The sequence below is a fragment of the Cupriavidus sp. SS-3 genome, assembly GCF_035818815.1.
GTDB classification, from domain to species: domain Bacteria; phylum Pseudomonadota; class Gammaproteobacteria; order Burkholderiales; family Burkholderiaceae; genus Cupriavidus; species Cupriavidus taiwanensis_C.
Genome location: NZ_JAYLVT010000008.1, coordinates 170,819 through 279,749 on the forward strand (window position 1 = coordinate 170,819; position 108,931 = coordinate 279,749).

The window sequence follows — 108,931 nt, forward strand, 5'->3', positions numbered from 1 at the left end:
CGCGGCGCGGCGGCCGCTGAGGCGGTCGTCGGCGCGGGCGCGCGCCTCCATCCGGTCGATCTGCGCCTGCACGTGTTCACGGCTTTCGGCGCGCACGCTGGCCATCTGCCAGCCATCGCCGGACTGGATCCGGGCGGGCCGGCCATCGGAACGGACTTGTTGCCAGAACGCGACCTGGGCATGGCTGGCGCCTACCGCGCCGACCAGGCCCGAGGCCACCAGGATGCCAGCCACCAGGTCGCGCAGGAGAGAGCGGGTGAGCATGCGGATTCCCAGGGTCCTGTCGCGCTGTGTTGCTGTTGGAAGATGGGTTCATGGTACGCATGGGGCATCGGGGCGCCTATGCCAATCCCGTTACCGGTGTAACGGATTGTTTCGCCCGTACAAAGCCGCGCCGGGCGGGGCTTTCAGCCGGATTCAGGGCTGGTAGCGGATGCGGTAAATCGCCCCTGCATGATCGTCGCTGACCAGCAGCGAACCGTCCGGCGCGACCAGGACATCGGCGGGCCGGCCCCAGGCCCTGCCGCCGCGCAGCCAGCCCTGCGCGAACACCTCCTGGCGCACGGCCTTGCCGGCGCCGTCCAGCACCACGCGGACCACGCGGTAGCCGGAGGGCTCGCTGCGGTCCCAACTGCCGTGTTCGGCAATCAGGACGTTGTTGCGGTAGTCCGGCGGGAACTGCGTGCCGGTGTAGAAGCGCATGCCCAGCGCGGCGACGTGCGCGCCCAGGCGCGCCACCGGCGGCACGAATTCGGAGCACGGGCGCTTGCCGCCGAATTCCGGGTCGGCGACGTTGCCGGCATGGCAGTAGGGGTAGCCGAAATGCTGGCCGGGCGCGGTGACGCGGTTCAGTTCGTCGTCGGGCACGTCGTCGCCCATGCGGTCGCGGCCGTTGTCGGTGAACCACAGTTCGCGCGTGGCGGGGTGCCAGTCGAAGCCGACGGTGTTGCGCACGCCGCGCGCGACCACCTGCAGGCCGCTGCCGTCGGGCTTCATCCTGACGATGTTGGCATAGCGGGTTTCGTCGGGCTCGCACACGTTGCAGGGGGCGCCGGTGGCGACGTACAGGTAGCCGTCCGGGCCGAAGCCGATGAATTTGCCGCCGTGGTGCCCGTCCGACGGAAAGCGGTCGCTCACCACCCGGGGCGCGGGCGGCTGGTCCAGGCGGGACTCGATCTGGTCGAGCCGCACGATCCTGGAGACCGAGGACGCGTACAGGCTGCCGTCATGGAAGGCCACGCCGAGCGGATTGCGCAAGCCGGTGGCGACAGTGCGTACCCGCGGGCGCGTGCCGAGCGCATCGCTGACCGCATAGAGCTTGCCTTCGCTGCGCGATCCCACGAACAGCGTGCCGGACGGCGAGATCGCCATGGCGCGCGCGCCCGGCACGTCGTCGGTCAGCACCTCGATGCGGAAGCCGGGCGGCAGGCGCAGCTGGTCCAGCGGCAGCGCGGCCAGCGCGGACTGGCTCGTTGCCAGTACCATCAGCGCCAGCAGCGTACGCGATACCATGCCGAACATGAAGTGCAGAGCGGGGCGCATGTAGGGCCTCCTGTCGCGGTTTTTGCCACGATGCCTGCGCCGCGTTCACGCGTCAACCACCTAAGTGTTTGTTTGGCCTCGGGAATTGGGCTATACTCTTGCGTTTCGTGTTCGAACGCCCTTGAACACCCCGTTTTCTGAGGAATCATTCCATGGTCGTTATCCGTCTGGCTCGCGGCGGCAGCAAGAAGCGCCCGTTCTTCAACATCGTCGCCACCGACTCGCGCAACCGTCGCGATGGTCGTTTCATTGAGCGCGTTGGTTTCTACAACCCGCTGGCAGCCGAAGGTGAAGAAGGCCTGCGCCTGTCGCAAGACCGCCTGGCCTACTGGCAAGGCGTCGGCGCCCAGCTGTCGCCGACCGTTGCCCGCCTGGTCAAGCAAGGCACCAAGGCTGCTGCCTGATTGCCGTCTGCAACGCGCCCTGCCGTAACCGGCGGGGCGCGTTTGCATTAAGACCACGCGCACCCGTGACTGAGCCAAAGCAGGACGCCGGGCGGCCGACGCGGCCGCCGCTGAACCGGTCCATGAACCGGCCGCAGGGCGAGCCCGCCAAGGCACTCAGGTTGCCCGCGGCGTTGCTGTATGCCGATCCGCTGCCCGAAGACCTGGTGGAAGTCGGCTATGTCAGCGCTGCCTATGGCATCCGCGGCTGGATCAAGGTCCAGCCGCATGCCGACGACGCGTCGGCATTGTTGCATGCGCGCCGCTGGTGGCTGCTGAGCCCGCCTCAGGCGGGGCTGGTGGCCGCCGACGCGGCGCGGGCCGAGCCCGTCTGCGTGAAGATCGCGCAGTCGCGCGAGCACAGCGGCACGGTGGTGGCGCAGGCTGCCAGCGTAGCCGACCGCAATCTTGCGGAAGCGCTGCGTGGCCGTCGCGTGTGGATCCGGCGCGCGGATTTTCCGGTGCCGGAAGAAGATGAGTTCTACTGGGTCGACCTGATCGGCTGCAGCGTCAGCAACGAGCAAGGCGAGTTGCTGGGCGAGGTGTCCGGGCTGATCGACAACGGTGCCCACCAGATCCTGCAGGTTGCCTTCGTGCAGCCCGACGGCAAGGCCGGCGAACGGCTGATTCCATTTGTCGACGCGTTCCTGCGCACGGTGGATACCGCGGGCAAGCGCATCGTGGTGGACTGGGGGCTCGATTACTGAGCAGTGCCTGCGTGGATGCGGGATAAGGAAGGGAGAGAGCGGATGCAGTTCGACGTGATCACGCTGTTTCCCGAAATGTTTCGCGCGCTGACCGACTGGGGCATTACCAGCCGGGCAGCCAAGCAGCAGCGGTATGCGTTGCGCAGCTGGAATCCGCGTGATTTCACCGTCGACAACTACCGCACCATCGACGACCGGCCCTATGGCGGCGGTCCCGGCATGGTGATGCTGGCCAAGCCGCTGGACGATGCCATCGATGCCGCGGTGGCGGCGCAGGCGCAAGCCGGCGTGGCGAAACCGCATGTGGTGCTGATGTCGCCGCAGGGCAAGACGCTGACGCATGCCAAGGTCATGGAACTGGCCCAGCGGCCGGGCCTGGTGTTGCTGTGCGGCAGGTATGAGGCGATCGACCAGCGGCTGATCGATCGCCGCGTGGACGAGGAAATCAGCCTCGGCGATTTCGTGCTGTCGGGCGGCGAACTGCCGGCGATGGCGCTGATCGATGCGGTGGTGCGCCACCTGCCCGGGGTGCTGGGCGACGCGCAATCGGCGGTGCAGGACAGCTTTGTCAACGGCCTGCTGGATTGCCCGCACTACACCCGGCCGGAAGAATATGAAGGCGTGCGGGTCCCCGACATCCTGCTCGGTGGCCATCATGCCGAGATTGAAAAATGGCGGCGCCAGCAGGCGCTGGCCAATACCGCGCGCAAGCGTCCCGACCTGATCGAGGCGGCCCGCGAACAAGGTTTGCTGACCCGTGCCGACGAGAAATTCCTGTCGGAGTGGGCGGTGAAAGAAGGGCGGGGGGAAACTCCCGCCAGGTAAAACCCCATCCTCTGCCGGGGCCCGGGAAGTCCTGGGGCATACAACGCCGGCACGATGGTTACGGAGAAAAAACGATGAACCTCATCGAACAGATCGAGAAGGAAGAGATCGCGCGCCTGACCGCGAACAAGACCATCCCCGCATTCGCGCCCGGCGACACCGTCGTCGTCAGCGTCAATGTGGTCGAAGGTAACCGCAAGCGCGTGCAGGCCTACGAAGGCGTCGTGATTGCCAAGCGCAACCGCGGCCTGAACTCGTCCTTCATCGTGCGCAAGATCTCGTCGGGTGAAGGCGTGGAGCGTACGTTCCAGCTGTACTCGCCGCTGATCGCCGGCATCGAAGTGAAGCGCCGCGGCGACGTGCGTCGCGCCAAGCTGTACTATCTGCGCCAGCGTTCGGGCAAGTCCGCACGTATCAAGGAAAAGCTGGTGTCGAAGGCTGCCGCCGCTGCCAAGGCCGCGGAGTAAGCCGGACGTGCCGGCCGGGGCGACCCGGCCAGCGTTTCCTCAGGAAGGGCACCCCAGGGTGCCCTTTTTGCATGGTGGCGCGGGGCGACTGCCGCGCTTTGCTGCGGCGCCAGATGGCGCGCTTCTGTCATACTTGCGATGTTATGCGTCCCGCCTTCGATCCCGAATCCCTTCCCGTCATCGATACCGACCTGCGCAACGGCGCGCTGAGCGCGCCGCGCCTGCAGGTCGACTTTATCCGGCACCGCTTCCGGGCGCCGCCGGCGTGGGCGCCCGAGCTGACCGACGAGTCGCGGGTCTACGATCGCAGCCGCGGGCTGCGCGATGCCGCGGTGCTGGTGCCGCTGGTCGAGCGCAGCGATGGCCTGACGGTGCTGCTGACGCAGCGCAATGCCAATCTCAGTGCGCATGCCGGTCAGATCAGCTTTCCCGGCGGGCGGCAGGAGTCGTGGGACGTCAACCGCATCGACACCGCGCTGCGCGAGACGGAAGAAGAAGTCGGGCTGGAGCGCGACTATGTCGAGGTGCTGGGCGCGCTGCCGGATTACATCACCGGCACCGGCTTCCATGTGAGCCCGGTGGTGGGCCTGGTGCGCGATGGCTTCACGCTGCGGCCGGACGCCTCGGAAGTGGCCGATGTCTTCGAAGTGCCGCTGGCCTTCCTGATGGATCCGTCCCACCATGAGCGGCGCCTGTTCCGCTGGGTCGACGGCGAACGCATGTTCTACGCCATGCCCTATCCGCGCGAGAACGGCGGCCAGCGCTTTATCTGGGGCGCCACCGCCGGCATGCTGCGCAACCTCTACCACCTGCTCGCGGCCTGAGCCGCGTACGCGGGCAGCCCTCAGGCGGCGGCCCGGTCCTTGCCGCCGATGCAGTGGGGCAGCTCTTGCCGACCACATAGTGCGGGCTTTGCTGCTGTTCGGGCGTGACCACGGCGCGGCAGGCAAAGCACTGCTTCGGCCCGGCCGGTTCCAGGCTGGGGTTCAGCGCGGTGCGGTAGTCGAAGACGAAGCAATCGCCGCGATAGTGGCTGCCGCCGACTTCCTCGAAGTACTTCAGGATGCCGCCTTCGAGCTGGTAGACGCGCTCGATGCCGACTTCCTGCATATGGATCGCGGCCTTCTCGCAGCGGATGCCGCCGGTGCAGAACGAGACCACGGTCTTGCCCGCCAGGTCTGCCTTGTGCGCGGCGACGGCGTCGGGAAATTCGCTGAACTTGGCGATGTCGTACTCGACCGCGTCCTCGAAGGTGCCGACCGCCACCTCGAAATCATTGCGGGTATCGAGCATCACCACCGGACGGCCTTCATCGTCGTGCCCCTGGTCCAGCCAGCGCTTCAGGTCCACCGGCCGCACCGACGGCGCGCGGCCCGCCTCGGGGCGGATCAGCGGCATCTTCATGGTGATGATTTCCTTCTTGGCGCGCACCAGCATGCGCTTGAAGGGCTGATGGTCCGACAGGCTTTCCTTGGGGGCGATATCGGCAAAGCGCGCGTCCGCGTGCAGCCACGCCATGAAGCTGTCGATGGCTTCGCGCGGACCGGCCAGGAACAGGTTGATGCCTTCCGGCGCGAGCAGGATCGTGCCCTTCAGGCCCGCCGCCTCGCAGCGCTCGCGCATGGCCGGGCGCAGGGTCTCGATGTCGTCCAGCGAGACAAACTTGTAAGCGGAAATATTGACGATCTGCATGGGACACTGCGCCGCCGCGGCGGCGTCCCGAAGGGCGCCGACAGCTTGCGATAACTGCCTGATTGGAAAGGCGAAATTATAGCGTGCCCGGCCCCTGCGTGTGGCGCATTCCCAAGCACGCCACGCCGCTATGCGCGCGCGCTGCGCGCTCCGGTGGCGCGCAACATTGGCGGCATGCGGGCGGGCCGAGCCGGTACAATGTCGCCCATGTCCGCACCCCGCTTCGTCCACCTCCGCCTGCATTCCGAATACTCCGTCGTGGACGGCATTGTCCGCCTCGATGATGCCGTCAAGGCCGCCGCCGCCGATGGCATGGGCGCGCTCGCCCTGACCGACCTTGCCAACGCCTTCGGGCTGATCCGCTACTACAAGGAAGCGCGCGGCAAGGGCGTGAAGCCGGTGGTGGGCGCCGATGTGTGGCTGACCAACGCCGAGGACCGCGACAAGCCCGCGCGCCTGCTGTTGCTGGTGCAGGACCGGCGCGGCTACCTGAACCTGTGCATGCTGCTGTCGCGCGCGTGGCTGGGCAACCAGCATCGCGGCCGCGCCGAGATCGATCCGTCGTGGTTCCTGGAACCGGGCGAAGACGACCTGCCGCTGGCCACCGGCCTGATTGCGCTGTCGGGCGCGATGGGCGGCGATATCGGCATGGCGCTGGCCAACGGCAATGCCGACGGCGCGCGCCGTGCCGCGCAGCACTGGGCCTCGGTGTTCCCGCAGCGCTTCTATATCGAACTGCAGCGCGCCGGCCACGCCGGCACCGATGCCTATGTGCAGCAGGCCGTGCAGCTGGCGGCCGAGCTGCAATTGCCGGTGGTTGCCACACATCCGGTGCAGTTCATGACGCCGGACGACTACACCGCGCATGAAGCGCGCGTCTGCATCGCCGAGGGCGAACTGCTCGCCAACCCGCGCCGCACGCGGCGCTTCACCACCGACCAGTACTTCAAGACCCAGGACGAGATGTGCGCGCTGTTCGCGGACATTCCGTCGGCGCTGGAGAACGCGGTCGAGATCGCGCGCCGCTGCAACCTGACGCTGGAGCTGGGCAAGCCGCGCCTGCCGCTGTTCCCGACGCCGGACGGCATGTCGCTCGACGACTACCTCGTGTTCATGGCCAAGGACGGCCTCGAGAAGCGCCTCGCGGTGCTGTTCCCGGACGAGGCGGTGCGCGAGGCGAAGCGCCCGGAATACTACGCGCGGCTGGAGTTCGAGACCGGCACCATCATCAAGATGGGCTTCCCCGGCTACTTCCTGATCGTCGCGGACTTTATCAACTGGGCCAAGAACAACGGCGTGCCGGTGGGCCCGGGCCGCGGCTCGGGTGCGGGCTCGCTGGTTGCCTATGCGCTGGGCATTACCGACCTTGACCCGCTCAAGTACGCGCTGCTGTTCGAGCGTTTCCTGAACCCGGAACGGGTCTCGATGCCCGACTTCGACATCGACTTCTGCCAGCACGGTCGCGATCGCGTGATCACGTACGTGAAGGAAAAGTACGGCAAGGACGCGGTGTCGCAGATCGCCACGTTCGGCACCATGGCAGCCAAGGCTGCGGTGCGCGACGTGGGCCGCGTGCTCGACCTCGGCTACGGCTTCGTCGACGGCATCGCCAAGCTGATCCCGTTCAAGCCGGGCAAGCTGGTCACCATCGAAGAAGCCAAGAAGGAAGAGCCGCTGCTGACCGAGCGCGAGCGCAACGAGGAAGAAGTGCGCCAGTTGCTGGAGCTGGCGCAGCGCGTCGAGGGCATGACGCGCAACGTCGGCATGCACGCCGGCGGCGTGCTGATCGCGCCGGGCAGGCTGACCGACTTCTGTCCGCTGTACACGCAGGGCGGGCAGAACGACGGCATGAGCGGCGTGGTCAGCCAGTACGACAAGGACGACGTCGAGGCCGCCGGGCTGGTCAAGTTCGACTTTCTGGGCCTGACCACGCTGACCATCCTGGACTGGGCCGAGCGCTATATCCGCCGCCTGGACCCGAGCAAGGCCGACTGGAACTGCAGCCATATCCCGCTCGACGACGGCCCCGCCTTCGACATCCTCAAGACCGCCAACACGGTCGCCGTGTTCCAGCTGGAAAGCCGCGGCATGCAGGGCATGCTGAAGGATGCCAAGCCTGACCGCTTCGAGGACATCATCGCGCTGGTGGCGCTGTACCGCCCGGGCCCGATGGACCTGATCCCCAGCTTCTGCGCGCGCAAGCACGGCCGCGAGAAGGTGGAGTATCCCGATCCGCGCGTCGAACCCGTCCTGAAAGAGACCTACGGCATCATGGTCTACCAGGAGCAGGTGATGCAGATGGCGCAGATCATCGGCGGTTACTCGCTGGGCGGCGCCGACCTGCTGCGCCGCGCCATGGGCAAGAAGAAGCCCGAGGAAATGGCGCAGCACCGCGTCATGTTCCGCGAGGGCGCCGACAAGAACGGGCTGTCCGCGCAGCAGGCCGACGATATCTTCGACCTGATGGAGAAGTTCGCGGGCTACGGCTTCAACAAGTCGCACGCGGCCGCCTATGCGCTGCTGGCGTACTACACCGCGTGGCTCAAGGCCCACCATCCGGCCGAATTCATGGCAGCCAACATGTCGCTGGCCATGGACGACACCGACAAGGTCAAGATCCTCTACGAGGACTGCAAGCTCAACAAGATCGCGGTGCTGCCGCCCGATGTCAACGCCAGCGAGTACCGCTTCGCGCCGACCGATCCGAAGACCATCCGCTACGGCCTCGGCGGCATCAAGGGCAGCGGGCAGGGCGCGATCGAGGACATCCTGCGCGCGCGCGAGGAGCGGCCCTTCACCGACCTGTTCGATTTCTGCGAGCGGGTCGACCGCCGCCAGGTCAACCGACGCACCATCGAGGCGCTGATCCGCGCCGGCGCCTTCGACAGCCTCAACGACAACCGCGCGCAGCTGCTCGCGTCGGTGCCGATCGCGATGGAAGCCGCCGAGCAGAAGGCAGAATCGGCCAACCAGGTGTCGCTGTTCGACCTGATGGGCGACGCCGGCGACGCGCACCGCCCGGAGCTGCTCGACGAGCCGCGCTGGAGCCCCAAGCGCACGCTGCAGGAAGAGAAGCAGGCGCTCGGTTACTACTTCTCGGGCCACCTGTTCGACGCCTACCGCGACGAGGTACGCCGCTTCAACAAGGGCACGCTGGCCGGGCTGGAAAAGGAAGTGCAGGGCAACGGCGGCGGCTTCGGCCGCGACGTGCGCGGCAAGACCATCGCCGGCGTGATCAGCGGCATGCGCACACAGATGACCCAGCGCGGCAAGATGCTGATCGTCACGCTCGACGACGGCACCGGCCTGGTCGAGATGACCGTGTTCAACGAAGTCTTCGACGCCAACCGGCAGATGTTCCGCGAGGACGAACTGCTGATCGCCACCGGCAATGCGCGCCACGATACCTTCACCGGCGGCGTGCGCTTCACCGCCGAATCGGTGATGGACCTGGTCGCCGCGCGGGTGCGCTTTGCCAGCGCGGTGCGGCTGTCGATGAACGGCAATTCCTCAACCGGCATGCTGCGCGAGCTGCTGATGCCCCACCTGGCCCGTGCCAGCGGCGTGCAGGGCCTGCCGGTGCGAATCCGCTACGAGGCGAAGTCCGCCAGCTGCGAGGCCATGCTCGGCCCCGACTGGCAGGTAGTGCCGTCGGACGAGGCGCTGACCGCGCTGCGCCAGGTGCTGTCGGCGGATGCCGTCAGCACGGTCTACGAATAAGCGCGGCCTGAATTCGTTGCCGACGCCGCTTCAGGCGGCGTGCCGGGCGGCGCGCGCGTCGGCGGCGAGCCGCAGCAGGGTGTCGACATGGACCTCGATATCCGGATCGTAGTCGAGCAGCGCGAGCGGGTTCGCCAGCCGCGCCTGGCCGCTGCGCACCGACGCCACCGCGGCGCGGATGGCATGGTCCAGGGCCTCGCCGCGCGCGCGCGAAAACGCATGCACCGCCTGCGGCCGGATCACTTCCAGGCAGGCGATATTGTCGGCAAATACCAGCGGCGTGCCGCACAGCACCGATTCCACCCCCACCAGCCCGAACGGCTCATAGCCCGAGGCCAGGATGGTGAAGTCGGCGGCTCGGTAGAGTGCGTCGATGCGGCTGCTGTAGCCCAGCTCGCGCACGCGCGGGATGGTGCGCCCGACCGGGCGGCCGGCCACGGCCAGCGTGATCGGCAGGTCCGAGCGGGAGAAATAATCGGCGAGCAGGTCGAAGCCCTTGCGCGCATGGCCCGACGACGGAAACAGGAACACGATCTCGTCGTCGCCGAAGCCGAATTCGCGCCGCAGCTCGGCGCGCGCACCGTCATCGACCGGCGTGAAGCGCTGCGTGTCGACCGGCGGGTAGACCAGCTCGACGCGCTCGGGCGCGATGCCGTACAGCTCGATCACTTCGCGCCGCATCAGCGCGGAATGCGCCACCACGCGGTGCGCGCCGGCATATTGCGCGCTTTCGAGGTCGATCTGCCACTGGTCCGAGGGACGCGCCGGCGTGCCGCGCGCGGCGAGGTAGCCGCGATGCGTGCCGCCGCAGATGGCGATATCGGAACCGCGCACGCGGTTGCAGCCGATCAGCGCTTCGCCGGCATCGCGCAGCCCCTGCAGCCGCCACGAGAAATAGCGGTCGCGCAGCTTGCCGGGCAGCCACGACACCACGATCCGATGCGCGGCAACGCCCGCGGACGCCGCCACGCCGGCGTCGAAGCGGCGCGCGTAGACCGAGACTTCGGTATCGGCGCGCTTCGCCATGGCCCGGCTGATGTCGAGCGCGTAGCGCTCCAGGCCGCCGCCGGCGCCGAAGCGATTGCAGGAGATGCCAACTTTCATCGATCGAGAAGGTAAGGGTGGGGCGCCGCGCGGCCGCGTCGGGCGCTTCAGCCGGCAGCCTTGTTTTCGGCCGCGGCGTGCAGTTGCGCCAGCTTGGCGTACTTGTAGTAGCTGGCCTGCGCATTCATCAGCGCGACGCCGAAGCCGGCGCCGCCGTCGAGGAAGCCGCGCTTGAGCAGGTAGGTGCGCACGAACGCCCACAGGCCGTGGCCCGCCGCCGATGCAACCGAGCTGCGCTTGCCGCGCGCGTAGGCCTGCTGCGCGCCGGCGCTGGAATAGCTGTCGATCTTGCGCAGCACGTCTGACAGCGAGCGGTAGCTGTAGTGCACCAGCGGCTCGCGCAGCCGCGTGACCGGGTCGTCCACCTTGAGGTGCTCGTGCACCAGATCGTCGGTGAAGCGGCCGCGGCCCTTGCGGAAGACGCGGGTGACGTAGTCCGGATACCAGCCGGCGTGGCGCACGAAGGTGCCGCAGAAAGCGGACAGGCGCGGCAGCGCCAGCGCCTGGGCGTCTGTCTGCTGCAAGTGCTTCAGGATTTCATCGCGCAGCGCCGGAGGGACGCGTTCATCGGCGTCCAGGCTGAGGATCCAGTCGCCGCTGGCGGCCTGGACCGCGCGGTTTTTCTGCGGGCCGAAACCTGGCCAGTCGTCGGTATGGATCACGGTGGCGCCGGCGGCACGCGCGATCGCCACCGTATCGTCCGTGCTGGCCCAATCCACTATAATCGCCTCTTCGCACCAGGACACGCTTTCAAGGCATGGCCCGATATTGTGAGCTTCATTCCTGGTAATGATGACGGCGGAGACTTTCATGGAACGTAGGGGCGCGCCCCGTCCGGGCCAGGCCGGCCAGCCGCCGGCGTCGCCGCCAGCCGGGCGCTGATGGAAGAGCGCGTATTCTACCGCACCGACGCAGTGGCCCCGCAGCCGCCTGCCCGCGATTGCCGGTGCGCACCGGCGCGCGCCGAAGCCCAGATCTCAGTTGCCAAATTGATGACACGAGCACATTGGTCCCGATTCGCAGGGATGGAAACGGTTTTATCCCTGGTGGCATGTGCCGCATCGATCGCCGCCGCATCGATCTCCCTTTCACGCCGGACCGGCCAGCACGCACGGGCGGTGGCGGCATGATCGGCGCCTATGTGATCAACCTCAAAACCGCGCAGGCGCGCCGCGAGCGCATTGCCGGCCAGCTGACGCGCCTGGGCGTGCCGTTCCAGGTGTTTGCCGCCGTGAATGGACGCGCGCTGGCCGAGGACGAGGTCGCGCGCCGCTATGATGCGCAGGCCGCCAGCACCAGCTACCGCCCGATGAGCCGCGGAGAGATCGGCTGCGCGCTGAGCCATCTCGGGGTCTACCGCAAGATGCTAGAGGACGGCGCCAGCCTGGCGCTGGTGCTGGAAGACGATGCACTGCTGGGCGATGACGTGCCGGCGGTGCTCGAGGCGCTGGCGTCGCAGCTGGACCCTGCCCGACCGGAGGTCGTGCTGCTGTCGCATGTCGACAAATTCACCCGCTGGGGCACCAGGCCGCTCGGCCAACGACGCAAGCTGGTGCGCCGCTATGGCGAATGGTGGCGCGCGCATGGCTACGTCGTCACCCGCGCGGCCGCAGAGCGGCTGCTTGCCGGGCTGCAGCCGACCTGGTGCGCGGCCGACTACTGGTCCGCGTTCGAGCGGCGCGGGCTGGTCTCGGTGCGCGCCGTGGTCCCGTATTGCATCGGCCTGACCGAACTGGCCGAGGCCTCGTCGCTGGAAACGCATCGCGCCGACCTCGACGCCACCGACAAGGCGCGCCGCAGTGTCGGCTATTATCTGCGCCGCTATGTCTACCAGCGCTTCCTGTTCCAGGTCTTCGTCAGGCCCTTCCTGCGCGTCGCGCGCCAGAAGCGGCCGGGCTAGCGCCGGGCCCTGGTGCCGCAACGCCGCCTTCACCCAGAAGAAAACTCAGTGACCACATCCAAACCGCCCATTTCGCCAGGTGCCGCCGTGCCGTCCAGCATGGCCAGCCGGCTCTGGTCTTACCTGCGCCCCGAGCTGCGCATCTTCATCGGCGCCATCCTCGCGATGGCGGTGGTGGCCGCCAGCGAAGGGGTGATCCCCAAGGTCGTCAACGACCTGCTCGACAAGGGCTTCGGCGGCGACTATGCCGGCACGCTGTGGCATGTGCCGGCGATCCTGACCGGCGTGGCGCTGATCCGCGGCGTGGCGCAGTTTGCCTCGGGCTACCTGCTCAACCTGATCTCGAACCGCGTGCTGCTGAAGATGCGGCTGCAGATGTTCGAGCGCCTGCTGCAGGCGCCGGCGTCGTTCTACCACCGCAATACCGCGGCGTCGCTGATCAACGCGGTGATCTTCGAGGTCAACCAGGTGCTGCAGATCCTGACCAGCGTGTTCATCACGCTGGTGCGCGATTCGCTGACCGTGGTCGCGCTGCTGATCTACCTGTTCTATACCAACTGGCGCCTGACGCTGATCGTCGCGGTGATCCTGCCGGTGATCGGCTACCTGATGTCGAAGATCAACCGCCGGCTGCGCAAGCTCAACCGCGATCACCAGACCTATACCAACAACGCCGCCTACGTGGTCGAAGAGGCCGTGGGCGGCTACAAGGTGGTCAAGCTGCATGGCGGCGAGGCCTATGAACTGCGGCGCTTCCGCACCGTGGCCGAGCGGCTCAAGAACTACTCGATGCGGATGGCGGTGGCGGGCGGGCTGAACCAGCCGGTCACGGCCTTCCTGGCCGCGCTGGCGCTGTCGGTGATCATCACCATCGCCATGGTCCAGGCGCAGGCCAACCAGACCACGGTGGGCGGCTTTACCGGCTTTGTGATGGCGATGCTGCTGCTGATCTCGCCGCTCAAGCACCTGACCGACATCAACCAGCCGCTGACGCGCGGCATCACCGCCGCCGAGATGATCTTCCGGCTGATCGACGAACCGGTCGAGCCGCAGGACGGCGGCAAGCCGCTTGCCCGCGCCCGCGGCGAACTGGCCTTCGAGCAGGTCGGCTTCCGCTATGGCGAGGCGCCGCGCGCCGCGCTGGAAGGCATCGACCTGCGCGTCAGCCCGGGCGAGGTGGTGGCGCTGGTGGGCCCGTCGGGCAGCGGCAAGACCACGCTGGTCAACCTGGTGCCGCGCTTCTTCGATCCCACCTCGGGGCGCATCCTGCTCGACGGCGTGCCGCTGACCGAGCTGGCGCTCAAGGACCTGCGCAACCAGATCGCCTTTGTCAGCCAGGACGTGGTGCTGTTCAACGACACGGTCGCGGCCAATGTGGCCTATGGCGCGCAGCCCGGCAGCGAGATCGACATGGCCCGTGTCGAGCGCGCGCTGGCGGCAGCCTACCTGACCGAAACCGTCAAGGGCCTGCCCGAGGGCGTGCAGACCAATATCGGCGACAACGGCATGAAGCTGTCCGGCGGCCAGCGCCAGCGCCTGGCGATCGCGCGCGCGCTGTACAAGGATGCGCCGATCCTGATCCTGGACGAGGCCACCTCGGCGCTGGACTCGGAATCCGAGCGGCAGGTGCAGGCGGCACTGGAGGAGCTGATGAAGGGCCGCACCACGCTGGTGATCGCGCACCGGCTGTCGACCATCGAGAATGCCGATCGCATCGCCGTGCTCGACCATGGCCGCGTCGCCGAGACCGGCACCCACGCGCAGCTGCTGGCGGCCAATGGCCTGTACGCCGGGCTGCACCGGATCCAGTTCGCCAGCCAGTAGGCGGCGGGGAACCATCAAGAAAAAGGGCCGGCGCATTTGCGCCGGCCCTTTTTTATTCCCGTGCCTCGGGCATCAGTGGGTCGAAGTGACCCGGGGCATCACCTCGTCGATGGCCGCCAGCACTTCGGCCCGTTGCGGCACCACGCCGCCGCCGCCCAGCGACACCGCGCGGCCGGGCGCATCGACGCCGTACAGGTGGCGCGAGGTCGTGGTGAACAGGATCACCGTGGGCCGGCGCAGCGCGTCGGCAATATGCACGAAGCCGGTGTCCATGCCGACCACCAGCGACGCCTTGCCCACCATCTGCGCCACGCCGGTGATGCTCAGGCGCGGCATCACCTCGGCGCCGGGCACGCTGGCGGCGATGGTCTCGGCTTCCAGGCGCTCGGCGTCATTGCCCCAGGGCACCAGCACGCGCAGGCCGCGCGCCGAGATGGCGCTGCCGACGCTGATCCAGTCGGCCACCGGCCACTTCTTTTCCTCGCTGGAAGTGGCGTGGAACAGCATCGCATAGGGACCCTTGCCGGCGGCAGCGGGCGTGTCGGCCGGCATTTTCAGGCCGTAGTCCATCTCGCGGGTCATTTCGTAGCCGAGCGCGCGGCTGACGGCGCGGCGCATGCGGTTGCGCGCGCAGTCCTCTTCCACGAACGGCTGGAACACGTGGTTGTAGGCGAAGCGTGCGCCACTCTCGCCCAGTTCCTGGACCGGCAGGCCGTAACGACGGCGGGTGCGGGCGAGGAAGGTGACGATGGCGCTCTTGTAGACGCCGTGGACATCCAGCACCGCATCGTACTTCTCGCGGCGCAAGGCGCGCAGGGCAGTGAAGATCTCGCGCAGGCCGGCCCAGCTGCGCGCCTTCTTGAAGCCGCGCAGCGGTGCGGCGATCACACGGTCGATGTTGGGGTTCCAGCGCGGCACGTCGGCGCAGTAGGAGTCGGCGATCCAGTCGATCTTGACGCCGGGAAAGGCGCGCTGCAGGTCAGCCACCAGCGGTTGGGTGAACACCATGTCGCCGAGCGAGGTCAGCTTGACGATGAGAATGCGTTTCATCGGGAACAGTCGTGCGGTCAGGGGCCCGCCTGGTTCGGAAGGTGCGTAGTATGCCTGATCCGGCCGGCATCTGTCCGTGCGATGGATGGTCGACATGCGGCCCGCCGGCTTGCGCGCGATCCGTTAGTATTGGTGCAGAAGCCTCACGACGATGACGCCAATCCCAACCGGAGACCACCATGTCTGACACGGCATTCCCGATCAGCCGCTACGCCATCCCGGCGCTGGCCGACCTCCCCGACGATATTCGCGCGCGCATCCTGGAAGTCCAGGAAACAGCCGGCTTCGTTCCCAATGTGTTTTTGGCGCTGGCGCACCGTGCCGACGAGTTCCGCGCCTTCTTTGCCTATCACGATGCGCTGATGCTCAAGGACGGCGGCCTGACCAAGGGCGAGCGCGAAATGATCGTGGTGGCCACCTCCGGGGTTAACCAATGCCTGTACTGCGTGGTGGCGCATGGCGCGATCCTGCGCATCTACGAGAAGAAGCCGCTGGTCGCGGACCAGGTCGCGGTGAATTACCTGAAGGCCGACATCCCGCCGCGCCAGCGCGCCATGCTCGACTTTGCCATGAAGGTCTGCACGGCCTCGCACGAAATCGAGGAGGCCGATTTCGACGCGCTGCGCGCACATGGCTTTTCCGACGAGGACGCCTGGGATATCGCCGCGATCACCGCGTTCTTCGGCCTGTCCAACCGCATGGCCAATACCATCGGCATGCGCCCGAACGACGAGTTCTACCTGATGGGCCGGGTGCCGAAGGCGAAGTAGCGGCGCCGCAGTGCCGCGTGGCTCAGGGTCCCTTGCTCAGCGCACTTCGGCGCAGGCACCGCTCTTGGGATCGAACAGCACCGGCCACGCCTGCTCGTAGATGCCGGGCGTGCAGTACTTCTCGCAGCGGTTATGCGCCAGCGTGACGCGGCGCGGATCCTGCCAGACCAGCAGCTTGCACTGGCTGCCGTCGATCGCCTGCAGCTCGATGTGCGGCGTCGCGCGGACCTGGCGGAACTGCACCAGGTTGAATTCGCAACTGCCGCGCCGCGATACCCACAGCTTCCATTTCAGCGCGCGCACCTCGTTGGCCTGGACGTCCATCAGTGCGTCTTCGCGGAAGCCGTCGTCCTCGGTGCGCTTGCATGCCGCGGCAATGTTGATGACCTTGGGCGCGATCGGCGTGGCGCGCTCCTTGGGCGCCTGGGGGACTTCGACCCTGGCCTGGGGCGGCGGCGCCGGCGCGCGCCTGGCGATCGGCAATGGCGCGCACGCGACCGATAACAGGAGGGCCAGCACACAGGCCCCATGGTTCGTGGCGTTCATGCCGGACTCCTCGCTTGCCGACCGGCGGTGCCGCGGCAGAACAACTCGCGCGGACAGCCGGGCGCGGCCTCCGTGCGAAGGCCGCTGACTACCTTCGTTTAGTTATAGCGGATGGCAAACGGAAATGGGCTAGGGCCATTACCGAGTCCGAAATCCCGCGTGCGCCAGCCAGCGGACAAGCGCCGTCGATGTGTCGCGCTTAAGTTCGCGGTTACGTTCGCGGTTACGTAATTAAACAGCTTGAAACACTGCGGTGCGCGCGCGCGTGCTAGCCTCGCCCCAACCTGTTCTTGCCCGTTCCGACATGAAGCCCCGTCTCCTGTTATCCCTCGTGGTCCTGCCCGTGTTCCTCGGCGCCTTCGGTGCCACCGCCCATGCCGATGACGACTGGGACGACGATGACCGTTACTACGGGCGACACCATCGCCGCTATCACAAAGGCGACGACTACAAGGAAGAATTCTGGGTCGGCAACTGCAAGATCAAGCGCAAGTGGAAGGACAACGGCGAGTACAAGGAAGAACGCAAGTGCAAGGACCGCCCGGTGGTGTACCAGCCGCCGCCACCGCCGCCGGTGTATTACCAGCCCGAACCGGCGCTGGTGATCAGTCCGCACGTGGTGATCCGGCCGTAAAGCAGGACAGCCCGCCAGTTGGCGGGCTGTCTTGCTATGGTGGCGGAAAACGCGGCGAAAAAATGCGCGCCGGCCGCTTCACATCAGGATGATGTCGTACTGCTCCTGGTGGAAGGTCGATTCCACCTGCAGCGAAATCGGCTTGCCGATGAAATCGCCCAGCATCGCCAGGTGCTGGCTTTCTTCTTCCAGGAACAGGTCGATCACTTCCTGCGAGGCCAGGATGCGGAACTCGCGCGGGTTGAACTGGCGCGATTCGCGCATGATCTCGCGCAGGATGTCGTAGCAGACCGTGCGCGGGGTCTTGACCTGGCCCTTGCCCTGGCACACCGGGCATTGTTCGCACAGCACATGCGCCAGCGACTCGCGCGTGCGCTTGCGCGTCATCTCCACCAGGCCCAGCTGCGAGAAGCTGTTGACGGTGATGCGGGTGCGGTCGCGCGACAGCGCGCGCTTGAGTTCGGACAGCACCGCGTCGCGGTGCTCGGCGTTCTCCATGTCGATGAAATCGATGATGATGATGCCGCCGAGGTTGCGCAGCCGCAGCTGGCGCGCGATGGTGTGGGCCGCCTCCAGGTTGGTCTTGAAGATGGTGTCGTCGAAATTGCGCGCGCCCACGTAGCCGCCGGTGTTGACGTCGATGGTGGTCATCGCCTCGGTCTGGTCGATCATCAGGTAGCCACCCGACTTCAGGTCGACCCGGCGCGACAGCGCCTTCTCGATCTCGGCGTCGATATTGAACAGGTCGAAGATCGGCCGCTCGCCGGTGTAGTGCGACAGCCGCGGCAGCACCGCCGGCGTGTATTCCTTGGCGAACTCCAGCAGCATCTGGTAGTTCTCGCGCGAGTCGATCTGGATCACGCCGGTGGCGTCGTTGATGAAGTCGCGCAGCACGCGCTGGGCCAGGTTCAGGTCCTGGTAGAGCAGGCTGGGCGCGGGCAGGGTGGTGGCGTTCTGGCGGATCGCGCCCCAGATCTTGCGCAGGTAGGCGATATCGTTGCCGAGTTCCTCGTCGGTCGCTTCCTCGGCGATGGTGCGCACGATAAAGCCGCCGCGCTCGTCTGCGGGCACCAGCCCCTGCACGCGGCTGCGCAGCGCCTCGCGGTCGACCTCGCCTTCGATGCGCTGCGAGATGCCGATATGCGGGTCCTGCGGCAGGTACACCAGGGTGCGCCCGGCGATGCTGACCTGGGTCGACAGCCGCGCTCCCTTGGTGCCGATCGGGTCCTTGATCACCTGCACCATCAGCGCCTGGCCCTCGAACAGGGTCTTCTCGATGGCGAGCTGCGGCGTGGAGTTGTTGCGGTCCGGGTCGCGCGGATGCCAGATGTCGGCGACATGCAGGAAGGCGGCGCGCTCCAGGCCGATGTCGATAAAGGCCGACTGCATGCCGGGCAGCACGCGCACCACCTTGCCCAGGTAGATGTTGCCGACCAGCCCGCGCGTGAGCGTGCGTTCGACATGCAGTTCCTGGACCGCGGCCTGCTGCACGATGGCGACGCGGGTCTCTTGGGGCGTGATGTTGACGAGTATGTCTTCAGTCATAGCGGGTGAAACGCGTCGCCGGTGGCCCGGCTGTAGAGGGTGGCCCGGCGCGGGGCCGGGTCTTGTCTGGGCACGGAGGCCGCGGCTCAGAACCGCAGCCGGGCCTGGCGAAGTAACGCCGCCGTCTCAAACAAGGGCAAGCCCATGATACCTGAATAGCTGCCTGCAATCCGCGCCACGAACTCGGCCGCGCGGCCCTGGATGCCGTAGGCGCCGGCCTTGCCCAGCGGCTCGCCGCTGGCGACGTAGCGCTCGATCTCGGCGGGCTGCAGCGGGCGGAAGGTGACTTCGGAAACCGACAGCGCATGGCGCATGCCGGTGGTCGATACCACCGTCACCGCGGTCAGCACGCGGTGGGTGGTGCCCGCCAGCGCGCCCAGCATGGCCGCGGCGTCGGCGCCGCCGGCGGGTTTGCCGAGGATGCGGCCGCCGAGGCAGACCGTGGTGTCCGAGGTCAGCACCGGCGCATCCGGCAGCGCGCGGCGTTCGCGCCGGCGCAGCGCGGCCTCGGCCTTGAGCGCGCACACGCGCTGGACATAGTCGTCGGGGGTCTCGCCCGGCAGCACGGCTTCGAGCGCTTCGGCGTCTTCGTCGTCGTCGGCCAGCAGCAGTTCGTAGCGCACGCCGAGCTGGGTCAGCAGCTCGCGCCGGCGCGGGCTTTGCGAGGCGAGGTAGAGGTAGTCGTGCAGGGTGTCGGGCATCGCGGCGGGGGCCATCCGGCGACGGCCGGAGATCAGTGGAATCAGGCCCGATGGTAGGGGTGGTTCTGCGTGACGGACCACGCGCGGTACAGCTGCTCGGCCAGCAGCACCCGCACCATGCCGTGCGGCAGGGTCAGGCTGGAGAGCCGGATCAGCGTGCTGGCGCGGGCCTTGAGCGCGGGATCGAGCCCGTCGGCGCCGCCGATCAGGAAGGCCACGTCGCCGCCCTCGCGCTGCCAGTCGGTCAGCTGCGCGGCCAGCTGCACCGTGGTGAAGTCGCGGCCGCGCTCGTCCAGCGCGACGATGCGGCATTGCTTCGACAGGCTGCCCAGCACCGTCTCGATGCGCGCGGCTTCGCGCTGCATCACGGTGGCGGCGTTATTGCTGGAAGAGCGGGCCTCGGGCTTGACCTCGCGCAGCTCGATGCGCAGCTCGGGCGGCATGCGCTTGGCGTACTCGCTGAAGCCGGTTTCGATCCATCCGGGCATCTTGTGGCCGACGGCCACGATCACCAGTTGCATGGGTCAGACGATGCGGTGATGCGGCGCGGCCGCCGGACTTGGCGAGCGGCCGCGCACGGGCTCAGGCCGAGCGGGTGGCGCGCTTGCGCGCGGCCGGCTTGGCTGCGGAAGTCTTGGCGGGTGCCTTCTTGGCGGGAGCCTTCTTCGCCGCGGTCTTGGTGGCCGTCTTGGTCGCGGTCTTGCGCGCGGTGGTGCCGGCGGCGGTCTTGCGCGGCGCGGCGGCGCGGGTGCCGGCGGTCTTGCTGGCCGGGGTCTTGGCGGCGGTCTTGCGGGCCGGCTTGCGGATGGTGGCGATGGCGTCCGCGTCGGTGTCCTCGTGGCCCATCGGCGGCGACGGCTCCTTCATGCCTTCGGGCAGGCGCGCCAGCGCCGGGCGCAGGTTGCTGGCACGGCGCACGGTGCGCACCGGGGCCTCGTCCTCGTCTTCGTCGATGGGCTCGCTGGCCTTGGCCAGGCGGGCGCCGGTGGCCAGCTTCATGCGCACCGGCTTGTCGCCCCAGATCTCTTCCAGGTTGTAGTACAGGCGCAGTTGCGGCTGCAGGATGTGGACCACGGCATCGCCGCAGTCGACCAGCACCCATTCGCCGGTTTCCAGGCCCTCGACCGCCACGATATGGCCGCCCGCTTCCTTCACCGTATCCCGCACCGACGCTGCCAGCGCCTTGGTCTGGCGGTTGGATGTCCCGCTGGCAATCACCACCCGGTCGAACAGTTCCGTCAGGTGGCTGGTGTCGTACACCTTGATGTCCTGCGCTTTGACATCCTCGAGGCCGTCGACGATGGCGCGTTGCAGTTTACGAATATCCATGGGTGTCTTCTTGTTCAGCTCAGATCGGTTTGGGGGTGGGCGCCGGGGTCGATGCGACCCTGGTCATGCCCGGGCCGGGGCGTTGCGGTACAGCCCGTGGCTGGCAATGTAGTGTGCCACGCCGGGCGGCAGTTGGTCATCTGCCGGCTGGCCGGCCGCCAGCCGCTGGCGCAGATGGGTGGAAGAGAGGTCGACGGCGAGCGTCTGGTCGATCCACATCCGGCCGGAGGGCGTGCATTGTATCAGTTGCGTGTCGGCCTGGCGCTCGGCCAGCGCGGCCAGCACCGGACCCTCCAGCGCCGACAGGGCAAAGCGCGGCCGTGTCGCGGTGCACAAGTGCACGTGCGCGAACAGCTCCTGCCAGCCGTGCCAGGTATGCAGGCGCAGCAGCTGGTCGGCGCCCATCAGCCAGCACAGCGAGGCCTCGGGACCGTATTCGTCGCGCAGCTGGCGCACCGTGTCGATGGTGTAGCTGGGGCCGGCGCGATCCACTTCCATGCGGCTGACACGGACCGTGGCGCCGCTGTTGCCGAGCGCCGCCGCGGCCAGCTCGGTCATCGCCATGCGGTCGGCGGCGGGGGTCACGTCGTCGCCCTTTTGCCAGGACTGGCCGGTGGGAATCCACACCAGCTCGTCCAGGCCGAGGTGGTCGATGCAAAGCCGCGCCAGCGCGAGGTGGCCGACGTGGGGCGGATCGAAGGTGCCGCCCAGGATACCCAGGCGATAGGGGCGGGCGGCGCGGGGCTGTGGCGAGGTGCCCGCGTCGGCGGCGGGCTTGCGGGGGTGCTCGGGATGGGCCATGGGTCAGCCGTCAGGCCCAGTCGCGCGCCGGCAGGAAATCGGTGTACAGCGCCGCTTCGGGGCTGCCCGGTTCCGGTTGCCAGTCATAGCGCCAGGTTACCAGCGGCGGCATCGACATCAGGATGGATTCGGCGCGTCCGCCCGATTGCAGGCCGAACAGCGTGCCGCGGTCGAACACCAGGTTGAATTCGACGTAGCGTCCGCGCCGGTAGGCCTGGAAATCTCGCTCGCGCTCGCCGAAGGGCGTGTCCTTGCGGCCCTGCAGGATGGGCAGGTAGGCGTCCAGGAAGGCGTCGCCGACCGCCTGCATCATGGCGAAGCTGCGCTCGAAGCCGAGCGCCGAGAAGTCGTCGAAGAAGATCCCGCCGATGCCGCGCGCCTCGTTGCGGTGCTTCAGGAAGAAATACTCGTCGCACCACTGCTTGAAGCGCGGATACAGCTCGTCGCCGAACGGCGCCAGGGCCTGCTGGCAGGTGCGGTGGAAGTGGGTGCAGTCGCCCGCGTTGCCGTAGTAGGGCGTCAGGTCCATGCCGCCGCCGAACCACCAGACCGGTTCCGCGCCGGGCTTGAGCGCCAGGAAGCAGCGCACGTTCATATGCACCGTCGGCACATGGGGGTTGCGCGGATGGAACACCAGCGACACGCCCATGGCCTCGAAGCTGCGCCCCGCCAGTTCCGGCCGGTTGGCCGTGGCCGATGGCGGCAGGGTGTCGCCGCTGACGTGCGAGAAGCCCACGCCCGCGCGCTCCATCACCGCGCCGCCTTCGAGGATGCGGGTGCGGCCGCTGCCGCGCAGGCGTTCGGTGGGCGGTTTCTCCCAGGCGTCGGTCAGGAACGGCTGGCCGTCGATGGCACCGATGGCATCGGTGATGCGGTCTTGCAGACCGAGCAGATAGGCACGGACTGCCTGGGAATCGATCATGGTGGGCTGAATCGGATAAACCGACGAAGGGACCGGCCGGATGGCACTCCGGCAGCCAGTCGGCTGCCGGTTGCGTCACAGCATTGTCACGATTGTACCGGCTGGGCGGCCTGTTAGTCGCCAGGGGCCGCCGGCGCCGGTCAGCGCTTGATGGCGCGGTAGCCGATGTCGGTGCGGTATTGCATGCCGTCGAAGCGGATCTGCTCGACCGCGGCATAGGCGGCGCGCTGCGCGGCCTTGACGGTATCGGCCAGGCCGACCACGCACAGCACGCGCCCGCCCGAGGTCAGCAGGGTGCCGTCCTTGAGCGTGGTGCCGGCGTGGAAGGTCACGCTGTCGTCGGTCTCGGCCGGGATGCCGGTGATGGCATCGCCCTTGCGGGGGGCGTCCGGGTAGCCATGGGCGGCCATCACCACGCCCAGCGCGGTGCGGCGGTCCCAGTCCAGCTCGATGCTGTCGAGCTTGCCGGAGACGGCGGCTTCCATCACGTCGACCAGGTCGGTCTTCAGGCGCGCCAGGATCGGCTGGGTTTCCGGATCGCCCATGCGGCAGTTGAATTCCAGCGTCTTCGGGTTGCCGTCCTGGTCGATCATCAGGCCGGCGTAGAGGAAGCCGGTGTACGGGATGCCGTCCTTTTCCATGCCGCGCACCGTCGGCAGGATGATCTCGCGCAGCGCCCGCGCGTGCAGCGCGGGCGTGACCACCGGCGCCGGCGAGTACGCGCCCATGCCGCCGGTGTTGGGGCCGGCGTCGGCGTCGAGCAGGCGCTTGTGGTCCTGGCTGGTGGCCAGCGCCAGCACGTTCTTGCCGTCGACCAGCACGATAAAGCTGGCTTCCTCGCCTTCCAGGAACTCTTCGATCACCACGCGTGCGCCGGCGTCGCCCAGCTTGTTGCCGTCGAGCATCATGTCGACCGCCTGGTGCGCTTCTTCCAGCGTCATCGCCACCACCACGCCCTTGCCCGCGGCCAGGCCGTCGGCCTTGATCACGATCGGCGCGCCCTGCGCGTCGATGTAGGCGTGCGCCTGGGCGGCGTCGGCAAAGGTCTGGTAGGCGGCGGTGGGGATGCCGTGGCGCTGCATGAACGCCTTGGCGAAATCCTTGGACGATTCCAGCTGCGCCGCGGCCTGGGTGGGGCCGAAGATGCGCAGGCCCTTGGCGCGGAAGATATCGACGATGCCCGCCGCCAGCGGGGCCTCGGGGCCGACCACGGTGAAGGCCACGCCTTCCCGCTCGGCAAAGGCCGCGATGACCTCGGGATCGGTCAGCGGAACATTCTGCAGGCGCTTGTCGAGCGCGGTTCCGCCGTTGCCCGGCGCGACGTACACGACCTGCACCTTGGGCGACTGGGCCAATTTCCAGGCCAGCGCGTGTTCACGTCCACCCGAGCCGACAACCAATACTTTCATGATCCACTGCCAGAAAAGAAACGCATGCAAAAAGGCGGCAGCTGGGTCTTGAAAGCCGGGCTGCCGCCGTTGGGGAGCTTGTTACCGTTTTAGTCTTCGATCACCGCGTTGGTGAAGACTTCCTGCACGTCGTCCAGGTTTTCCAGGGCGTCGAGCAGTTTCTGCATCTTGACCGCGTCGTCGCCGCTGAAGCTGACTTCGTTCTGCGGCTTCATCACCACGTCGGCAACTTCGGCCTTGAAGCCGGCGGCTTCCAGCGCCGCCTTGACCGCCGAAAAATCGTTGGGCGGGCAGGTGACTTCGATCGAGCCGTCATCGTTGGTGACGACATCGTCGGCGCCGGCTTCCAGCGCGGCGTCCATCAGCTTGTCTTCGGGCGTGCCGGGGGCAAACAGGAACTGGCCGCAGTGCGTGAACATGAACGCCACCGAACCCTCGGTGCCCATGTTGCCGCCGTGCTTGGAAAACGCGTGGCGCACTTCGGCGACGGTGCGGGTGCGGTTGTCGGTCAGGCAGTCGACGATGATCGCGGCGCCGCTCAGGCCGTAGCCTTCGTAGCGGATTTCCTCGTAGTTCACGCCTTCCAGGCCACCCACGCCGCGCTGGATCGCGCGCTGGATGTTGTCCTTGGGCATGTTGGCGTCCATGGCCTTGTCCATGGACAGGCGCAGGCGCGGGTTGGAGTCGGGATCACCGCCGCCGAGCTTGGCGGCCACGGTGATTTCCTTGATCAGGCGGGTCCAGATCTTGCCGCGCTTGGCGTCGGCGGCGGCTTTCTTGTGTTTGATATTGGCCCATTTCGAGTGACCGGCCATGATTCTCTCCGAAGCGGAATGCGGTGATCTGCTGTGATGTTGTGCGGGGTCGCCAGGCGCGCCGCGGCGGCATCCGCAAGGCGGGCGGGCAGCGCGCGCCAGGTGACGGATATGCCTGGCGGCTGGCTATAATCAGCCCAGGATTTTATCACGCGGGCCTGCCTGCGCCGTCCAGACCCAACCGACCCTCACGGATTCCAGGAACATCATGGCCGACCCCATCCTCATCGCCAAGAATGCCGAACATGAACTGGTGCTGCTGCCGCAGATGGGCAACCGGCACGGGCTGATCACCGGCGCCACCGGCACCGGCAAGACGGTCACGCTGCAGACGCTGGCACAGGGCTTCTCCCGCCTGGGGGTGCCGGTGTTCATGGCGGATGTCAAAGGTGACCTGACCGGCATTTCACAGCCCGGCCAGCCTTCGGCCAAGCTCAAGCAGCGGTTGGCCGACCTGAACCTGCCCGAGCCGGTCTGGGGCGCCTGCCCCACCGCGCTATGGGATGTGTTCGGCGAGAAGGGGCACCCGGTGCGCGCCACGGTCTCGCACATGGGGCCGCTGCTGCTGTCGCGCATGCTCGAGCTCAATGACACGCAGCAGGGCGTGCTGAACCTGGTGTTCCGCATTGCCGACGCCAACGGCCTGCTGCTGCTCGACGCCAAGGACCTGCGCGCGATGCTGCAATACGTCGGCGACAATGCCGGCCAGTTCACCACCGAATACGGCAATATCTCGGCCGCCTCGGTCGGCGCGATCCAGCGCGGGCTGATCGCGCTGGAATCGCAGGGCGGCGACGTCTTTTTCGGCGAGCCCATGCTGAACCTGGAAGACTTTATCCAGACCGACAAGGGCCAGGGCGTGGTCAATATCCTGGCCGCCGACAAGCTGATGAACTCGCCGCGGCTGTACGCGACCTTCCTGCTGTGGATGCTGTCCGAACTGTTCGAGAAGCTGCCCGAGGCCGGCGACCTGGACCAGCCCAAGCTGGTGTTCTTCTTCGACGAGGCCCACCTGCTGTTCAACGATGCGCCCAAGGCGCTGCTCGACAAGATCGAGCAGGTGGTGCGCCTGGTGCGTTCCAAGGGCGTGGGCGTGTACTTCGTCACGCAGAACCCGGTCGATATCCCCGACACCGTGCTGGGGCAGCTGGGCAACCGCGTCCAGCATGCGCTGCGCGCCTTCACCCCGCGCGACCAGAAGGCGGTCAAGGTGGCGGCCACCACCATGCGCGCCAATCCGAAGCTGGACCTGGAAACCGCCATCGGCGAACTGGGCGTGGGCGAGGCGCTGGTGTCGTTCCTGGACGCCAAGGGCACGCCCTGCGTGACCGAGCGCGCCTGGGTGCTGGCGCCCGGCAGCCGCATCGGCCCCGCGACCGAGGACGAGCGCAAGCAGCTGATCGCGAACTCGCTGGTGGCGGGCACCTATGAGAAGACCGTCGACCGCGAGTCCGCCTACGAAAAGCTGCGCGGCAGCGTGCCTACCGTGGCGAATGGCGGCAAGGGCGCGGGCGGCACGGCCGCCGGGCAGCCGGCGGGCGAGCAGGACAGCGGCTGGCTCGGCACCGCCGGCGAAATCTTCGGCACGCTGACCAAGGGCACCGGCAAGAGCGGCCGCGGCGATTCGATCCTGGAATCGATGGCCAAGTCGGCCGCGCGCACGGTGGGCTCGCAGGTCGGGCGCGAGCTGATCCGGGGGGTGCTGGGGAGTTTGCTGGGGAAGAAGAAGTAAGAGAGTTGTGCCGGCTTGTTCCACTCTCCCTCCGGTGGGAGAGGGAGTACACCGGCGGTCATTCACGCGGTCAGCGCTGCTGCGTCGCGTCGCGCGCCTTCGCCGCATCGGCATCCTCGCGCATCTTGCGCGCGAACAGGCGGGCGAAGAACCAGCCCATGCCGATGATGAAGACGATCACGCCCAGGCTCATCAGCCCGGTGCTGGTACTGAACAGGATCTTGAAGGCTTCCATGCGTGGCTCCCTTTATGTGTGGACGCTGGCACGCGGCGAGATCTCGCCGGCTTGCCGCCAGTGTAGGGAGCCGCATCAGGCAGGCTATTGAGGCCGGTCAAGCGCCGGCCAGCCGCCCGGGCATTGTCAGTCCACGGTCAGTTCTTGGTGCCGAACAGCCGGTCGCCCGCATCGCCCAGTCCGGGGACGATATAGGCATCGGCATCCAGGTGGCTGTCAAGCGAGGCGACAAACAGCTTTACCCCCGGATGCGCCTTCTGGAACACTTCCACGCCCTCGGGGGCGGCCACCAGCGCGACGAAGGTGATGGCCTCGTCCTTGACGCCGCGGCGCTTGAGCACTTCCACCGCGTGCGCGGCCGAATAGCCGGTGGCGACCATCGGATCGCACAGGATGAAGCTGCGGTCTTCCAGCGCCGGCAGGCGCACCAGGTATTCCACCGGGCGGTGCTGCTCGTCGCGGTACACGCCGATATGGCCGATGCGCGCCGACGGGATCAGCTCGACCAGGCCATCGCTCATGCCCACGCCCGCGCGCAGCACCGGCACGATGGTCAGCTTCTTGCCGGCGATCACCGGGGCGTCCAGCTCGACCAGCGGGGTTTCGATGCGGCGCGTGGTCAGCGGCAGGTTGCGGGTGATCTCGTAGCCCATCAGCAGAGTGATCTCGCGCAGCAGCTCGCGGAACGTGCGTGTCGACGTTTCCTTGTCGCGCATGTGCGAGAGCTTGTGCTGGATCAGCGGGTGGTCGAGGATAAAGAGGTTGGGAAAGCGCGGATCTTGTTTCATGGCTGGCGGCGAGGGCTCGGCGGGATGGCGAGTGAAGCGGGCGCGCGAGGCCGGTTGGGACGCGCGCGCCGCGCCGTTGCAGCCGGATTGTAATGGAAGCGGGCCGCCGCGCCAGGCAGCGGCCCGGTGGCGCCCCGGGCTAGTCGAGCGCGCGGTCCTTCGACTCGATATCCACCAGGAAGATGGCGAGCGCCGCCACGGCCAGGAACGAGGACAGCAGCGCCAGTGCCAGCGTGAACTGGCTGGCCATGATCGGCGCGACGATGGACGGGGCGAACAGGCCGCCGAAACGCGCCATCGCGCCCGCGGTGCCCATGCCGCTGGCGCGCAGGTCGGTCGGATACACCTCGGGCGTGAAGGCGTACAGCGCGCCCCAGGTGCCGAGCAGCGAGAAGCTCATCAGCAGCGTCGAGCCGATCACCAGCGCAGGGGCCTGGCCCAGGCTGTACAGCATGCAGCCCGCCGCGCTCAGCAGCAGGAAGCCGATCAGGGTCGGCTTGCGGCCCCAGCGCTCGACGCCGTGCGCGGCCAGCGCGAAGCCGGGCAGCTGCACCAGCGCCAGCACGATCAGGAATACCTGGCCGCGCATGAAGCCGAAGCCCTGGCCCGCCAGCTTCACCGGCAGGTAGACGAAGACCCCGTAGTAGGCGATCGAGATCAGCATCCACGCCGCCAGCAGGCAGATGGTGCGGCGCCGGCAGCCGGCGGCGAACAGCGCGAACACCGATTTGCGCTCCATCTTCTGCGGCTGCAGCGCGCCGATCTCCACCGGCACGCGGTTGGCCGCGGCCACCCGCTGCAGCACCGCGCGGGCCTCGTCCGAGCGCCCGGATTTATTGAGGTAGAGCGGCGACTCGGGCACGAAGAAGCGGAACACCACGCCAACCAGCGCCGGGATGCCGGTGACCAGGAAGATCAGCCGCCACGCATCATTGCCGCGCGACACCGCGATCAGCGCCAGGATCGCCAGCAGGATGGTGCCGACCGCCCAGAACGACTCCAGCAGCACCAGCCAGCGGCCGCGCCGGTCCGACGGCAGGAATTCGGCCATCATGGTGTAGTCGACCGGCAGGGTGCCGCCGACGCCGATGCCGGTCAGGAAACGCAGCAGCAACAGCCACTGGAAGTCCGGCGCGAAGGCCGAGGCCACGCCGCAGATCGCATCGATGACCACCGCCATCATCAGCACCGGGCGGCGGCCGATGCGGTCGGCCAGCCGGCCGAACACGAACGCGCCGATCAGCATGCCGACGAAGAACATGGTGCCGGTCTGCAGCGCGGTCGGCACCGGGATGCCGAAGGTCGCCGCGATCGACGGCGCGGTGAAGCCGATCGACAGTACCTGCATCGCGTCGGCGAGCCACACCAGGCCGAATATGACGAACAGCCGATACTGGAAGCGGCCGACGCCGGCGGCGCGGATGCCTTGCTCGATCGTGATCGGTTGCGACGACGCTGCGCGCGCGCTGGGCTGGGGGGGCGAGCCTAGCGCGGCCTCCGGGATGGTCGTTGTGGCCATGGATGAAATGGATGACGACATGTTTGTCTACCTGTCTCGTTATAGGCTGGTTCTGGAACTCGGAAGCACGCGCGGCGCGACGCAGGCTGGCACGTGATGCGGGCCGCTGCGGGATCCGGCGGGGACGATGGCTTCCGCCTGGCGAGGCTGGAACTAGCCCGGTAGCACGCCTGCAACTGCTTGCTTGGTCTGATACGACATAGTCACTCCTGGTTGTCTACCCTTGGTTTGGTCAGGCCCGGTGTCCCGGTGGTCTGGCGGAACCATGCAAGCCCCGCGCCAGCGCGTCCGGTGATCTATCGGGCCGGTTTTATGGTTTTGTGTTCTTGTCCGCCGCTTGCGGCGCGCCGTCCTTGTGCGGGGAGGCACCGCTGCGTGCCCGCTTGGCACTCATGTAGTGCGCACTACATGATCGTTCAGCGTAAGCTACATGAAACTGGCGGGCAAGGCCGAATTGCGTTTCTCTCCTCGGGGTTTTCCCGCGCGCAGGCCGGCTGGCGCAGGGTCGGTCACGCCCGCGCGCCCGCGCCGCTGCGCAAGGCCCGCCAGCGTGGTGCACGGTGCTCCGGTGGTTCAGTGGGCAGGCCCCGCGCGCAACCGCGCGACGGTGTTCTCCAGGTCCTGCCAGGCGGGTTTGTCGGGCGCAAAGCGCGCGCGCAGGTACTGCGCCAGTTGCGCGATCTGCTGGTCGTCGAGCGTGTCGGCATACGCCGGCATCGCGCCCAGCTCGCCGTTGGGCGGTGCCGGCATGCCGCGCAGCAGCACCTGGATCACGTTGTCCGGCAGGGTGCTGTGCAGGTTGGTATTGAGCGCCAGCGACGGCTTCACGCCGAATTGCGCAATGCCCTGGTCCGACTGGTGGCAGACCGCGCAGGCGCTCTGGTACAGGCGATCGGCGGGACCGCCCAGGGTGCGCGCGGCCTGCTGGCTGCGTTGCTCGAACTGTGCCGCCTGCGCCGCCAGCACCGACGGGGCCGGCGCGGGCGCGCCGAACGAGGCCACGTAATGCGCGATCGCGCGCACATCGTCCTCGGGCAGTTGCGCGAGCTCTTCCACCACCGGCGCCATCGGTCCCGCCGCCGCGCCGTGGTGCGGCGCATAGCCGCCGCGCAGGTAGGTGAACAGCGCCGCCTCGGTCCACGGCACCGGCGCCTGCGACAGCGCGGTCAGCGCCGGCGCTTCCCAGCCTTCGGCGCTGCCGCCGGTCAGGTAGCGGCGCCCGCCTTGCTCGGCGCCGAGCGCATTGCGCGGCGAATGGCAGGCACTGCAGTGGCCCAGCCCCTCGGCCAGGTACGCGCCGCGATTCCATTGCGCCGAGCGCGACGGGTCCGGCGTAAAGCGTTCATTGCGATGGAACAGCAGGTTCCAGCCGGCGAGCAGCGGCCGCATGTTGAACGGGAACGCGAGTTGCGTCTGCGGCACCATGGATGTCACCGGCTCGGCTGACATCAGGTAGCCGTATAGCGCCTGCATGTCGCCGTCGCTGATTTTGGCGAAGGCGGTGTACGGGAACGCCGGATACAGGCGCCGCCCGTCGCGGTGGATGCCTTCGCGCATGGCGCGCTCGAACGCGGCGAAGGACCAGTTGCCGATGCCGGTCTGCACATCCGGCGTGATGTTGGTGCTGTAGACCGTGCCGAAGGGCGTTTCCAGCGGCAGGCCGCCGGCGTTCTTCACGCCGCCCGGCGCGGTATGGCAGACCGCGCAGTCGCCGGCGGCGGCGACCAGCCGGCCGCGCTCGAGCGTGGCGGCGGAATAGAAGCCGGCCTCGGGCGGCGCCACCGGCGCGATCGGTGCGCGCCACGGCAACAGCGTGGCGCACACGCCGGCCGCGGCGGCGGCGGCCGCGGCGATCCAGCCGCGCTTCTTGCGTTGCTTGCCGGGACTTGCCTCGGCCAATGCCAGGCGAATGCGTTCGGCGCTGAATGGTGGCTTGCGCAGGCGCACGCCGGTGGCGTCGAAGATGGCATTGGCCACCGCGGCGGCGGCCGGCAGCGCATCGGTGGGACCGGCAGCCAGCGCGTCGTGCGTGGCCAGCGTGCCGGCCAGCCGCACTTCCGGCAGGGCCTGTGCCGGCATGGCCGGCAAGTGTTCGCCGGCAGCACGCGCGTCCGCCGGCCAGGTGTCGAACGCCGGCGTGGCGGCGGTCAGCTGCAGCGCTGCGGCTGCGACGTCCCGCTCGATCGAGCGCGGCATCGATCGCGTCATCGCGGCGGCTTGCGGTGGCGGCAGCGATTCGCTGTCGTGGCCGACCGTGACGCGCGTGACCGCCAGCTCGCCGGTGCTGCCGTCGACCTCGACTTCAGCGACCCACGCCGACCAGCTCTGGCCGGCATCGTGGTCGATGGTGTGGGCGTAGGCAAAGCCGCGGCCGCGCCGCACATTGCCCGCCGCAGAGCTGGCGCGTGGCGCGGCGGCATTGGCGTCCAGGTCCCAGCCGGCGCGCTCGGCCACCTGCCGCACCAGCGCGGCGCCGCGCGGGTCGTCCAGATGCGCGAGGCGCAGCGCCACCGGGTCGGCGTCGCTGGCGGCGGCAAGCTCGTCGAGATGGGATTCGCGTGCGAACACCTGCGCGCGGGCTGCCGTCAGCGGCGCGGCGGCGAATGCCGCCGGGTCGCCGGACACGGCCAGCTCGATATGCGGGATGCCATACGGCGGGAGCGCCGCGTCGCCGCCATGGTTCGCCTCGATGCGGTCGGCCACCGGCGCCGGCGTGCGCGTGAGCCACAGCGCCAGGGGCGTTGCCGGCGGCGGCGTACCCGCCAGCGTGGCGGCGTAGGCGTCGACGGTGGCGCCGCTGCGCGCAGTCTCGACGCGGATAGCGAGCGCGGCATCGGCCAGGCCCACCTCGGCGGCGCGCAGCCGGCGCACCACCGGTTGCCCGCTGGCATGGGCCAGCAGCGCCGCGTCGGCGGCGGCGTGCGGCGCCAGCAGCGCGGGGTCGGCGCGGTCGTCGCGTGCTTGCCAGCAGACCAGTTGCACTTGTGTTGGCGCGATGCCCAGCAGTGCAGCGAGTTCGGCGCGCAGGGCGCCGGGGCGCGTGGCGGGCAGCCATACGGTCAGCGTGCCGTCGCGCCAGTCGGCGACAACGGTGCAGCAGGCATCGTCGCGGGTGCCTGCCAGTGGCCATTGGTAGTGCTGCGTGTGGGATGCGCGGGCGTGTTCGAGCGCATCTGCGGCATCGCCGCGTTGCGCCACTGTGTGGCGCGGCGCAGGGGTGGCGTCGGCGCGCGGCGGACCAGACCAGCGCGCCCGCAGGGCCCGCGCCGCCGCGGCGGCCTGGGCGGCAGAGACCGCGGCCACGCCGGCAAAGTTGTTGCGGACCACCACCGCGCGGATGCCGGGCAGCGCCAGCGCGGCGTCGCGCTCGGCCTGCAGCAGGCGCGCAGCGAGCGGCTCGCCGCCGACCCAGCGCAGGCCCGGCGGTGTCAGCACATGAGCCACCAGGCAATCGGCGCCGTGCGGCGGCAGGCCGGCGGCCAGTGCCGTCGCTTGCGTGGCGGCTTGCACGATTCCCGCGCTCACGACGCCGCCCCTTGCGCGGCCTGCCGCTGCAGCACCGCGGCCCGCCTGACCGCGCGCACGATTTCCACATGCGTGCCGCAACGGCACAGGTTGAAGCGCAAGGCTTCGCGGATCTGCGCTTCGTCGGGATCGGGGTTCTGCGCCAGCAGCGCCTTGGCGGTCATGATCATGCCGTTCAGGCAGTAGCCGCATTGCGCGGCCTGTTCTTCGATAAACGCCTGCTGCACGGGGTCCGGATGCTGTGCCGTGCCCAGGCCCTCGAGCGTGGTCACCGCGTGCCCCACCACGGCCTTGACCGGCAGCACGCATGAACGCGCCGGCAGGCCGTCCACCAGCACCGTGCAGGCGCCGCACTGGCCCAGGCCGCAACCGTACTTGGGCCCGTTGCAGCACAGGTCGTTGCGCAGGATGTAGAGCAGCGGCGTGTCAGGCGCCACGTCCAGCGTGTGCTCGGCGTGGTTGACCTGCAGGGTCAGGGGGCGGGGCGTGTTCATCGGGGGCTGGGGGCGGTTTGAACATCACGCATCGCAGCGCCGCGCCCCATTCTGGCGAGGGGCGGCGGCGGGCAGGGCGGTCAGGCGATCAGGCGATCAGGCGGCTTCGGACAGCGGCTTGCTCCCGGCCGACACCAGCGGCACGTTGAACACATCGTAGCCGAAACACCAGTCCGGGTTCTCGTTGCTGCGCAGCCAGGTGTTGTTGTGCGAAACCAACTGGACCTTGCCGGCGCGCTCGGCGCGGTTGGCCTCGTACAGCGCGAAGGCGGCGGCGTAGTCGTCGGTGCCGGCTTCGGTGAAGCAGCGCGTCAGCATGGCGGCATCCTCGATCGCCATCGCGGCGCCCTGCGCCATGTGCGGCTTCATCGGGTGGCAGGCATCGCCCAGCAGCACCAGGCGGCCCCGGCTCCACAGCGGCAGCGGGTCGCGCTCCAGCAGCGGCCACTTGGTCACTTCGACCGTGCCTTCGATCAGCGATTGCACGCCTTCATGCCAGCCGTCGAAGGCCGCGCGCATCTCTTCGATGCTGCTCGGCACCCAGCTCTTGCTCATGTCCCATTCGGGCTCGGGCACGCCGGTGACGTAGTAGATCTCGTCGAGCTTGCTGGTGTCGAAGTAGACCATCATGTGGCGGTCATCGGTCCACCACTTGGTGCAACGCTCGTGCGTGAAGCCCTTGACGCGCGCGATCGGAAACACCGCGCGGTGCGCCACGTAGCCGGTGTACTTGGGCGGCTCGGCGCCCAGCAGGGTCTCGCGGATGCGCGAATTGACGCCGTCGGCGCCGATCACGATATCGGCTTCCTCGACCGTGCCGTCGGTGAAGCGCAGCTGCACCACATCGCCCTGGTCGGTGACGCTTTCCAGCTTCTTGTTGAAGAACAGCGTGCCGGGCGCGACGGCGTCGGTCAGCAGCTTGTGGAAATCGCCGCGGTGCACGGTCAGGTAGCTGGCGCCGTAGTGGCGCACCGCATAGTCGCCCAGCGGGATCTGCGCGATCACCTCGCCGGTGAGGCCGTCGCGGCTGTACCAGTAGTCGGGGTGGCAACCCATGTCGTTGAGCGCGTCCTCGATGCCGATGCGCCGCATGATCTTCATCACGTTGGGCCCGACATGGATGCCCGCGCCCAGGCGCGAGAACGCCGGTGCCTGCTCATACAGCCTGACTTGGAAGCCGGCTCGCTGCAGCAGGGCGGCCGCGGCCGTTCCTCCGAGTCCGGCGCCGACAACTGCGATTCGCGGTTTGCCTTGCACGTTATTTCTCCTGGCAATGACACAAGGTCGATGGGGGCTGGGGCGGCCATGTGGCCGACCGTTAAAACGAGTGTACACACTCAAAATATCGAGGTAAAGGCGAAACTTGACGATCTTATGGAAAACCCTGATGCCGATGTGACCGCGTCGCAATGATGCGCTGCAATGGCGAAAACATGAGCAAAAACAGGGATTCATGGATTCAGTGTGCACTGAACGAGTGAATCGCGGCCGCTGCAGAATCTGTTTGCCTATATAAAGTGTGTACACTACAATCGATCGCAGCATGCAGGCCCATGGGCCGCTGCAGGCAGCCAGACCGACAGCGCGACCAAAGCGCAACCAAGGGCAGACAAACAGATGACGGAGTCGACAGTGCAGAAAGTTTTCCGAATCGGCCAGATCGTGCCGAGCTCCAACACCACCATGGAAACCGAGATCCCGGCGATGCTGGCCGCGCGCCAGCTGGTGCGCCCGGAGCGCTTCACCTTCCACTCGAGCCGGATGCGGATGAAGAAAGTGGTCAAGGAAGAACTGGCCGCCATGGATGCGGAATCCGACCGCTGCGCGGTGGAACTGAGCGACGCCCGCGTCGACGTGCTCGGCTACGCTTGCCTGGTGGCGATCATGGCGATGGGCCACGGCTACCACCGCGTCTCCGAGCAGCGCCTGCAGGCGCATACCGCCGAGAACGGCGGCGACGCGCCGGTGATCACCAGCGCCGGCGCGCTGGTCGATGCGCTCAAGGTGATGGGCGCGAAGCGCATCGCGGTGGTGGCGCCGTACATGAAGCCGCTGACCGAGCTGGTGGTCGACTACATCCGCAACGAAGGCTACGAGGTGGTCGACTACCGCGCGCTGGAGATCCCCGACAACCTGGAGGTCGGCCGCCATGACCCGGCCAGGCTGCCGGAGATCGTCGCGCAGATGAACACCGCCGATGCCGACGTGATCGTACTGTCGGCGTGCGTACAGATGCCGTCGCTGCCGGCGATTGCGAAGGTCGAGGCCATGACCGGCAAGCCGGTCGTCACCGCCGCCGTTGCCACCACCTATGCGCTGCTCAAGCGCCTGGGGCTGGAGCCGGTGGTGCCGGGCGCCGGCGCGCTGCTGTCGGGCGCGTACTGAAGGGGCAGGCCATGGCAGAAAGCACCTTTCTCTACGGCGCCAACGTCCACGCCAACGGCATCCGCCAGCATTACCTGCGCTATGGCGGGCAGGCGGGCGCGCGCGCGCAGCGCGATGCCGTCATCATCGTGCCGGGCATCACCAGCCCCGCGGTGACCTGGGGCTTTGTCGGCGAGCGCTTCGGGCAGCAGTTCGATACCTATGTGCTCGACGTGCGCGGCCGCGGCCTGTCGCAGGCCGGTGCCGAGCTGGCCTACAGCCTCGATGCGCAGGCCGCCGACGTGGTCGCCTTTGCCGCGGCGCTGGGACTGCAGCGCTATGCCGTGGTCGGCCATTCGATGGGCGCGCGCATCGGCATCCGCGCCGCGCGCGCCAAGCCCGCGGGCCTGACGCGGCTGGTGCTGGTCGATCCGCCGGTGTCCGGCCCGGGGCGCCGCGCTTATCCGTCGCAACTGCCCTGGTACATCGACTCGATCCGGCTGGCGCAGCAGGGCATCGATGCCGAAGGCATGCGCCGCTTCTGCCCGACCTGGACCGAAGACCAGCTGCGCCTGCGCGCGCAATGGCTGCATACCTGCGACGAGCGCGCGATCCTGGCCAGCTTCAACGGCTTCCACGAGGACGACATCCACGCCGACCTGCCGCGGCTAGCCGTGCCGGCGCTGCTGATGACCGCCGGCCGCGGCGACGTGATCCGCGCGGAAGACGTGCAGGAAATGCGCACGCTGCTGCCGGCCTTGCTGGTCGCGCACGTTGCCAACGCCGGCCACATGATCCCTTGGGACGACGAGGCCGGCTTTTACCGCGCCTTCGGCGATTTCCTCGGCGCGCCGTTGAATTGAGCGCTGAATTGATGGATAAGGAGCGAACATGCCCGTAAGCGATTACGACCTGACGGCAGCGTGGAAGCAGGTGCTGACGCTGTCGAAGCTGCAGCCGGGACAGACCGTCACCGTGCTCACCGGCGCCGCCACGCATCCGCAGACGCTGCGCACGGCAATGGTGGCGGCGCAGTCGATGGGCGCCATCGTCAACCGGCTCGACCTCCCGCCCGTCAACGGCGAGAAGGCGCTCAGCCGCGATGCGCTGGCCTACCTGGGCACCACGCCGCTGACCGGCAATCCGGCGGCGATCGCCGCGCTGAAGGCGAGCGACCTGGTGCTGGACCTGATGACGCTGCTGTTCTCGCCCGAGCAGCACGAGATCCTGTCCGGCGGCACCAAGATCCTGCTGGCGGTGGAGCCGCCGGAAGTGCTGGCGCGGCTGGTGCCGACCGAGGCCGACCGCGCCCGCGTCAAGGCCGCCACGCAGCGGCTGGGCCGCGCGCGCGAGATGCATATCGTGTCCAACGCCGGCATGGACCTGCGCTGCCGCCTGGGCGAATTCCCCGCGATCAGCGAGTATGGCTTTGTCGACGAGCCCGGGCGCTGGGACCACTGGCCGAGCGGCTTCGTGCTGACCTGGCCCGACGAGGGCGGCACCGACGGCACCATCGTGCTGGACCGCGGCGACATCCTGCTGCCGATGAAGTCTTACCTGCAGGCGCCGATCCGCATCACGGTCGAGGCCGGCTACGTGCGTCGCATCGAGGGCGGCGTCGATGCCGAGCTGCTGGCCGACTACATGGCCTCGTTCAACGATCCGGAAGCGTATGCCATGTCGCATATCGGCTGGGGCCTGCAGCCGCGCGCGAGCTGGTCGGCGCTGGCGATGTACGACCGCGAGGCCACCATCGGCATGGACGCGCGCGCCTACGAGGGCAACTTCCTGTGCTCGTTCGGCCCCAACAATGAAGCCGGCGGCAGCCGCACCACCGCCTGCCATATCGATATTCCCGTGCGCCACTGCACCGTCAGCCTCGACGGCGAGCCGGTGGTGGTGCGCGGCAAGGTGATGGACGGGCACCACGCTCCCGCGGCATCGCTCTACAAGGATTCGCGCCATGGATGACGCAGTGCAGACCTACCAGCGCCAGGGCTTTGGCGCTTCGATGGAGCTCAAGGCGCCGTACGGCCTGCTGATCATCGACTTCGTCAACGGCTTTGCCGATCCGGCGGTGTTCGGCGGCGGCAATATCCCCGAAGCCATCCGCAACACCCAGCCGCTGCTGCGCGCCGCGCGCGAGCACGGCTGGCCGGTGGCGCACAGCCGCATCGTGTTCGCCGACGACGACAGCGACCACAACATCTTCACGCTGAAGGTGCCGGGCATGCTGACACTGAAGGAAGATGGCCACAACAGCCAGATCGTGCCCGAGCTGGCCCCCGCGGCGGGCGAGCTGGTGGTGCGCAAGACGGTGCCGTCGGCGTTCTTCGGCACCTCGCTGGCGGCATGGCTGACGCAGCGCGGCGTGCAGACGCTGCTGGTGGCGGGCTGCGTCACCAGCGGCTGCGTGCGCGCCAGCGTGGTCGATGCGATGTCGCTGGGGTTTCGCCCGCTGGTGGTGTCGGATTGCGTGGGCGACCGCGCGCTCGGGCCGCATGATGCCAACCTGTTCGACATGGCGCAGAAGTACGCCACGGTGCTGACGCGCGACGAGGCGCTGGCGCTGGCGCAGGTGGCGGGCGTGCGCGCCGCCGCCTGAGCCTGGCCGATGGCGCCCGTGCCGGTCTCAGCCCGCCGTCGCGCGCCTGGCGCGTGCCGCCTTGCGCGGCGCGGCGGCGGGTGGCACATGCGCCTCCGGCACGGCGCCGGGCACGGCCACCGTGCGCAGCACGGTCTGCTGGATCACATCGCGCCAGTGCGCCAGCGCGGGCGGGCTCATCATGGGCTCGCCCAGGAAGGCGCTGAGCGTATGATGGTTGGAGTTATAGAAGTAGCCAAGCGAAGCGATCACCATATACACGTCGCGCGCGCCGGCGTCCGCGCGGAACAGCCCGGCGGCCTTGCCGCGCGCGAGGATGCCGTCGAGCACCGACAGCGCATAGCTGGAGATCTCGCGCAGCCGCACCGACTTCTTCGCGTGCTTGCCCTGGCTCATGTTCTCGCTGGTCAGGATGGCGACGAACTCGGGATGGTCCAGGTAGTACTGCCAGACGAAGTCGACCAGTTGCGACAGCGCGCGCACGGGGTCGGCGGCGTCGAGCTCATGCTCCAGCTGCTGCTCGGCCTGGTTGAGCTGCAGGTAGATGGTCTCCAGTACTTCGACGAACAGCTTCTCCTTGCTGCCGAAGTAGTAGTAGATCATCCGGTCGTAGGTCTTGGCCAGCGACGAGATGCGTTCGATGCGGCCGCCGTCGTAGCCGCGCTGGGCGAACACCTTGATGGCGGCTTTGAGGATGCGCTCGCGGCTGTCCTGCGCTTGCCGGGCCCGGGTGCCGGCTGCCGCCCGACGGGTGGCGGGCGCGGCCGCAGTCTTGGTGGTCATGGTGGGTGTTCTTGCCGTGTGCCTGTTGGCTGGCAGTATAACGTTGACATGCGCGGCGGCCCCGCGCGGCGGCCGATGATGAAGAGAGTAGAACGATGACGGCAACCCAGCTGCAACCCCCGGCGCAGGCCGACGCCGCCACGCCGCGCGCACTGCGGCTGACGCTGCTGCAGGCCACCGGCGTGCTGCTGGTGACGCGCGCCCCGCAGCCGGCCGCGCGCCCGGCGCCTGGCCAGCCCGGCGCGGCGTCGGACTATGTGCCGGCGCTGCCGGACCTGTTTATCGCCGTGCGCGACAGCGGCGAGGTGCTCGCATTCAACGGCCACGTCGACCTGGGCACCGGCATCCGCACCGCGCTGGCGCAGATCGTCGCCGAAGAACTCGACGTGCCGCTCGCGCAAGTGCGCATGGTGCTGGGCCATACCGAGGCCACGCCCAACCAGGGCCCGACCATCGCCAGCGCCTCGATCCAGATCTCGGCACTGCCGCTGCGCCGCGCGGCGGCACAGGCGCGCGCGTGGCTGCAGGCGCGCGCGGCGCTGCAGCTCGGCGTCGACGCCTCCGCGCTGGAAGCGGAGAACGGCGTATTCCGGGTGCGCGGCACGCAGGCCAGCCTCGGTTACGCCGCGCTGGTCGCCGGCGAGCACGTGGAGTTGCCGCTGGCCGACGACATGCCGGTCAAGCCGGTCGAGTCCTACCGCATCGTCGGCCGCGCGGCGCCGCGCGTCGATATCCCCGACAAGGCGCGCGGGGCGCTGACCTTCGTCCACGACGTGCGCGTGCCCGGCATGCTGCACGGCCGCGTGGTGCGCCCGCCGTATGCCGGGCGCGACAGCGGCGCCTTCGTCGGCAACAGCCTGCTGGCCATCGACCGCGATTCGGTGCGCGACGTGCCCGGCCTGGTCGAGGTGGTGGTGCAGGGCGACTTCGTCGGCGTGGTGGCCGAGCGCGAGGAATATGCGGTGCAGGCCGCGCGCCGGCTGCGCGTGCGCTGGAAGCCGGTGCCGCCGTTGCCCGCGCTGGACGATCCGGAGCCGGCGCTGCGCGACAACCCCGCCACGCGGCGCGAGCTGCTGACAGAGGGCGAGCTGCCCGCCGGCGGCGCCGGCACGGTACTGCAGCGGCGGTACGTGTGGCCGTACCAGATGCACGGCTCCATCGGCCCGTCCTGCGCCGTGGCCGACTGGCATGAAGAGGGGCTGACGGTATGGTCCGGCACGCAGAACCCGCACATGCTGCGCATCGACCTGTCCCGGCTGTGCGGCCTGGGCGAGGACCGCATCGAGATCGTGCGCATGGAGGCCGCCGGCTGCTACGGGCGCAATTGCGCCGACGACGTCTGCGCCGACGCGGCGCTGCTGTCGCGCGCAGTGGGGCGGCCGGTGCGCGTGCAGCTGTCGCGCGAGCAGGAGCACCTGTGGGAGCCCAAGGGCGCGGCGCAACTGATGGACGTCAGCGCCACGCTTGGTGCCGATGGCGCGCTGCTCGGCTATGACTTCACCAGCCGCTATCCGTCCAACGACGCGCCCACGCTGGCGCTGGTGCTGACCGGCGCCGTGTCCAATGCCCCGCGCACGCTGGAGATGGGCGACCGCACCGCGGTGCCGCCCTACGCGTATGCCGCGCGCCGCATCGGCTGCGACGACACGCCGGCAATCGTGCGCGCGTCGTGGCTGCGCGGCGTGTCGGCGCTGCCCAATGCGTTCGCGCACGAGTGCGTGATCGACGAGCTGGCGATGGAGGCTGGCGCCGATCCGGTGGAATTCCGCTTGCGCCACCTGCCGGATGAACGCGCCGCGGATTTGCTGCGGGCCGTCGCCGATGCGGCCGGCTGGCAGTGCGGCGCAGCCGGAGCGCGCGGCGTGCCGGATGCCGACGGACGGCTGCGCGGCCGGGGCGTGGCCTATGCGCGCTATATCCACAGCCGTTTTCCCGGCTTCGGCGCGGCCTGGGCCGCGTGGGTGGTGGACCTGTCCGTGGACGCGGGCACCGGCCGCATCGCCATCGACAAGGTGGTGGTGGGGCAGGACACCGGCATGGTCGTCAATCCCGACGGCGTGCGCCACCAGATCCACGGCAATGTGGTGCAGACCCTCAGCCGCGTGCTGAAGGAGCAGGTCCGCTTCGATGCCGACGGCGTCGCCAGCCGCGAATGGGGCAGCTATCCGCTGCTGACCTTCCCGGAAATCCCGCCGATCGAGGTGTTGCTGATGCCGCGCCAGTCAGAGCCGCCGCTGGGCGCGGGCGAATCCGCCTCGCTGCCGGGCGCGCCGGCGATCGCCAACGCGCTGTTCGATGCGCTGGGGGTGCGCCTGCGCCGGCCGCCGTTCGTGCCGGAGACGGTGCTGGCGGCGATGGCCGCAACCAAAGGCTGATTGTGTACTCCCTCTCCCGCTTGCGGGGGAGGGGAGAAACCCGCGCGCGTCAGTGAGCCTGCAGCGCCGCGCTAGCCGCCATTCCCCTCGTCGATCTCGCTCATCTTGCGCAGCAGGTAAGTCACGGCCACGCGCTCGGCCGGATTCAAGCTGCCGAAGGTCTGCTCCGAAATCTCCTTCGCGAACGGCACGGTCTGGTCGATCAGCGCCAGCCCGGCGGGCGTGACCGTCACCACCACCTTGCGCCGGTCGTTGGGATCATGCGAGACCGCTATCAGCTTGCGCGACTTGAGCCGGTCGATGATGCCGCGCACCGTGGCCTGGTCGATCGCGGTCGCGCGCACCACCTCGTTCATCGAACACGGCTGCCGGTCGCGCACCGCGCACAGCACCACGAACTGCGCCGCGGTCAGCTGCGAATCGGGAATGGTCTGCTGGAAGATCGCCACATGGCGCTGGTAGGCGCGCCGCAGCAGATGGCCCACCTGCTCGGTGAAGTCATAGTCGGCGGCAGGCTTGCCGGAAGGCGTGTCGGCGGGCTGGGGCACGAAGCAGGCGCGGTGGCTGAAGGTGACCCAGAGTATACCGAGGAAGGCCCCGGAACAGGGCAGCCGCCGGCCGGGGCGGCGTCCGATGCCCTCGCGGCTTTTCGAATACAATCGTCGGGTCGTTTTGCGGGGCCGCCGTGCCGGCCCGCTTTCCCCCGTATCCCTCGTGCCCGCCTCCCAGAAGTCTCTCGCCGTGCCGGTCGCGCTGCCCTCGCCGCAGCGCTCGGGTCTTGTCATCGCCGCCGTGGGCGCGGTGCTGTTCTCGGCCAAGGCCATCGTCGCCAAGCTGATGTATCGCTACAACGTCGATGCGGTGATGGTGATCACGCTGCGCATGCTGTTCGCGGTGCCGCTGTTCATGGCCATCGGCTGGTGGCAGTCGCGCCGGCTGGCGCCGCTGTCGTGGGCCGACCGGGGCCGGGTGGTGTTCCTCGGCTTTATCGGCTACTACCTGTCCAGCTTCCTTGACTTCATCGGCCTGCAGTACATCACTGCCGGGCTGGAGCGGCTGATCCTGTTCCTGACGCCATCGTTCGTGCTGCTGGTCACCGCGCTGGTGTTCCGCCGGCCCATCGGCACGCGCCAGTGGATGTCGTTGCTGCTGGCCTATGCCGGCATCGTGCTGGTGTTCGCGCATGACCTCGATGTCAGCGGCAGCCAGGTGTGGCTGGGCGGCGCGCTGGTGCTGGGCAGCGCCATCACCTATGGTATCTACCTGATCCTGAGCGGCGAGCTGGTGCGGCGCATCGGCTCCCTGCGGCTGGTGGCTTATGCCATGTGCGTGTCGACCGCCTGCTGCGTGATCCAGTACCTGGTGCTGGGCCGGCCCGTGGCGGAGCTGGCGCAGCCGGCGCCGGTGATGTGGCTGTCGCTCGTCAACGCGGTGTTCTGCACCGTGCTGCCGGTGTCGCTGACCATGGTGGCGGTGTCTCGCATCGGCGCGCCGATGGCATCGCAGGCCGGCATGATCGGGCCGGTGTCGACGCTGTTGCTGGCCTTCTGGCTGCTCGGCGAGCCCGTCAGCGGCGTGCAGCTGGCCGGCAGCGCGCTGGTGATGGGCGGCATGTACTTGCTGTCGGCAAGGAAGAACTGATTCTGGCGGACCCGCCCGGCGCGGGTTCGTCGCAGACAACAAACTAGGGAGAATCACATGGATCTGGGACTGCGCGGCAAGCATGCGCTGGTATGCGGCGCCAGCAAGGGCCTGGGCTTTGCCTGCGCCGATGCGCTGGCCGCCGAGGGCGTCGACGTGGTGATCGTGGCGCGCGGCGTCGAGGCGCTGGAAAAGGCCGCGGCCGACCTGCGCGCGCGCCATGGCCGCCGCGTGATCGCGGTGGCGACCGACATCACCACGCCCGAGGGCCGCAAGGCGGCGCTGGATGCCGCCGCCAAGCTCGGCGACCTCGACATCCTGGTCAACAACGCCGGCGGCCCGCCGCCGGGCAATTTCCGCGACTGGGAACGCAGCGACTGGCTGGCCGCGCTGGACGCCAACATGCTGACCCCGATCGAGCTGATCAAGGCCACCGTCGACGGCATGATCGCGCGCAAGTGGGGCCGCATCATCAATATCACCAGCGGCGCGGTCAAGGCGCCGATCGATGTGCTGGGCCTGTCCAACGGCGCGCGCTCCGGCCTGACCGGCTTCGTTGCCGGCGTCGCGCGCGAAGTGGCGCAGCACGGCGTCACCATCAACAACCTGCTGCCCGGTCCGTTCAATACCGACCGGCTGTTCAAGACCATGGAAGGCGGCGCGAAGAAGGCCGGCCTGAGCGTCGAGGAAGTGGCGCAGCGCCGCGCCGCGGCCAACCCGTCGCGCCGCTTCGGCGACCCGGCCGAGTTCGGCGCCACCTGCGCCTTCCTGTGCAGCCGCCACGCCGGCTACATCACCGGCCAGAACATCCTGCTCGACGGCGGCGCCTTCCCTGGCACGTTCTGATCCGCAGTGTCCTGACCTTACCCGTACCCCGCAAAGGAAGCCCTGATGACCCGGCCCCGTATCGCGCTGATCGCCCATGACCACAAGAAGGACGACATCGTCGCCTTCGCCGCACGCCATCGCGACTTCCTGTCGCAGTGCGAACTGCTTGCCACCGGCACCACCGGCGGGCGCCTGATCGACGAAGTCGGGCTGGACGTCACGCGCATGCTGTCGGGCCCGTGGGGCGGCGACCTGCAGATCGGCGCGCAGCTGGCCGAAGGCCGCGTCAGCGCGGTGGTGTTCCTGCGCGACCCGATGACGCCGCAGCCGCACGAACCCGATATCAACGCGCTGGTGCGCGCCTGCGACGTGCACAACGTGCCGTGCGCGACCAACGTGGCCAGCGCCGAGCTGCTGCTGGCGGGGCTTGCGCGCGAGAACGGCGCGGCGCAGGCCGGCTGAAGTACTCCGCATTCCCGATCGATGCCTCACCAAAACAAGGAGCGACGCAGATGAGCAAAGCCATCCGGATCGAGCAGACCGGCGGTCCCGAAGTCATGCAGTGGGTCGATGTACAGGTGGGCGACCCCGGCCCCGGCGAAGTGCGCGTGCGCCACGAGGCGGTGGGCCTGAACTACATCGATGTCTATTTCCGCACCGGGCTGTACAAGCAGCCGCTGCCGGGCGGGCTGGGCATGGAAGGCGCCGGCGTGGTCGAGGCGGTGGGCGAGGGCGTGCGCCATGTGGCCGTGGGCGACCGCGTGGCCTATGCCGGCCGTCCTACCGGTGCCTATGCGCAGGTGCGGGTGATGCCGGCCGACATCGTGGTGCGGCTGCCCGATGCGATCCCGTTCGATACCGCCGCGGCGATGATGCTGCAAGGCCTGACGGCACAGTACCTGATCCGCGACAGCTACAAGGTGCAGCCGGGCGACACCGTGCTGCTGCACGCGGCCGCGGGCGGCGTGGGCCTGATCGCGTGCCAGTGGCTGAAGGCGCTGGGCGTGACCGTGATCGGCACCGTCGGCAGCGACGAAAAGGCCGAGCTGGCGCGCGCCAACGGCTGCGCCCACACCATCGTCTATACGCGCGAGTCGTTCGTCGAGCGGGTCCGTGAGATCACCAACGGCAAGGGCGTGCCGGCGGTCTATGACTCGATCGGCGCCGATACCTTCCGCGGCTCGCTCGACTGCCTGGCGCCGCGCGGCACCATGGTCAGCTTCGGCAACGCCTCGGGTCCGGTGCCGCCGTTCGACCTGTCGGTGCTGGGCAACAAGGGCTCGCTGCGGCTGACGCGGCCGACGCTGATGACCTACGTGGTGCACCGCGAACTGCTCGAGCCGATGGTGGCGGACCTGTTCGATGCCGTCACCACCGGCAAGGTGAAGGTCGACATCCGCCAGCGCTACGCGCTGTCTGAAGTGGCGCAGGCGCACCGCGACCTGGAATCGCGCAAGACCACCGGCTCGACCGTCCTGCTGCCGCACTGAAAGCGGTTCTGCGCGGGCAAGAAAAATCCCCGGGGCACTCGGTGTCCCGGGGATTTTTTGTTGGGGGCGTCAGTGCGGCCGCACCGTGGTCGCAGTCGCGCGTGCCTGCGCCTGGCGCAGGATATGCGGCGGCAGGCGCTTGAGGATCAGGTGGACTGCGAGCGGGATCAGCACCACGTCGTCGATGATGCCGAGGCCCGCGACCACGTCAGGTACCAGGTCGATCGGCGAAATCGCGTACAGCAACAGGCCGAGCGCAGCCGGCTTCAGCCATGCCGGGGCATCCGGGTGGCGCAGCGCATACCAGAACAGGCGCCCGTCGCGGCGAACCAGCGTCCACAGGGCCGAAAAACGCTTCAACATGAGAGGCCTCCTTCACATGGCGGGCGCCAGACTCTGGCGCATACGCAGAGAGGTTGGGCCGGTCTCGCGGGCTTCAAGTTCCGGAGGTGCGGGAAGGTGCTCAACCCGGGATTTTCCCTTCCACCCCCTCGACATAGAACTTCACGCCGTGCAGGAATTTGTCGTCCGCGACCTGGTCCTTGGCCAGCTGTTCCTTGCCGGTGTTGTCCTTGATCGGGCCCTTCCAGATCGGCGCGGTGCCGTCGATGATGCCCTTCTTGCGCTCGTCGACGAGCGCCTTGACGTCGGCCGGCACGTCGGCGTTGTAGCTCTTCAGGTCGATCATGCCTTCCTTCAGGCCCCACCACGTGGTGCTGTTCTTCCACTGGTTGTTGAGCACGTCCTCGACCACCTTGTTGTAGTAGACGCCCCACGAGATCACCGACGCGGCCAGGTGGGCCTTGTCGCCGAACTTGGTCATGTCGCTGTCCCAGCCGAAGGCATGGACGCCCTTCTCCTGCGCGGTCTGCACCACGGCGGCGGAGTCGGTGTTCTGCATCAGCATGTCGACGCCCTGGCCGATCAGCGTGGTCGCGGCTTCGCGTTCCTTGCCCGGATCGAACCACTTGTTGACCCACACCACCTTGACCGTGGCGTTCGGGTTGACGCTGCGCGCGCCCAGCGTGAACGAGTCGATATTGCGGATCACTTCGGGGATGGGCACCGAGGCCACCACGCCCATCTTGCCGGTCTTGCTCATCTTGCCGGCGACCACGCCCGCGAGGTAGGCGCCTTCATAGGTGCGCACGTCGTACTGGGCCAGGTTGTCGGCGGTCTTGAAGCCGGTGGCGTGCTCGAACTTCACGTCCGGGAATTCCTTCGCCACCTTGAGCATCGACTCCATGTAGCCGAAGGTGGTGCCGAAGATCAGCTTGTTACCCTGGCTGGCCAGGTCGCGGAACACGCGCTCGGCGTCGGCGGCGGATTCCGGCACGTTTTCGACGAAGGTAGTCTTGACCTTGCTGCCGAACTTTTCTTCCACGGCCTTGCGGCCGTTGTCATGCGCGAAGGTCCAGCCGGCATCGCCGACCGGGCCGATATAGACGAACGCAACCTTGAGCGGCTCGGCTGCCTGCCCGGCAGCGGGCGCGGAAGCGGCGCCGGCGGGCTCGGCGGGCTTGTCGGCTTCTTTCTTGCCACAGCCGGCCAGGGCCAGCACGGCGGTGGCGGCCAGCGCCGCCAGGGTCTTCCTGCGCGTGACGATCATGATTTCTCCTTGTGTGAATGGTTGTAGCTCGGGGATTTCCGTCAAAAAAACGATCAGGCGTTGCCGGGGCGGAACGGCTTGCCCAGCGACGCCGGCATGTTCAGGCGTATCCACGCGGGATTGCGCGAAATCAGCGCCAGCACCACGATGGTGGCGGCGTACGGCAGCATCGACAGGAACTGCGGTGGCGCTGCTACGCCGATCCCCTGCAGGTAGAACTGCAGGATGGTCACGGCGCCGAACAGCCACGCGCCCACCAGCACGCGGCCCGGGCGCCAGGTGGCAAAGGTGGTCAGCGCCAGCGCGATCCAGCCGCGGCCCGCCACCAGGTTCTCGACCCACATCGGGGTATAGACCAGCGACAGGTAGGCGCCCGCCAGCCCGCAGCAGGCGCCGCCGAACAGCAGCGCGCCGAAGCGGATGGTGCGCACCGGGTAGCCCAGCGCATGCGCCGACTCCGGCGATTCGCCGATCGCGCGCAGCGTCAGCCCGGCGCGCGTGCGGAACAGGAACCACATGATGGCGAAGCACAGCATCAGGCTGAAATACACCATCCAGTGATGCTGGAAGAAGGCCGGCCCGACAAAGGGCAGGTCGGCAAGGCCCGGCACGGCCTTGGCCTGCGCCGGCATGGCGTAGCCGACGAAGCGCTGGCCCATGAAGGCCGACAGGCCGGTGCCGAAGATCGACAGCGCCAGCCCGGTGGCGACCTGGTTGGTGGCCAGCACCAGCGCCAGCCACGAGAACAGGGTGGCCATCAGCATGCCGGCCAGCGCGCCGGCGGCAAAGCCGAGCATGGGCGACTGGGTCTGGTAGCCGACCATGAAGCCGGCCACCGCGGCCACCAGCATCATGCCTTCGGCGCCCAGGTTGAGCACGCCCGAGCGTTCGTTGATCAGCAGGCCCAGCGCGGCCAGCAGCAGCGGCGTGCCGGCGTTGATGGCGGTGGCGATGAGGGGGGCGAGTTGTTCCATGGTCTTGGTGTGCTCCGCTCAGGCCGTGGTGGCGCGCCAGCGCAGGCGGTTGTCGATCAGCGTGTCGCACGCCAGCAGGAAGAACAGCAGCATGCCCTGGAACACCCAGCCGATCGCCGATGGCAGGCCCAGCCGGGACTGCGCCATCTCGCCGCCGATATAGAACAGCGACATCATGATGCCGCCGAACACGGTGCCGACCGGATGCAGCCGCCCGATAAAGGCGACGATGATGGCGGTGAAGCCGTAGCCCGGCGAGATCGACGGCAGCAGCTGTCCGATCGGACCGACCACCTCGAACGCGCCCGCCAGGCCGGCGGTGGCGCCCGAGATCAGCAGCGCGCTCCACAGCGCGCTGCGCGCCGAGAAGCCCGCATAGCGCGCCGCCGCCGGCGCGGTGCCGCCGACCTGCAGCCGGTAGCCGGCGAAGCTGCGGAACACGAACACGGTCATCACCGCCACCAGCACCAGCATCACGACAAAGCCGGCGTGCAGCCGTGAACCCGACATCAGGTTGGGCAGCAGGTACTCGGACGAGAACACCTTCGATTGCGGGAAGTTCATGCCGTTGGGGTCCTTCAGCGGCCCGTTGACCACCCACAGCAGCAACTGCTGCGCGATATAGGTCAGCATCAGCGATACCAGGATCTCGTTGGCGTTGAAGCGGTCCTTGAGCAGCGCGGTGAGCGAGGCCCACGCCATGCCGCCGGCGATGCCGGCGAGCGACGCCAGCACCAGCACCACGGTGCCGTTCATGGTCTGCCCCGGCACATCGAAATAGAGCACCGCCGCGCCGGCGCAGATGCCGCCGGCAACCAGCTGGCCGTCGGCGCCGATATTCCACACGTTGGCGCGGTAGCACACCGACAGGCCCAGCGCGCACAGCACCAGCGGCACGGTCTTGAGCAGCACCTCGCCGATCGCGCGCTTGTCGCGCAGAGGATCGGCCAGGAACACCTTGAGCGCCGCCACCGGATCCTTGCCGAGCGCCAGGAACAGCAGCGCCCCGAACAGCAGCGTCAGCGCCAGCGCCAGCACCGGCGAGGCATAGGCCATCGCGCGCGAGGGCACGCCGCGCGGCGCCAGCGTCAGGGGGGAACGGGGCAGCAGGGTGCGCACATCAGCCATGGCTTGCCACCTCCCCTCCGGCATGGGCCTGGGCCGGTCCGCCTGGCCACAAGCCGCTCATCCACAGCCCCACCTGCTCGCGCGTGGCGGTCTCGGTCGCCACCGAGGGCGACAACCGGCCCTTGGCGATCACATGCAGCCGGTCGCAGATCGCGAACAGCTCGTCGAGCTCTTCCGATACCACCAGGATGGCGCAGCCGGTGGCCTTCAGCGCCAGGATCTCGTTGTGGATCTGCGCCGCGGCGCCCACGTCCACACCCCAGGTGGGTTGCGCCACGATCAGTACCCTCGGGCCGCTTTCGATCTCGCGGCCGACAATGAATTTCTGCAGGTTGCCGCCCGACAGGCTGCGCGCCAGCGCCTGCGGACCGCTGGCCTTGACGCGGAAGCGGTTGATCACCGCCGACGCCAGCCCGCTGGCGGCGCCGGGCGAGATCATGCCTTGCCGGACATAGGGCGGGGTCTGGTGCGACAACAGGATGTTGGTGGCCAGGCTCATGCCCGGCACCGCGCCGCGGCCCAGGCGCTCTTCCGGCACGAAGGCCAGCCCGGCGCGGCGGCGCCGGCGCGCATCGAGGCGGCCCGCCGCCTTGCCGTCGATCTGCACCGAGGTGGCATCGGCGCGCGTGTCTTCGCCGGACAGCGCGGCCAGCAACTCCTGCTGGCCGTTGCCCGACACCCCGGCGATGCCGACGATCTCGCCCGCGTGGACGTCGAGCGCAACCTGGCTCAGCTCGGTCGCGAACGCATGCGCGCGCGGCAGCGACAGGCCCTGCACGCTCAGGCGCACCGGCCCGCGCTGCGCGGCCACGCGCGTCTCGCGCGGCGGTTCGCCGCCGATCATCAGGCGCGACAGCGACGCCGCGGTCTCCTGGCGCGGATCGCAGACGCCGGTGACCTTGCCCATGCGCATCACGGTGGCGTGATGGCACAGCGCACGGATCTCGTCGAGCTTGTGGCTGATATATAGGATGCTGGTGCCTTCGGCGGCCAGCTGGCGCAGCGTGACGAACAGCGTGTCCACGGCCTGGGGCGTCAGCACCGAGGTGGGCTCGTCCAGGATCAGCAGTTGCGGGCTGGCCAGCAGCGCCCGCACGATCTCGACGCGCTGGCGCTCGCCCACCGACAGCGTGTGCACATGGCGGTTCGGCTCGAGCGGCAGGCCGTAGCGCTCGGCGGTGGCGCGGATGCGCTCGGCCAGCTGCTTCATGTTGCCTTGCTGTGCGGCCGGCAGGCCCAGCGCAATGTTCTCCGCCACGGTCAGCGTGTCGAACAGCGAGAAATGCTGGAACACCATGGCGATGCCCAGGTTGCGGGCGTCGTGCGGGCTGCCGATGCTGACCGGCGCCCCGTTGAAGTGCATCTCGCCGGCATCCGGACGGACCGCGCCGAAAATGATCTTCATCAGGGTGGACTTGCCGGCGCCGTTTTCGCCGAGCACGGCATGGATCTCGCCGGGGGCAACGCTGAGGCTGACGTCGTCGTTGGCGACGACGCCCGGGTAGCGCTTGCTGATATGGGCCAGCGCCAGCCGGGGAGGGAGTTGTGGTGTCACTGAGGCGGCTCGGGTTGTTGTTGTGGCAGCAACGGCGAATGCGTCAAAGCGCGGCAGTGCGTGGCGCAGCATCGCCGCGACGCATTGCAGCATTCATCATGGGTTCGTGATGCCGGATATTGGTGAAGAATTATATAAGTGTGCGCGGGCCGGAAGGCCTGAATCGGGCTCGTGTCCAGTCTGCGCAACGGTTGGCGGGTGGTTGCAAATCGCATGCCGGCGCAAGCACAAAAAAACCGCCGCCTCCTTGCCGGAGGCGGCGGTCTTGTAACGCCCGCGAGCAGATCGGGCGACGGGTTACGCGCTCGTCGCCGTCGCAAACCTTCCATCCCGGAAATCCGCCAGGGTCTGGTAGATCTGCTCCTGCGTGTTCATCACGAACGGGCCGTACTGCGCGATCGGCTCGTTCAGCGGCCGGCCGGCGATCAGCAGGAAGCGCGCGTCGGCCTCGGCCCTGACGATGACGCCATCAGCCTGGCCGGCGTTGTCCAGCACGCCCATGCGCTGCGCCTCGACCACGGCGCGGTCGTCGCCCGCGCCGACCGAGACTTCGCCCCTGTACACGTAGATAAAGGCGTTATGCCCGGCCGGCAGGGCCTGCGCAAAGTCCTGTCCAGCCGGCAGTTCGACGTCCAGGTAGACCGGCTCGGTCACCGGCCGCGTGATCGCGCCGGCCACGCCATGGCTGGCGCCGGCCAGCACGCGCACCGTGGCGCCATGCTCCAGCGCCACCGTCGGGATCTCGGCGGCGGGCAGGTCGCGGTACCACGGCGCCGTCATCTTGTCGGCGGCCGGCAGGTTCAGCCACAGCTGGAAGCCTTCCATACGGCCGTCTTCCTGCTCGGGCATTTCCGAGTGGACCACGCCGGCGCCGGCCACCATCCATTGCGCGCCGCCGTTCTGCAGCAGGCCCTCGTTGCCGGCGCTGTCGCGATGGCGCATGCGCCCGGCCAGCATGTAGGTGATGGTCTCGAAGCCGCGGTGCGGGTGATCGGGGAAGCCGCCGATGTAGTCGTCCTTGCTGTCGGTGCCGAAGGCATCGAGCATCAGGAACGGATCGAGCCGGCGCTGCAGGTTCTGCGTCAGCACGCGGGTCAGCTTGACGCCGGCGCCGTCCGAGGTGGCGATACCGCGCACCACGCGGTCGACGGTGCGCGAGCGCGTCACGCTTTCGGCGGCGGCGGCGGGAATGGTGGCGAGGGTACGGGTGTCCATGTCTTGCTCCTGTGGGGCGGTCCGCGGCCGCGATGGCGGCGGTCCGTCGTTTCAGCTACCTCGTCAATTTAGTGGTTTGGCGGGGAAAGAGTAGATGGCGTCCGGGCAACAGATTGTTCTGCCGGCGCGTCAAATCCATCAAGGTGCTGCATTGATTTCGGAACGATGGGAGCGCGGCGGGTGCGGTGTCGGGAGCCTTCGGCAACAGCGCCGTGAAGGCCGAAGATCATTGCCAGATCGCCCCGGGAAAGGGCAAAGATGACAAGATCGATGAAGATCGCTATAATAGCGCTCTCTTTGTCATCCGTTGATGCGAGAAGCAAGGTGGGAGAAGACCCGCCAGCCCTTGCCAGTCAACGGCCGATGGACCGGCGGCGCGTCGGAAAACTTCAATACTTGCGCTGCCACTGGCCAACCGCTCGCGATGTGCTTGCACCGCCGGTTGCGCCGCTTCAGGGACTGCCGTCCAACGGCATCCCGTCAATCGCGATTCCCCGCCCATGGCGGACGAATCCACAGACCGTCCGCCGGCAATCGTGCCGGTCATGGCGGCAATGCAATCTGAACCGGGACTGGTGGCGCCCCATCTCCGCACGCACCAGCCCATATTGTTTTCCGTCGCCGGAAAGTGGCGTGCTGCGCGCTTTTCGGCCCGGAGAAGGGGAGAGTATGTCAAAGCAATCGGCACGGGCGCTGGCCTGGGCGGGATTGACGCTTGCCGCGCTGGCCGCACTGGTGGCGTGGATCGGCGTCGACGTGATCCGCCAGTACCAGGAGCGCCTGCTCTACGACGTCGTCGACCACCTGCGCCTGGTGGTGCTGTCGATGGCGCTGGCGCTGGCCACCGGCATCCCGGCCGGCATCGCGCTGAGCCGGCCGTGCATGCGCCGCTGGGCCGACCGGCTGATGCAGGTCTTCAACGTCGGCAATACGGTGCCGTCGCTGGCGGTGCTGGCGCTGGCACTGGCCGTGTTCGGCATCGGCGAGCGGCCTGCCGTCCTGGCGCTGTGGCTGGCCTCGCTGCTGCCGATCGTGCGCAACACCTACGAGGGCCTGCGCAATGTCTCGCCCACGCTGCTGGAGGCGGCGCGCGGCATCGGCATGACCCCGGCCCAGCGCCTGGTGCGCGTGGAACTGCCCAACGCGCTGCCGGTGATGCTGGCCGGCATCCGCATCGCGCTGGTGATCAACGTCGGCACCGTGCCGCTGTCGTTTCTGATCGGCGCCAACAGCCTGGGCGAGCTGATCTTCCCGGGCATCTACCTGAACAACCAGCCGCTGCTGCTGCTGGGTGCCGCCGCCACGGCGCTGCTGGCGCTGGCGCTCGATGCGCTGTTCGCCGCCGCCGGCCAGCTGTACCTGCGCCGCCGCGGCCTGGCGCGCTGAACTGGGGAGACCGAAATGGAAAAGCAGATGCAATACCTCCGCCGCCGCGCCCGCCGGGCGGTGCTGTTGGTGGCGGCGGTGACCGCCTTCGCCGCCGGCCTGGCGCTGGCCACCGCGCCCGAGGCCCGGGCCGCGGGCGCCGCCATCCGCGTGGGCGGCAAGAACTTCACCGAACAGCTGCTGCTGTCGTCGATGACCACCAGGTACCTGCGCGCCAAGGGCTTCGACGCCGAGCTGACCGCCGGCCTGGGCAGCACGCTGATGCGCCAGGCCATGGAGAACGACCAGCTCGACGTGGTGTGGGACTACACCGGCACCGCGCTGATCGTGTTCAACAAGGTCGAAGAAAAGCTCGATGCCCGGGAAAGCTATGCGCGCGTCAAGCAGATGGACGGTGCGCGAGGGCTGGTGTGGCTCGATGCCTCGGGCATCAACAATACCTACGCGCTGGCCATGCCGAAGGAGCGCGCCGCCGCCAGCGGCGCGACCACGCTGTCGGCCTTTGCCGAGCAGATGCGCAAGGCCGGCGCCGACGCCAGCCACCCGTTCGCCGTCGACATGGAATTCGCCGCGCGCCCGGACGGGCTGGAGCCGCTCAAGGCGCTGTACCAGCTGCCGTTCTCGCGCCGCGACGTGATCCAGCTCGATCCGGGCCTGGTCTACACCGCGCTGAAGAACAACCAGGTGGAACTGGGGCTGGTGTACGCCACCGACGGCCGCGTCAAGGGCTTCGACCTGGTGCTGCTCGAGGATGACCAGCACTTCTTCCCGCCGTACAACGCGGCGCCGGTGGTGCGCAAGCCGGTGCTCGACCAGCATCCGGAACTGGCGGGCCTGCTCAACGCGCTCGCGGCGAAGCTCGACAACCAGAGTATGACCAAGATGAACTACAAGGTGGACATCGGCCAGCAGCCGGTGGACAAGGTGGCGGAGGACTTCCTGCGCGGCCACGGACTGATCTGAGGAGGGTCGCATGGACTTGTTCGCATACCTGCAGCACAGCTGGCCCACGCTGCTGAAAATGACCGGCGAGCACCTCGCGCTGGTGGGCTCGGCGGTGGGGCTGGCGATCCTGATCGGGGTGCCGCTGGGCATCCTGATCACGCGCTTCCGCGCGCTGGCCACGCCGCTGCTGGCGCTGGCGACGATCGTGCTGACGCTGCCGTCGATCGCGCTGTTCGGGCTGATGATCCCCATCTTCGCGCGCTTCGGCCATGCGCTCGGCTACGTGCCCGCGGTGACGGCGGTGTTCCTGTACTCGCTGCTGCCGATCATGCGCAACACCTATACCGCGCTGGCCAATGTCGACCCCGGCATCCAGGAAGCGGGCCGCGGCATCGGCATGACCACCTGGCAACGCATGCGGCTGGTCGACCTGCCGCTGGCGGTGCCGGTGATCCTCGGCGGGGTGCGCACCGCCGTGGTGATGAATATCGGGGTTGCCACCATTGCCGCCATCATCGGCGCGGGTGGCCTTGGGGTGCTGATCCTGCAGGCGATCAGCCAGAGCAACATGAGCAAGCTGGCGGTGGGCGCGGTCCTGGTCAGCCTGCTCGCCATCGTGGCGGACGCCTTCCTGCAGTGGTTGCAGCGGGCGCTGACGCCGAAGGGGATCCGTCTATGATCGAACTCGACCAACTCACCAAGTCCTTCCCGCAGAAAGACGGCACCGAGATGCGCGCCGTCGACGCCGTGTCGCTGACGGTGCCGCGCGGCGAGATCTGCGTCTTCCTGGGCCCGTCGGGCTGCGGCAAGACCACCACGCTGAAGATGATCAACCGGCTGATCGAGCCGACCTCGGGCACGGTGCGCATCGAAGGCGAGGATACGCGCGGCCTCGACGGCGTGACGCTGCGCCGCAAGATCGGCTACGTGATCCAGCAGATCGGCCTGTTCCCCAACATGACCATCGAAGAGAACATCATGGTGGTGCCGCGCCTGCTGGGCTGGGACCGGAAGCAGTGCCGCGAGCGCGCCCGCGAGCTGATGGCGATGGTGCAGCTCGACCCCAACCGGCTGCTGTCGCGCTATCCGCGCGAGCTGTCCGGCGGCCAGCAGCAGCGCATCGGCGTGATCCGCGCGCTGGCGGCCGACGCGCCGCTGCTGCTGATGGACGAGCCCTTCGGCGCGGTCGACCCGATCAACCGCGAGAGCATCCAGAACGAATTCCTGCAGATGCAGCGCCAGCTCGGCAAGACCGTGATCATGGTCTCGCACGATATCGACGAGGCGATCAAGCTGGCCGACAAGGTCGCGGTGTTCCGCCGCGGCAAGCTGGTGCAGTTCGACCACCCCGACGCGCTGCTGGCGCACCCGGCCGATGAGTTCGTGCAGGCCTTCGTCGGCCACGACAACACGCTCAAGCGCCTGCTGCTGGTGCGCGCCGGCGACGCCGCCACCATGCCGCCGAGCTGCCGCCCGGACATGCCGCTGGCCGAGGCACTGGGCGTGATGGACGATGCCGACGTGCGCCACCTGCCGGTGGTGGACGACGCGCAGCGCGCGCTGGGCTATGTCACGCGCCGCGACGCGCGCGCGGGCAAGGGCCTGTGCAGCGAGGTGATGCGCCCGTTCGCGGTGACCGCGGCGTTCGACGAGCACCTGCGCATCGTGCTGTCGCGCATGTACCAGCACAACACCAGCTGGCTGCCGGTGATGGGCGCCGACGGCGACTACCTGGGCGAGGTCACGCAGGAATCGATCGCGGGCTATCTCAGTTCCGGCCGTTCGCGCGGCCAGGCCGGCGCGCCGGCGACCCCGGCCGCGCCGCTGCGCGCAGCCGCCTGATCGCGTCACCACGCCACGGCGCGAGCGCGGCCGGCGCGCTATGCTAGAAGCATGCTCCGCTGCTGCCGCTCACCCCTGTGCCTGGTCATCGAAACCCGCTGGCTGATCCCGCGCGGGTTTGACGGCTTCACGCCCGGCCCGCTGATCCTGCTGCGCCCCGGCGCCAGCCAGGCGCTGATCGAACATGAGAAGGTCCACGTGCGCCAGTTCTGGCGCAGCTGGGGCCTGATGGGCGTGCTCTACCTGGCCAGCCGGCGCTGGCGTCTGCGCTATGAGGTCGAGGCTTACCGCGAGCAGCTGCGCCACAGCCCTCCGGGCGCGGCGCGCGGGCTGGCGCGTGTGCTGGCCACCAAGTACCGGCTCCGGATATCGGAGGCCGAGGCCTACCGGCTGCTGAAGCAAGGCCTGCACGACGAGGCCGAATGAAAACGGCCCGCACCAGTCGCTGGTGCGGGCCGTTTTCTTCGTCTGGCGGAAGCGGTGGGCGCCCAACACTTCCCGCCAACCCTTATCTGGTTTGGGTCTCGCATCGTCAGCCCACCCCAACCCCAGTTCTCACCCCAGTTGTGGCTGCGCCATCCCGGAAATGCGCCGCGAACTAGCCCCTGCCGCCGCGCGGCCAGCCTTTTCTGCCAGCCACGCGTCGATGTCCTCTTCAAGCCATGCGACACGTCCCGCAGTCAACTCAAAAGGCTTCGGGAAGTGTCCCTTGGCCATCATCGCGTAGATCGTCGACTGGCTCAGGCTGACCTTTTGAATTACGTCTTTGATGCGAATTGCTCTCATTTCGACCCCCGGATGTCTTGGGTCAAGCTCAAGGCCGCTTCCGGCGCGGCGCCGATCCACGAGTGCGACGGCGCGAAGGCGGCCATAGCGCCAGCCTCATGCTGCGGCAGCACCAGCAGCTGCAGCAGCATGGCAAGTCTCTCGCGCCATGGCTTCAGGAAGTGCTTGCGCTGGTGGGCATCGGTCGTCAGCGGCGTGCCTTCGGTCGTGTCGAGCGCCCCGCCAATAATTAGCTGCGCTGGCGCCAGGCCGTCAAGTTCGTCGCGGGCCGTCACCCACCAGGCGTAGCGCTGCGCCGACTGCGCTTCCGTGGCGGTTTCCAGCAGGATCGCCTCGGCGATGGTCAACAGGTTTTCGCGGGTCGATTTCGGGAAATCCGCCAGCGTCTTGCCGGCCGCGTCGGCCTCGGGGTACAGGCCGGTGCAGATAATTTGCGCCACGCGCTGGACATAGGGCACAGGTTTGGGGGAGGTCGTGATGTCGGTCATGCTGCTTCTGCGAGGTGAATGATCTGGCCGGCTGCTACCGGGCCTTGGGCGGCTGCGCGGCGTTCTGCCCGCAGCGTTGCCGCCAGCAATTGGCGGCGGGTGCAGGCGCGCTGCATGTCGTCGGTCAGGTTCAGGCCCTGGCCGATCGCGCGGAACTCGTCGCCAGTGACGCCAAGCGCGCCACGGCTCGCCAACCGTTTGCCCACTGCGGACACCGCCATCACGGCAGCATCCATGGCATCGCGCAGCGCCTGGTTGTCGGCGTAATAGAGGGAAGCCACCACCTGCCCGACATTGATGCGGAAGGCGAGCGTGTGCCATGCGGCCTCGGTGGCAGTACCGTCGAGGATCTTGCTCAGCTCGACATGCGGGATGAGCTGCAGGTCCACCTCGGCGTTGCGGCTGAAGCGGAACATCACAGGCAAGCCGCAGGTGCGCGCGGGGCGCGGCCGGCGAGACTTGCGGTGTTTGCTGGCTGGCATGGTGTCTCCAGTGCTGGGTCAATCGTCGAAGTCGCCGGCGGCGCGGCGCTTCAGGTCAGAAATGCGCCCTGCGGAGCAGCGTGTCGTCCGCTGCCGTTCGCGGCTGGCCATGGCTCGAGCCGCCGCCGCCAGGGCGGTGCGCAGCAGGTCGGACATGGCGTCGAACGGCGTAGCGATTCGCATGGCGCGATGGGCGCGGCGCAGGTCGGCATCGGTGATGGCTGGCTTATCCATGGAGGGCTCCGCGGCGAACGAAGCCATCCCACACGCCGCGGCCATAGCACACGGTAAAGAACAGGCTCACCCAGAACATGCCGGGCTCGCCGGTCGCGGCCGTCAGGTACAGCCAGGCCGGCTGGCCCAGCAGTCCTACCAGGGAGCCCCAGCGGGCGCGCTTGGCACCCGCGTTGAGCAGGTAGATCGAGCCGATCGCTGTAGCGATCATCCAGAGATTGAGAAGCGGGAGCATCAGGCGACCCTCCCGATAGCGCGCGCGCAGCAGAAGCGGGGCGGCTCGGTCAGGCGGTCCAGCGCGCCGAGCTGCGCATCAAGGCGGCTGCGCGCGATTGCGGCGAACTGCATGCGCACGCCGCTGTGCGAGACGACATAGACGAGAAAGGCATTCATGCTCAAGCTCCTTTATTGCCCGAGCGATCCTCGAAGACCCAGCACTTGACCGTGGTCGGCCGCTTTGGCGCGGCGGGATACTCGGCGTTGTGGCGCGCATTGATCGCGCTGTTGACAACCCTCAGCTCGATGAACTTGCGTTGCCGCGAGGTGCGCAGCACCCGCTTCAGCTCAGTGAGCGGAGGCATGTTGAGGCGACGGTCGTTCGCCACCTGTTCGAAGTGCCGCAGGCTGATGGCGATGGTTCCGCCATCCCCCCGGGCGTGATTGAGAACGGCGTGGTCTTCCTCCGCCGATTCGATGTGGTCGTACAGTTCCCAGAATTCCTGCACCAGCGGGTGGTCGGCGCCGATAGCTTGCTGGCGCTCCACCGCCATGGTCACCAGTTGCTTGATCGCCGCATCGCGGTATTCCTTGGGCAGCGGCACCACGTGTCCGAGGCAGTCGACCAGCGCCATCACCTGGGCGTGGTTTTTGACCAGGCGCTGGTGCTTGACGTCGGGGTGCTTGACCAGGTGGTCCTGGTAGACCGGCATGCGCTCGACGTAGGAGGCGAGGATCTCGCGCTCCTTGAGGATCGCGGTGAGCAGGAAGCCGGAGACGTCTTCCACCGGCATCTGCTCCAGCGCCCGCGCCGCGGCAAAGGTGTCCGGGTTCTGGCCGGCCCGGTCGAAGTACAGGTGAACGATCCGCTGCAGCACGGCCTCGCTGGCGTTGACCTCGGCGTTCTGGCTGATGACTACCGCGCCGCGGAAGGGCGGCTCGTAGGTCTCGTTGCCGGCGTTCTTGACGCCACGGGCTCGCGTGCTGCGGCCGTTGTAGGCGGTTTTCAGCTCGTTCCAGTCGAAGCCTTTGACCTTGGCGCCATCCTCGCCACGGTCGCCTTCGATCAGCACCACCGGCAGGTTGGACACCTGGGCAAAGTTGCGCGCGCGCGCCGCCAGCGAGGACTTGGACGGGTCGAAGCCCTCGTAGTCGCGGCGGCCGCACAGCTTCCACAGGAACTCGATCAGCGTGGATTTGCCGGCGCCGGGCTCGCCAACCACCTCGAGGAACGGGAAGCTCTTCTGCTTGACCCCTTCGCCCTCGCGGATCTGCTCGGCGAACAGGCTGCCCAGCCAGAAGGCCAGCGCCACGATCGCCTTGGCGCCGAAGGCGCGCCAGATCAGCTCCAGCCAGTCATGACGGAATCCCTTCAGGTCCGAGTTCAGCGAGAGCCCGGCGGAGCCGCCGATAGTCTTGATCGACAGGCGCCCCACGTCGAAGAAATCCTCGTCGTTGAGTGTGTACAGCTTGCCGTCCTTGACTGCGACATCCGCGTACACATAGCAACCGTGCTCTTTGCTGTACCCCACGAAGTCGATCGTCTGCACGCTCTTGATGCGGTGCATCTGCTCCTTGAGGTAGGCGTCCAGCTGCCCGCCGGTGCCGGTGTAGAAGGCGCCCGGCGCGACGGCCAGCAGCCGCTTCTTGAACTCGGGCGCCGAGGCGATCTGCGAGCTGGTGAAGGTGTTCTTGACCGGCTCCGATTCGTGGGGGAAGGCGACGCGGAAGTAGTACCAGGCCTCGTCGGTGGCGGCGTTGGCCTGGTAGTACAGAACGGTGGGCAGACAGGTGGCGATGTTCGTCACCACGCCGGCCTTGAGCATGGCCTCGTCGCGGATCTCCGACTCATCCATGTCGTCGTGCGCGCTGCGCACGGCATCCATCTCGCGGTTGAGCGCTTCCAGATCCATCTTGAACCAGTACAGCTTGCTGTCGAAGTCGAAGGGGAACTGGCTCACGCCGGTGCGCCCATAGATGAGCCGTGCCTTCTCCGCCGCGCTCGGCGCGGCCACCAGCGCGCCCAGGTGGCGGTACTCATCCAGGTCCTGTGCGGACAGCTTGCCGAGCTGGTGCAGGTCGTTCCAGTCGCGCTTCTTCGCGCCGATCTGCTTGGGCAGCGCGATCGAGGCTTCCCAGCCGGCCTCGCGGCTGCGCTTGAGCCACTGCTTGCCGTAGCGGGTGCCAGCGGGGTCGGCATCGAGAGCCCAGACTAGCTTCGGACGGGCCCGGCCAGCTGCGGCGCATTGCTCGGCCAGCGCGGCCAGCGCCGTGCCCGGGTAGTTGACACAGGACAGGGCCGCCACTGCCGGCACGTCGTGGTGCCAGAGGGCGATCGCGTCGAACACGCCTTCCACGATCCACAGCTCGTCGGCGCTGGATGTTTGCAGCACCGGCGGCTGCCACCACATACCGCTGTAGCTGCCCTGGAAGGTAGCCTTGCGGGAGCCGAAGCGGTGCGCCTGGTCGATGATGCGCTCCCAGTAAACGCCGGCGCCTAGCGGAAAGCGCACGGTGGCGCTGCCGATCTTCAGTTCGTGGCTGTAGTAGCTCTCCTGGGCGTACCAGTCGCGTACCTTGGCGAGGTCGAAGCCGCGGCTGTCGCGCATGTAGGCGTCCGCGGCCGCCTTGGGGTTATCGGGCGTGGACTGGAAGCGGTCGCTCCAGCTCTCGAACAGGTCCGGGTAGAGATCCTTGATGTGCAGCTCGGCGCCGCAGTGGTTCAGACGGTTGCAGCGCACGACCCAAGGTGCATTGCCGAAGGCCCACAGCGTTTTCTTGCCGCAGGCCGGGCATTTGCCGTCCTCCAGCTTCTCGCCGCCGCGCTTCGACTTGAAGGCATAGTCGCGCAGCAGGCGACCGGTGACTTCGCTGTGCAGGGATGGGTTCATGAATCTTCAGGCAAAAAGAGTCCCACACGCCCCGGGGTAGGGGCATGAAGCCAGGAATCAACAGGGAGAGGGGCTAGGCCGGGGTCAGGTCGGCAGCAGGTCCATCTGCCGCTCGTCCATCAGCCCCGGACGTACCTTGCCGACGGGCAGGTACGCCTTGGGGTTGGGGCGCATGCTGGGCGCGATGGTAGAGATCACCGAGGTGATGGCCTTGCAGGTGTAGGCGCACTCGATGTTGGGGCATTGCCAGTAGCTCTCTTTCGAGAGCAGCGATATCACGCGGCTAGTGCGGATCTTCATGCGCGATTCGCAATGTGGGCAGGTCAGTTTCACAGCGTTTTCCCCGGAGGTACTACCAATTTGAAAGCACGTCGTTTGCCCGTCATACGCTCGGCGGCGTGCCGGATGGATGTCTTCGCAAGCCATTCGGCAGCTTGCTGCAGGGACGCCAGCCCTTGCTGCTGACGCAGGCGCTCCAACGCGGCCAGTTCCTGGTCGGTGAAGTGCAGGTCGATTTCCGGCATCTTTTGAGCGGCTCTTCGTCGTCTTGGGTCAGGCGCGGCGAGGCTCTACATTGGCCTCGACGGGCAGTAGAAGCCGCGCTTGGTTAAGCAACGTTTCACGGACCAGCGTCGCGGGTTGCTCGCCGACATAGTTGGCCAGCGCGGTGACCAAGGCGAACTCGTAATCATCGAGGCGGAGGGTGATGCGGTTGTCGCGCACTCGTTTCGGATCGGGATACATGCTGTCCTCGACAGAAAGGGGAATGGTCACGACGCGCTGGGAGCGCGGCCGTCTTCGGCGTCCATGCCTGCCACGATGAAGAGACGGGCCAGGCTCGATGCGGAGCGGTTTTCCAGCTTTGCCCGCTTCGCGAGGCGTTCCAATTCGTCGGGCATCAGGCTGACAGTGACCCGATTCTTTGAATCAACGCCCCGCGGGGCACGGGAGACAGGGACTTTGGCGCGGTGCATGGCGGATATACTTGTGCGGGATAGTGATGCACTACACGCCGATTATGGTACAGAAAACTGATATGGTCAACGGCGATGGTACAGAAATTAGAGTCGGCATCGGCGCTCGACTAAAAGAGGAACGTGAGCGTCTTGGCTACTCTCAACCTGCCTTTGCCGCTCTGGGCGGCGCTTCGAAGGGTTCCCAGTTGGCTTGGGAGAAGGGCTCGGCTATGCCTAATGCGGAATTCCTGCACATCGCAGCGTCAGTTGGCGTGGACGTTCTTTACGTTGTGACCGGCCGCCGCAACATGTCCAGCCTGGCAGCAGAGGAAGAGGCTGTAATTGCTGGGTATCGAATGCTCGACGCCCGAGGCCGAACTGGCGTACTAGCGCTGATCAGCGGCATGCAACCGCCAGTTGCTACGCCGGGCCGCACTGGCATGGTGTTCCATGGCCAAGTTGGCGAAGTGAAGAACATCGAGGGCGACTACCAGCAGAACGAGCCGGTGACTATCAATGTCGGCGGAAAGAAGAAGCGCACAAAGTAGGAAGTGCTGCCGCACCCCCTACTTTGGTGGCACACATGCTGCGTGCAACATGCCGTCAAATAGCGGTTCTCGCTTCAACCACCAGGGCGGTGGCGTGGCGACACGCCTCACTGGCACCTGCGCGACCGTCTCAAAAGAGCATGGAATCGCGCTTCAAATTTCTCGGGAACGTAGGTCAGGTCATCGGCGGCAGTGCAACGTTTGCCGCACCAACGTTTAATCAAACCAACCATGTGACACTGAGCGCGGAGGCGCCAGACGACCGACCGTTGCTGCTACGCCAACGTTTCAATATCGGACGACGCGTCGAGCGCATTGCCGCTGCAGAAGGCGTTGAAACCGCGGCGATTTATCGTGTTTTGCTGGAGGACTATGGCGGCCAAATTCCCAGCGACATCTCACGCGCCCACTATCGCAGCATCGTGCGCGATCTCGATGAATGGCTAGACCATCTCAACGGCCCGAACATCAGGCCTGCATCGCGGTCCGGTCAACGGCAATTGCCAGATTGCAGGCAAAGCAGTGACACGGCGTGTCACATGCTGCTATTTGCCCAATTCGCCATCATCCTGACCCTCTTCGCGAGCGTGGTGCTGGCAGCCTGGCTGCTGCAACCGAATCCTCCAGCCGTTTGCCGGTGGAGCGGCAAGGAATTCTCGGTGGGCTCCCTCGCAACCATGGCCACGTCGGATGTGTATGAGTGCATGACAGAAAGCGCCGGAGACCCATACTGGGCCCCTGCGCGCAATCTCGGCGGTGCGGGAATACCGCGGGGATGACCTGCCGCTGGGTTGCTCAGTGGCTCTTGATAACCGGTCTCGGCCGCCGGCATCTCCTGTTGCCGGCGGCTTTGCGCCGGAGACGCCTCTCGACCCTATTCGGTCGCCCACGGGGGCCAGAAGCAATGACCGGTATTGACGGGGCAGCCTCTGCAGCTATCACTCGCGGATCCTCATGCGCGCTCAATGAGCTCGCAAGCTGAGCACCTGGCGAAGGCTGCGCGAAGCCTCGGGCAGGAACAACCAGCAAAACTTTGCTGATGGTGGGTACTCAACTGGGTCGAGGCGGAAGGGTTCAGTCGCGACGCGAGGGACAGGGACTCTCACGCCTTGGCGCCATACGAAGTTCGACGAAGTAATTCCCTTTGCCAAGGATTATGCGCGTATGCTGGGGTTGCCAACCGGCAAGCAACACAATAGGAGTTCTCATGGCAAAAAGCCAACTACGCGGCAACCGCGAAGCGAAAAAACCAAAGCAACCGAAGAAGCCTGTCGCACCGGCAACGCCGTTTAGCACGGTTCAGTCGCGGGTGCGGACCGACGGTCTCGCCAAGCGGAAGTCGTAAGCCGGGCAAGGGCCTGGCAAGTCGCGATATCACGGCAAGGTGATACCTCTTCATTCCACGTAAGCCGACCGATAGGGAGGCGCACCATGATCCACCCTGACACAGGCCAGACGTTCCGAGGCTTGCCACTTACCGCCGAGCAAGACTCGGAAGTTCGCCACTATCAGCACAGAAAAACGAGGCTTGGCAAGTCATGGGATACCCCGGAACTTCGCGGCATTCTCGAAGACATGTTGCTGCCGCCGAAGACTGAGGATGGCGGTCGGGAAGATGTTCTTCTGGGACCGACCGCTGCCGCGGAACGTGCGGCATCGTTCGTCGACGAGGCCATGGAACCGATTGAAGCATACGAAGACTGGAACGCCGCCATGGAGATCGAGGGGATGAAAGGCGAAGCGCGCTAATGCCGGTCACCAGGTCGAGATGGCGCTTGTCGTTGCGAGTGGCAGGCCAATGCCGGCAGCCGGGTCGGCTATTGGCTGGATCTCGATAAAAGGCCGCTCCGACGCGACCTTACCGAATATGGCGGCAAACGGAATGTCGGCGGCATCCCGGCCGGTGCCGATGCGCAGCAGGCCAGTCGGAATGGACACTCCCGAGGGATCGAGCAGGTACCAGCCGCCCGACAGGAACACCTCGACCACGGCGTGAAAGTCCGGCGCGCCCAAGGCAGGATCGGCGCCATAGTCCACGCTGCTGGACATACGGGCGGGAATACTCAGGGCGCGGCAGATCGCGATCATCAGGTGAGAAAAATCCCGGCATACGCCGGTGCGCTCGACAATCGTATCGATCGCCGAGGTGCGCTCATTGGTGCATCGCGAAAGAAAGCGCACATGGTTGCGCACCCACTCCCGGATCGCGTACACACGCAAATAGCCGGGGCGCATGGCGCCAAACTCGCGCATGGCGAATTCCATCATGCGGTCGGATTCGCAATACCGGCTCGGGGCCAGGTAGGAAAGTACCTCGAAGGGGAGTTCGGCGACGGGTACCTCTGTCAATGACATGCCGTCGTCCAGGCGATGGTCGATGTCCACCACCGCTTCATAGCGGATGGCCAGCGGGCCCGTATTCGCACGTATTCTGAGCAGGCGGTTGCAGAGTGGGCCCGTGTGGCGAGCGGCGTGCAACGGTGGCGTGAGCGCCAGATGCTCGGAGACGACGAACTGTCTTGCAGTTTTTGCCGCTTCGACAAGCAACAGAAAGTCTGCCGTGGGATCCAGGATCTCATAGGACAGGTTCACCGAGTACCGAAGGCGGTTCATTTCGGACCTTGTGGCTACATGGAGGCGGAGACGATGTCGTCCGGGGCAACGGCTCTGGCCATCCAATTCAGTGTAGCGTCAGAAGCGGGCGAACGGTCCGCGCCAGCAGGCACCGCAGGTGCGTGACGCAGCGCCTGCAGCCTGGCCAATTTGTAAGCGGGTTAGGGCGATGTGCATCACCCCTCTATACTACTAGGTGCAGCGTTTCAGAAGCGAAGTGCTTCTGGTCTGCCAAGCACTCGTTTCCGGGCTCTCCCCCTCGATGACGTCTTAGGACTGGTGACTCCTGAAGTCACTCATGGGGATTCCGGGAACATTCATGCAAGATGCCACGAGGCGACCGCCGTTCGCCCAATCCCCCATTAGCCACGCAAGACAATCTTTCGCCAGGATCGGTGCAATCGAGGTCTGGCGAGAGAGACGCTTCTCCGCAAGTCCGATCGAAAAGCTGGTGTCCGCCTTCGTTGCTGCGCTTCCGCGTTTCAGGTTGGCGCAGCCGTGCTCTCATCGTAATGAAGATGCCGTAACGATCCTGAGCAATGCGCTATGGGTGGAAATGATTACCCGTCGGCACTGGAAGATCAGCGCCCACAACGGTGACAGCTGTTCAACACTGCCGTTCCCATGCCACCCTGGCAGGCAATGAAGGAAGATATCGTGCCGAGAGAATCCACCGAGACCACTTACCGGACGATCCATGTCACGCGCCTTCTACGCGACCGCCTGGAAGGCAGGCCGCAGAAGGGAAACAACACCCAGCGATTCGGCGTCATGCGATTGGCAGCGTCAAGATGGCATCAGGCCATCACGCTGCTGATTGACTGGGATCGCGCTGTCAACGAAGGCTGGCCAGACCTGCGCTCACCGTCCTGTACTCGAACCAGGGCCATCAGGAGCATCGGTCGCGGTAGTCAGGCTGGCATCCGCCGGCTCGCTAGAAATGGAAACCGAGATTGAGGTGACTTCATGCGTACGCTGTTGTATTTCAGTCTGAAAGACACCGCCACGGCACGACTGGCACAAGTGCGATGCGGCGATTTGGCCGGTACCCCGGCCCGCGTCAAAGGGCCGTGGTTTGTCCAGCGCGACAATCAGCCAGTTGAGGGTTTTCCTGCGACCGACATCGGCCAGACTACGTACCGCGAAGAGGCGGCGCTCGCCGGAATATTCGTCGGCGCGGTTGTGGGCGCGCTTGTCATCTTGCGATATGGAGTCTCCGTGGGCGCCGGTGCCACGGCCGTTGCGTATGTTGGTGCTGTCATGCTTGGCGCGATCATCGGCTGGTGGGCCGGCGGATTGGTCGGCGTCAGGATCGGCCGCCTTGGGCTGTGGCGGCAGAATGCGCAAACGACACCCGGCCACTTCCTGATGATAGCCAGCTGCGATTCGAAATCTAAGGAGGCCTTGAAGCAGGTCATCAACGAATTGGGCGGAGTCGGGGTAGACGAGCATCGTGACGTGATGCCGAACTTCAGGTGGGTATGATTGCCGCTTCGGTTCGGCCGTGCCAATGCCCTCCCGGAAACGTATGTTACTCAGCGAAGCCAAACTGTCTCCGGGAAGTTTGGCGACCTAGTGGGCAGGTGCCTATGGTTCGATCCTGCTGCTCCGGACTCAGATCAGCTTTGATTGCTACTGGGTAGAGCATTACGTTGACAAATTCACTCCAGGAATATTGAAGATGGCTATGGAGCGCGTGACCGAGTATCGTGGGTTCGATATCCATGTCGATCTCCATATGTCATTCAAGGACATGTTCGATATCTGGTTCCAGGTCGAGGGACCCATGAGGCCGCCGGGCGTCGCGGCGATTGGTAGGCGAATCAAAGTCTTTGGCGGACCGTATTCCAGGCGTTGGGCTTACCTCGTGGCGGAACTGGCAGGGCGCGCCGCCGTGGACGTTATTCTTGGTCCGGATGAATGAACGGAGGCCGAGAGCGGAGGTCAGATATGCAAAGACGCGTCACGATCGGTGAATACGAAGTGTTGATCGAAGTTGAGCAACACCTCGGTCCCACCCAGTTGGTTGGAACGATCGGTTACGTCGTACGCTACTCGATTGCTCGTACGGACCGCCGGCCCGTCAGAGGCAATCTTCTCAGCGTACATTCCTACGAGCTCATGGATGGTACTGGCTACTTTCACAGCCTCGATGCGGCGTTTGACTATGGAGAGGCAAAGGCTCGCGATGACATCGCTACCTTGACGCCGAAAGCAAATCGGACACCTACCGGGATATCCGCGTATGCCCGGTGATAAACGGAGACCGAACATGTCTCAGAACAACGCAATCTACAAAGGCTTCAGGGTATCTGCGAGGGTGCGTCACGTATCCGGTGCAGACCCCGGCGGCGACCTGGTCCACCCGCGCTTCCTCGCTACCGTAACGATCACGCGAGTCAGTACAGGAATGGGTTCCCGCAGGCGGCTGCCACCCATGATCCAGCATTTCGCCAGCGCGCCGCACACTGCCATCGCATTGGCCTTGTCATCGGCCAGGGACGTGATCGACGGCTTGTCCACCTTCGTCAAGGCGAGGTAGGCTCGGCGTTCATGCCGCAGTGTCTGAACGAAAGAGAGAGGGGACATCATGTCGAGACAGCTCAAGTCATCAATGATCTGCTGCCCCTCCTAACGGTCGCCCGCTTCACGAGACCCAGGCCGCTCCGGTGAAGGAAGCACGCGGCGTCTCCTTTCCGCCATATTCCGATTGCGGCCGATATTCGACGGATGGTGATGTCAATGGCCGCTCAAGCGCTCGTTTCAGTCATCGAATTCTGAGGCTGATTGGCTCAAACTGGCCGACAACGGTCCTACGTCGTTGCTTCCAGATAAGGCGTTGCAATGATGCGTCGCACGCCCGTGAAGCACCTCAGCCTGGTGTTATTCGGCTCACCTCGACAACGAGGCGGCGTTCCCTCTATCCCTGATCTGCCTCGGCGAGCGACGACGGCTTGATTTCCAATTCCAACGCAGTCGTGTATCCCCGGTCTGTGAGCTGATGCGTGACCTTGGTGATGACCCATCTGGTGTTATCAATCTGCGGCTTCCAACCGCGCACGGCAGCGGGCAGCTGGGGAAACAGATCCGGCCGCCCGCGGGCGAGCGTGACCGTGAAGGTCGCCATGCCCCGCTGAATCCGCTCCCATTCCGCTCGCGCCGCCCGTTCTGCGTTGGCTTTCGAGGCGTAGGTATGCCGCAGCACCTTCACGTTGTCCGGGTTGGGCGCCGTAGCAACGGACTGCTCCCTTTTGCCTTTGGCCGGCTTCTCACTGACCGCTGCGGCATTCGACGCGTCGATGACCACCTCACCCTTCTTCGCGCCGCGTGTGTCCTGGTAGAACGCCTTGACGCCGTTGTAGTTGTCACGGTCGGCAATGCCAAACGAATGGGTGTCCCCGGACGATCGCGTGATGGTGACCATCGGCAGGGCAATACCGGACGCGCTCAATGCCTCGCCGGCCTTTATGAAGAGCAGCTTTCCCTGCTTCACCGTCGCGATCGCGTCGTAGTCCTTCGCCAGCCGGGACAGCAGATTGGCATCCGACTCGCCAGTCTGATCCAGGTGCTCGATGACTTGGTCGGCCAGCTGCTGCGCCACCACTGCCGCGAGCTGGTTGCGGCTGGCGATGGCGCGCACCAGGGCGCCGATGGTCTTGTCGCGAAAGCTGCGCTCCTTGCGCGTCGTCAGGTCGCTGCCTAGGTCGGCGCTGCGCGCGCGAATGGTGAGCCGGTCGGGCGGGCCGCTGTGCTCGATCTCGTCCACCTTGAAGATGCCCTTGTCGACCACCCCCGCGTCGCTCCAGCCAAGCGCGAGCGCCAGCCGCACACCCTTCTCGGGCAGGTCCAGCATGCCGTCGTGGTCGTCCAGCTCGATGTCGAGCTGGTCAGCCTCGAAGCCGCGGTTGTCCGTCAGGGTGAGGGACATCAGCCGCCCCTGGAAGCGAGAGGTGATGTTCGTCCCGTTGTGGACCAGCTGGTAGACCGGGCGCGGCTCCCGACCGGTGGCTGTGCGCGGCTCGGCTCGGACGGCTGAGAACATCATTCCGCCTCCTCGCCCAGGCCGCTGCCGATCAGCGCTTCGGCCTCGTCGTCCACCCGGGTCAGCTTGAGGGTGAACTCGATGCGTCGGGCCTTGCCGTCCTGGAAGAAGTAGGTACGCGTGACCTGCATGGTCTCCACCACGAAAAGGCCGTAGTACCGCCCGGTGCCCTCGATGAGCACGTGGGCCTCGCCGCTGTCGCCAAGCTTGCGCAGGTCATCGATCGAGTCGTCGCCGCCTGTCAGTTCCGGCGCCAGCACGCCGGCAAGGGTGATCGTCTCGTCGTCCGGACCGAGGAACTGGCGGGCCGGCCGGCGGCCGGTGCGGCTGTTTGCCGGATGCCGCCACCCGATCTGCTGCTGGAAGTCCTGGTAGGGCGCGGTGTCCAGGCTGAACACGAATTGCCCGAGGGCCATCATCATGGTGTCAATCCCTGTCGGTAAGTCGGGAGCGGTCGCGGGCGGCGCGCTGAGTCTCGGCCTGCCGCAGCTTCTCGTCCACCAGGCGCGCAATCTCCCGTTCGTCCATGCCCGGTGCCGCGTAGACATTGATGGTGATGGGCGCGGCCTGCTGCACCGGGGCCGGCGCCGCGGTGCCCGCCATCGCCGACACGGGCGGCCGCGTATCGAACTTCACGGCGGCCACCGCGGGGGTGGTCCCCACCGCCACGCCAGCGCCAACGCTGGCCAGTGCCTGTGTGATCCGGGCAATGGCGCTCATGGGCCCGCCTTGGCCTTGGTTGATCCCGCGCTCGAGCCCCGCCATGGTGAAGCCGCCCAGCTCGGCGAAGACCCGGCTGGGGGAGTGGATCCCCAGCTTCTTCTTGAACCAGGTCACCGCCGCGCCGGCTGCGCTGGATACGGCGTCGCGCACGCGGGCGAGCCCGCTGGTGATGCCATTGGCAAAGCCAGCCATGACCTGCGCCCCGGCGTCATAGAAGGCCGTCGCCAGACGCAGCGGCATGCCGAGCACCGTGCCGATGGCCTGGCCGATCTTTTGTCCCATGGACTGTGCGGCGCCGCCAATGTCTTGCACCGGCGCGATGAGGCGCGTCAGCCAGCCCCACAGGTTGGAGAGCAGCGGCCCAACGACCTGCCGCACCAGGCCGAACGCAGCGCTGACGCCCGGAATGGCCATGACCACGCTTCCAATGGCGGTCACCAGCCGCCACGCCGCCGCCACCGAGCGCATGAAAGCGTCAGCGAAGCCGGCGGCCGTCGGGCCCAAGGCGCTGGCGATGCCGCTGCCCAGGCCGGTGAAGAAGGCGCGAATGGGTGCCCAATACCTGTAGACCAGCGCTGCGCCGGCGGCCAATGCCGCCACAGCCGCGAGGATGGGCCATGCGAACGGCAGCAACACCAGACCACGCAGGACATTGAAGAGCGCCCCGGCCCGGCTCGTTGCGCCGGTCAGAAGGGCGCCGAAGCGACCGGCTGCACTGGTGGCGACGCTAAACACCGGCGCCAGCCGGCCGCCAACGCTTCCCAGCACCTGTGCGCCACGGGCCAGCAGGAAGGAGGCCGCCGAGGCGCGCGAAAGCGATGGCACCAGCGTGGAGAGCCGAATACCCAGCATCTGCAGCCCATAGCGCGTCATCACCAGCGGCCCCAATGTCGCAGCCATCGCGAGCGTCAGTGCGCCCATGGCGGCCAGCAGCACGCCTGCCGCCGCGGCGCCCTTCATCAACCACCCGACCAGCGTCGGATTTGCCTGGGCGAAGGCGTTGAAGCGGCTGACCAGCTCTCCCACGGTGTCCATCAGCCCGACTATGGTCGAGCGCATCGCCTCTCCGGCAGCGCTGCTGCCGTTGAACAGCTGGTTCTGCAGCCGCTGCCAGCGGGCTGAGATGGTCTCCTGGCGCGCGGCGAACTCGCGCGACATGGATCCTTCGGCGCCGCGGCCGTTGGCCAGCTCCAGCTGGCGGCGAAACTCGTCCGGCTTGTCGACCAGCTTGGCCAGCGTGTCGGAATGCTCCATGCCGACCAGCTCCACCATCACGCCGATGCGCTTGTCCTTTGGCAACTTCTGCACCGCCTGGATCACCTGGAAGAGGGTGCTGGTGGCATCGGTGGCCATGCCCTGCTGGACGGCGGCGCTGGACAGCCCGATTTCCTTCATCGCCGCCTGGAACTTCTTGGTGCCCTTCTCGGCCGCGGCGAACTTCTGGACAATGGCGTTGACGGCGGTGGCGGCGGTCTCCGGGCGCTCGCCCAGCGTGAGCAGCGTTGAGGCCAGCGCGGCGGCGTCCGACGAGGACATCTTGACCGTCGACACGACGCCGGAGATCCGATTCAGCACATCGATGATGTCCCCGCCCTTGCTGATGGCGTTGTCGTCCAGGTAGTTGATCGAATCGGCGAGCGCCTGGATCTGGTTGATCGGGATGCGGAAGTTCTTCGCCACCTTTCCCATGCTTTCGGCAATCTCGTCCGGCACCGCGTCGAAGGCGGTGGCCATCATGGCGACGGTCCGGGTGTAGGCGACCAGCTCCTCGCGAGGAACTTCCATGCGCGCGCCGGCGGCCACCATCTCGGCGATGGCCGTGGTGGGAATCGGCAACTCCTCGCCGAGCAGCTTGATCTGCCTAGCCATGTCGTAGTAGACGGCCGTCAGCTTGCCACCTTCGTCACGCGCGCCTTGGACCTGCCGGGCAATCCCAAGCATGGCGTCCTCAAAGGACACATAGTCCTTCACCGCCTTGGCGATTGGCGTCAGGGCCACGCCGCCTGCCGCGGACGCTGAAACGCCGGCGCCCAGCATGGCATTGCGGGTAGCCATTCCCTTCGTATATCCGGCCTGAGCAGCGGCCAGGCGGCGCTGGTGCTCCCCGACTGCCTTCAGCCGCGCTTCCTGCTGCGTCAGCGCCTGGGTGACCAGGGCGATCTGGCTGCGCAGGTCGCCCTGGGCCTGCCGCAGAGAGGTGGTGCTGATGCCGGCGGCCTGCAGCCGGCCGCGCACCCCTTCCAGGCTTTGCTGCAGGTCGGCGCCGCGCTGCTTGAGCATCTGGGCTTCGCGGACCGCCGCGTTGAAGTTACGCGTCATGGCGGCCGAGGGGCGCTCCGCACCGTCCATTTCCTGCGCCAGCGCTTTGACGCGGGCCTGCGCGGCACGCAACTGGTTGCCCGCGATCGCAGCGTCCTTGGACAGCTTGCGGAAGCTGTCGATGTTGGCCTGGGTCCGGTTTAGCTCCTTCAGCTGATCGCGCGCGGCGCGCACCGTGCGGGCCAGCTCGGTGCTGCTGCCCATGGCATTGCGGAAAGGTCGGGTGAGGCGGTCCACCGCCTGCAGGACGACCTCCAGTCTCAGGTTGCGTGGCACGCTCATTCGTCGGATCCGCTTCGTTGCCTGGCGCGCTCGCGCCACTCCATCAGTTCGGCCACCCCCATTTCAAACAGACGGTCAGGCGGCCAATGAAAAATCACTGCAACGTCGGCGATGGCGTCTTCGACTCGGGCGGGTAGGCCTCGGCCTTCGCCGCCTTCGGCAGCAAAAAACCGCTCACCGCCGTGGCCAGCTGCGTCATGTCCGCCGGATCCAGCTGGCTCACGTCATGCGCGGTCAGGGTCGGCGTGGTGATGCGGGGCAGCACCGTATGCAGCGCCGTGACTTCCATGCGCATGAGGTCGACCAGGCTGCAGCCGCGCAGCTCGCCTGCAGCAGGCTTGCGCACGGTAATGGCGGTGATGACTTCCTTGCCGCGAGTGATCGGGGTATCCAGCGTGATGGTTTCGGACTTCACTTCGTTCATGATGGCTCTCGGAAAAGGTGGGGCGCTGGCCCAAAGCGGGCCAGCGGACTGTATGCGGTCTGGGTTTACAGGCCCATCGCGCGGCGCTGCTCGGCCAGACGATCCACGCCGAACACGACCTCGATGAAGTTTTCGTGGTCGATCTCGACCCACACTTCCCCGTTGATCGTCAGCTTGTAGTAGGCGAGCGAAGACTTGACCTTGAACTGGCTGCTGTCACCGACCTTGCCGGTGCCGAAGTCAAGCTCGGTGTGGCGGCCGCGCACGACCACTTCGACCGCGTCCATGTCGCCCGTGTCGTCGCGCTGGTAGGCGCCGGCGAAGCGCACCATCGCGGCAGAGGCTCGCGTGACCCCGTACTGCTTCAGGATCTCGCGCATGATGCTGCCGTAGGTGGTCTCCAGCTCCAACTTCTCGTTCCCGAAGTCCAGGTCGATGGGACCGTTCATGCCTCCGGCGCGGTATTCCTCGAGCTTGCGCGTCAGCTTCGGCAGGGTGATCTCCTCGCATTCGCCGACGTGGCTCACGCCGTCGGCGAAGACGTTGAAGTTCTTGAGTTTGCGTGGCATTGCCATGGTGGTTTCCTTTCTTGAATGCCCGCTATCAGCCGTTCACCGACGCGGCGAAGTCCATCAGGTAGCGGTCGGTGATGCGCTGGCGCAGCTGCAGGTTCTCCAGCGGCGGGACCGGCGTGTAGTCGTAGTCGATCCACAGCTTGCCGTCCTTGAGCGTGTCCTTGGTGTTGATGCCGCCATCCAGCCAAGCGGTGCCGCCCATCAGGTAGCCAAGACGCGTCCACTCGCGGAACTTTGCATTGAGGCCCTCGACGATGTCGCGGGCCAGCGAAGCCGTGAGCGGCAGGTCGATGGCCCAGGCGTGGGCATCGGCCATGGTGTCTGCCAGGATCTGCGCGGTGCGGGTGGCGCTCTCGAAGGCGAACAGCGGCTCGGAACTGCAGGTGCGCGAGCCCCAGAAGCGGAAGCCCTCAAAATTGATCAGCGTGGTGACCTCGTTGCTGTTGAGGTAGCCGGCATCGGTCGCCGGATCCTGCAGATCCCAGTAGATGTCCTTCGAGACGCCGGTGACGCCGTTGACCGGGACGTTGGAGATTGTCTTGTGCCACCCGACCGTCTCGTCCAGCTTCGCGCGCAAGCCCAGCGCCCGGGCGGTTGCCCACAGGTTGCGCTCGGCGTTGTTGGCTGTGTCCCAGCCCACGAAGTCTGGCCACAGCAGCATCAGCTCGCGCTGGCCGAAGTTCTCGCGGTAGGCCACCGCCTCTTCCTTGGTGGCGCAGCCATGCGCGCTGACATAGCCGAAGGCCCGCAGCTTCTGGCAGATCGAAGCGAGCGCCGTGGCGACCTCCAGCTTGTCGAGCCCAGGCACGGCCAGAATGCGCGGCGTCACGCCGAAACGCGTCTTCGCCGCCAGCAGGGCCTTCATGCCGGTGTAGCGGCCGGCGGCGTTGGTGGTGCCGATCAGGTTGCTGGTGGTCTCTGCTTCGGTGGCGCCCTCGGCGACACGAACGACCACCGTCATCGGGTTGGCCTGGTCGGTGATGGCCTCGAGGCTCGCGCGCAGCGTGCCTTTGGTGCCGGCCTTGCCGATGGCTGCCTGCGGGTTCGTCAGCAATACGGGGGTGTCGAGGGGGAACGCCGTGGCATCGGCGTCCTCGGCGACGGTCACCAGGCCCGGAATGGCCGTGGCGATAGTGCGGATTGGGCGGGTGCCATCGTTGACCTCGATGACGCGTACGCCGTGGTGGTAGTCGGTTGCCATGCAGTCCTCCGGGAGATTGGCAGACGATGGAAAGCATCGTCCCGGCAGGATGCTGCGCACGCGCGAGGTTGTCGTGCGGTTCCTGTTGTAGGCAGAAGCCGCACAACGAATAGTTGAGGGCGCTACGCCTTGGCGCCCCGGCGGTCAGTGGTTACGAGCCCTCGGCGGCACTGGCCGCACCGTCCTTGGCATGAACCCCCGCCTCGATGGCTGCCTCATCTGGTTGCGTGGGCCACGTGACACCGAGGGGGAATGTCGGCGCCAACGCGACGTGCTGCAGTTGCAGCAGGAAGGACAGCCAGGCCTCGTAGATCGCCTTCTGCACGGCGTCGAGTTGTCCTGCCGCGTAGGCCTCCGCTTTGCCTGCCGTCGCTTCGTTTGCCAGGGCCACAAGGGCGTCATACTCGGCGCGGGCTGCGGCCTTTGCCGCTTCCTCTGCCTCAATGGCTGCCGTGATGGCTTCGACGTTCGGCGCCTCGGGCCAGTCGGCCACGACGGGGAAGTCAGTCGAATTGACCACGCGCACCAGGTCCAGCTGATAGGCGGACCAGGCTTTGAACAGGGCGGTCCCTACGGCGTCCAGCAAGCCCGCCGCGTAGGCGTCTGCCTTGCCAGCGTTCGCTTCCCTGGCGGTCGCCATGAGGCGGTCGAATTCGGCCATCGCAGCAGCACGGGTGCGCTCGGCGACCAAGGCGGCGTCGAGCGTCCAGCCTTCGGCGGTCCAGCGGTGCAGCTCGGACGGCCGCGGATCCGGAGTAAGGCCCGCCTCCTGGGGTGTAACGCCTGGGACGCCCAGCTCGGCAGGCTCGCCGCTTTCCGTGCGGTACAGAATGACGCCCCGGTAATCCGGCAGCATGACCCATGCGTCATCGCGGAAGAATGGCCATTCGTAGCGATTGCGCTCGGGCAGCGGTACGAGCGTGGTAAATGCCGGCTGCAGCCAGGCGTTGGGGTTGCGCGGGTCAGGGTCGGCGAGCGCGCTGCAGATGTACTGGCCGGTATGGCTGTCGTAGTGGTGGATCATCATTTGCGGAAACTCCTTAGAAGGCACGGATCATGGCGAGCGCGGAGATATTGCGAACCCGAACTTCCGCGCCGCCGTCTGCATTGACCGTGATGGTGTGGCTGTGATTGCCGGCGTAGCCGACCCCTACGTTGTGTGCGTGCGAGCCATCGCCGGCGATCGAGATGCCGGTATATGAGGCGGATGTACCGGCCCACGCGTCGGCGTTCGTTACGTAAGAACCAGAGACGCGTCCAGCGCCGGTCGCCCCACCGCCGGTCCAGGTCTGGAAGCTATGGGCATGGCCGGGATCGTTGACGCCATGACCGTGCCAGCCTTGCGCATCGGTCCAGGCACCGTGGTTGTGGTCGCCGACTGGTGTAGCGGACGCGGCGTGCGAGTGGGTCTTGTTCTGGCTGTCCTGGAACACACCGATGCCCCGGCCAGCGTCCGCGCCGCGTGCGTCGTCCCAAAACCGCAGGTATTCGCCGCGATACTCAGGGATGCGGAACGTCGTGTTGCCATCGCCGTGGGAGAAGCATCCCCAGGAGCCGGCGAGCCATGCGGCGTCCGTCACGATCGCGCCGCTTGCCTGAGCGTAGGCCCACAGCTCGGGGTAGTCCGCACGCTTAAGTAGCGCGCCGTTCAGCTTCAAGCAGCCTGCGCGCGCGGTGGTGCGCGGCTCGATGATGATTTGCCCAACAGAGGCGGTTAGCAGAGTCGACATGACCCAAGCGGTCGTCGCCAGCTTGCGCGAGCTGTCGCCGGCCGGCGGGGTGTCAGCCGTCGCATAGCCGGTTACCTGCAGTTTCGCACCGCTTCCATCGGTCGCGGTATTGCCGATTCGCAGCTCGCCGTTGTCTGCAAGGCGCATCTTCACGGCCCGCGCAGTGGTCCCCGGCGCGGTGGTGCGGAAATCCATATGCGCGCCGCGGGCCGTGGTCGTGTAGTTCTCGCTCGCGACAACCTCGACTTGCGCGGCGACGTTCATGCCGACGCCATCGGAGCCGCAGAAATTGACATGGCCCAGCGGGTCGCCGGAAAGGACGGCGCCTTGGGTCGTTACGGTGACACCGCGCGACTTACCAATGTTGATGCCGGCCGGTTGGGTGTCATTGGAGAACCGGGCCGTGTTGATGTAGCTGTCGTTGCCGGTGGCAGCATTCTGGATTCCTGCAATGGAGGTTGCCCCGACCGCAAGGTCAGCGTCCAGGCCGCGGTATAGGCGGGTAGCGATGCTGGCCGACCCAGCGACTTGCAGCAGATTGCCGTTGTCGGCAGTAGTGCCGAGCAGCAGCTTGCCTGCGAGGTGGTTCGATGCGGTACCGTCCCCATACAGGTTCCACTTGTCAGGGCCTGCGCCCATGCGAAGCCGCGCGCCGATCTTGCGCAGAATGTTCGGCAACGTCACGTCATTTGCCATAAGACCGGCGTACTCTGTCACGGTCGCACTGTCGCCAACCACTGGCGTGGGTGCGAAGAAGCCGACAAGGTTTGCCATCGTGAAGGCGGCGTCCTTGACCCTCGGGATCGACGAATAGGTGGCTCCGGTGCTCGTGGCCGTTTCGTTGAACTCCACGTTGTTGTAGATGCCATGCTGCGAAACGGCTCCGCCAGGTATCGGCAGCCCCATCCGAATGGCTGCAGCGGACGAAAGCGGCCCGCCGACTGCCATGTATCCATCGGCGCTGAACAGGAACTGGTATGCGTAGCTGCCAGGCGCGGCAGTGGTGTCGAAGGACACTGACAGAATGCTGCCGTCCGCCATCAACCGAGCATTGCGAGCGCCTGCGGACCGGTCAATGAGCTGCACGCCAGGCCCGTATGACTCGATAGCCAAGCCGCCACTGGGCCCGTTCGCAGCTTGCGTATTCCCCCCGTCGATGATTCGAGCGGTCGGCGCGTTGATGGCGGGCCAGCCGGACGTTTGCAGGCCGATCACGCCGCCGGCCTTGTCGAACTTATTGCCGAGCTGTGTTGTGACGGTGGTCGCAAAATTTGGGTCGTTCCCCAGGGCCTCGGCCAGCTCCTTGAGCGTGTCGAGGGTGCCCGGAGACGAGGCGACCAGGTCGGCGATAGCCGCCATCACGAATTCAGTGCTCGCGGCTTGCTTGGTGGTTGTGCCCTTGGCGGCAGTCGGGACCAGCGGGGTGCCGACAAAGGTTGGGCTATCGAGAAGGGCGAGTTCCTTCCAAGCCTGCCACGCATTGCTGGTGCGACGGCGAAATACGATGCGGTCGGAGCTATAGGGAGAGAAGAGCTGAAAGCCAGCGGTTCCGTACGGGCGATGCAGCGCCACACCTGGCCCGAGGTTCAGCGGGACATTGATTGCTGCGCCGGGAACATAGAGCAAACCGCCCGGCACGGTGGCGTCATCCATATCGGTGATGGCGCCTTCGGTGCCGACCCCGCCGAATCCCAGCAGCTTTAGTCGCGCGAGCAGCTTCTTCGCGGTCACGGCGCGCGCATCATCGGTTCCCTGGTCGACCTCCGTCTGCGTGGCAATTTCCAAGAGCCCGGTGCGCGTTTCGGTCGCGGTGCGCGACGAGAGGCCGGCCGGCGTGACGGACCGCGTTGCGTCCGTGCCGGCTTGGGTTTCGCTGTTGGTGGCCAGCTCGACTAGGCCGGTGCGCGTATCGGTTGCGGTGCGCGAAGAGAGGCCTGCCGGCGTGACGGACCGCGTTGCGTCCGTTCCGGTTTGCGTTTCGGTGTTGTCGGCCAGCTCGACCACACCCTTTACCGTGGTGGTTGCAGGCGGGTTGAGGAACGACGTGTTGCCGAACGTCAGGGCTGCCGCTTCGACGGTTGTCAGTAGGATATCGGTCGCGAGCAGCATCATTGCCGCCGGCGACTTCTCCAAGATGGGCGTGTCCTGGCCGTAGGTCCCGAGCAACACGCCGTTGTCCAGGTACAGGCCGAACCCGTACATGGTGTACTGGTCGGCCGAGTTGTCCGTCATGGTCACGTGAATCGTGTCGTCCGCGACGGTATCGCCCGCCACGGTGGTCAAGCGCGGCGCGCGCTCGTTGGGCAACGCGGTCAGGCCATCATTGTGCGCAAAAGGTGCGGTTGCGATGCCGACCGACACCACCTGGCGCGATACGGTGCCGGTGTTCTCCGGGTTGACCAGGGCGGCGCGGCCAGCGCTGGTGAGCTTGAAAAGTAGTCCTGGCATGTCTCAGGCGTCCGAAAGAGAGAGGCGGGTGTAGATAGCGGCGCGCGCGCCGCCACCGAATGCGAGGCCACCCTGCGCCTGCAGTCCCTGGGTGACGGTGTAGTGCGCGCGTACAGGCTTGGTGCGGTCGATTTCCGCGATCACGTCAGCGACGAATGCCGCGGTCGCGGCCTGGCCGTCGCGGCCGCTGATGGTCAGAACCAGCGAGAACGTGCCGGGCGTGCCCTTCGGGGTCTCCTGCCACCACTCGCGCAGAGCGATGTTGGCGCCGAAGGCAGCAACGACCTCCCGGACGGCCGCGGCAGTGCCGTTCTTGCGTGCGATCGGGATTGCGGCCTTGACGCGGGCGCGCTTGACTTGGTCGGGCCAGTAGGCTTTCCAGGCGTCCACGCCCATGTGCCAGGCGAGCCAGGGCAGCACGGATGCCGGGATTTCGTCCGGTCGCATCAGGGTGCGCAGGGGAGACGCGACGGCGCCCAACCGGGCGTTGGCCTCGGCCATGTAGCGCTCGAGCGGCGGGGTGTTGGGCGGCAGCAGGTTAGCCATAGATGCCACCATGCTGGATATCGGTGCCGCTGCAATAGGTTGCCTGGGTCTGCGACGCGTTGACATTGGCGAGGGGCTCCAGCAGCTCCACGCGCTCGACACCGTCCACATGCAGGGCTGCATACAGGCCCGACAGCGTGACTTCACGGCCGATGCGGTGCGTCTCCGCGGTATAGGCTGCCAGGCGTGCATTGGCCTCGGTCAGCACCACACCCGAATCCGGACCGGGAAAGGTGTAAATTTTCGCGCGTACCCGGTAGGGCACGATCTCCGCCGATTGAACTGTGACCAGATCAGTGAGCGGCCTCACGTCATCCGCGCCCAGCACGCCGGCCACCGCGTCGATCAAGTCCTGTGGCGCCTGGCCGTTGCCTTCACGCGAAAGGATCGTCACCACCACCTCGCAGGGCGCCGGGCTGGTGGCCAATGCGTCGAGAACGCGGCCGTCGGCGCCGAGCGCATGCGAGCGGTAGGCGCCGGCCGGGCCTGCTACCGAAAAGCCTTGCGGCGCCAGCTGGATGCGCTTGCGGAAGTCCGAGTTGCTCTCCATCACCGCGGCAATGCCGTTTTCGGGATCCGCAGGGGTCAGGGTCAAGCGCCTGACGCCGAACAGCGCACCAAGGTGGTCCAGGTCGGCATCCTTGGCGTAGGCCAGCATGACGGCGCGCGCCGCGTCGTTCACGCGCTGGCGCAGCACCATCTCGCGATAGGCCGATTCCTGCAGCGCTTTGACGATCGGTTCGGATTCCAGCTTGAGCGTTTCTTCGACGGCCTCGCGGTCGGCTTCAGGATGCAGCGAAACGAAATGCGCCTTGCGTTCGGCCAGCAGCGTTTCGTAGTCGATCACCTCGACCACGTTCGGCGCGGGCAGGCGGGACAGGTCGATGGGCGTGGCGGTCATGGGGTGCCTCCGCGCAGGGGGATGTGCAGGCGGGTTGCCTCAGCGCGCGGTCCGTCCACTCGCTCGCCCTCGATGTCGATGGATAGGGCGCCATTTGCCCCAGCGTCGAATGCCACCCGGGTGACACGCAGTCGAGGTTCCCACCGGACCAAGGCCATGACCGACGCCGACATGGCGCGCAGAAGCGTGGCGCGATGCAGTGGCTGGTCGACCAACTGCGGCAGCAGGGAGCCGTAGTCGCGCCGCATGACACGCGTGCCGATCGGCGTGGTGAGGATGTCGCGCACCGATTGCGCGATGTGCTCGCGGTCGGTCAGCATCCGACCGGTGCCGGCGTTCATGCCGCGGTAGCTCACTGGATGCCCTCCGTCCAGTCGCCGCCCCGCAGGACGCCGCCGTGGTCGTGACTGTCCAGGACCACGCCGTTGGACGACAGGCTGCCGCCGGAGTGCGTGATGTTGCCGTGGATTTGCGTGCCGGCGCCACCACTGCCATCCTCACCGGACATACCGCCCTGGTAGCTGAACAGGCCTTCGACGGTGACATTGCCCTTGAAGGTGGTCTGCGGGCACTCCACCACCACCTGCTGCCCGGCCCGGAGCAGCACGGTCTTGACACCGGCCACCTCCAGCGCGCCGGAGGCGTGGTTGTAGCGCGTGATGGCGCCGTCCGGGTAGAGGGTGACGGTTTCGTCGGCGCTGTGGCTGGGCACATCTCGCGCGTCGGATGGCAGACCCGTCAGGATGACGCCGTTGCGCGGCTCGCCGCTTGGACACAGCATCACCACCTGTTCGCCTACGGTCGGTGGGTTCCAGGTGCGGGTGGCGCCAGCGCGCCGCTCAAGCCAGGGCAGCCAATCGGTGGTGATGCCGCCCGTGGCAATGCGCACGCGCGGCGGGGTGCCGGTATCAACCTCGGCAACAGTGCCGAGGCGGATCAGATTCTCGATCAGGCGGGCGAGTTCGGTGGTGGAGTCCATGCCCGCCAGCGTGCCGTGCGCGCGCGAACCGGTCACGCGGCGGGTGTTGTGAGATCCGGCCGTACAACAGCCAGTCTCAGGCGGTGAGATGTGCGAGCACGAGATCGGTGATGCGGTCCACGTCGGCGTCGTCAAAGCCGAGCAGCTCGCGCTGCGGGTACGTGACTTCCAGGCCGGCCCGGTTGACCCGATCACGCAGCCCGAACTGGTGGACTGCGGCGATGCGCTGCGCGCGGCCGACAAAGGTCACCACGGCGGCGTCCGGACTCGTCTCCATCTTGAGGAAGCGGGTAGTGCGCAGGCGCGCGAACATCGCGCGGCGCACGCGCCCCGGCCTTAGCCGCAGCTGCGGCTTGCGCGGCTCATAGGCCGATCCGTCGGGATTGCGCTGCTCGGCGATGCGCGCGCCCTGGCGGCGGCGCATCTCTGTGGCCACGGCGCGCGCCAGCGCGCGCCGCGCTGGCGCCTCCAGGTTAGAGAGCAGGGCGCCAGCCCATGCCTCCAGGGTGCGGAAGTCGCTCATGGCGCTGCCGGCAGCCACGTGGACGGATCGTCGTCTTCGTTGACTGGTTCCGGGTGGTGCTCTACCTGGTAGCCGGTCCCGTTGACGCGCACGGTGACACGCTCGGTTAGCGGCAGCTTCAGGGCCAGATCCACTGTGGTGTGGTTCAGGATATCGGCCTCGAACTTCACACCGTCCTCGCGCTGTGCCGGGCTGAAGAACAGCTCGGGCTGATTGACGCGCAGCCAGGCCAGAACCGGCACCATGATTTCGTCGGATCCGGCCGCAAAGTCCGTCACGATCAGCGTCAGCGTGTACCGATACTCGAAGGACAGCGACCTGGCGCCGGTAGCCACCAGGCGGCCTTCGTCCACGAACACATGGAGCTTCTCCGGGTGGCGGGCCAGATCCGGCACCGCCCCCGTCAGCGCTTCGCGCAGGCTGTTGGGCTTCATCATGGCGTGGGGGCCTCCCCGATGATGGACGCGCCCTGGTCCCGGAGCAACTGCTGCAGGGCGTTCAGCTGCTCGGCGTTGGCGTGGCAGACGGTGTAGTTGCCGGCAATGGCGCCGGCGACGGCAGAGAGTGCAATTCCCGAGCTGGCCGCATCAGTATCTCCGGCACCCGGACCGAGCATGGTGCCGGCAGCGGCGGCGTCATGCACGCGGACAAAGCCAATGGGAATAGTACAAGCGGCATCAGCTTGAGCAGGGACATAGCGCGGAATCTCCTTGATGATGGTGTCGCCCTTGACATAGACCGTATGCACGCGGTCGACATACTCGGTCACCTTGATGACGCCGGCCTCGGTGCTGTCGAGCTGTGACCGGAGGCTCGCGGTCATCGCTTCGGCGTCGCTGGCGCGCTTCTGCGCGGCCTGATAGCGATCCGTCATCCAGGCGCCGGTGCCGGCGACACCCAGCAGCAGCACGCCGACGGCGAGGACGAGGGCCAGGGTGCGATTCATGCCGGCTCCTTTTCTTCGGCTTCATAGCGCGCGAAGGCACGTGCCAGCTTCACGTCGTAGAGGTTCTCGCGGTATGCCGGGCCGTTGTAAAGGCTGGCGAACGTTGGCCAGCGGCGAGCCTTGAGTGCCTTGTGCAGCGCCGGATCGGTCAGGGTGAACCGCACGAACGCGTCGAGCTGGGCGGCTTCGCTGTCGCGCATGCAAGCTGAAAACGCCTGCACGCTGGGGTAGCCAAGGCGCTCCCAGTGATAGCCCATCACCTGGAACAGTCCCCAGCTGGCCGCACCGAGTGCGCAGGCTTCATCGATGTCAGCGGCTCGGGCGAGCCGCATGTGCTCCGCGGCACCGCCCGCATAGCCGCCCCGTGCGGCGTTGACCAGGTTCGGGTATTGGCTTGCCAGCGCGTCGGCGTCACGGCCGGCCGCCTTCAGTTGCCGGTACATGATGTGCCGCTCGAACAAGATCACCGGGCGGCCATCCGCCAGGAAGCCGGAACCGCGGCTCTCCACCTCATTCACCGCCCGCACTGCCGCCAGGGGCACCTCCAGCACGTCGGCGGCACGCTGCAAATCGGCGGCGCTCAGATGTGCCGGCTGACGCGTGTCCTGCTGCAGGGCCAGGAGCGTTTTGGGCCCGGCGATACCATCGACCACCAGGCCGTATCGTGCCTGCGCGGCCCGCACGGCTGCGAGTGTCGCGGCGTCAAAGTCGCCCGTCATCTCCAGTTGGGCGCCACGCTCGCGCAGCAGGCGCTGCAGCTCGCGTACGTCGGCGCCAACGTCACCGGGTCGCAGGATGGTCATCGCAGGATCTCCGCAGGAAGCGAACGAGCCAAGAGCCGCCACCGTCGGCCTCCGCCATGCGGAACAGCTCCACCACATTGCCCCGCACGGCATACAAGGCGAGGCACAGCACCGCGGTGATACCGTTCTGAGCGAGCATGGCCCACTCGTAGCGGCCGAACAGCACGCCGATGGTCACGGCGCCCGCCAGCACGATTAACACATAGGCCAGACGCGCGGCCCAAGGCCGGTGAGCGGCGCCTGCGCGTCGGAAGAGCAGCAGGCGCATGGCGATCAGCGCGCACAGCGCTGCCTGGATGAAGAAGAGAATCGTCACTTGTTGCCTCCTTGTCCGTTACCGCGGAAGTAGCCGACGAGGCGGTCTCCATTGCCGGCCACGCGGATCAGCACCAACAGGAGCTTGACGATCACCGCGGAGGCCACCAGCGCGCCGACGCCATGGCTCACCTCTGCGTCGGTGGGCAGCGCCTTGGCGATCAGCGCAGCAGCCAACGGTGCGGCCAGGCAGCCCGCCACGATGGACAGCACCAGGAAAGCGAGCTTCTTGGCTGTCGACATGTCGTCGGAATTGAGCGCGAATACCGCGGCGCCGGCAAAGGCGCCGAGCACCGTCGCCGCGTCCACGCCGGGCAGCAGGGTGATGGCCCCAACGCCGGTCACGGCAATGGCGGTGGTGGTGCCGGTGGAAATGGGTTCAGCCATGGTCGAATCCTTGGGTCAGTCCCACAGCTGCACGCGCTGGACGGCAGGCTGTGGAGAGGTGTCGGGCAGGTCGATGACCGTGCCGTGGGGGAGGACTGGACCGAGATCGGCCAGGCCGGGATTGGCCGCAAGCACGGCCTCGGTAACGCCGGCGGTGCGCCCGTAGACGCGCTGGCAGACCGCGTCGACGGTGTCACCTTGGAGGGTTCGCACGCGCATCAGATCAGCTCCACGGTGGTGCGGGTGATGCCCAGCAGGTCGCTGATGGCCCACCGCGCGTCGCGCCGCAGGTCTTCCACCGCTTGCAGCAGCGCTTCGGCCGTCTTGTTGCCGGCCGCCGTGGCGTCGTAGTCTCGGTATCGCTCGATCAGGCCCGCGCGCGCCTGGCAATACAGCGCGCGCAGGTAGCGGTGCAGATTGGCGGACTTGCCGTCGATTCGCGCTGCCGGTACGGCGTCCAGCGTGGCATGGCCCGCGGCCTGCTGGGCTGCCTTCCAGCTATCCAATTCCGCGTTGACCGACAACGCCGCCTCGATCAGTGCCGCGCGCAGTCGGTCCGGTGTTACGGTGCCGTCCTGACGCATGGCGGCTGATGCCTGGTCGACGTCGATGGCCGGGAAGAAGCCATCGTTGGCGATCAGGTTCTGGCCGGGGGTTGCCGTAGCGGTGGCGATGAAAGATGACATGGGGTCGCTGGTCGTGGAGGCGGTGGACGGGGCAATCGTCAGGGTTGGCCGGCATGTAGCCGGCGCGCCCATGGGATGCCCCGTGCCGCCTGATGCGCGGGGTCACGCTCGGTGTCAGCTGCGGCCGTCGCCCTCCTTGGCGCCGGCTGCTGCTGCGTTCTTGATCTCGCGCTCGAGGCGCTCGATATCCTTCTTGACGCCGACCTTGTCGTGCAGCTCCAGTGCACGGCGCAGGTTGCGCAGCGCGAACTCGCGGCGCTCCTGCTGGCGCTCGGCCGGCGTGGTGTCGACCAGTGCGGCATGGGCGTAGCCGACCGCCTTGTGCAGCTTGGCGCGCACTTCGTCGGGCATGTCCTGGTCGTTGACCAGCATGCCGACCTGGCCGAGGGCGTCGACGTCGACCGGGTGTCCAGCTTCCACCGCCTTGATTGTCATGGCCGAGTACTCCTCGGCGATCAGGCACGCCGTCGTGCGCTGGTACTGGTCTGGCATCACCAGGCCGTGGCGGATGGCGTAGCTGGCCAGCGGAAGGGCGCCGGCGAAGTCGCCCACGTCGATGTGCCAGACCATCACGTGCATGAAGACCTCGTCCTGCACGCCGGTGTCGGCGTCCAGCACACCCTGCACCCAAGCCGCATAGGCCGGCAGCATGGCGCGCTTGGCGTCGGCCTTGCGCTCGATCGACTGGATTTGCTTGAGCTGGCGCTTGTGCTCGGCCAGCTGCGCCAGCATCAGCTCATGGCCAGAGGCATGGTGCAGCGGGTTGTCGGCCTCGGCGGCGGCTGCCGCCCGCTGCGCGCTCACACGCAAGAAGTGGTTGCGGGCGGGGCTCGTCATTCGGCGGCCACCTCGATGTTCTCGGCCATGGCGGCGCAGGCGAGATCCTCGATCACGTACGCGTCGTTGCTGGACTCGTAGTTCTCGATGCGGTCGCGCTTGGCGTTGTCGACGATCGTGCGCCGGCGCGAGCCTTCCTGGTAGTAGATCGACAGGTTGTCCAGGCGCGTGACCAGCAGGGCAGCCGGCGGGAAGTAGGGCACCCGCACCGCCGGCAGGTTGCCGATACGCTTCTGGCTCATGATGATGTCGGTGGCCAGTTTCTGCGTCGGGTCGCGGTCCTTGTTCAGCAGCGGGAAATACTTGTCGGCCAGCAGCTGGCGGCCGCACACCACCACCAGGTCGGGGTCTTCGGCGTACCACGGCGCGACCAGGTGGCTGCACATGTCGAACACCAGGGCGTCGAGGCTGGCATAGTCGCGCGCAGCATCGGTGTCCGGGCCGCCGACGATGATTTTGCCCAGCGCCTTGCCGTCCTTCATCACGCGCTCCGGTGCTTCCTCGCGCAGGTGCTGCAGCCAGCCCTTGTTGACGTCCTGCAGCATCGGGTTGGTGGCACGGTCGGAGGTGGCGGCGCGGCTCACGCCGTTGAAGCCGATCATGATGCGATCCAGCGCCTGGCGACGCAGGATGGCGTCGCGGATGCGGGTCTGGAAGTCGGGGAACTTGGCCCAGGCATCCAGCATGCGGTAGGTGATGTGAGTGTCCGAGTTGGTCTGCTCGCAGCGGTAGTTGCGGTCATCCAGCGTCGCAATATCGCGGGTCTGGCGGTCCTGCGCCGCGGTGTCGGTGGTGCTGGCCACCGGACCCGACACGCCGAGGCCGATCTTCTCGCCTTCCTGCTCGGTCACGCCGTAGACGTTGATCCGGCCCAGGAATTCGCTGGATTCCTGCACCTTGGTTTCCAGCTTCTGCTGGACGCTGGGCTGCACGCTGAACTTGCGATCCACGCGCTCGACGCCGTTGATCTCGGCGATTTTGGCTTCGTATGCCGCGTACTTGCGGCGGGTATCGTTGCGCATTGAGTTGGCTCCGGTGGGTTGTTGTGTTGCTGTCCGGGGGCCGGCTCAGCAGTCGGTTTCGATGACGCTGCCGTCACCGCCGGTGGCGGGCGGGCGACGGCTGAAGTCCTCCTTCTTCTCCAGCGCGCCCTTGAGTGTGCTGAACGCTTCCTTCTCCTTGGCCTGGTCGGCCTGCAGGGCGTCCAGGCGCTCGGTGACGCCACTGATTGCCTTGCTGAACGTTTCGCCCAGGCTCTGCACTTCCTTGGCAATGGTCTGCACGGCTTCCTGCATGTCGGCGTGACGCGCGTCGTTGCCGGCGTCCGACTTGTCCTGGCGGGCGAAGAGCTTCTTGATGCTGGCAGCAAAGCCGGCCGCGGGCGCGGTGGCGGGCGTATCGCTGGGGAAGTCGAGCTCGACCGGCACGGCCTCGGAGAACAGGTTGTTCGGATCCTGCTTGCGCTCGGCCAGCGGGTTGGTCTTCGCCTTGGCGCTAAACTGGAGCATTTCGCAGCCCAGGCTGGCAGGGTTGTCGGTGACAGCCAGGCCAACCAGATAGGCTTCGCCGGTGTCGGCGAAATCCGGGTTCACTTCCATGGAGCAGAACACCTTCTGCCGCGCCTTGTTGAAGGCGATCAGCTCGGCTGTGGGGTCCAGCTGCGCGTAGAGGCGCATCTTGCCGCCTTCCTCCTCGGTCTTGAGCGCCAGCACGTCACCGTACGCCTTGAACGGGCCATCGGGCACGATGCCGCGGATGTGCTCCAGGTTGATGCGCGCCCCGTAGGTGTCCGGGTCATAGCTCGCCGCCATCTGCACCAGCATCTCGCGGTCAATCACGCGGCCGTCGCTGGTCGCGCCTTCGGTGGCAATGCGGAAAAACTTCGGGTTCTTGCCGGCCATGGGTTCCTCTTCGGTCGTGGTTCCGTGTGGTTACGTCGTGCTGCCATGTTGGGCGGGCCGCCGCGCGCGGGCAACGCAATCGTGTTGTGCGACAGAGCGCTACAACACCGCTCACGTGGCACGCGCGCGCGCGACCGGTAGCGTTGCGGCATGACTACGCTTCCGCCTCTTTCCATCCATTCGTTCGATCCAGAAATGGAGCCGCGGCGCATCGCGCGCGCGCTCTACTGGCAGGGCTATCGGGTCGCGCGTATTGCGGAAATGCTTGGCGTGAAGCCCGTGACCGTGCACAGCTGGAAGCGCCGCGATGAGTGGGACAAGGCTGATGCCGTGGAGCGCATCGGTACCAGCATCGAAGCGCGCATGGCGCTACTGGTGGCCAAGGAGAAGAAGGAAGGGAAGGACTACAAGGAGATCGATCTGCTTGGCCGGCAGATTGAGCGCCTGGCGCGCGTGCGGCGATATGAGGACAGCGGGAACGAGGCCGATCTCAACCCGAAGGTGGCCAACCGCAACAAGGGCCCGCGGAAGAAGCCGGAGCGCAATGCGATCAGCGAAGACGAGCAAGCCCAGCTGATCGATGCCTTCATGGATTCGATGTTCGACTACCAGCGCGTCTGGTACGAAGCCGGCCTGGTCGAGCGCATCCGCAACATCCTGAAGAGCCGCCAGATCGGTGCGACTTGGTACTTCGCCCGCGAAGCCTTCATCGACGCGCTGACGACCGGCCGGAATCAGATCTTTCTGTCAGCCAGCAAAGCACAGGCCCACGTCTTCAAGCACTACATCATCCAGTTTGCCAAGGACGCCGCGGGCGTGGAGTTGAAGGGGGATCCGCTGGTGCTGCCCAACGGCGCGACGCTGTATTTCCTCGGCACCAACGCGCGCACGGCCCAGAGCTATCACGGCAACCTGTACCTGGACGAGTATTTCTGGATCCAGCGCTTCCAGGAGCTGCGCAAGGTGGCCTCCGGCATGGCGATCCATGCGAAGTGGCGGCAGACGTATTTCTCGACACCATCGAGCCTGGCGCATGAGGCGTATCCCTTCTGGTCGGGCGCCTTGTTCAACCGCGGGCGCAGGAAAGACCAGCATGTGCAGGTGGACGTCAGCCACGCGCATCTGCAGGCAGGCCGGCGCTGCGCGGACGGGCAGTGGCGCCAGGTGGTGACCGTCGAGGATGCGGTGCGCGGCGGCTGCAACCTGTTCGACCTGGAGCAGCTGCGCCGCGAGTACAGCGACGCTGACTTCGAGAACCTGTTGATGTGCGGCTTCATTGACGACACAGCGTCCGTCTTCCCGTTGTCGATGCTGATGCGCTGCATGGTTGATAGCTGGGAGGTTTGGGAGGACTTCCGGCACTGGTCACCGCGGCCGCTGGGCAACCGTGAAGTGTGGGTGGGCTACGACCCGAATGGTGGCGGCGGTGACAGCGCCGCGCTCGTGGTGGTCGCGCCGCCACTTGTGCCGGGAGGCAAGTTCCGGGCGCTGGAGAAGCACCAGTTCCGAGGCATTGATTATGAAGAGCAGGCCGCCGCCATCCTGAAGGTCTGCGAGCGCTACAACGTGACCTACATCGGCATCGACCGCACCGGGGTTGGAGATGCCGTCTACAAGGTCGTGCTGAAGACACGCCCCGAAGCACAGGGATTCACCTATTCGGTCGACGTGAAGACTGGCCTGGTCCTCAAGGCCACCGACGTCATCAGCAAGGGGCGCCTTGAGTTCGATGCCGGCTGGACGGACTTCGCCGCGTCTTTCATGTCGATCCGCAAGACGACCACCGCCGCAGGCGGCCGTGTCACCTACCAGGCCGGCCGCTCTGAAGAAACGAGCCACGCCGATCTGGCCTGGGCCTGCATGCACGCGCTGGCGCACGAGCCGATCGAAGGCGTGACCACCACCAACACCAGCATTTTGGAGTTCTCATGACCCGCAAGAAATATCGCAGCGCGTCCCATAGCGCCGCACCTGTGCCGGCCGAGCCGGCGCGCGCTGCCTCTGTGGAGGCGTTTAGCTTCGGCGACCCAGTGGCGGTCCTGGACCGGCGCGAGCTGCTCGACTACGTGGAGTGCATGCGCGTGGGCGACTGGTACGAGCCGCCGCTGCCGTGGGATGGGCTGGCGCGCAGCTTCCGGGCGGCCGTCCACAACAGCTCGCCCATCTACGTGAAGCGCAATATCCTGGTCTCGACCTTCATCCCGCACAAACTGCTGTCGCGCTCGGCATTTGCGCGATGGGTCCAGGACTTTCTGGTGTTCGGCAACGGCTATCTGGAGCGGCGGGACAACGTGTTCGGCAAGCCCATTGCGCTGGAGCCGGCGATGGCCAAGTATGTGCGGCGGGGCGTGGATCTGGAGACCTACCATTTCGTGCAGAACTGGCAGGACAAGCACACCTTCAAGCGAGGCAGCGTCTTTCACCTGCTGGAGCCGGACATCAATCAGGAGGTGTACGGCCTGCCGGAATACCTGTCGGCGCTCAACGCTACCTGGCTCAACGAATCGGCCACGCTTTTCCGCCGGCGCTACTACAAGAACGGTAGCCACGCCGGCTTCATTCTGTACATGACCGATGCCGCGCAGAAGCAGGAAGACGTGGACGTCCTGCGCAAGGCGCTCAAGGAGTCCAAAGGGCCGGGGAATTTCCGCAATCTGTTCATGTACGCGCCGGGCGGGAAGAAGGACGGGATCCAGCTACTGCCGGTCTCAGAAGTGGCCGCCAAGGACGAGTTCTGGAACATCAAGAATGTTACGCGCGACGACCAACTGGCAGCGCATCGCGTGCCCCCGCAATTGATGGGCATCATTCCCAACAACACCGGAGGCTTTGGAGACGCAGAAAAGGCCGCTATGGTTTTTGCCCGCAATGAAGTACTGCCACTGCAAGACCGTTTGACGGAGCTGAATGCTTGGATCGGCGAGGAGGTGATCCGATTTGGAAAGTATCAATTGCAGTAACGATTTCGATGAAAGTGGCTAGCCGGCGAACTTACTCCATGCCCTGCGAAGCCGTGGGCCATGATTTTGTTCGAGGACCTGCAGGGCAGCTCTATTTGCATCAATGCACTCGGAACCGAGAAAGTCACGCTGCTGCCCGGTGATCGATTTTTGCCGGAGCTGCGTCAGAGTTGCTTCCGCTTGGTCCAGTGCTGTTCGATAGGTTGCAAGGGATTGATCAAAGCTAGGTTGCGAATATTCTTCCGCTTGAACGCGCATCGACTGCAAAAAATGTCGGAAAGCGTGTTGCTCGGTGAAGCCCGCCAAGCTAGGCTGAGGAACAGTAAATAGCGGTTCCGCGAACTCGCTGCCATACCGGCTTTGGGTCCGCACTAGCTCGAGTAATCCGATTTTCTTCGCAATGTCAAGCGTAGGAATCTTGTACTCCGAGAACAAATGCGGCGCGTAGTACCAAGTGGAGCGCTGTTTGATCTCGTCGTCTTCTACCGACAGAAAACGCCCTTGCGTAAACGACCTCACGTTCATCCAAGTGCCAGAGCATATGGCGTCCGCACCCGCACAAGCGGCAAAAAGCATCTGCTGGTTGGCGTAGCCGACGATGACGCCCTTCCCGGCGAGCTTGGTGCTCGCGACTATGTCGAGAACATTTGTCGTCCACGTGGGGTCTCCAACCAAGTAGGACGGCGAAGGTGGCTCGACTATGAGGTAGATGGCCGAGGTATTCCAGCGATCTATCGCTTCCACAAGCAATTCGACTTGTCGGTTGTCGCGGACGGCATCGGATCCCAAAGCCACCGTTAGTATGGTTTGGTCCGCATTCATTCCGGCACGGCCGGCAGCGTCAAGTATTAGCTCTGTTGCACTGATCCACGTACCGTCAATTCGACTTGCGAGTGTGCCGGGAAGAATTACCTTGTTGGCGCCGCATTCATTATTGCGTTCCGCGAGTGCACTCAATACACGGGGTAGTTCGCTGGGACTGTGCAGCCCACCGCCATTTGGCCAGTGGTCATGACTTGTAAGGCGCTGATGATTGGCTTTAGGCAGATAGAGCTGCGGGTCTACAAGGACTTCCCCGCCACTCCTAATGATGTCCGCTGATAGTTGGGACATCTGGGATGTAGTCATGTCGCGCGGGCTAAGCACCACCGTCCCTCCCGCCCACGAGCGAACTAGAAAACGGCAGTGCTCCATCATGCCGAAGCCAAATTGCAGACTCAATTCCAATCTGATCCCTCCCCAGTTTATAACCTTATGGCTTTCCACTCTGCGAACATGGCGAATGAGATGGGCGTATAGCCTCATTTGCTGCGTTGCGCTAGCAGGTCGTCGAGCCAGTCTTTAGCTTCGACTGCAGTGCGCGGCCGATTCGTGCGCCTTGGCTGGGTCATGGCCGCTACGAGATCGGCGAAACCGGTGAGTCCTGCTGGCTCTCTTGATAGACGCGGAAGCTGCATGGTCTGCATTCGTTGAAAGACTTCCATGCCGTCGGCTGCGCCAGCCCAGAACGGATTTTGACCCACGACACACGTGTGAAGGGTGACGCCGAGCGCGAAGATATCACTGCGCACGTCAATCTCGGCAGCTACCGCGTTGAATTGTTCCGGGGGCGCGTAGCCAGGAGTGCAGGGACCCATTGGGCCGACCGTCAGGGCTGTTCGATCCATATGGCGCACAATCCCGAAATCCAAAAGCCACACCTCAGAGGTATCAGAATGCAGTAGCAAGTTCGCAGGCTTGATGTCCCTGTGGACGATACCTTTTTGCTCTGTAAGCGTTAGCACCGACAGCACGTCCTTTGCGATCTGCAGAATATTGTCGTCTTGCAGACTGCCCGCATCGAGGTGTTGCTGTATTGATGCACCTGGAATGAAAGGCTCAACAACATATGGCGCGGACTGGCCCTGGTAGTCAATAAGTCCCCACTCCAAAATGGATGGCGTAAGCGGGCACTGGAGTTCTGTCACGGCGCTCAGCTCGCGCTTGAAGCGCGCCATGTCCGTGTCTGCTTTGAATAGCTTTACAACCACTGGGCCATTCTTTTCGCACGTAGCACTGAAGACATGCTTTTGTCCTCCCGAGGCAATAAAGCGCGCATCACGATAGCGCGCAAGGTCGGCAGGTAGCTCGGGAGCGACGTTGTTCATCAATGTCGGCTTTCGGAAGGTATGGAAGTGCGCCAGACCGACTCGTTGAAGAGCCATGACGCTTGGGACAATGGGTGAGCGCCTCGCTTTGGAAGGAGCGGACATTCGTTCAGTGAAGCACCTGGCTCAAGCAGCCCTAGGCCAAGTTCACTTGCACGCAAGAAGAGCTCATTCCTTCCGTTCAACTGATCCAGAAGAAGAAATGACTCCGAGGCGAACCAGGTATTCTGAAACGCCTGTTCGAGGCCTCGGCGCCAGTTCCCGATCTTGGCTTCGACAGCGACTAAGCGCTTGACGGCATAGACCTCAGAAAGTGGCCTGCTGCAAAGGCGATCCCCCTTGAGGGTAGCTATGTTTGCCTCGACCAGCCGATCCCATGTCAACGTGCCGCGCTTGTTACCTTGTCGCTCGCAAATTGTGGCGCGCTCAAGTTCGCCAAGCTGGTGCAAATAGTGCAACCAATAAGTGTCCCCTGCTTCCAGCTGCTCTCGGCCGTCACTCCACATCGTCACAATGTCTGGATCCCACTCGACGATCACCAAATCTGGGAAGCAGCCAAAAATCTTAGGTTCCACAAAGACCGTCGTTGCGACATCGCTTGCCGCATTGGCGTGCAGGTCATTGCAGAAAGCCTCCACAATCCGAAGTTCAGGGCCCTCGATGGGGGTCCGGAAAGAGGCTAGTGGATGCTGGTCAGCAGTCTTGCTGGACGCGTATGAAAACATTTTTGATCGGCGAAAGTGCAGTGACAGGCATTTCACAGCCGCCACTATTGTTGCGTGCATCCTATCCCACTTTTCGGTGATTCGGGATCCCGCGTCTGGGGGTCCGGGACGATGTTGACAAGCTGCGCGCGGTTGGGACCCCGCCTCACCTGCTCGCTTCATTGAGTGGTTTTTATGCAGGTGCATGAAGCCGGGGGCGCGGCGCCAATACTAGAGCTGCGGGCGGTCAGCAGGGTGCATCGCCTTATGCAGGTTCATGCGCCTCAGCTACGCGTCAGAGGTCTCCAGAGATGTTGTCAGGAACAGCCTTCCATTTGTGCGCTATAGGGCACGCATGGCGTGGCTGGCAAGTTAAGGAGGGGGAGGGGTCAGGAAAAAGGTAACCTCGGTAACTATCCCCAAAAAGCATAGCTAACCCTTTGATTTGTAAGGCAGTGGTTGGTTACCTTGAAAAGGTAATCTGAGGTAACCAAAAAGGTAACCTACCGCTAAGTCCTTGATTTTATTAAGAGTCGATTTATGTAGAGGTTACCTTTGGAAAAGGTAATCTGGTTACCCTAAAGTTACCTCATTGTTACCTTTTGGCCGAAACCCGGAACGCCTTATCTGACACGGCTTTGCGGGCGATTTTGGCGTCGTGGTTACCAAGGTTACCTTTTTCCCGACCCCCCACGACTTTTAGCCGTGCCCTTTGGATGTACTGTGTTTTTATAAGTAGCGGTCCCAGGCGGACGAATGAGATCCCGACGCTCACAGCCGCATTCCTGGGCACAAGACGTGGCCGACGACGACTGGGCAGACTTGCGACCGCGGCGCGCGGCTGGCCACCACTTTCGGCCGCCGTTGACGTCGTCTGAGATGCGCGCCATGTACCAGCGCAACCGGACGCCCAATGTTCGGGCGCTGTTATGGGAAGTCGCGCGAATCTTCATGACTCTCTTTCCGGCAGAGGCCATAGCCACCGAGCCGGCTCCGATCGTACGTCGCCCAAGGAGTTGCAGCCTGCGCCGGCTCAAGGTGATCAATTGCCGCTATAAGAGGATCACCCGGGCGTGGGGTGCGCAGTAAGGTATGGTCATGCCAATATCGCCTTGTCGTGAGCTTACCCCTCTCGATTTTTTGCTCGAAGCCCGCCCCTCGCGGGCTTTTTTTTGTGGGACGGCGCCTGACAGCACCTGGCGGAGTTGGCGCGCACACTGGCTTCATCAACCTCAGGAGCCAGCCGTGCACAACATCCATGTAATAGCGTCGGAGTTCGGCTGGACCGTGGAGCACGCCGGAGGCGGAGACGGAACTACGTTCCCGAGCCAGGAAGAAGCCATTTGCTCCGGCACCGCCCAAGCGAAGCGCGAACACGTCGATCTGCTGATTCACGGCCTTGACGGCGAGATTACGGAACGGCGAAGCTTCGGGAACGACTCGCCGGACATCAAGGGGTGATACGATTTCAGCGCGGGGTGGCATTTGTCGTCGCAGGATCTCCGGCGACGTCGTTGGAGCTATCGATGCCAGCAACGAGTATCAGCGTGGTGCCCGCCGAACAAGGCTGGGCGCTCGACATAGACGGCACTTCCGAGCCGCGTCAGTTGTTCCCTACGCTAGAAGCCGCGATCAGCGCGGGCTGGGCCCGCGCCCGACGCGAGAACATTGAGCTTCACATCCAGCCGCTTGCCGGCGGTGTGCGGCTGCGCGCGGAAAGCACCAACCCAGCCGACTTTGTCGGGTACTGCCGGTGCTTGCGCTATTCCCAACGCCCGCCCGGCTCACCCCTACCCAATGTCACGCTTCGCTGAGCGTGCGTCGGATCCACATAGCGCCAACTATCGGTCAAAACTGGAAAGAAAGTGAAGCGGCCGGGCGCGGTGCCGCCGGGGCGCTTCTCACGCTCCCCGCGTGCCTAGCTGGACTGTACCTAAATTGCACCCGTGGTGGGCTGGATTGGCCCTTGGTGACCTTGGTTGACCTTGGTTTTGCAATTTGCGGGTTGTGTAAGGCCTTGATTTATAAAGCGTCTTGGTTCGTCGCCAAAACTCCGAAGGCAATGCTCGCACGATGGTGCCGGCAGCTCTATCGTTGACCAGCATCGAGAGAATGGGTCGACTACAATTCGGCCCACTGTATTCGTTGCCGTCGCCAGGAATTCACCTGGACGCTGCTCAGCAATTCCCATCAGTTGCGCACAGATTGCGGCGTGGTACTCTGGTCCAGCGGAATAACTGCTGCTGTTTGGCCGGAGCAGTAGTGCGCCCAGTCCCTCATCATTTTGCGCCGGCGCTCAAGCATGTCGCCCCGACGGTAGGCCGCTTCGCTTTCGTTCTGGATGGCGTGGGCCAGCGCCATTTCTGCAAGCGAGTCCGCATATTCGGTGCAGTCGGCCACCCAATCCCGGAAGGTCGAGCGGAAGCCGTGCACTGTGACATGTCCGTAGCCCATTCGCTCAAGCAGCTTCAGCATGGCCATGTTGGAGAGCGGCTTCCCCTGCTTCCGGCCCGGATAGAGCCAGCCGTCTCGCGCGCCAGGCAATGCTGCCTCAACCAGCTCGACGAGGCGATCGGTCATTGGTACACGTAGGGGCAATTCCATCTTCATGCGTTCGCCCGGTACAGTCCAGACGCGATAACGCATGTCGAATTCCTCGGGTCTCGCAAATTGGACCTCCTGCGTGCGCACAACCGTCAGGATCAGATGCTCGAGCATGCGAGCGGCAGTCCCACGCTGCTCGCGCAGTTCCTTCATGAATCTGGGAATTTCTTGCCACGGTAGCGCTGGGTGGTGCTTGATCTTTTTGCGCCGATTTTGTTTGGGGAGCAGCTTGTCGAGGTGGCCGCGCCAGCGTGCCGGATTCTCGCCCTCGCGGTGTCCGAGCGCCTTTTCGGCATCGAGTATGCATTCGAGGCGCCCACGCAGTCGGAACGCTGTTTCGCGCTTCTTGATCCAGATCGGCTGCAGCACCTGCACGATCATGGCCGTGTCGACGTCGCGCACGTCTTCATCACCAAGGATTGGGGCTGCGTAGGTGGCGATCGTGTTTGTCCATTGCTGCGCGTGCTTCTCGTTCTTCCACCCGGCACGATGCTTGGCGATGTAGTCGGCCGCTGCAGCTTTGAAAAGGCGTGGTCCCGACAATTCGAGCATGCGTTGCCGCTGCTTGGCCTTCCGCGCCTCAATCGGATCGACTCCATCCCGAAGAAGATCCCGGCATTTTGAGGCTTCTGCGCGCGCTGCAGCCAGCGAGACAGAAGCCAGGGGGCCCAGTCCCATTTCGCGCGACCGGCCGCGCAGGGTGAACTTGAAGATCCAGGAGCGCGAGCCAGTCTCAGAGATCTGGAAATAGAGGTTGCCGCCGTCCGGGTAATGCCCCGGTACATTCAGCTTGCCGATCTTCAGCGCCGTGAGCCGATGCAGTTGCCGTGTTGCCATTTCCCACCCCCGTTTTCACCCCTGTTCGATGGTCGGATTGTGTCGGAGCGGTGTGGAGGCGGCAAGAAGAAAAATACCCCCAAAACCGCGCCCCTATTGGGTTTCCGGCTGATTCTCTGGAGGGTATCGGAACGCGGTGGAATGAGGAATGGCGGAAGCGGTGAGATTCGAACTCACGGATGGGTCACCCCATCGGCAGTTTTCAAGACTGCTGCCTTAAACCACTCGGCCACGCTTCCGGAAAGTGCGGGCATTGTAGCGCGAAAGCGCAGGGCCTCCGGCGCAGTGCCGCATGCAGACGCAACGGTCTGGCCGCGCATTATACAAGCCCCACGCTTCCCGATGGGGACTTGCCTCGCGGCATGGGCGCAGCCGCAAATTTCCGGCCACAACTTGCGCTGTGCTGTCGGGCTCTGTCTGACATGGCGGAACCTTCATATCGCGCCATCGCTCATATGGTCGTACCGGGCACTGCGGTGTGTGCCGCATCCCCGGCTTTCGCCTGGCAACAGAGGAGAACTCAAAATGCGAATCCCAAGCAAGACATGGCTGATCGTTCCGGTGGCCGCGGCGGCTGCGCTGGCCGGTTGTGCGGCGCCGTACAACAGCGGCTACGACCAGGGCTACAACACCGGCTACAACGCGCCGCCCCCGGGTTACCAGAACCCCCACACCTCGCAGGCACCGGCCGGCGCGGTCTACTACGGCCGCGTGGAATCGATCGAGCCGGTCACCACCACGCAGGGCAGCTCCGGGCTGCTGGGCACGGTGATCGGCGGTGCCGCCGGCGGCCTGCTGGGCCACCAGATCGGTGGCGGGCGCGGCCAGACCGCTGCGACCATCGGCGGTGCCGTGGTCGGCGCCGTGGCCGGCAATCAGATCGAGAAGCGCGCGGGCAGCAATACGCAAACGGTCTATCGCGTCAACGTGCGGCTCGATGACGGCCGCCTCGCCACGGTGACGCAGTCCAACCTGGGCAGCCTGCAAGTGGGCATGCGCGCGCGCGTGGCCAACGACACGGCCACGCCGTACTGACCTGCCAGCCTGACGTTTGCCAGAAGCCAAAGGCCACGCGCTAGCGTGGCCTTTTTTTATCGTTGCCGGCGTGCGGGCCGCTCAGTCCTTCAGGAACATCTCCTGCAGGTCGTTGAGGAAGCGCCGGCCCAGTTCGGTGGGGCGGATCGTGGTCAGGTCGGCTTCCAGCAAGCCTTTCTTCTCGGCCTCGGCCAACTGCTTGCTGATGGTGTGCAGCGGCAGCCCGGTGTAGTCGTGGAAGCTCGAGGCCGGCACGCCGTCGGTCAGGCGCAGCGCGTTGAGCATGAACTCGAACGGCAGCTCGTCGGCGCCGACGTCGCGCGCTTCCTGTACGGCGTTGCCCGCCATGGCCTGCGCCATGTAGGTGGCCGGGTGCTTGTGCCGCATCTGGCGCAGCACGCGCTGCGGGAACGACAGCTTGCCGTGCGCGCCGGCGCCGATGCCTAGATAGTCGCCGAAGCGCCAGTAGTTGAGGTTATGGCGCGCCTCGCGGTGCGGCTTTGCATAGGCCGAAGTCTCGTAGTGCCGATAGCCCGCCGCGGCCGTGCGCGCTTCGATCCAGTCCTGCATCTCGTACGCCGTGTCGTCGTCGGGCAATGCCGGCGGATACTTCGCGAACAGCGTGTTCGGCTCCAGCGTCAGGTGGTACAGCGACAGGTGCGTGGTGCCGCAGGCCAGCGCGGCTTCGACGTCCGCCTGGCACTCCTGCAGGGTCTGGCCGGGCAGGGCGTACATCAGGTCCAGGTTGATGTTGTCGAAGCTGGCCTGGGCGATGTCGATGGCGCGGCGCGCTTCGGTGCCGCCGTGGATGCGGCCCAGTGCCTGCAGGTGCCGGTCATTGAAGCTCTGGATGCCGATCGACAGCCGGTTGATGCCGCTGGCGCGGTAGCTGGCGAACTTGTCGGCTTCGAAGGTGCCGGGATTGGCCTCCATCGTGATCTCGGCATCGGCATCCAGCGGCAGCAGGGCGCGGATATCCGACAGCAGCCGGTCCATGCCCGCCGCCGACAGCAGGCTCGGGGTGCCGCCGCCGATGAAGACGGTATGCACCGGGCGTCCCCATACCAGCGGCAGCGACTGCTCCAGGTCCGCGCGCAGCGCGTCGAGGTAGAGGTCTTCCGGAATCTCGTGGTTGTCGGCGCCGGGTGCGGCATGCGAGTTGAAATCGCAATACGGGCACTTGCGCACGCACCACGGGATATGCACGTACAGCGACAGCGGCGGCGATCCGGGCAGGCTGATCTGCCCGGGCTTGAGCCACAGCTGCTTGCTGTCGACAGGCACGGACGCGGAGGCCGGTACGATCGGAATCATCGCGTGCCAGTCTCCGCGGCCTCGGCCTGCAGCCGGGCCACCAGTGCGCGCAGCGCCTGGGCGCGGTGGCTGACGCGGTTCTTCTCTTCCGGCGGCAGCTCGGCCGCGGTCTTGCCCAGCGCCGGCAGCAGGAAGTGCGGGTCGTAGCCGAAGCCGCCCGCGCCGCGCGGCGCGTCGACGACTTCGCCATGCCACACGCCTTCGGCGATGATCGGGCACGGGTCTTCGGCGTGGCGCACGAAAACCAGCACGCAGTAGTAATACGCGTGCCGGTTCAGCTTGCCCGCCAGTTGCGAGACCAGGTAGGCGTTGTTGGCCGAGTCCGACTTGGCCTGTCCGGCCATTTGCGCATAGCGCGCGGAATAGACCCCGGGCGCGCCGTCCAGCGCCTGCACGCAGATGCCGGAGTCGTCGGCCAGCGCGGGCAGCCCGGCCAGCCGGCTGGCGTGGCGGGCCTTGGCCAGCGCGTTCTCGACAAAGGTGGCGAAGGGTTCTTCGGCCTCGGGGATGCCGAGCTCGCCCTGCGTCACCACGTCAAAGCCGAGCGGGGCCAGCAGCGCGCCGAATTCGCGCAGCTTCCCGGGATTGTTGGAGGCCAGTACCAGGCGTCGCATCGCGGGCTCCGGAGCTCAGGCCAGGCCCAGCGCTTCGCGCTGGTACTGCACCAGCCGGGCGATGCCGGCTTCGGCCAGGCGCGTCATGGCGTCGAGCTCGGCGCGGCTGAAGGGCGCGCCCTCGGCGGTGCCCTGCACTTCGACAAAGCCGCCGCTGCCGGTCATGACCACGTTCATGTCGGTGTCGCAGTTGCTGTCCTCGGCGTAGTCCAGGTCCAGCACCGGCACGCCGTCGACCATGCCGACCGAGACTGCCGCGACATGGTCGCGGATCGGGCTGGCGGCGATCAGGCCGTCGCGCAGCATGGTCGAGACCGCGTCGTGGGCGGCGACGAAAGCGCCGGTGATGGCGGCGGTGCGGGTGCCGCCGTCGGCCTGCAGCACGTCGCAGTCGAGGTGGAGGGTGTATTCGCCCAGCGCCGCCAGGTCGAACACCGAGCGCATGGCGCGGCCGATCAGGCGCTGGATTTCCTGGGTGCGGCCGGTCTGCTTGCCGCGCGCGGCCTCGCGGTCGGAACGCGTATGCGTGGCGCGCGGCAGCATGCCGTATTCGGCCGTGACCCAGCCTTCGCCGCTGCCCTTCTTGTGCGGCGGCACCTTGGCCAGCACGCTGGCGGTGCACAGCACCTTGGTATCGCCAAAGGCGCACAGGACGGAGCCTTCGGCGTGGCGGGTGTAGTGGCGGGTAAGGCTGATGGAACGCAGCGCATCGGCTGCGCGGCCGCTGGGTCGCATGAGATGGTTTGTCCGCAAGGGGTAGAGGAGGAGAGACCGCGATTCTACCGCTGCCGGACCTTGCGCGCTGCCCGCCGCCGCGGGCCGGACCCCCGCGGGGCCATCACCGCATCAGGTTGCTGGTCTTGTCGATGGCGGCGCGGATCTCGGCGATCGAGCGCTCGATCTCTTCCTCGGACAGCAGGTCGCTGTCGGTGCCGTTGCGCTCCAGGATCGACGTGGTGAAGGCATTGAGCGGCAGCGTATCGGTCATCACCGCGTCCTGGCTGGCGGTGTTGTTGTCCAGCTCCCACATCATGGCGATGCCGGTGGTGTTGTCGGCACCTTCGCCGGCCTGCTGCAGCGCCTGGTCGATCAGCGCCGGCACCGCCTGCACCACCGACAGCCGCGACAGCTTGTCCACCAGCACCGGCTCGTCCAGCGGGCCCCACAGGCCGTCGGAGCACAGCAGGGCGACGTCGCCCGGTTCCAGCCGCACCGGCCCGCCCAGGTCGATCAGCGGCAGGTTGGGCGAGCCCAGGCAGTTGTAGAGCTTGTTGCGCTCGGGATGGTTGGCCACCTCCATCGGCAGCACGCGCTCCTGCTGCAGCAGGTTCTCGATCTTGGAGTGGTCGCGCGTGCGCGTCAGCAGCCGGCCCTTGCGCAGCAGGTAATAGCGCGAATCGCCGGCATGGGCCCAGTGGATCTGGCCGTGCTGCACCAGGCAGCAGACCACCGTGGTGCGGGGCACGTCGGCCATCTGGTTGGCCTCGGCATAGCGGTGGATCTCGCGGTGCGCCAGCATGATGGTGTCCTGCAGGAACTCGGCCGGGTTGCGCACCGCGGGCCGCGCCTGCAGCTGGAACTGGCGCGCCAGCGTCTGCAGCGCTTGCTGCGCGGCGACTTCGCCGTGGGCGTGGCCGCCGAGGCCGTCGGCCAGCACCATCAGCAGCGCATCGCGCGTGAAGCAATAGCCCATGCGGTCCTGGTTGACGCGGCGGCCGCCTTTCCTGCTTTCCTGGTAGACAGAGAATCGCATGTTGGCTGGTTGGCTTTCTTGGGGTTCGATGGCCCGGCCGCGCGCACGCGCGCCGCAGCCGGGTTTGTGATTCAGTCGACGCTCGCGCCGGGTGCCTGCTCGTCACGCCGGCGCAGCAGCGTCAGAAAGCGCGAGGTCGCGGGCGCTTTTTCCGGCGGCATGGGGGCGGGTGCCGGCGCCTGGGTCGCAGGCGCCAGCGCCTGCTCGCCCAGCGCGTTGGTCTGCTCGCGCAATTCCTTCTGCAGCCGGAATACGCTCTGCGGGCGGCCCGATGGCTCCAGCCGCAGGCACCACTCGACCAGGTCGACCAGGCCGTTGGTATAGCTGCTGCGCAGCCGCATCAGCGCCTCGCCCATGCGGTCATCCTTCTCGCGCTGGTTGGCTTCCTGCGGCGGCAGTCCGGCCATGCAGGCGTAAAGCGTCGCGCCCAGGCTGTAGATGTCGGTCCACGGGCCCAGGTCAGTGTGCTTGCCGTACAGTTCCGGCGCGGCGAAGCCGGGCGTGTACATCGGCTGGAAGCGCGCGGCCTCCATGGTCAGGGTCTGCCGCGCGGCGCCGAAATCCAGCAGGATGGGGGACTCGTCCTCGCGCAGGTAGATGTTGCCGGGCTTGATGTCCAGGTGCAGCAGCTTGTGGATATGCACTTCGCGCAGGCCGCTCATCAGGTCGTGGAAGACCTTGCGGATGAAATGCTCGCGCAGCACCTTGGCGCGCCCCTGCTGCCGGGCCGCCAGCACATGTTCCTGCAGCGTCTTGCCCAGCTCGTAATTCATCACCATGTAGACGGTGGCGTTCTCGCGGAAGAAGTTCACCACGCGCACCACGCTGGGATGGGAAATGCGGGCCAGCGAGCGGCCCTCTTCGAAGAAGTACTTCAGGCCCAGCCGGAACGCCGCGGCGTTTTCCTCGGGCACCACGGGGATCAGTTCGCCGGGGTTGCGCCGCGCCAGCGACGACGGCAGGTACTCCTTGATGGCGACCGGCGCGCCGGTTTCGTCCGTGGCCAGGTAGACGAAACTGAACCCCCCGCTGGCCAACTTCTTTACAATACGATAGTTGGACAGCAGCGTGCCGACGGGCAGCGGTGCACTCTTCGGTTGTGGCGTGCCCTTTGGCTCTGTCATGGGAATAGGACCGGAGTTGCCCCCGCGGATTTGCCTCAGGATTGTCCGGGCTAATCGGTCACTTGTAAAGAACACAAATACGGGCGTTATTGCCCGCCTTTCAACGTTTTGAGGGCGCCCCCCGCAGGCTGCGCCGCGCGCCGGCCGGGCGGGCGTCCGCCGGCAGGCCGCGGCCGCTTCGCGACGGTGCGGCGCCAATCACGAGAACAACCAATGATCCACAGCATGACAGGCTACGGCCTGGCGACGCGCCAGGCGCCATTGACCAACGCGCAGGGTGAGCCCAGCGGGCGCACCGCGTCCGTTTCGGTGGAATTCCGCACTGTCAATTCGCGTTTCCTCGACCTGTTGTTCCGGGCCCCCGAGGAGTGCCGCGCGTTCGAGCCGGCCTTGCGCGAGATGCTGATGGCCGAACTGTCGCGCGGCAAGCTGGAATGCCGCATCAACCTGCAGCGCACCGATGCCGGCGGCGCCACGCTGGCGCTCAACGACGGGCTGCTGGCGCAGATCCGCGCGCTCGAAACCACCGTGGCCGCCACCTTCAGCAGCGCCGGCACCCTGCGCATGGGCGAGATCCTGCGCTGGCCCGGCGTGCTGGTCGAGCCGGAGTTGTCGCAGGAGTCGCTGCGCGAAGCCGTGCTCGGCGCCGCGCGCGAGGCGCTCGACCAGCTGCTGGAAGCGCGCCGCCGCGAGGGCGACGCGCTCAAGGCCACGCTGACCGAGCGCATCGACGCCATGCTGGCGATCGTCGAGCGCCTGACCCCGACCATCCCGCAGCTGATCGCGCACCACCAGGAAAAGCTGACCGAGCGCCTGCAGGAAGCCTTCAACCTGGCCGCGCCCAACGGCATGCCGGCGATGAGCCGCGACGAGATCGCCGAGCGCATCCGCCAGGAAGCCACCGTCTACGGCATCCGCATCGACATCGCCGAAGAGCTGTCGCGGCTGCAGGCGCACCTGAACGAAACGCGCCATATCCTGAAGAAGGGCGGCCAGGTGGGCAAGCGCCTCGACTTCATGATGCAGGAGCTCAACCGCGAGGCCAATACGCTGGGCTCCAAGGCCGCCGCCAAGGAGCTGGCCGATGCCTCGATGGAGCTCAAGCTGCTGATCGAGCAGATGCGCGAGCAGGTCCAGAATCTAGAGTAAGACAGTCACCGAAACATCATGAGCCCAACTTCTCCAACGGCCGCCAATCCGACCGCCCACGCGACCGCCCACGCGACCGCCCACGCGTCCTCCCACACCGCCATCGACACCGTCTACCCCGGCAACCTCTTCATGGTGGTGGCGCCCTCGGGCGCGGGCAAGTCGACGCTGGTCAACGCGCTGCTGGCGCAGGACCCGGCCATCCGCCTGTCGATCTCGCACACCACGCGCGCACCGCGCCCGGGCGAGGAGGACGGCCGCGAGTACCACTTCGTCACCGTCGATGCCTTCCGCAGCGCGCGCGATCGCGGCGATTTCCTGGAGTGGGCCGAGGTGCACGGCAACTACTACGCGACCTCGCGCGTGTGGATCGAGCAGCAGATGGCGCAAGGCAACGACGTGCTGCTCGAGATCGACTGGCAGGGCGCGCAGCAGGTGCACCAGCGCTTTTCCAACGCGGTGGAGATCTTCATCCTGCCGCCGTCGCTGACCGCGCTGGAAGAGCGCCTGAAAAAGCGCGGCCAGGACGAGCCCAACGTGATCGTGCGCCGCCTGCTGGCCGCGGGCAGCGAAATGGCCCACGCCTCGGAGTCGGACTACGTCATCATCAACGAGGTCTTCGACGACGCGCTGGAGCAGTTGCGCAACGTCATCAGCGCCACGCGGCTGCGCTTTTCCTCGCAGAAGGCGCGGCATGCGGAGCTGTTCATCGAGCTTGGCATCCACTGAAACGATGCCTGCCGATGACAGCCGCGCGGGGCGCCGCCGGCGTTTCCCGCCGCGTGCTGTAAAATAGCAACCCAACGTAAGGTTTTGTCCCAAGGTGGATTTGATATGGCGCGTATTACCGTCGAAGATTGTCTGAAACACATTCCGAATCGTTTCGAGCTCGCGCTGGCGGCCACGTACCGTGCGCGCCAGCTGGTGCAGGGCCACACGCCCAAGGTCGAAGCGAAGGACAAGCCGACCGTGGTGGCACTGCGCGAGATCGCGTCGGGCCAGGTCGGCATCGAGATGCTGAAAAAGGTCCCGACCTGATCGACCAGGCGGCCCATGGCTCATCCCTGCATCGTGCCAGCACTGTTCCAGGCTCCCCAGCCGGATTCCCCGGGCCGCCGCCATGCCATCGCCGCATCCGCCCTCCAAGCCTCCATCCCAGCCGTCGCCGACCGCGGTCGTGCCGGCGCCTGGCGATGCGGCCCCGCCCGCGGCGCGTAAGCGCACCATCCCGGGCCAGTCTTCCGTGAACGCGCGCACCGGCGCTCCCAATCTTCCCGATCCGCTCGGCGACGATGTCGTCGGCGAGCGCGCCGTCGCGCCCGCGCTGGCGCCCGGCAAGACCCGGGGCACCCCCGTGCAGGACGAACTGGTCGCGGCGCAGCAAGTGGCGCCGCCGGCAGCCGACAGCCTGTTTATCGATGCAGTGCTGGCGCAGTCATACCGGCACTTCTTCGGCCCGACCTCGCAGCCGGCGGTGCCGCCGCGCCAGCAGGTCATTTCCATCACCCGGCTGATGGAAAAGCTCGCGTACCTGAAGGCGCCCGATCTGGCGCGGGTACGCGAGGCCTTCCAGTTTTCCGACGAGGCCCACCTCGGCCAGTACCGCCAGAGCGGCGAGCCCTACATCACCCATCCGGTGGCGGTGGCCGAGCTGTGCGCGGACTGGAAGCTGGACGTGCAGTCCATCATGGCGGCGCTGCTGCACGACGTGATGGAAGACCAGGGCATCACCAAGAGCGAGCTGGCCGAGAAGTTCGGTCCCAAGGTCGCCGAACTGGTCGATGGCCTGACCAAGCTGGACAAGCTCGAATTCCAGAGCCGCGAGCAGGCGCAGGCGGAAAGCTTCCGCAAGATGCTGCTGGCGATGGCGCGCGACGTGCGCGTGATCCTGGTGAAGCTGGCCGACCGTACGCACAACATGCGCACGCTCGACTTCGTGCCGCCGGAGAAGCGCCGCCGCATCGCGCTCGAGACCATGGAGATCTATGCGCCGATCGCGCACCGTCTCGGTCTCAACACGATCTACCGCGAGCTGCAGGAACTGTCGTTCAAGGTCGGCTCGCCGTTCCGCTACGCCACGCTCGAAAAAGCCGTCAAGGCCGCGCGCGGCAACCGGCGTGAGGTGGTCAAGCGCATCCTCGAGGCCGCGCAGAAGGCGCTGGCCGATGCCGGCATCGTCGCTGAACTGTCCGGGCGCGAGAAGACGCTGTACAGCATCTACCGCAAGATGCACGACAAGCAGCTGTCGTTCTCGCAGGTGCTGGACGTGTACGGTTTCCGCGTGGTGGTGGAAACGCAGATGCACTGCTACATGGCGATGGGGGCGCTGCACGGCCTGTACAAGCCGATGCCAGGGAAGTTCAAGGACTACATCGCGATCCCCAAGATCAACGGCTACCAGTCGCTGCACACCACGCTGGTGGGTCCGTTCGGCACGCCGGTGGAGTTCCAGATCCGCACGCGCGACATGCACCAGATCGCCGAGGCCGGCGTGGCCGCGCACTGGATGTACAAGCACCAGGCCGACCACGCCAACGATATCCAGCAGCAGGCGCACCAGTGGCTGCAGTCGCTGCTCGATATCCAGAGCCAGACCGGCGATTCGCAGGAATTCCTCGAGCACGTCAAGATCGACCTGTTCCCGGATGCGGTCTACGTGTTCACGCCCAAGGGCCATATCCGCGCGCTGCCGCGCGGCGCCACCGCGCTGGACTTTGCCTACGCGGTGCACAGCGACCTGGGCAACCAGTGCGTCGCGGTCAAGATCAACAACGAGATGCTGCCGCTGCGCACCGAGCTCAAGAGCGGCGATATCGTCGAGGTGGTGACGGCGCCGTACTCCAAGCCCAACCCCGCCTGGCTGTCGTTCGTGCGCACCGGCAAGGCGCGTGCGGCGATCCGCCACTACCTCAAGACCACCAAGCTGGACGAGGCGATCCAGCTGGGCGAGCGCCTGCTGGAGCAGTCGGCGCGCCAGCTCGGCATCGAGCTGAAGGCGGTGCCGCAGTCGGTGTGGGACCGCATGATCCAGTGGACCGGCAACAAGCAGCGCGAAGACATCTTCGCCGACCTGGCGCTGGGCCGGCGCGTGCCGGCGGTGGTGGCCAAGCGCATGGAGATCCTGCTGCAGGAGTTGTCCGGCGATGTCGACAGCGCGCTGCTGGCGGCGGTGCAGACCTTTGCCGGCGAGGAAGCGCCTGCGGTGCCGATCACCGGCGACGAAGGCATGTCGATCATCTTCTCGGCGTGCTGCCGCCCGATCCCCGGCGATTCAATCGTCGGCTACCTGGGCAAGGGCGAAGGGCTGCAGATCCACGTGCAGGACTGCAAGATCGCCAAGCGCCTGCACAGCAAGGATCCGGAGCACTGGATCGAGGTCATGTGGGCAAAGAAGACCACGCGCGCCTTCGATGTGTCGATCAAGGTGATGGTGCGCAACGTCAAGGGCATCGTCGCGCGCGTGGCGGCGGACCTGACCGCCGCCGACGCCAACGTTGCCCACGTGGCGATGGAACAGCAGGACGCCGGCCAGCAGGAAGCCACCTACATGCAGTTCATCATCCAGGTGCAGAACCGCCTGCACCTGGCCAACGTGATGCGCGGGCTGCGCCGCAACCCCGACGTCATCCGCATCTTCCGCGACCGCAACGACAATTGAAGCGCCGGGGCGCCGGCTTACTGCTTGCGCGCCGGGTAGCGGACTTCCAGGATATCGATCTGCTCGACGCCGGCCGGCGTGCGCAACGCCACGGTGTCGCCTTCGCGCGCCTTGAGCAGCGCCTTGGCAATCGGCGAGATCCAGCTGACGTGGTTGTGGTCGAGATCGACCTCGTCCATGCCGACGATGGTGATGGTGGTCTCTTCGCCCGACGCATGCGCGTAGGTGACGGTGGCGCCAAAGAAGATCTGGTCGTTGTCGCCCTGCAGGGACGGGTCGACCACTTCGGCCTTGTCGAGGCGGCGCGTCAGGAAACGGATGCGGCGGTCGATCTCGCGCAGGCGCTTCTTGCCATAGAGATAGTCGCCGTTCTCGGAGCGGTCGCCGTTGGACGCGGCCCACGAGACGATCTGTACCACGTCGGGCCGCTCCACATCGATCAGCTGCATCAGCTCGTTGCGCAGGCGCGCATAGCCTTCAGCGGTGATGTAGTTCTTGGTGCCGGGAGGCAGCGGTGCTGCGCCTTCGGGGAGATCGTCGTCCTCGTCGCCAGAGGACTCTTTGACAAATGCCTTGTTCATGGTCCGGGTCACTTCTTCAATCTGCCATTATAGGAAAAGCCCGCTGCCGGGCCGCCCCGGTGGCGCGGCAGCGTCGACCCACCCCAATAAAGATCGCAAAAAAGTTGGAGGGGGGCTTCACAAAAACGAAAACTGGGTTATAATCTTTTTCTCGCGTGCGGCTGTAGCTCAGTTGGATAGAGTACTTGGCTACGAACCAAGGGGTCGTGGGTTCGAATCCTGCCAGCCGCGCCACCTATGCAGAAAGAAGAGGGCTTCCGGAAACGGAAGCCCTTTTTCTTTGCCGCCTTTTTCTTTGCCGCTCGGTTTGTCTGTACCGTCTTGCCGCGCGCCCGCGTTATGCCTTGCGGTCGCGCGTGCCGCCTCCTAGTCTCGAAGAACCATCACGGATCCGGGAGTCGCTCGCATGGACAACGCTGACTGGCGCGTCGAGGCATATCGCGGCATGGACGTCTACGTCCTGGTGTCGCCGCAGGGGCAGGGCAGCATCGGCCGTTGGGGTTACGAGGTGCGCGTGTCGCAGGAAGGTGCCGATCCGGCCGATGCCGGCGATACCGAACTGCTGGCCAGCGGGCCGCAGCAGTTCTCCACGCGCCATGCGGCCGAGGTGGCTGCGTTCGGCGCCGGCTATGCGCTGGTCGACCGTCTGCTGGGACCTGCCGAGTAAGCGCGGCAAGCCGTTGCGCGCGCAGCGGTTTATGTCACGTTGTGATGTATCGACTTGCCCGCGGCGGCGAACGATTTGCTGTGCCGACGCAAATAGTGCTTGCCATACGCCGTCGGATCACCCATAATTCATCTCCTTCAGACGCGGGGTGGAGCAGTTGGCAGCTCGTCGGGCTCATAACCCGAAGGTCGCAGGTTCAAGTCCTGCCCCCGCAACCAACACC

The 108,931-nt window shown here is 66.5% G+C and carries 117 protein-coding genes, 3 tRNA genes and 1 pseudogene (1 of these 121 only partly in view); 45 read left to right on the forward strand and 76 right to left on the reverse strand.

The features are described 5' to 3' along the window. Both U9J39_RS14665 and U9J39_RS14670 read right to left on the reverse strand, forming a co-directional pair. Positions 1 to 264, reverse strand: the 5' portion of a protein-coding gene (locus U9J39_RS14665) for a hypothetical protein (RefSeq protein ID WP_326347363.1). The gene continues 132 nt to the left of window position 1, outside the view; only the first 264 of its 396 coding nucleotides appear in the window; the start codon lies at positions 262 to 264; the stop codon falls past the left edge of the window. Between the two features lie 153 nt (positions 265 to 417). Then, positions 418 to 1,542 (reverse strand): PQQ-dependent sugar dehydrogenase, encoded by a 1,125-nt coding sequence (locus U9J39_RS14670; protein ID WP_116312282.1) that lies wholly within the window; start codon positions 1,540 to 1,542, stop codon positions 418 to 420. A gap of 152 nt (positions 1,543 to 1,694) precedes the next feature. Here U9J39_RS14670 and rpsP point away from each other — a divergent pair, with 152 nt between their 5' ends. The 5 genes from rpsP to U9J39_RS14695 all read left to right on the forward strand — a co-directional run bounded on the left by rpsP (position 1,695) and on the right by U9J39_RS14695 (position 4,808). Next, a complete protein-coding gene (gene rpsP, locus U9J39_RS14675) occupies positions 1,695 to 1,946 on the forward strand; it encodes a 30S ribosomal protein S16 (protein WP_111518953.1) in 252 nt (83 codons plus the stop codon). Positions 1,947 to 2,068: 122 nt separating this feature from the next. After that, complete coding sequence (gene rimM, locus U9J39_RS14680) at positions 2,069 to 2,692, forward strand: ribosome maturation factor RimM (RefSeq protein ID WP_326347364.1); 624 nt, start codon at positions 2,069 to 2,071, stop codon at positions 2,690 to 2,692. 42 nt (positions 2,693 to 2,734) lie between these two features. Continuing rightward, complete coding sequence (gene trmD / locus U9J39_RS14685; protein WP_116312284.1) at positions 2,735 to 3,517, forward strand: tRNA (guanosine(37)-N1)-methyltransferase TrmD; 783 nt, start codon at positions 2,735 to 2,737, stop codon at positions 3,515 to 3,517. 74 nt (positions 3,518 to 3,591) lie between these two features. Next, complete coding sequence (gene rplS, locus U9J39_RS14690) at positions 3,592 to 3,984, forward strand: 50S ribosomal protein L19 (protein WP_012352117.1); 393 nt, start codon at positions 3,592 to 3,594, stop codon at positions 3,982 to 3,984. 143 nt (positions 3,985 to 4,127) lie between these two features. Beyond that, a complete protein-coding gene (locus U9J39_RS14695; RefSeq protein WP_115679727.1) occupies positions 4,128 to 4,808 on the forward strand; it encodes a CoA pyrophosphatase in 681 nt (226 codons plus the stop codon). Positions 4,809 to 4,828: 20 nt separating this feature from the next. Here U9J39_RS14695 and U9J39_RS14700 read toward each other — a convergent pair. Continuing rightward, positions 4,829 to 5,676: pseudogene (locus U9J39_RS14700) on the reverse strand (sulfurtransferase). A 207-nt stretch (positions 5,677 to 5,883) separates the two neighbouring features. Here U9J39_RS14700 and dnaE point away from each other — a divergent pair. Continuing rightward, a complete protein-coding gene (gene dnaE, locus U9J39_RS14705; protein WP_115711581.1) occupies positions 5,884 to 9,396 on the forward strand; it encodes a DNA polymerase III subunit alpha in 3,513 nt (1,170 codons plus the stop codon). Between the two features lie 30 nt (positions 9,397 to 9,426). Here dnaE and U9J39_RS14710 read toward each other — a convergent pair whose 3' ends face one another. Together U9J39_RS14710 and U9J39_RS14715 are read right to left on the reverse strand one after the other, a co-directional pair. Beyond that, a complete protein-coding gene (locus tag U9J39_RS14710) occupies positions 9,427 to 10,500 on the reverse strand; it encodes a glycosyltransferase family 4 protein (RefSeq protein ID WP_326347367.1) in 1,074 nt (357 codons plus the stop codon). Positions 10,501 to 10,547: 47 nt separating this feature from the next. Further along, positions 10,548 to 11,312, reverse strand: coding sequence for a glycosyltransferase family 2 protein (locus U9J39_RS14715; protein WP_326347368.1), 765 nt, complete (start codon positions 11,310 to 11,312; stop codon positions 10,548 to 10,550). Positions 11,313 to 11,626: 314 nt separating this feature from the next. Here U9J39_RS14715 and U9J39_RS14720 point away from each other — a divergent pair, with 314 nt between their 5' ends. Together U9J39_RS14720 and msbA are read left to right on the forward strand one after the other, a co-directional pair. Beyond that, the gene (locus tag U9J39_RS14720) at positions 11,627 to 12,400 is read left to right on the forward strand and encodes a glycosyltransferase family 25 protein (RefSeq protein WP_326347369.1); all 774 of its coding nucleotides are present in this window, start codon (positions 11,627 to 11,629) and stop codon (positions 12,398 to 12,400) included. 99 nt (positions 12,401 to 12,499) lie between these two features. Beyond that, positions 12,500 to 14,224 carry a lipid A export permease/ATP-binding protein MsbA gene (gene msbA, locus U9J39_RS14725; protein WP_174549309.1) on the forward strand — a complete coding sequence of 575 codons (1,725 nt, stop codon included), beginning with the start codon at positions 12,500 to 12,502 and terminating at the stop codon, positions 14,222 to 14,224. Positions 14,225 to 14,296: 72 nt separating this feature from the next. On the opposite strand, the gene waaC is transcribed toward msbA, so the two are convergent. Next, a complete protein-coding gene (waaC, locus tag U9J39_RS14730; protein WP_115708635.1) occupies positions 14,297 to 15,274 on the reverse strand; it encodes a lipopolysaccharide heptosyltransferase I in 978 nt (325 codons plus the stop codon). Positions 15,275 to 15,453: 179 nt separating this feature from the next. Here waaC and U9J39_RS14735 point away from each other — a divergent pair, with 179 nt between their 5' ends. After that, positions 15,454 to 16,044, forward strand: coding sequence for a peroxidase-related enzyme (locus tag U9J39_RS14735; protein ID WP_326347370.1), 591 nt, complete (start codon positions 15,454 to 15,456; stop codon positions 16,042 to 16,044). Positions 16,045 to 16,080: 36 nt separating this feature from the next. On the opposite strand, the gene U9J39_RS14740 is transcribed toward U9J39_RS14735, so the two are convergent. After that, on the reverse strand, positions 16,081 to 16,590 hold the full coding sequence (locus U9J39_RS14740) for a hypothetical protein (RefSeq protein ID WP_115679735.1): 510 nt from the start codon (positions 16,588 to 16,590) through the stop codon (positions 16,081 to 16,083). Between the two features lie 304 nt (positions 16,591 to 16,894). Here U9J39_RS14740 and U9J39_RS14745 point away from each other — a divergent pair, with 304 nt between their 5' ends. Continuing rightward, positions 16,895 to 17,224: a hypothetical protein gene (locus tag U9J39_RS14745; protein ID WP_326347371.1), complete on the forward strand. Its 330-nt coding sequence runs from the start codon at positions 16,895 to 16,897 to the stop codon at positions 17,222 to 17,224. 78 nt (positions 17,225 to 17,302) lie between these two features. On the opposite strand, the gene rng is transcribed toward U9J39_RS14745, so the two are convergent. The 8 genes from rng to U9J39_RS14785 form a co-directional block, all read right to left on the reverse strand. Then, the gene (gene rng, locus U9J39_RS14750) at positions 17,303 to 18,769 is read right to left on the reverse strand and encodes a ribonuclease G (RefSeq protein WP_092308241.1); all 1,467 of its coding nucleotides are present in this window, start codon (positions 18,767 to 18,769) and stop codon (positions 17,303 to 17,305) included. Positions 18,770 to 18,855: 86 nt separating this feature from the next. Beyond that, entirely contained in the window at positions 18,856 to 19,470 is a 615-nt protein-coding gene (locus U9J39_RS14755) for a Maf family protein (protein WP_115706321.1), read from the reverse strand. Positions 19,471 to 19,511: 41 nt separating this feature from the next. Beyond that, positions 19,512 to 19,991 carry a 23S rRNA (pseudouridine(1915)-N(3))-methyltransferase RlmH gene (gene rlmH / locus U9J39_RS14760; RefSeq protein WP_115708640.1) on the reverse strand — a complete coding sequence of 160 codons (480 nt, stop codon included), beginning with the start codon at positions 19,989 to 19,991 and terminating at the stop codon, positions 19,512 to 19,514. A 61-nt stretch (positions 19,992 to 20,052) separates the two neighbouring features. Next, complete coding sequence (gene rsfS / locus U9J39_RS14765) at positions 20,053 to 20,799, reverse strand: ribosome silencing factor (RefSeq protein ID WP_115708642.1); 747 nt, start codon at positions 20,797 to 20,799, stop codon at positions 20,053 to 20,055. 63 nt (positions 20,800 to 20,862) lie between these two features. Continuing rightward, positions 20,863 to 21,600, reverse strand: a complete 738-nt coding sequence (locus tag U9J39_RS14770; protein WP_116312289.1) for a nicotinate-nucleotide adenylyltransferase — start codon at positions 21,598 to 21,600, stop codon at positions 20,863 to 20,865. Positions 21,601 to 21,610: 10 nt separating this feature from the next. Further along, positions 21,611 to 22,522: an oxygen-dependent coproporphyrinogen oxidase gene (gene hemF / locus U9J39_RS14775; protein ID WP_115708646.1), complete on the reverse strand. Its 912-nt coding sequence runs from the start codon at positions 22,520 to 22,522 to the stop codon at positions 21,611 to 21,613. Between the two features lie 140 nt (positions 22,523 to 22,662). Then, positions 22,663 to 23,931 (reverse strand): phosphoribosylamine--glycine ligase, encoded by a 1,269-nt coding sequence (gene purD / locus U9J39_RS14780; RefSeq protein ID WP_026164314.1) that lies wholly within the window; start codon positions 23,929 to 23,931, stop codon positions 22,663 to 22,665. An 89-nt stretch (positions 23,932 to 24,020) separates the two neighbouring features. After that, a complete protein-coding gene (locus tag U9J39_RS14785) occupies positions 24,021 to 24,746 on the reverse strand; it encodes a YebC/PmpR family DNA-binding transcriptional regulator (protein WP_115679743.1) in 726 nt (241 codons plus the stop codon). Between the two features lie 208 nt (positions 24,747 to 24,954). On the opposite strand from U9J39_RS14785, the gene U9J39_RS14790 reads away from it, so the two are divergent. Then, positions 24,955 to 26,478 (forward strand): helicase HerA-like C-terminal domain-containing protein, encoded by a 1,524-nt coding sequence (locus U9J39_RS14790; protein ID WP_116312290.1) that lies wholly within the window; start codon positions 24,955 to 24,957, stop codon positions 26,476 to 26,478. Between the two features lie 70 nt (positions 26,479 to 26,548). Here U9J39_RS14790 and U9J39_RS14795 read toward each other — a convergent pair whose 3' ends face one another. The 6 genes from U9J39_RS14795 to U9J39_RS14820 form a co-directional block, all read right to left on the reverse strand. After that, entirely contained in the window at positions 26,549 to 26,713 is a 165-nt protein-coding gene (locus tag U9J39_RS14795; protein WP_115679745.1) for a DUF3149 domain-containing protein, read from the reverse strand. A gap of 137 nt (positions 26,714 to 26,850) precedes the next feature. Further along, on the reverse strand, positions 26,851 to 27,501 hold the full coding sequence (gene upp, locus U9J39_RS14800) for a uracil phosphoribosyltransferase (protein WP_012352165.1): 651 nt from the start codon (positions 27,499 to 27,501) through the stop codon (positions 26,851 to 26,853). Between the two features lie 139 nt (positions 27,502 to 27,640). Next, on the reverse strand, positions 27,641 to 29,041 hold the full coding sequence (locus U9J39_RS14805; protein WP_240987650.1) for an MFS transporter: 1,401 nt from the start codon (positions 29,039 to 29,041) through the stop codon (positions 27,641 to 27,643). A gap of 552 nt (positions 29,042 to 29,593) precedes the next feature. Next, the gene (locus U9J39_RS14810; protein ID WP_326347372.1) at positions 29,594 to 32,545 is read right to left on the reverse strand and encodes a c-type cytochrome; all 2,952 of its coding nucleotides are present in this window, start codon (positions 32,543 to 32,545) and stop codon (positions 29,594 to 29,596) included. Continuing rightward, entirely contained in the window at positions 32,542 to 33,039 is a 498-nt protein-coding gene (locus U9J39_RS14815) for a (2Fe-2S)-binding protein (RefSeq protein WP_115679747.1), read from the reverse strand. The genes U9J39_RS14810 and U9J39_RS14815 overlap by 4 nt, the downstream gene beginning before the upstream one ends. Positions 33,040 to 33,135: 96 nt before the next feature. Beyond that, the gene (locus U9J39_RS14820) at positions 33,136 to 34,296 is read right to left on the reverse strand and encodes an FAD-dependent monooxygenase (protein ID WP_115708654.1); all 1,161 of its coding nucleotides are present in this window, start codon (positions 34,294 to 34,296) and stop codon (positions 33,136 to 33,138) included. A 375-nt stretch (positions 34,297 to 34,671) separates the two neighbouring features. On the opposite strand from U9J39_RS14820, the gene U9J39_RS14825 reads away from it, so the two are divergent. Genes U9J39_RS14825 through U9J39_RS14840 form a run of 4 tightly spaced genes read left to right on the forward strand, consistent with a single transcriptional unit; the run spans position 34,672 to position 38,008 of the window. Continuing rightward, the gene (locus tag U9J39_RS14825) at positions 34,672 to 35,424 is read left to right on the forward strand and encodes a maleate cis-trans isomerase family protein (RefSeq protein WP_115708656.1); all 753 of its coding nucleotides are present in this window, start codon (positions 34,672 to 34,674) and stop codon (positions 35,422 to 35,424) included. A gap of 11 nt (positions 35,425 to 35,435) precedes the next feature. Next, the gene (locus U9J39_RS14830) at positions 35,436 to 36,266 is read left to right on the forward strand and encodes an alpha/beta fold hydrolase (protein ID WP_326347374.1); all 831 of its coding nucleotides are present in this window, start codon (positions 35,436 to 35,438) and stop codon (positions 36,264 to 36,266) included. Between the two features lie 28 nt (positions 36,267 to 36,294). Continuing rightward, entirely contained in the window at positions 36,295 to 37,374 is a 1,080-nt protein-coding gene (locus U9J39_RS14835) for a 2,5-dihydroxypyridine 5,6-dioxygenase (protein WP_116312294.1), read from the forward strand. Beyond that, on the forward strand, positions 37,367 to 38,008 hold the full coding sequence (locus U9J39_RS14840) for an N-carbamoylsarcosine amidohydrolase (protein WP_326347375.1): 642 nt from the start codon (positions 37,367 to 37,369) through the stop codon (positions 38,006 to 38,008). The genes U9J39_RS14835 and U9J39_RS14840 overlap by 8 nt, the downstream gene beginning before the upstream one ends. 27 nt (positions 38,009 to 38,035) lie before the next feature. Here U9J39_RS14840 and U9J39_RS14845 read toward each other — a convergent pair whose 3' ends face one another. After that, positions 38,036 to 38,791 carry a TetR/AcrR family transcriptional regulator gene (locus U9J39_RS14845; RefSeq protein ID WP_326347376.1) on the reverse strand — a complete coding sequence of 252 codons (756 nt, stop codon included), beginning with the start codon at positions 38,789 to 38,791 and terminating at the stop codon, positions 38,036 to 38,038. A gap of 95 nt (positions 38,792 to 38,886) precedes the next feature. On the opposite strand from U9J39_RS14845, the gene U9J39_RS14850 reads away from it, so the two are divergent. Next, positions 38,887 to 41,166 (forward strand): xanthine dehydrogenase family protein molybdopterin-binding subunit, encoded by a 2,280-nt coding sequence (locus U9J39_RS14850; RefSeq protein WP_326347377.1) that lies wholly within the window; start codon positions 38,887 to 38,889, stop codon positions 41,164 to 41,166. Between the two features lie 71 nt (positions 41,167 to 41,237). Here U9J39_RS14850 and U9J39_RS14855 read toward each other — a convergent pair whose 3' ends face one another. Continuing rightward, positions 41,238 to 41,714 (reverse strand): MarR family winged helix-turn-helix transcriptional regulator, encoded by a 477-nt coding sequence (locus U9J39_RS14855; protein WP_062797440.1) that lies wholly within the window; start codon positions 41,712 to 41,714, stop codon positions 41,238 to 41,240. 205 nt (positions 41,715 to 41,919) lie between these two features. On the opposite strand from U9J39_RS14855, the gene U9J39_RS14860 reads away from it, so the two are divergent. The 4 genes from U9J39_RS14860 to U9J39_RS14875 are packed head-to-tail and all read left to right on the forward strand — an operon-like array spanning position 41,920 to position 45,125. After that, positions 41,920 to 42,807, forward strand: a complete 888-nt coding sequence (locus U9J39_RS14860; protein WP_115681414.1) for a DMT family transporter — start codon at positions 41,920 to 41,922, stop codon at positions 42,805 to 42,807. Between the two features lie 57 nt (positions 42,808 to 42,864). Continuing rightward, on the forward strand, positions 42,865 to 43,653 hold the full coding sequence (locus U9J39_RS14865) for an SDR family oxidoreductase (RefSeq protein ID WP_326347378.1): 789 nt from the start codon (positions 42,865 to 42,867) through the stop codon (positions 43,651 to 43,653). Between the two features lie 42 nt (positions 43,654 to 43,695). Next, positions 43,696 to 44,097, forward strand: a complete 402-nt coding sequence (locus U9J39_RS14870) for a methylglyoxal synthase (RefSeq protein WP_172581773.1) — start codon at positions 43,696 to 43,698, stop codon at positions 44,095 to 44,097. A 50-nt stretch (positions 44,098 to 44,147) separates the two neighbouring features. Further along, positions 44,148 to 45,125, forward strand: coding sequence for a quinone oxidoreductase family protein (locus U9J39_RS14875; protein ID WP_115708666.1), 978 nt, complete (start codon positions 44,148 to 44,150; stop codon positions 45,123 to 45,125). 69 nt (positions 45,126 to 45,194) lie between these two features. Here the strand turns inward: U9J39_RS14875 and U9J39_RS14880 are convergent, their stop codons facing one another. The 6 genes from U9J39_RS14880 to U9J39_RS14905 all read right to left on the reverse strand — a co-directional run bounded on the left by U9J39_RS14880 (position 45,195) and on the right by U9J39_RS14905 (position 51,606). Next, positions 45,195 to 45,488, reverse strand: coding sequence for a YkvA family protein (locus tag U9J39_RS14880; RefSeq protein WP_012352181.1), 294 nt, complete (start codon positions 45,486 to 45,488; stop codon positions 45,195 to 45,197). A gap of 100 nt (positions 45,489 to 45,588) precedes the next feature. Then, positions 45,589 to 46,734: a BMP family ABC transporter substrate-binding protein gene (locus tag U9J39_RS14885; RefSeq protein WP_115679756.1), complete on the reverse strand. Its 1,146-nt coding sequence runs from the start codon at positions 46,732 to 46,734 to the stop codon at positions 45,589 to 45,591. A 53-nt stretch (positions 46,735 to 46,787) separates the two neighbouring features. Further along, positions 46,788 to 47,708 carry an ABC transporter permease gene (locus tag U9J39_RS14890; RefSeq protein WP_326347379.1) on the reverse strand — a complete coding sequence of 307 codons (921 nt, stop codon included), beginning with the start codon at positions 47,706 to 47,708 and terminating at the stop codon, positions 46,788 to 46,790. Positions 47,709 to 47,726: 18 nt separating this feature from the next. Further along, positions 47,727 to 48,836 (reverse strand): ABC transporter permease, encoded by a 1,110-nt coding sequence (locus tag U9J39_RS14895; protein WP_115708670.1) that lies wholly within the window; start codon positions 48,834 to 48,836, stop codon positions 47,727 to 47,729. Then, the gene (locus U9J39_RS14900; RefSeq protein WP_116312298.1) at positions 48,829 to 50,391 is read right to left on the reverse strand and encodes an ABC transporter ATP-binding protein; all 1,563 of its coding nucleotides are present in this window, start codon (positions 50,389 to 50,391) and stop codon (positions 48,829 to 48,831) included. Before U9J39_RS14900 ends, U9J39_RS14895 begins: the two co-directional genes overlap by 8 nt. A gap of 297 nt (positions 50,392 to 50,688) precedes the next feature. Further along, entirely contained in the window at positions 50,689 to 51,606 is a 918-nt protein-coding gene (locus tag U9J39_RS14905; RefSeq protein WP_115708674.1) for a pirin family protein, read from the reverse strand. 669 nt (positions 51,607 to 52,275) lie between these two features. Here U9J39_RS14905 and U9J39_RS14910 point away from each other — a divergent pair. The 5 genes from U9J39_RS14910 to U9J39_RS14930 are packed head-to-tail and all read left to right on the forward strand — an operon-like array spanning position 52,276 to position 56,205. Next, positions 52,276 to 52,992 (forward strand): ABC transporter permease, encoded by a 717-nt coding sequence (locus U9J39_RS14910; protein WP_326347380.1) that lies wholly within the window; start codon positions 52,276 to 52,278, stop codon positions 52,990 to 52,992. 27 nt (positions 52,993 to 53,019) lie between these two features. Then, positions 53,020 to 53,955, forward strand: a complete 936-nt coding sequence (locus U9J39_RS14915) for a glycine betaine ABC transporter substrate-binding protein (protein ID WP_326347381.1) — start codon at positions 53,020 to 53,022, stop codon at positions 53,953 to 53,955. 10 nt (positions 53,956 to 53,965) lie between these two features. Continuing rightward, complete coding sequence (locus tag U9J39_RS14920; RefSeq protein ID WP_115708676.1) at positions 53,966 to 54,616, forward strand: ABC transporter permease; 651 nt, start codon at positions 53,966 to 53,968, stop codon at positions 54,614 to 54,616. Next, positions 54,613 to 55,779 carry an osmoprotectant ABC transporter ATP-binding protein OsmV gene (locus U9J39_RS14925; protein WP_116378332.1) on the forward strand — a complete coding sequence of 389 codons (1,167 nt, stop codon included), beginning with the start codon at positions 54,613 to 54,615 and terminating at the stop codon, positions 55,777 to 55,779. The genes U9J39_RS14920 and U9J39_RS14925 overlap by 4 nt, the downstream gene beginning before the upstream one ends. 51 nt (positions 55,780 to 55,830) lie before the next feature. Then, positions 55,831 to 56,205 carry a hypothetical protein gene (locus tag U9J39_RS14930; RefSeq protein ID WP_115679763.1) on the forward strand — a complete coding sequence of 125 codons (375 nt, stop codon included), beginning with the start codon at positions 55,831 to 55,833 and terminating at the stop codon, positions 56,203 to 56,205. A gap of 129 nt (positions 56,206 to 56,334) precedes the next feature. On the opposite strand, the gene U9J39_RS14935 is transcribed toward U9J39_RS14930, so the two are convergent. From U9J39_RS14935 to U9J39_RS14985, 11 genes are all read right to left on the reverse strand, one after another. Beyond that, positions 56,335 to 56,565, reverse strand: coding sequence for an AlpA family transcriptional regulator (locus U9J39_RS14935; protein ID WP_326347383.1), 231 nt, complete (start codon positions 56,563 to 56,565; stop codon positions 56,335 to 56,337). Continuing rightward, a complete protein-coding gene (locus U9J39_RS14940; RefSeq protein ID WP_326347384.1) occupies positions 56,562 to 57,053 on the reverse strand; it encodes a hypothetical protein in 492 nt (163 codons plus the stop codon). The genes U9J39_RS14935 and U9J39_RS14940 overlap by 4 nt, the downstream gene beginning before the upstream one ends. Continuing rightward, the gene (locus U9J39_RS14945) at positions 57,050 to 57,535 is read right to left on the reverse strand and encodes a hypothetical protein (RefSeq protein WP_326347385.1); all 486 of its coding nucleotides are present in this window, start codon (positions 57,533 to 57,535) and stop codon (positions 57,050 to 57,052) included. The genes U9J39_RS14940 and U9J39_RS14945 overlap by 4 nt, the downstream gene beginning before the upstream one ends. An 18-nt stretch (positions 57,536 to 57,553) precedes the next feature. Beyond that, positions 57,554 to 57,769 carry a hypothetical protein gene (locus U9J39_RS14950; protein ID WP_326347386.1) on the reverse strand — a complete coding sequence of 72 codons (216 nt, stop codon included), beginning with the start codon at positions 57,767 to 57,769 and terminating at the stop codon, positions 57,554 to 57,556. After that, positions 57,762 to 58,004 carry a hypothetical protein gene (locus U9J39_RS14955; RefSeq protein WP_326347387.1) on the reverse strand — a complete coding sequence of 81 codons (243 nt, stop codon included), beginning with the start codon at positions 58,002 to 58,004 and terminating at the stop codon, positions 57,762 to 57,764. Before U9J39_RS14955 ends, U9J39_RS14950 begins: the two co-directional genes overlap by 8 nt. Next, positions 58,004 to 58,162: a hypothetical protein gene (locus U9J39_RS14960; protein ID WP_326347388.1), complete on the reverse strand. Its 159-nt coding sequence runs from the start codon at positions 58,160 to 58,162 to the stop codon at positions 58,004 to 58,006. Before U9J39_RS14960 ends, U9J39_RS14955 begins: the two co-directional genes overlap by 1 nt. 2 nt (positions 58,163 to 58,164) lie before the next feature. Beyond that, positions 58,165 to 60,876: a toprim domain-containing protein gene (locus U9J39_RS14965; protein ID WP_326347389.1), complete on the reverse strand. Its 2,712-nt coding sequence runs from the start codon at positions 60,874 to 60,876 to the stop codon at positions 58,165 to 58,167. An 84-nt stretch (positions 60,877 to 60,960) separates the two neighbouring features. Further along, positions 60,961 to 61,209: an ogr/Delta-like zinc finger family protein gene (locus U9J39_RS14970; RefSeq protein ID WP_012352200.1), complete on the reverse strand. Its 249-nt coding sequence runs from the start codon at positions 61,207 to 61,209 to the stop codon at positions 60,961 to 60,963. After that, complete coding sequence (locus U9J39_RS14975; protein WP_012352201.1) at positions 61,206 to 61,400, reverse strand: hypothetical protein; 195 nt, start codon at positions 61,398 to 61,400, stop codon at positions 61,206 to 61,208. Before U9J39_RS14975 ends, U9J39_RS14970 begins: the two co-directional genes overlap by 4 nt. Before the next feature lie 28 nt (positions 61,401 to 61,428). After that, positions 61,429 to 61,620, reverse strand: coding sequence for a hypothetical protein (locus tag U9J39_RS14980; RefSeq protein ID WP_041232294.1), 192 nt, complete (start codon positions 61,618 to 61,620; stop codon positions 61,429 to 61,431). 26 nt (positions 61,621 to 61,646) lie between these two features. Beyond that, positions 61,647 to 61,775, reverse strand: a complete 129-nt coding sequence (locus U9J39_RS14985) for a hypothetical protein (protein WP_277915533.1) — start codon at positions 61,773 to 61,775, stop codon at positions 61,647 to 61,649. Between the two features lie 101 nt (positions 61,776 to 61,876). Between U9J39_RS14985 and U9J39_RS14990 the strand changes: the two genes are divergently transcribed. From U9J39_RS14990 to U9J39_RS15005, 4 genes are all read left to right on the forward strand, one after another. Beyond that, entirely contained in the window at positions 61,877 to 62,380 is a 504-nt protein-coding gene (locus U9J39_RS14990; protein ID WP_157877116.1) for a helix-turn-helix domain-containing protein, read from the forward strand. Positions 62,381 to 62,520: 140 nt separating this feature from the next. Then, positions 62,521 to 63,159: a hypothetical protein gene (locus U9J39_RS14995; RefSeq protein ID WP_326347390.1), complete on the forward strand. Its 639-nt coding sequence runs from the start codon at positions 62,521 to 62,523 to the stop codon at positions 63,157 to 63,159. A 428-nt stretch (positions 63,160 to 63,587) separates the two neighbouring features. Continuing rightward, a complete protein-coding gene (locus U9J39_RS15000; RefSeq protein ID WP_198036352.1) occupies positions 63,588 to 63,725 on the forward strand; it encodes a hypothetical protein in 138 nt (45 codons plus the stop codon). Positions 63,726 to 63,811: 86 nt separating this feature from the next. After that, entirely contained in the window at positions 63,812 to 64,129 is a 318-nt protein-coding gene (locus U9J39_RS15005; protein WP_326347392.1) for a hypothetical protein, read from the forward strand. A gap of 6 nt (positions 64,130 to 64,135) precedes the next feature. Here U9J39_RS15005 and U9J39_RS15010 read toward each other — a convergent pair whose 3' ends face one another. Beyond that, a complete protein-coding gene (locus U9J39_RS15010; protein WP_326347393.1) occupies positions 64,136 to 64,993 on the reverse strand; it encodes a transglutaminase-like domain-containing protein in 858 nt (285 codons plus the stop codon). Positions 64,994 to 65,959: 966 nt separating this feature from the next. On the opposite strand from U9J39_RS15010, the gene U9J39_RS15015 reads away from it, so the two are divergent. The 4 genes from U9J39_RS15015 to U9J39_RS15030 all read left to right on the forward strand — a co-directional run bounded on the left by U9J39_RS15015 (position 65,960) and on the right by U9J39_RS15030 (position 67,535). Beyond that, positions 65,960 to 66,478 carry a hypothetical protein gene (locus tag U9J39_RS15015; protein WP_326347394.1) on the forward strand — a complete coding sequence of 173 codons (519 nt, stop codon included), beginning with the start codon at positions 65,960 to 65,962 and terminating at the stop codon, positions 66,476 to 66,478. A gap of 202 nt (positions 66,479 to 66,680) precedes the next feature. Continuing rightward, on the forward strand, positions 66,681 to 66,917 hold the full coding sequence (locus U9J39_RS15020) for a hypothetical protein (protein WP_326347395.1): 237 nt from the start codon (positions 66,681 to 66,683) through the stop codon (positions 66,915 to 66,917). Positions 66,918 to 66,943: 26 nt separating this feature from the next. Beyond that, complete coding sequence (locus U9J39_RS15025) at positions 66,944 to 67,249, forward strand: hypothetical protein (RefSeq protein ID WP_326347396.1); 306 nt, start codon at positions 66,944 to 66,946, stop codon at positions 67,247 to 67,249. Positions 67,250 to 67,265: 16 nt separating this feature from the next. Beyond that, positions 67,266 to 67,535, forward strand: a complete 270-nt coding sequence (locus U9J39_RS15030) for a GTP cyclohydrolase (RefSeq protein WP_116378373.1) — start codon at positions 67,266 to 67,268, stop codon at positions 67,533 to 67,535. Between the two features lie 378 nt (positions 67,536 to 67,913). Here the strand turns inward: U9J39_RS15030 and U9J39_RS15035 are convergent, their stop codons facing one another. The 24 genes from U9J39_RS15035 to U9J39_RS15150 form a co-directional block, all read right to left on the reverse strand. Beyond that, positions 67,914 to 69,038: a phage late control D family protein gene (locus U9J39_RS15035; protein ID WP_326347398.1), complete on the reverse strand. Its 1,125-nt coding sequence runs from the start codon at positions 69,036 to 69,038 to the stop codon at positions 67,914 to 67,916. Next, complete coding sequence (locus U9J39_RS15040; RefSeq protein WP_326347399.1) at positions 69,035 to 69,457, reverse strand: phage tail protein; 423 nt, start codon at positions 69,455 to 69,457, stop codon at positions 69,035 to 69,037. Before U9J39_RS15040 ends, U9J39_RS15035 begins: the two co-directional genes overlap by 4 nt. Positions 69,458 to 69,461: 4 nt before the next feature. Continuing rightward, positions 69,462 to 72,359: a phage tail tape measure protein gene (locus U9J39_RS15045; protein ID WP_326347400.1), complete on the reverse strand. Its 2,898-nt coding sequence runs from the start codon at positions 72,357 to 72,359 to the stop codon at positions 69,462 to 69,464. Further along, complete coding sequence (locus tag U9J39_RS29455; protein ID WP_373380265.1) at positions 72,356 to 72,421, reverse strand: GpE family phage tail protein; 66 nt, start codon at positions 72,419 to 72,421, stop codon at positions 72,356 to 72,358. The genes U9J39_RS15045 and U9J39_RS29455 overlap by 4 nt, the downstream gene beginning before the upstream one ends. A gap of 32 nt (positions 72,422 to 72,453) precedes the next feature. Then, complete coding sequence (locus U9J39_RS15055; RefSeq protein ID WP_041232082.1) at positions 72,454 to 72,783, reverse strand: phage tail assembly protein; 330 nt, start codon at positions 72,781 to 72,783, stop codon at positions 72,454 to 72,456. 65 nt (positions 72,784 to 72,848) lie between these two features. Further along, the gene (locus U9J39_RS15060) at positions 72,849 to 73,358 is read right to left on the reverse strand and encodes a phage major tail tube protein (protein WP_012352214.1); all 510 of its coding nucleotides are present in this window, start codon (positions 73,356 to 73,358) and stop codon (positions 72,849 to 72,851) included. A gap of 28 nt (positions 73,359 to 73,386) precedes the next feature. After that, positions 73,387 to 74,559: a phage tail sheath protein gene (locus tag U9J39_RS15065; protein WP_326347401.1), complete on the reverse strand. Its 1,173-nt coding sequence runs from the start codon at positions 74,557 to 74,559 to the stop codon at positions 73,387 to 73,389. Between the two features lie 151 nt (positions 74,560 to 74,710). Next, complete coding sequence (locus tag U9J39_RS15070) at positions 74,711 to 75,586, reverse strand: tail fiber assembly protein (RefSeq protein WP_326347402.1); 876 nt, start codon at positions 75,584 to 75,586, stop codon at positions 74,711 to 74,713. 13 nt (positions 75,587 to 75,599) lie between these two features. Next, the gene (locus U9J39_RS15075) at positions 75,600 to 78,737 is read right to left on the reverse strand and encodes a hypothetical protein (protein ID WP_326347403.1); all 3,138 of its coding nucleotides are present in this window, start codon (positions 78,735 to 78,737) and stop codon (positions 75,600 to 75,602) included. Positions 78,738 to 78,740: 3 nt separating this feature from the next. Then, the gene (locus tag U9J39_RS15080; RefSeq protein WP_326347404.1) at positions 78,741 to 79,283 is read right to left on the reverse strand and encodes a phage tail protein I; all 543 of its coding nucleotides are present in this window, start codon (positions 79,281 to 79,283) and stop codon (positions 78,741 to 78,743) included. Continuing rightward, complete coding sequence (locus U9J39_RS15085) at positions 79,276 to 80,184, reverse strand: baseplate J/gp47 family protein (protein ID WP_326347405.1); 909 nt, start codon at positions 80,182 to 80,184, stop codon at positions 79,276 to 79,278. The genes U9J39_RS15080 and U9J39_RS15085 overlap by 8 nt, the downstream gene beginning before the upstream one ends. Beyond that, positions 80,181 to 80,525, reverse strand: coding sequence for a GPW/gp25 family protein (locus U9J39_RS15090; protein WP_326347406.1), 345 nt, complete (start codon positions 80,523 to 80,525; stop codon positions 80,181 to 80,183). The genes U9J39_RS15085 and U9J39_RS15090 overlap by 4 nt, the downstream gene beginning before the upstream one ends. Before the next feature lie 11 nt (positions 80,526 to 80,536). Next, the gene (locus tag U9J39_RS15095; protein WP_326347407.1) at positions 80,537 to 81,163 is read right to left on the reverse strand and encodes a phage baseplate assembly protein V; all 627 of its coding nucleotides are present in this window, start codon (positions 81,161 to 81,163) and stop codon (positions 80,537 to 80,539) included. A gap of 76 nt (positions 81,164 to 81,239) precedes the next feature. Then, complete coding sequence (locus U9J39_RS15100) at positions 81,240 to 81,686, reverse strand: phage virion morphogenesis protein (protein ID WP_326347408.1); 447 nt, start codon at positions 81,684 to 81,686, stop codon at positions 81,240 to 81,242. Beyond that, the gene (locus tag U9J39_RS15105) at positions 81,683 to 82,123 is read right to left on the reverse strand and encodes a phage tail protein (protein ID WP_326347409.1); all 441 of its coding nucleotides are present in this window, start codon (positions 82,121 to 82,123) and stop codon (positions 81,683 to 81,685) included. The genes U9J39_RS15100 and U9J39_RS15105 overlap by 4 nt, the downstream gene beginning before the upstream one ends. Next, positions 82,120 to 82,632 carry a hypothetical protein gene (locus U9J39_RS15110; protein WP_326347410.1) on the reverse strand — a complete coding sequence of 171 codons (513 nt, stop codon included), beginning with the start codon at positions 82,630 to 82,632 and terminating at the stop codon, positions 82,120 to 82,122. Before U9J39_RS15110 ends, U9J39_RS15105 begins: the two co-directional genes overlap by 4 nt. Beyond that, positions 82,629 to 83,435, reverse strand: a complete 807-nt coding sequence (locus U9J39_RS15115; RefSeq protein ID WP_326347411.1) for an N-acetylmuramidase domain-containing protein — start codon at positions 83,433 to 83,435, stop codon at positions 82,629 to 82,631. Before U9J39_RS15115 ends, U9J39_RS15110 begins: the two co-directional genes overlap by 4 nt. Then, positions 83,413 to 83,751: a phage holin family protein gene (locus U9J39_RS15120; RefSeq protein ID WP_326347413.1), complete on the reverse strand. Its 339-nt coding sequence runs from the start codon at positions 83,749 to 83,751 to the stop codon at positions 83,413 to 83,415. Before U9J39_RS15120 ends, U9J39_RS15115 begins: the two co-directional genes overlap by 23 nt. Continuing rightward, positions 83,748 to 84,137, reverse strand: coding sequence for a putative holin (locus U9J39_RS15125; RefSeq protein ID WP_326347414.1), 390 nt, complete (start codon positions 84,135 to 84,137; stop codon positions 83,748 to 83,750). Before U9J39_RS15125 ends, U9J39_RS15120 begins: the two co-directional genes overlap by 4 nt. Positions 84,138 to 84,152: 15 nt before the next feature. After that, positions 84,153 to 84,356: a tail protein X gene (locus U9J39_RS15130; RefSeq protein WP_174078761.1), complete on the reverse strand. Its 204-nt coding sequence runs from the start codon at positions 84,354 to 84,356 to the stop codon at positions 84,153 to 84,155. Continuing rightward, positions 84,356 to 84,823: a head completion/stabilization protein gene (locus U9J39_RS15135; protein ID WP_326347415.1), complete on the reverse strand. Its 468-nt coding sequence runs from the start codon at positions 84,821 to 84,823 to the stop codon at positions 84,356 to 84,358. Before U9J39_RS15135 ends, U9J39_RS15130 begins: the two co-directional genes overlap by 1 nt. A 114-nt stretch (positions 84,824 to 84,937) precedes the next feature. Then, positions 84,938 to 85,660, reverse strand: a complete 723-nt coding sequence (locus tag U9J39_RS15140) for a phage terminase small subunit (RefSeq protein ID WP_326347416.1) — start codon at positions 85,658 to 85,660, stop codon at positions 84,938 to 84,940. Continuing rightward, positions 85,657 to 86,682 carry a phage major capsid protein, P2 family gene (locus U9J39_RS15145; RefSeq protein ID WP_326347417.1) on the reverse strand — a complete coding sequence of 342 codons (1,026 nt, stop codon included), beginning with the start codon at positions 86,680 to 86,682 and terminating at the stop codon, positions 85,657 to 85,659. The genes U9J39_RS15140 and U9J39_RS15145 overlap by 4 nt, the downstream gene beginning before the upstream one ends. A 45-nt stretch (positions 86,683 to 86,727) precedes the next feature. After that, positions 86,728 to 87,561, reverse strand: coding sequence for a GPO family capsid scaffolding protein (locus U9J39_RS15150; RefSeq protein WP_326347418.1), 834 nt, complete (start codon positions 87,559 to 87,561; stop codon positions 86,728 to 86,730). Between the two features lie 150 nt (positions 87,562 to 87,711). On the opposite strand from U9J39_RS15150, the gene U9J39_RS15155 reads away from it, so the two are divergent. After that, on the forward strand, positions 87,712 to 89,493 hold the full coding sequence (locus tag U9J39_RS15155) for a terminase ATPase subunit family protein (protein ID WP_326347419.1): 1,782 nt from the start codon (positions 87,712 to 87,714) through the stop codon (positions 89,491 to 89,493). Then, positions 89,490 to 90,521 carry a phage portal protein gene (locus U9J39_RS15160; RefSeq protein WP_326347420.1) on the forward strand — a complete coding sequence of 344 codons (1,032 nt, stop codon included), beginning with the start codon at positions 89,490 to 89,492 and terminating at the stop codon, positions 90,519 to 90,521. The genes U9J39_RS15155 and U9J39_RS15160 overlap by 4 nt, the downstream gene beginning before the upstream one ends. An 18-nt stretch (positions 90,522 to 90,539) precedes the next feature. Here the strand turns inward: U9J39_RS15160 and U9J39_RS15165 are convergent, their stop codons facing one another. From U9J39_RS15165 to U9J39_RS15175, 3 genes are all read right to left on the reverse strand, one after another. Next, on the reverse strand, positions 90,540 to 91,748 hold the full coding sequence (locus U9J39_RS15165) for a hypothetical protein (RefSeq protein ID WP_326347421.1): 1,209 nt from the start codon (positions 91,746 to 91,748) through the stop codon (positions 90,540 to 90,542). A 74-nt stretch (positions 91,749 to 91,822) separates the two neighbouring features. Next, the gene (locus tag U9J39_RS15170) at positions 91,823 to 92,668 is read right to left on the reverse strand and encodes a serine/threonine protein kinase (protein ID WP_326347422.1); all 846 of its coding nucleotides are present in this window, start codon (positions 92,666 to 92,668) and stop codon (positions 91,823 to 91,825) included. After that, the gene (locus tag U9J39_RS15175; RefSeq protein WP_326347423.1) at positions 92,668 to 93,393 is read right to left on the reverse strand and encodes a hypothetical protein; all 726 of its coding nucleotides are present in this window, start codon (positions 93,391 to 93,393) and stop codon (positions 92,668 to 92,670) included. Before U9J39_RS15175 ends, U9J39_RS15170 begins: the two co-directional genes overlap by 1 nt. A gap of 1,224 nt (positions 93,394 to 94,617) precedes the next feature. Between U9J39_RS15175 and U9J39_RS15180 the strand changes: the two genes are divergently transcribed. Both U9J39_RS15180 and U9J39_RS15185 read left to right on the forward strand, forming a co-directional pair. Then, entirely contained in the window at positions 94,618 to 94,833 is a 216-nt protein-coding gene (locus U9J39_RS15180) for a DUF2188 domain-containing protein (RefSeq protein ID WP_326347424.1), read from the forward strand. Between the two features lie 65 nt (positions 94,834 to 94,898). After that, positions 94,899 to 95,186: a DUF2188 domain-containing protein gene (locus tag U9J39_RS15185; protein WP_326347425.1), complete on the forward strand. Its 288-nt coding sequence runs from the start codon at positions 94,899 to 94,901 to the stop codon at positions 95,184 to 95,186. Between the two features lie 376 nt (positions 95,187 to 95,562). Here the strand turns inward: U9J39_RS15185 and U9J39_RS15190 are convergent, their stop codons facing one another. Then, complete coding sequence (locus U9J39_RS15190) at positions 95,563 to 96,813, reverse strand: tyrosine-type recombinase/integrase (protein WP_326347426.1); 1,251 nt, start codon at positions 96,811 to 96,813, stop codon at positions 95,563 to 95,565. A 149-nt stretch (positions 96,814 to 96,962) separates the two neighbouring features. After that, positions 96,963 to 97,052, reverse strand: a tRNA-Ser gene (locus U9J39_RS15195). 286 nt (positions 97,053 to 97,338) lie between these two features. Between U9J39_RS15195 and U9J39_RS15200 the strand changes: the two genes are divergently transcribed. Continuing rightward, positions 97,339 to 97,848, forward strand: a complete 510-nt coding sequence (locus U9J39_RS15200) for a glycine zipper 2TM domain-containing protein (RefSeq protein WP_115679764.1) — start codon at positions 97,339 to 97,341, stop codon at positions 97,846 to 97,848. Positions 97,849 to 97,929: 81 nt separating this feature from the next. On the opposite strand, the gene hemW is transcribed toward U9J39_RS15200, so the two are convergent. The 5 genes from hemW to U9J39_RS15225 form a co-directional block, all read right to left on the reverse strand. Next, the gene (gene hemW / locus U9J39_RS15205) at positions 97,930 to 99,162 is read right to left on the reverse strand and encodes a radical SAM family heme chaperone HemW (RefSeq protein WP_116312301.1); all 1,233 of its coding nucleotides are present in this window, start codon (positions 99,160 to 99,162) and stop codon (positions 97,930 to 97,932) included. Continuing rightward, complete coding sequence (rdgB, locus tag U9J39_RS15210; RefSeq protein WP_115679766.1) at positions 99,159 to 99,776, reverse strand: RdgB/HAM1 family non-canonical purine NTP pyrophosphatase; 618 nt, start codon at positions 99,774 to 99,776, stop codon at positions 99,159 to 99,161. The genes hemW and rdgB overlap by 4 nt, the downstream gene beginning before the upstream one ends. Positions 99,777 to 99,791: 15 nt before the next feature. Beyond that, the gene (gene rph, locus U9J39_RS15215) at positions 99,792 to 100,511 is read right to left on the reverse strand and encodes a ribonuclease PH (RefSeq protein ID WP_115679767.1); all 720 of its coding nucleotides are present in this window, start codon (positions 100,509 to 100,511) and stop codon (positions 99,792 to 99,794) included. A 103-nt stretch (positions 100,512 to 100,614) separates the two neighbouring features. Next, complete coding sequence (locus U9J39_RS15220) at positions 100,615 to 101,529, reverse strand: PP2C family protein-serine/threonine phosphatase (RefSeq protein WP_115679768.1); 915 nt, start codon at positions 101,527 to 101,529, stop codon at positions 100,615 to 100,617. Positions 101,530 to 101,600: 71 nt separating this feature from the next. Next, complete coding sequence (locus U9J39_RS15225) at positions 101,601 to 102,653, reverse strand: serine/threonine protein kinase (RefSeq protein ID WP_115679769.1); 1,053 nt, start codon at positions 102,651 to 102,653, stop codon at positions 101,601 to 101,603. A 213-nt stretch (positions 102,654 to 102,866) separates the two neighbouring features. On the opposite strand from U9J39_RS15225, the gene U9J39_RS15230 reads away from it, so the two are divergent. From U9J39_RS15230 to U9J39_RS15245, 4 genes are all read left to right on the forward strand, one after another. Beyond that, complete coding sequence (locus U9J39_RS15230; protein WP_062797481.1) at positions 102,867 to 103,802, forward strand: YicC/YloC family endoribonuclease; 936 nt, start codon at positions 102,867 to 102,869, stop codon at positions 103,800 to 103,802. 132 nt (positions 103,803 to 103,934) lie between these two features. Further along, positions 103,935 to 104,531, forward strand: a complete 597-nt coding sequence (gene gmk / locus U9J39_RS15235) for a guanylate kinase (protein WP_373429534.1) — start codon at positions 103,935 to 103,937, stop codon at positions 104,529 to 104,531. Between the two features lie 105 nt (positions 104,532 to 104,636). Further along, entirely contained in the window at positions 104,637 to 104,840 is a 204-nt protein-coding gene (gene rpoZ, locus U9J39_RS15240; RefSeq protein ID WP_006578656.1) for a DNA-directed RNA polymerase subunit omega, read from the forward strand. Positions 104,841 to 105,045: 205 nt separating this feature from the next. Next, on the forward strand, positions 105,046 to 107,460 hold the full coding sequence (locus U9J39_RS15245; protein ID WP_115711590.1) for a RelA/SpoT family protein: 2,415 nt from the start codon (positions 105,046 to 105,048) through the stop codon (positions 107,458 to 107,460). Positions 107,461 to 107,477: 17 nt separating this feature from the next. Here U9J39_RS15245 and greB read toward each other — a convergent pair whose 3' ends face one another. Continuing rightward, on the reverse strand, positions 107,478 to 108,041 hold the full coding sequence (greB, locus tag U9J39_RS15250; RefSeq protein WP_115679771.1) for a transcription elongation factor GreB: 564 nt from the start codon (positions 108,039 to 108,041) through the stop codon (positions 107,478 to 107,480). A gap of 157 nt (positions 108,042 to 108,198) precedes the next feature. Here greB and U9J39_RS15255 point away from each other — a divergent pair. From U9J39_RS15255 to U9J39_RS15265, 3 genes are all read left to right on the forward strand, one after another. Beyond that, positions 108,199 to 108,275, forward strand: a tRNA-Arg gene (locus U9J39_RS15255). Between the two features lie 172 nt (positions 108,276 to 108,447). Continuing rightward, entirely contained in the window at positions 108,448 to 108,708 is a 261-nt protein-coding gene (locus U9J39_RS15260; protein WP_062797485.1) for a hypothetical protein, read from the forward strand. Positions 108,709 to 108,850: 142 nt separating this feature from the next. Further along, positions 108,851 to 108,926 (forward strand) — tRNA-Met (locus U9J39_RS15265). Positions 108,927 to 108,931 lie beyond the last annotated feature (5 nt).

Bases quoted from the DNA above. Each gene is read 5' to 3' on its own strand.
- U9J39_RS15105 (WP_326347409.1), bottom strand. From the start codon at position 82,123: ATGATGAAGCCCAACAGCCTGCGCGAAGCGCTGACGGGGGCGGTGCCG.
- U9J39_RS14785 (WP_115679743.1), bottom strand. From the start codon at position 24,746: ATGGCCGGTCACTCGAAATGGGCCAATATCAAACACAAGAAAGCCGCC.
- U9J39_RS15155 (WP_326347419.1), top strand. From the start codon at position 87,712: ATGACTACGCTTCCGCCTCTTTCCATCCATTCGTTCGATCCAGAAATG.
- U9J39_RS14695 (WP_115679727.1), top strand. From the start codon at position 4,128: ATGCGTCCCGCCTTCGATCCCGAATCCCTTCCCGTCATCGATACCGAC.
- U9J39_RS14755 (WP_115706321.1), bottom strand. From the start codon at position 19,470: ATGCCCGACACCCTGCACGACTACCTCTACCTCGCCTCGCAAAGCCCG.
- rimM (WP_326347364.1), top strand. From the start codon at position 2,069: ATGAACCGGCCGCAGGGCGAGCCCGCCAAGGCACTCAGGTTGCCCGCG.
- rpoZ (WP_006578656.1), top strand. From the start codon at position 104,637: ATGGCGCGTATTACCGTCGAAGATTGTCTGAAACACATTCCGAATCGT.
- U9J39_RS14845 (WP_326347376.1), bottom strand. From the start codon at position 38,791: ATGACCACCAAGACTGCGGCCGCGCCCGCCACCCGTCGGGCGGCAGCC.
- U9J39_RS14840 (WP_326347375.1), top strand. From the start codon at position 37,367: ATGGATGACGCAGTGCAGACCTACCAGCGCCAGGGCTTTGGCGCTTCG.
- U9J39_RS14875 (WP_115708666.1), top strand. From the start codon at position 44,148: ATGAGCAAAGCCATCCGGATCGAGCAGACCGGCGGTCCCGAAGTCATG.
- U9J39_RS15055 (WP_041232082.1), bottom strand. From the start codon at position 72,783: ATGAACGAAGTGAAGTCCGAAACCATCACGCTGGATACCCCGATCACT.
- gmk (WP_373429534.1), top strand. From the start codon at position 103,935: ATGGTGGTGGCGCCCTCGGGCGCGGGCAAGTCGACGCTGGTCAACGCG.
- U9J39_RS14925 (WP_116378332.1), top strand. From the start codon at position 54,613: ATGATCGAACTCGACCAACTCACCAAGTCCTTCCCGCAGAAAGACGGC.
- U9J39_RS15100 (WP_326347408.1), bottom strand. From the start codon at position 81,686: ATGAGCGACTTCCGCACCCTGGAGGCATGGGCTGGCGCCCTGCTCTCT.
- U9J39_RS14940 (WP_326347384.1), bottom strand. From the start codon at position 57,053: ATGACCGACATCACGACCTCCCCCAAACCTGTGCCCTATGTCCAGCGC.
- U9J39_RS15010 (WP_326347393.1), bottom strand. From the start codon at position 64,993: ATGAACCGCCTTCGGTACTCGGTGAACCTGTCCTATGAGATCCTGGAT.
- U9J39_RS15225 (WP_115679769.1), bottom strand. From the start codon at position 102,653: ATGACAGAGCCAAAGGGCACGCCACAACCGAAGAGTGCACCGCTGCCC.
- U9J39_RS15170 (WP_326347422.1), bottom strand. From the start codon at position 92,668: ATGAACAACGTCGCTCCCGAGCTACCTGCCGACCTTGCGCGCTATCGT.
- U9J39_RS15005 (WP_326347392.1), top strand. From the start codon at position 63,812: ATGATCCACCCTGACACAGGCCAGACGTTCCGAGGCTTGCCACTTACC.
- U9J39_RS14830 (WP_326347374.1), top strand. From the start codon at position 35,436: ATGGCAGAAAGCACCTTTCTCTACGGCGCCAACGTCCACGCCAACGGC.
- U9J39_RS14740 (WP_115679735.1), bottom strand. From the start codon at position 16,590: ATGAACGCCACGAACCATGGGGCCTGTGTGCTGGCCCTCCTGTTATCG.
- U9J39_RS14990 (WP_157877116.1), top strand. From the start codon at position 61,877: ATGCACTACACGCCGATTATGGTACAGAAAACTGATATGGTCAACGGC.
- U9J39_RS15200 (WP_115679764.1), top strand. From the start codon at position 97,339: ATGCGAATCCCAAGCAAGACATGGCTGATCGTTCCGGTGGCCGCGGCG.
- U9J39_RS14910 (WP_326347380.1), top strand. From the start codon at position 52,276: ATGTCAAAGCAATCGGCACGGGCGCTGGCCTGGGCGGGATTGACGCTT.
- U9J39_RS14885 (WP_115679756.1), bottom strand. From the start codon at position 46,734: ATGATCGTCACGCGCAGGAAGACCCTGGCGGCGCTGGCCGCCACCGCC.
- U9J39_RS14985 (WP_277915533.1), bottom strand. From the start codon at position 61,775: ATGCCCGACGAATTGGAACGCCTCGCGAAGCGGGCAAAGCTGGAAAAC.
- U9J39_RS15045 (WP_326347400.1), bottom strand. From the start codon at position 72,359: ATGAGCGTGCCACGCAACCTGAGACTGGAGGTCGTCCTGCAGGCGGTG.
- U9J39_RS15140 (WP_326347416.1), bottom strand. From the start codon at position 85,660: ATGACGAGCCCCGCCCGCAACCACTTCTTGCGTGTGAGCGCGCAGCGG.
- U9J39_RS15040 (WP_326347399.1), bottom strand. From the start codon at position 69,457: ATGATGATGGCCCTCGGGCAATTCGTGTTCAGCCTGGACACCGCGCCC.
- rdgB (WP_115679766.1), bottom strand. From the start codon at position 99,776: ATGCGACGCCTGGTACTGGCCTCCAACAATCCCGGGAAGCTGCGCGAA.
- U9J39_RS15070 (WP_326347402.1), bottom strand. From the start codon at position 75,586: ATGATGATCCACCACTACGACAGCCATACCGGCCAGTACATCTGCAGC.
- U9J39_RS15115 (WP_326347411.1), bottom strand. From the start codon at position 83,435: ATGACCATCCTGCGACCCGGTGACGTTGGCGCCGACGTACGCGAGCTG.
- U9J39_RS15065 (WP_326347401.1), bottom strand. From the start codon at position 74,559: ATGGCAACCGACTACCACCACGGCGTACGCGTCATCGAGGTCAACGAT.
- U9J39_RS15230 (WP_062797481.1), top strand. From the start codon at position 102,867: ATGATCCACAGCATGACAGGCTACGGCCTGGCGACGCGCCAGGCGCCA.
- U9J39_RS15085 (WP_326347405.1), bottom strand. From the start codon at position 80,184: ATGACCGCCACGCCCATCGACCTGTCCCGCCTGCCCGCGCCGAACGTG.
- U9J39_RS14980 (WP_041232294.1), bottom strand. From the start codon at position 61,620: ATGTATCCCGATCCGAAACGAGTGCGCGACAACCGCATCACCCTCCGC.
- U9J39_RS14735 (WP_326347370.1), top strand. From the start codon at position 15,454: ATGTCTGACACGGCATTCCCGATCAGCCGCTACGCCATCCCGGCGCTG.
- U9J39_RS15110 (WP_326347410.1), bottom strand. From the start codon at position 82,632: ATGAATCGCACCCTGGCCCTCGTCCTCGCCGTCGGCGTGCTGCTGCTG.
- purD (WP_026164314.1), bottom strand. From the start codon at position 23,931: ATGAAAGTATTGGTTGTCGGCTCGGGTGGACGTGAACACGCGCTGGCC.
- U9J39_RS15025 (WP_326347396.1), top strand. From the start codon at position 66,944: ATGCAAAGACGCGTCACGATCGGTGAATACGAAGTGTTGATCGAAGTT.
- U9J39_RS14865 (WP_326347378.1), top strand. From the start codon at position 42,865: ATGGATCTGGGACTGCGCGGCAAGCATGCGCTGGTATGCGGCGCCAGC.
- hemW (WP_116312301.1), bottom strand. From the start codon at position 99,162: ATGATTCCGATCGTACCGGCCTCCGCGTCCGTGCCTGTCGACAGCAAG.
- rph (WP_115679767.1), bottom strand. From the start codon at position 100,511: ATGCGACCCAGCGGCCGCGCAGCCGATGCGCTGCGTTCCATCAGCCTT.
- rsfS (WP_115708642.1), bottom strand. From the start codon at position 20,799: ATGGATATTCGTAAACTGCAACGCGCCATCGTCGACGGCCTCGAGGAT.
- U9J39_RS15090 (WP_326347406.1), bottom strand. From the start codon at position 80,525: ATGAACGCCGGCACCGGTCGGATGCTGACCGACCGCGAGCACATCGCG.
- U9J39_RS14935 (WP_326347383.1), bottom strand. From the start codon at position 56,565: ATGAGAGCAATTCGCATCAAAGACGTAATTCAAAAGGTCAGCCTGAGC.
- U9J39_RS15020 (WP_326347395.1), top strand. From the start codon at position 66,681: ATGGAGCGCGTGACCGAGTATCGTGGGTTCGATATCCATGTCGATCTC.
- U9J39_RS14805 (WP_240987650.1), bottom strand. From the start codon at position 29,041: ATGTCGTCATCCATTTCATCCATGGCCACAACGACCATCCCGGAGGCC.
- dnaE (WP_115711581.1), top strand. From the start codon at position 5,884: ATGTCCGCACCCCGCTTCGTCCACCTCCGCCTGCATTCCGAATACTCC.
- U9J39_RS14960 (WP_326347388.1), bottom strand. From the start codon at position 58,162: ATGAATGCCTTTCTCGTCTATGTCGTCTCGCACAGCGGCGTGCGCATG.
- greB (WP_115679771.1), bottom strand. From the start codon at position 108,041: ATGAACAAGGCATTTGTCAAAGAGTCCTCTGGCGACGAGGACGACGAT.
- hemF (WP_115708646.1), bottom strand. From the start codon at position 22,522: ATGATCGATTCCCAGGCAGTCCGTGCCTATCTGCTCGGTCTGCAAGAC.
- U9J39_RS14710 (WP_326347367.1), bottom strand. From the start codon at position 10,500: ATGAAAGTTGGCATCTCCTGCAATCGCTTCGGCGCCGGCGGCGGCCTG.
- U9J39_RS14945 (WP_326347385.1), bottom strand. From the start codon at position 57,535: ATGCCAGCCAGCAAACACCGCAAGTCTCGCCGGCCGCGCCCCGCGCGC.
- trmD (WP_116312284.1), top strand. From the start codon at position 2,735: ATGCAGTTCGACGTGATCACGCTGTTTCCCGAAATGTTTCGCGCGCTG.
- U9J39_RS15190 (WP_326347426.1), bottom strand. From the start codon at position 96,813: ATGGCAACACGGCAACTGCATCGGCTCACGGCGCTGAAGATCGGCAAG.
- U9J39_RS14880 (WP_012352181.1), bottom strand. From the start codon at position 45,488: ATGTTGAAGCGTTTTTCGGCCCTGTGGACGCTGGTTCGCCGCGACGGG.
- U9J39_RS15030 (WP_116378373.1), top strand. From the start codon at position 67,266: ATGTCTCAGAACAACGCAATCTACAAAGGCTTCAGGGTATCTGCGAGG.
- U9J39_RS14895 (WP_115708670.1), bottom strand. From the start codon at position 48,836: ATGGCTGATGTGCGCACCCTGCTGCCCCGTTCCCCCCTGACGCTGGCG.
- waaC (WP_115708635.1), bottom strand. From the start codon at position 15,274: ATGAAACGCATTCTCATCGTCAAGCTGACCTCGCTCGGCGACATGGTG.
- U9J39_RS15075 (WP_326347403.1), bottom strand. From the start codon at position 78,737: ATGCCAGGACTACTTTTCAAGCTCACCAGCGCTGGCCGCGCCGCCCTG.
- upp (WP_012352165.1), bottom strand. From the start codon at position 27,501: ATGAAACAAGATCCGCGCTTTCCCAACCTCTTTATCCTCGACCACCCG.
- U9J39_RS15080 (WP_326347404.1), bottom strand. From the start codon at position 79,283: ATGGCTAACCTGCTGCCGCCCAACACCCCGCCGCTCGAGCGCTACATG.
- U9J39_RS14850 (WP_326347377.1), top strand. From the start codon at position 38,887: ATGACGGCAACCCAGCTGCAACCCCCGGCGCAGGCCGACGCCGCCACG.
- U9J39_RS14720 (WP_326347369.1), top strand. From the start codon at position 11,627: ATGATCGGCGCCTATGTGATCAACCTCAAAACCGCGCAGGCGCGCCGC.
- U9J39_RS15150 (WP_326347418.1), bottom strand. From the start codon at position 87,561: ATGGCCGGCAAGAACCCGAAGTTTTTCCGCATTGCCACCGAAGGCGCG.
- U9J39_RS14835 (WP_116312294.1), top strand. From the start codon at position 36,295: ATGCCCGTAAGCGATTACGACCTGACGGCAGCGTGGAAGCAGGTGCTG.
- U9J39_RS14905 (WP_115708674.1), bottom strand. From the start codon at position 51,606: ATGGACACCCGTACCCTCGCCACCATTCCCGCCGCCGCCGCCGAAAGC.
- U9J39_RS15130 (WP_174078761.1), bottom strand. From the start codon at position 84,356: ATGCGCGTGCGAACCCTCCAAGGTGACACCGTCGACGCGGTCTGCCAG.
- U9J39_RS14790 (WP_116312290.1), top strand. From the start codon at position 24,955: ATGGCCGACCCCATCCTCATCGCCAAGAATGCCGAACATGAACTGGTG.
- U9J39_RS14715 (WP_326347368.1), bottom strand. From the start codon at position 11,312: ATGAAAGTCTCCGCCGTCATCATTACCAGGAATGAAGCTCACAATATC.
- msbA (WP_174549309.1), top strand. From the start codon at position 12,500: ATGGCCAGCCGGCTCTGGTCTTACCTGCGCCCCGAGCTGCGCATCTTC.
- U9J39_RS15135 (WP_326347415.1), bottom strand. From the start codon at position 84,823: ATGTCATCTTTCATCGCCACCGCTACGGCAACCCCCGGCCAGAACCTG.
- U9J39_RS15060 (WP_012352214.1), bottom strand. From the start codon at position 73,358: ATGGCAATGCCACGCAAACTCAAGAACTTCAACGTCTTCGCCGACGGC.
- rpsP (WP_111518953.1), top strand. From the start codon at position 1,695: ATGGTCGTTATCCGTCTGGCTCGCGGCGGCAGCAAGAAGCGCCCGTTC.
- U9J39_RS14950 (WP_326347386.1), bottom strand. From the start codon at position 57,769: ATGGATAAGCCAGCCATCACCGATGCCGACCTGCGCCGCGCCCATCGC.
- U9J39_RS14890 (WP_326347379.1), bottom strand. From the start codon at position 47,708: ATGGAACAACTCGCCCCCCTCATCGCCACCGCCATCAACGCCGGCACG.
- U9J39_RS15160 (WP_326347420.1), top strand. From the start codon at position 89,490: ATGACCCGCAAGAAATATCGCAGCGCGTCCCATAGCGCCGCACCTGTG.
- U9J39_RS14965 (WP_326347389.1), bottom strand. From the start codon at position 60,876: ATGAACCCATCCCTGCACAGCGAAGTCACCGGTCGCCTGCTGCGCGAC.
- U9J39_RS14995 (WP_326347390.1), top strand. From the start codon at position 62,521: ATGGAATCGCGCTTCAAATTTCTCGGGAACGTAGGTCAGGTCATCGGC.
- U9J39_RS14930 (WP_115679763.1), top strand. From the start codon at position 55,831: ATGCTCCGCTGCTGCCGCTCACCCCTGTGCCTGGTCATCGAAACCCGC.
- U9J39_RS15015 (WP_326347394.1), top strand. From the start codon at position 65,960: ATGCGTACGCTGTTGTATTTCAGTCTGAAAGACACCGCCACGGCACGA.
- U9J39_RS15175 (WP_326347423.1), bottom strand. From the start codon at position 93,393: ATGTTTTCATACGCGTCCAGCAAGACTGCTGACCAGCATCCACTAGCC.
- U9J39_RS14795 (WP_115679745.1), bottom strand. From the start codon at position 26,713: ATGGAAGCCTTCAAGATCCTGTTCAGTACCAGCACCGGGCTGATGAGC.
- U9J39_RS15095 (WP_326347407.1), bottom strand. From the start codon at position 81,163: ATGGACTCCACCACCGAACTCGCCCGCCTGATCGAGAATCTGATCCGC.
- U9J39_RS15000 (WP_198036352.1), top strand. From the start codon at position 63,588: ATGGCAAAAAGCCAACTACGCGGCAACCGCGAAGCGAAAAAACCAAAG.
- U9J39_RS14770 (WP_116312289.1), bottom strand. From the start codon at position 21,600: ATGGCCCATCCCGAGCACCCCCGCAAGCCCGCCGCCGACGCGGGCACC.
- U9J39_RS15260 (WP_062797485.1), top strand. From the start codon at position 108,448: ATGGACAACGCTGACTGGCGCGTCGAGGCATATCGCGGCATGGACGTC.
- U9J39_RS14975 (WP_012352201.1), bottom strand. From the start codon at position 61,400: ATGCCGGAAATCGACCTGCACTTCACCGACCAGGAACTGGCCGCGTTG.
- U9J39_RS15145 (WP_326347417.1), bottom strand. From the start codon at position 86,682: ATGCGCAACGATACCCGCCGCAAGTACGCGGCATACGAAGCCAAAATC.
- U9J39_RS14920 (WP_115708676.1), top strand. From the start codon at position 53,966: ATGGACTTGTTCGCATACCTGCAGCACAGCTGGCCCACGCTGCTGAAA.
- rplS (WP_012352117.1), top strand. From the start codon at position 3,592: ATGAACCTCATCGAACAGATCGAGAAGGAAGAGATCGCGCGCCTGACC.
- U9J39_RS15185 (WP_326347425.1), top strand. From the start codon at position 94,899: ATGCCAGCAACGAGTATCAGCGTGGTGCCCGCCGAACAAGGCTGGGCG.
- U9J39_RS14745 (WP_326347371.1), top strand. From the start codon at position 16,895: ATGAAGCCCCGTCTCCTGTTATCCCTCGTGGTCCTGCCCGTGTTCCTC.
- U9J39_RS14815 (WP_115679747.1), bottom strand. From the start codon at position 33,039: ATGAACACGCCCCGCCCCCTGACCCTGCAGGTCAACCACGCCGAGCAC.
- U9J39_RS14915 (WP_326347381.1), top strand. From the start codon at position 53,020: ATGCAATACCTCCGCCGCCGCGCCCGCCGGGCGGTGCTGTTGGTGGCG.
- U9J39_RS15125 (WP_326347414.1), bottom strand. From the start codon at position 84,137: ATGGCTGAACCCATTTCCACCGGCACCACCACCGCCATTGCCGTGACC.
- U9J39_RS14955 (WP_326347387.1), bottom strand. From the start codon at position 58,004: ATGCTCCCGCTTCTCAATCTCTGGATGATCGCTACAGCGATCGGCTCG.
- U9J39_RS14670 (WP_116312282.1), bottom strand. From the start codon at position 1,542: ATGCGCCCCGCTCTGCACTTCATGTTCGGCATGGTATCGCGTACGCTG.
- U9J39_RS15035 (WP_326347398.1), bottom strand. From the start codon at position 69,038: ATGATGTTCTCAGCCGTCCGAGCCGAGCCGCGCACAGCCACCGGTCGG.
- U9J39_RS15220 (WP_115679768.1), bottom strand. From the start codon at position 101,529: ATGCGATTCTCTGTCTACCAGGAAAGCAGGAAAGGCGGCCGCCGCGTC.
- rng (WP_092308241.1), bottom strand. From the start codon at position 18,769: ATGACTGAAGACATACTCGTCAACATCACGCCCCAAGAGACCCGCGTC.
- rlmH (WP_115708640.1), bottom strand. From the start codon at position 19,991: ATGCAACTGGTGATCGTGGCCGTCGGCCACAAGATGCCCGGATGGATC.